The sequence below is a fragment of the Paenibacillus sp. FSL R7-0297 genome (genome assembly GCF_038009025.1).
GTDB lineage: Bacteria > Bacillota > Bacilli > Paenibacillales > Paenibacillaceae > Paenibacillus_AQ.
The window spans coordinates 5,011,832-5,127,174 of record NZ_JBBPAQ010000001.1 but is presented as its reverse complement, the minus strand read 5'-3'; the positions used below and the strand labels follow the sequence as shown (position 1 = coordinate 5,127,174).

The window sequence follows — 115,343 nt, the reverse complement described above, 5'->3', positions numbered from 1 at the left end:
ATTAAGGATTATGAGCGGTTCTATGCTACCATTGCCGATCTGATGGACAAGTGGCAGGAGCAGCAGATTGAAATGAAGGAGTTGAAGGCCGAGACCAAGGCAGCAACAGCGCCTGCTCCGGTTATCAAAGGGATCGACCCGCTGGATTTGGAAGAAATTATTATTAAGCTTGAAGCTAATGTACGGCAGCTCAAGGACAGATTACCGCGTACAGAAGGATATTTGTAGGACTTTACACCTGGAAACCGGTCTACCTGTTACCCCTTGCACCAGACTTTACAATTATAGGGAATAAAGTATATTATAACGCAAAATGGGGGTTGGACCATTGCCGGAGAAGCATGCGTGGAGCTTGAAGATCCGTGGCAAAATCGCACTTGGATATGTCATCATTTTATTAATGCTGGGGCTGTTTCTGGTTATCGTCTCCAACAGGATTACCAGCCTGGAGAAAGAAACCGTGTTCCTGAGTGACCATGATATCGAGGTTCATGAACTTACATATCAAATTGAAAAAAATGTACTGGATATGGAGACCGGGCAAAGGGGGTACGCCCTTACCGGGGACGAGTCTTACCTGGAGCCATATAGTAACGGACTTGTAGAATGGCGGATTAATTTCGCGAAGCTACACGGTCTGATTACAGATAACCCGGAGCAAGTCGGGAACCTGAATAACATTTCAGAGAATATTGAGAAATGGATCGATGAGGCCGGTCAATATGTAGTTGATCTGAAGCGGAATGGCCAGAATGAGACTGTAAGTGCTTTTTTTCGCAATGACGCAGGTAAAATAGTGATCGATGCGATTCGTACGCAATCCGATTACTTTCGCGATATTGAACGCACGCTTACCAAAGAGCGCATTAACAATCTCAAAGACAGTAACCATAAGCTGCTCATTACGATGTACATTCTTTGGGGTCTCGTAGCCGTATTAGCCTCACTCATTACCTATCTGCTCTCAGCCAGCATTGTGAATCCTTTGCACAGTGTAATCGGGGCCATTAACGAAATAGCCAGCGGAGGGAATAGGTCAGAGCGAATCAAAGTGAAGACGTTTGATGAGATCTATGAATTGGGAGAAGCGACCAATGGCCTGCTGGACACTGTGCAGCGGGATCAGTGGAACAGCGAACAGCTTACTTCGATGTCCATTGCACTGCAGGAAACGACGGATATGGCTGTTTTGTGCCGGATCTTTATCAATCGACTGTCGCTGATGCTGGAAATGCAGTACGCCACTATCTTTGTGCTTAACCGGGATGAGCTCTTTGAGCGGAGGTACTCCTATGCGGGAGCCGAGAACAAGGAAGCCCGTCTAAGTGCAGATGTGATTCAGCCTGGAGCGGGCCTGATCGGCCAGTGCGCATTGGATCAGCGGGTTAACATTATTGAGCATCTACCGGAGGATTATATTTATATCTCCTCTGGTTTGGGCAGGACTGCTCCGCGGTTTGCGGTCATCGCTCCGATTGTTTTTGAGAACAAGACGGTAGCAGTGCTGGAGGTTGCTGCGCTTACGCGGTGGGCGCCATATCATTTCGAGCTGCTGGATGAATTGCTGCAAATGATGGGCGTGACCGTCAATTCCGTAATGACCCGAATGGAGATTCAGAAGCTCCTGCATGAATCACAGGTTATGAATGAAGAGCTGCAGGTGCAATCCGAAGAGCTGCAGGTGCAGTCGGAGGAGCTTCAGGTACAGACTGAGGAGCTGCAGGACCAGACCAGTGAATTGCTGACCGTGAACAAGGAGCTTGAGGATCAGAAGTCTGTGGCAGAGAACGCAGCAATAGAGCTGGAGCGGTACAATGAACAGCTTGAGCTAAGCTCCCGCTATAAATCGGAATTTCTGGCCAATATGTCACATGAACTGCGCACTCCGCTCAATAGCATGCTGATTCTCTCACAGCTGCTTACGGAGAACCGTAATCACACATTGACAGAAGAAGAACAGGGGTATGCCTCTGTAATTTACAATTCCGGCAGTGATTTGCTGAGTATGATTAATGATATTCTTGATCTCTCCAAGGTAGAGGCCGGCAAAATGCTGGTGGAAATGGATGCCGTTAATCTTACAGAGCTGCCGTCCCTGCTGCAAGGTTATTTCGGTAAGCTCGCTGAGGGAAGGCATTTAGAATTTGAGGTGACCATTGGCGCAGAGGTTCCCGATCTGTTCTTCACCGATGAAATGAGGATGCACCAGATCCTGCGTAATCTGTTATCCAATGCGTTTAAATTCACACAGCATGGTTCAGTTTCTGTGGATGTCCATAAGCTGGATTCCTACTCGAATATGAATTACGCCATGAATGATTCCTTACTGTCCTTTGCGGTAAAAGATACGGGTATCGGCATTTCGGCGGAGAACCGCGAACTGATCTTTGAGGCCTTCCGTCAAGCTGATGGGACGACTGCCCGCCGATTCGGAGGAACCGGATTGGGGCTGTCCATTTCGCTTCAGTTAGCCAAGCTGCTGGGCGGACATATCAGCCTGGAGAGTGAAGAGGGTGCAGGCAGCACGTTCACGCTCTATCTTCCATGCCGTGAGCTGGACAGCGGGGAAGAGCCAGATAGCCTTCCGGGGCAGACTCAGGCTGCAGCAGCTTCTGAACAGGCAGAGGCTGCCCTGCGCGGGACGGTGGCCAACAGCAGAGATTTACTGTTTGATAAGGAGTTCCAGAAGCTTCAAGGCAGAACTGTTCTGATTGTAGATGATGATACGCGTAATATTTTTGCACTGCAGAAGGGCCTGGAGCCTTATGAAATGAATATCCTCACTGCCCAGACAGGTTACGAGTGTCTGCAGATTGTCAGAGAACAGCCTGATGTGGATATTGTATTGCTCGACATCATGATGCCGAATCTCGATGGCTACGATACCTTGTCTATTATCCGGGAAGAACTATTACTCACAGAGCTTCCGATCATTGCGATTTCAGCCAAGACTATGAAGGAAGACCGTGAACGGTGTCTGACCGCAGGAGCATCAGATTTCATAAGCAAACCTGTAGTAATGATAGATGTAGTCAGCCGGATGTGCCGGTGGATACAGGAACGGGCTTAATAAGTCTACAACTGAAGAGTCAGGCAAGAACTCCTCTAGAGAGTTTTGTCTGACTCTTTTTTCATGCGGAATTAAGGGATTATTATGCATAAATACTGAATAATGGTGCAGACTACAACGATACAGGCAGACTGGCAGGGGCAAAACTTGACTTTTCGAAAAACCCATTGACGGAATACAAGGTATGATTTATTATGAGATCATAAATGATCATTTATATGCAAGTGGCGTGTTACCTTTATAGGGCATGAGCCAAGATCTGATCTCATTCATTTGAGTCAGTCTTGGCTCTTTTTTGTGCGAAAAATCAGGCAATGGACGGAAAGGAGGGAGAACTTGGCGAGGGAAAATGAACAATTTCAGGTTTTGCGGGTGATCGGAAATAATGTCGTGATGGTTCAAGGAGGTAAGAAAAGCAAGGAATACGTGATTATCGGCAAGGGCATCGGTTTTGCGCTTAAAGACGCAGGTGTGATTGATGCGGATGATCCCCGGATTGAGAAGCTGTTTCGGCTGGAGGACCGTGAGGAATGGAGCCAGTATCAGATTCTGCTGGAAGATATAGATCCTAAGGTCATGAGGATTACGGATGAGATTATTTCGGATATCGCCCGTGAGTTTCCCGGCAAGTTAAACGACAAGATCTACTTGGCGCTCCCCAGCCATATCCAGTTCACCATTTTCCGCTTGCGGAGCGGGATGGACATTGTCAATCCGTTCCTTGAGGAAACCCGGATGACCTTTCCCAGGGAATTTGAGATCGCTTACAAGGCAGCGGAGAAGATCAGCACAGAATTCGAGGTGCGGATCCCTGAAGATGAAGTCGGATTCCTCACCTATCACGTATATTCTGCGGTCAGCAATGTGCCGGTTGGTCAGCTAGTCAAGGCCTCTAACATCGTCAGTGATCTGATGGATATGATCCGCAACGAACGCAATATTATTTTTGAACAGGGTAGTATGAATCATGTCCGGCTGATGGTTCATTTGAGATTCTCTATTGAACGGATTCTGCAGGGTTCGCTCATAGATAATCCATTCGTGAAGCACATCAAGAAAGAATACAAGGATGAATATAAGCTCGCTCATAAAATGGGAAAGATCATGCAAGGCAAGCTTGGTGTAGACGTACCGGAAGAAGAGATATGCTTTCTCGCCATGCATCTGCACCGCTTATTCCAGACCTTAGAGAAAAACAAATAGCAGAGGCAGGGAGTGGAATTTATGTTTTCCAGATGGAAATCTAAAAAAGAAGAGAAACATGCTGAGACCAGCATTGAGATATCTGCGCCGGTCAGCGGGCAAGCCGTGCCGTTATCCGAAGTGCCGGATGAGACCTTTGCTGGCGGACATATGGGCAAGGGGATTGCTATAGAACCTTCCGAAGGGAAATTAATCGCCCCCTTTGACGGCAAAATCGCTCATGTGGTCAAAACCAATCACGCACTTATCCTGGAGCATTCCTCCGGTCTGCAACTGCTGATGCATATAGGAATTGACACCGTCAGCTTAAAAGGAAGCGGATTCACTAGCCATATTGTAAATGGTGATGAAGTAAAAGCAGGCCAGACGCTGATTGAGTTCGATCTCGAGGCGATACGGACAGCGGGGTACCGAACCATTACACCGGTCATTGTGACCAGCAGCGAGGAGTATACCCCGGAAGTCAAATGCCATTACGGCGCAATATCTGCGGGACAGAGCAGTATTCTTACAGTGGCTTCAAAGCTATAAAAACATATACGTACTAATATGAAACCGGGAGATGATTTCATTATGTTAGCTTTTTTACAGAAGTTAGGGAAGTCTCTGATGCTTCCAGTCGCAACATTGCCGGCAGCAGCGATTCTGCAAGGGCTTGGACTTCTCGATTATGAAAAGGATTTGCATCTGGGTAGCACAATAGGTGGATTCTTGAACCAATACGTTGCTCCATTCTTAAACGCAGGTGCTGGTGCGGTATTCGGCAACCTGGCCTTAATTTTTGCAATTGGTGTCGCCATTGGATTCGCCGGGGATGCCGTAGCTGCTTTATCCGCACTAATTGCTTATATGGTTCTTACCAAAGTATTGTTAATCGTACCGGCAACCTTTGGTTTCATTGGTGATGATGTAGTGCTGGATATGGGTGTGCTTGGTGGTATATTCGCCGGAGCCTGGGCAGCGTTCCTGTATAAGAAATATCATAATATCAAAATGCCGGATTGGCTGGGCTTCTTCGCCGGTAAACGTTTTGTTCCAATTGTTACAGCTGCTTCGACTATGGTACTGGCGGTCTTCATCGGTATGATCTGGAGCCCGGTACAGGATGTCATCAGTGATTTCGGGAACTGGGTAGTAGGCCTTGGCGCAATTGGCGCATTTGTATTCGGAACCGCAAACCGTCTGCTTGTTCCGATTGGCCTTCATCATGTCATTAACACTATTGCTTGGTTCCAGCTTGGTGATTATACGAACGCAGCCGGTGAGGTAATCCATGGTGATGTTTGGCGCTTCCTGGCCGGAGATAAAAGTGCAGGGATGTTCACCACAGGGTTCTTCCCGATTATGATGTTTGCTTTGCCTGGTGCGGCGCTTGCCTTCATCCATACCGCAAAACCGGAAAAGAAAAAGATGGTAGCATCAATATTCATTGGTTCTGCTATTGCCTCTATACTTACAGGTATTACCGAACCACTGGAATTCTCATTTATGTTTGTGGCACCGCTTCTGTATCTAGTTCATGCGATTCTGACAGGTGTGTCCATGGCAGTGATGTACATTCTAGATGTACGGCTAGGTTTCAGTTTCTCCGCAGGTCTCATTGACTACCTGACCAACTTGAAGCTCTCAACCAATGCATGGGTTCTAATTCCTGTAGGGCTGGCTTTCTTCGTACTCTATTATGTATTGTTCCGCTTTGTTATCGCGAAGTTCAATCTCAAAACACCTGGCCGTGAAGATGATACAGATGATGAGATGATTGACTTGGGCAAAGGCACAACAACCGTGTCGGCTTCTTCCCGTGCTGCTAAGATTCTGGAGAACATCGGTGGCCCTGCGAACATCCGCAGCATCGATGCCTGCATCACCCGTCTGCGTCTTAACGTTAACGATGAAAAGGCGGTTAAGGATTCCGCCCTTAAGCAGCTTGGCGCTTCCGGTGTAATGAGACTGGGGCAAGGGGCCGTACAGATTGTATTCGGACCGCAGTCCGAGCAGATTAAGGATGATATTAAAAAGCTGATGTAACTCTGCAGCACAATAGTTTAATCCGAAGCGGACATCTTGGATGTCTGCTTTTTTTTTACACAAACTGATTGTGGATAGCTGAGAAATAAGATCCGTATACCCCAATTTGTGGGTTATTTTGCGTACCGTCAGCTCTTATGGTAAGAATTAGATGGACCATTTGGAATGGGAATGATACAAATCTGCCTCAGCCTTCGTCTTACTTATAGCTGCAGCGGATAAGGAGGATTACCTGATGGACATTCCGGAATCAGACAACTTTAAATCGATTTTTTATACACATTATCCAATCGTGCGCCGAAAGCTGGCTGCGCTTGTAAGGGATGAGAGTGCAGCCGATGATTTGGCGCAGGAGGTCTTTCTGAGACTGTACAGAAATCCGCCGGATGATCCCGAAGCTCTGGGAGCCTGGCTGCATAGAGTGCTTACACGGATCGGTTACGATTACCTGAACAAGCAAGTACGGGAGCGCAGACTGATTAATAAGCAGGAGTTAATGTACGACACAGATGCCTCAGCCCCTACGGGGGAAGAAATAGTGCTGGGCAAGCTGGACCAGGAAGATGTGAGGAACTGGCTGGACGGGCTACCTGAGCGGGACCGGCAGGCTCTGCTGCTTAAGTACTCGGGTTACAGCTATGCGGAGATCGCCGGAGAGCTCGGTGTGAACCCGCCGGTGGTAGGCACGCTGTTAAGCCGGGCTACCGCCAAATTGAAACAGCATGCGGTGAAGTCGCTTCCGCAAGAATAAGATCATCCGGGAGGAATGAAGCAATGAATAATAGAGCACATGGGAATTCCCAGCCTGCGGGAACAGACGAGGCTTGGGCTAAACTGCAGGAGAAGCTCGGGCAAGAACCGGTGAATCCGGTATGGGCAGATTGGGGCAAGCGGGAGGCAGTCCTAGCGGCTACAACAGAGGAAACCGTTAAAACGGATTCTGCGGCAAGCGGAATCCATTCTATATCTTCAATAAGAGCAAGGGAGAATACAGATTCAGGGCTTTCGCAGAATTCCGTCCGTAAATCACGCAGACCGGGACTAAGCCGCAGCCGTAAATGGGCTGCTGCAGCTGCAGGGGTTGCCATCTTCGCCGCTATCCTGGCTACTCCAGTAGGCAATACCGCCATGGCGGCTATCCTGAACCAATTCCGGATGCAGGATGTAGCCGTAGTCGAAGAGAGCGATCTTCGGGATATGTTCTATCAGGTGAGCGGGGAAGGCAATTTCAACCAAACTATGAATTCCTTCGGCACCTTCACATTCGCTAACGGATCTGTCGAGGGCAAGCTCCCGGTTGGGGAAATACAAGGGGTGCTGGGATATGAACACCTGAAGGGCCAAGATATTACTAATATGAAGACTGTAGAGGTAAGCGCGTCCCGTGATATTACCCTTACGCTGAACGTGGATGAAGTGAATCAGGCATTGAAGCGTGTAGGCTCGAACGATCTGCTGCCGGAGTCTGTGGACGGAAAACCGATTACACTGCATTTGCCCGAAATTGTGAATTATGACCTGTCTACAGATCAGGAGCATTGGGCTACTCTGTCACAGATGAATACACCTGTAATTACCGTTGATCCTTCTATAGATATGGATGAAGCGTTGGATGCCGTAGTTAACTTTCCGCTAATTCCCGATTATCTGAGAAGCGACCTGCAGAAGAGCCGGATTCTGTCTGGTGATATTCCGATGCCGCTGATAAAGGGCAGCAATGATGAACAGATTACAGTGGCTGACACCCCTGTTATTCTTACCGAAATGAAGTTCAGCGAAGGCTATAGCTATTCCGCAGTCTGGGTCCAGGATGGTCAGATGCTCCAGCTTACAGGCGGAGATGTCTATCCGGATAGGGATAAGTTCATTCAGAAGGTACAGGAGTTGATTACACAATGAGTAGCGCACCTGCAATTGATGCTAACGCCCTGACCAAAGAGTATCCTAATGGACGCGGTTGCCGGGATGTTACCATCACTGTGGGGAAAGGGGAAGCCTTCGGCTTCCTCGGCCCCAACGGTGCCGGCAAGAGCACCTTCGTCAAAATGCTGGTGGGACTCATCTCGCCAACGGGCGGGAAAGCTTCCATCCTGGGTCATCCGCTCGGTTCTCTTGAAGCCAAAGCCAAGATTGGGTACTTGCCTGAGCTATACCGCTATCAGGAGTGGCTGACCGGAGAAGAGGTAGTCAGACTGCATGCTAAGCTAAGCCGGACCCGGAAAAGTGTGGCGGACATAAGGATCCCACAGCTTCTGCAGGAAGTAGGCATTGGTCAGCGGGGGAAGGACCGGGTCAAGCATTATTCCAAGGGAATGCAGCAGCGGCTGGGACTGGCTTGTGCGCTGGTCAACGAGCCGGAAATTATTTTTCTCGATGAGCCCTCCTCTGCGCTTGATCCAATCGGGAGAATGGAAGTACGGATGATTCTGGAGCGGCTCAAGGAGAGAGGGATCACGATATTTCTCAACTCCCATTTGCTTGAGGATGTTGAAGTGCTGTGCGACCGGATGGCCATGCTTAATAACGGGACGGTCCTGCGGCACGGCAAAGTATCAGAGATCCTGAGCCAGCGGACCAGCTGGCATTTCAAAGTGGGCGGGTATACGCCTTTTTTGCTGTCCTGGCTGAAGGAACATACAGGGCTTACCATCCGGCAGACGACCGCTGGATCCGGAAAAACCAGGCAGGGAATCGGACAAGAGCCGGAATTAGGCAGCAGTGTCGTATGGCTGGAAGCAGAGCTGGACAACGAGGAGCAGGCGGGCTGGCTGAACGGGCTGATTGTGGAGCAGGGGATGACTCTATATGAAGTAACCCGCAAACAAGAACGGCTGGAAGAGTGGTTCATGGATGCTGTATCCGGACTTAGCCATAGGGGAGAGAGCGAATGAATACCATACTTGAAATGACATGGAAGGAAATGCTGCGTAAAAAGGTGATGCTGCTAACTCTGCTGCTCACGTTTGTCTTTCTGATCGCCTTCTGGTTTGTGGCCGATACGGTTGGAAAGAATGAGCCTGGGGCAGGGTCTATACATAACGGGAGTGAGTTGTTCACACGATTTACGAACGGCGCCTTTATTCTTAGTCTGGGATACTTCTTCGGCGCCTTTGTAATCGCCTTTCTGGCGATCTTCAGCTCGTTCTCGGTAATTGCCGGGGAAGCGGAACAGGGAGTCATGCAGGCATTGCTGCCCCGGCCGCTGCCGCGCTGGAAATGGTATGCCGGACGCTGGCTCGGTTTCGTAACACTGGGTGTAGTTTATGCCTTCATTCTATTTCTGGCTATCCTGCTGATCACAAATGTCCATGCGAGCGTTCCCAGAGATCCGGCAGCACTAGTGAAGTCATTTTTGCTGTTTGCTTCTGTGGTTCCATTGTTAATCTCCGTATCCATGCTGGGCTCAGGGATTTTCTCGGCGCTGGGTAACGGTGTGTTCATGACGATGCTCTATGGGGCAGGGTTTCTGGGAGGAATGCTTGATAAGCTAAGCGGTTCGCTGCGGCTGGAGAACGACGCGCTGAATGTGCTGCATAATCTGACCGGGATCATGTCGATGCTGATGCCGGCAGATGCCTTGCAGCGCAGAATGACCGCCGAGCTGTTCAGTCTGAAGGATATCAGCGGTCTGGTTTCCCTAAGTAATGGCGGACTTAGCATCATTAATATCAGCGCGTACCCGTCAGTGTCATTCATCGTATATGCTGTGTGTTATACCGTAATTGTATTTGTAATAGGAATTCTGCATTTTCAGCGCAAGGATTTATAAGACAAATAAACAGCGCCCTCAAAGTTTCCTGGTTAAGGAACTTCAGGGGCGCTGCTTCGCATGCAGGCCGGCAATCATTTGGTCACGCCAATCTCAATCCAATCCGTAGACCAGTTACCGATTTCACCAAGAATGGGAGCCAGTGCCGTGCCTTTGTCGGTCAACGAATACTCAATACGCACAGGCATTTCAGGATACACCGTGCGCTGAATGATGCCTTCGTTCTCCATTTCCTTCAGCCGGTCGGATAATACTTTGCCGCTTAGATTGGATAAGCAATGCTCGATTTCCCCGAATCGCCGCGGACCATCCATCAGGACGAATACGATCAGTGCAACCCACCGTTTACTAAGCACATCGACCGCTTTTTCGAAGCGTGGACACATCTCGAAATTGTTCATTAGCATCACCTCGACATTCATTATATCATAAACTTACAATAAGTAATCATTAATATTTAAATATATTTTATAACTTGACGAACTTATATTACAATGATAAACTAACTTACAAATAGTTACTAGAGCAAATAATGAATATTAAAATTTTACGAACCCGGCATAGGCTATTACGCATTTTTGGGAGAAAAGTTGCTTAGGCTATGCTATCAAAACTAAGTGTATGCTTCCGAAGCAAGTTTTGCGAAACGGAATCGAAGAAGTCTATGCTATAAAACTTTTAGGACGGTGTACTCATGATCAAACCCGATATCCTTTCCATATTACAGAACAAAATCAAACGGATCTCCATGGATGATTCCACGAATATACTGGTTGGTCCCATTACCTTGCCGGTGAACCTGGACGGAGAGACCGTTACCTTCAAATGGTACAGCTGGCTGAAAGTGACGGATGAAGAGCTTCAGCAAGCGGAAGGTAAAGAGGCTACTGAACTGCTTATTAGCCGGTTATCTTCGATGAACCTTGCGGATGGACAACAGTCGAGCGTTCTTGTCTATGGGGATTTCGAGAACTCTGACGAAGCGCTGATCCGGATGCACAGCATTTGCCACACCGGTGATATTTTTGGCAGTAAGCGCTGCGATTGCGGCTTCCAGCTGCACACATCGATGAAGATGATTGCCCAGCATGGTTCCGGAGCACTCTTTTACCTGGCTAATCATGAGGGACGAGGCATCGGCCTGTTCAGCAAAGCCATGGCTTATATTCTGCAGGAAGAAGGATATGATACTGTAGAAGCTAATCTGGAGCTGGGCTTTGCCGATGATTCCAGAGATTACACAGACGCGATCAGTGTGCTTCAGCACCTGCGCAGCAAACCGGTGACCCTGATCACCAATAATCCGAAGAAGATGGAAGCTCTGAGAGCTGCCGGAATGAACACGGTCAAAAGAGTGCCGCTATGGGGCGATGTCTCGGTCTTCAACGAAAAGTATCTGCGGACCAAAGTAACCCGTTCCGGACATCTGGAGGCTGTGCAGAGCGCGGATTTTTTTGAGGGCAGAGTAGCTAAATAAGCCGGCCGTACTCTGGCAGAGCAGAATGGTAAGGGAAATAGGTAGTACTTTTGGATTCATTCTATTATAATGGGGTACTGAACCCAATACTTAGCTTAGTGAGGTAACCTATGAATGCTATTCAAGTGCAGGACTTGCGCAAGACATTTAAAGTCCAAAAAAACCGCGAGGGCCTCAAAGGAGCCTTCGCTGATTTGTTTAAACGGCAATATTCCGAAGTGACCGCAGTGAAGGACATTTCGTTCAGTATTCCGGAAGGCGAAATATGCGGATACATCGGGGAGAACGGGGCCGGCAAATCGACCACGATTAAGATGCTCACTGGTATTCTCGTACCTACCGCCGGCAGTCTTTCTGTAGGCGGCTTCGTGCCGTATGCGGAACGTGAGAAGTTCGTACAGAATATCGGAGTTGTATTCGGACAGCGCAGCCAGCTCTGGTGGGATATCGGTGTCATCGAATCCTTCCAACTGCTGCGTAAGGTGTACCGGGTCTCCGAGCAGGATTTCAAAAAACGGCTGGATGAGCTCGTTGAGCGGCTGGAGCTGCAGGAGCTGCTGAACCGTCCGGTACGTAAGCTCAGTCTCGGACAGCGGATGCGCTGTGAGCTGGTCGCTGCGCTGCTGCACAATCCGTCGATTCTGTTTCTGGATGAGCCGACGATTGGCCTTGATATTGTCGTGAAGTCAGAGATTCGAGAGTTCCTCAAGGATATGAACCGTGAGCATGGCACGACCATCCTGCTGACGACGCATGATCTGCAGGATATTGAAGCTCTCTGCTCGCGGGTAATCATGCTGGATGACGGTCGGATTATCTATGACGGGGGTCTTGAGGATCTCAAGCAGCGGTGGGGAACGGGACGTGAAGTGCAGTTCCAGTTCGGTACCGCTACGAAGCTGCAGCAGCTGGTGCAGTGGACAGAGGGGATGCCGGTTACCTGGACAGCCGAGAATGAGCTGGGTGCCAAGGTATGGATTCCGCTCGAGCTGAATGTATCGGATGTGCTGGGCCGGGTGGTCGGACAGGCAGATATTACAGATATCAAAATCATCGAAACCAATACGGATGACATCGTCCGCAGTATTTATCAGTCAGGCTCGGCAGAGAAGCCGGAAGAGCGGATCGCGGCACTGAGTGATGAGAAAGAGGCACTCCATGTCTAAGCAGCTGGCAACGGCAGCTTCCTCCTCCGGCAGCAGAACACCGGGCGGCTCCCGGGAGAACGGACGAAGGCTGCTGCTCGGCGCTTATTTCGATTTCATCCGCATCCGCTTCCTGACGATGCTGGCTTACCGGATCAATTACTATTCAGGAATTCTGATCTACACGCTGAATATCGGGGTCAACTATTTCACCTGGAAAGCTATTTATGGAGGCGGAGAATCACTAGGCGGCTTTACCGGGGCACAGATGACTACGTATGTGGCCGTCTCGTGGATGGCTCGGGCGTTCTATTTCAATAACCTGGACAGGGAGATTTCTACGGATATCCGTGACGGCAGCATCGCGATTCAGTTCATCCGACCTTATAACTATGTGCTGGTCAAAATGATGCAGGGACTTGGCGAAGGCCTGTTCCGCTTCATGATGCTGATGATTCCGGGCATGGTGATTGCCATTCTGCTGTTTCCGGTGCAACTGCCGACAGAACCATCCGCCTGGATCGGTTTCCTGGTAATGCTCTTCTTCAGTTTCCTGATCAGCTCACAGATTAATATCATAACGGGGCTCTCTGCATTCTTCGTCGAGAATAACGAGGGGATGATGCGCATGAAGCGTGTTATCGTTGACCTCTTCTCTGGCCTGATCGTCCCGATTACGCTTTTTCCGGGCTGGTTATCGTCCATTCTCAAGATTCTGCCCTTTCAGGCCATCACGTACCTGCCGGGTTCCGTATTCACGGGCCGGGTGCAGGGAGTGGGCATTTGGAATGTGCTGGGCATCCAGGTCATCTGGTTCCTGGTCCTGCTGATTCCGATTGTCTGGCTATATCACGCAGCGCGCCAGCGGCTGTTCGTGCAGGGAGGTTGAGCCGGAATGTACTATTTAGGTTTGTTAATTGAATATCTGAAAAATTATATGAAGACAAGGTTAACCTATCGTGCTGATTTCTGGGTGGAGGTTGTTTCCGATCTTCTCTTCCAGGCAACGAACTTTATCTTCATTATGGTCATTTTCATGCATACCGACAGCCTGGGCGGCTGGAATCAGAACGAAGTGGTGTTCGTCTACGGGTTCTTTATGGTGCCGTTCGGCGTGTTCAGCTGTTTCGTGAATATGTGGGGCTTCAGTGAGCGATATATCGTCAAAGGTGAGATGGACCGCATTCTGACCCGACCGGCGCATAATCTGTTCCAGATTTTCCTGGAGAATGTGGACCCGCCATCACTTATGGGCTCCTTCATCGGACTGATTATTATGGCAATCAGCGGCAGCAATCTGGGCTTGCCGTTCGAATGGTGGACGCTTCCGATGCTGATTATCCTGACACTCAGTGCGGTAGCAATCTATACCGGCATCTATACGACATTGACTTCACTGTCTTTCTATTCAGATGCGCCGACGGGTATTCTGCCGCTGATGTATAATATCCAGACCTACGGCCGTTATCCGGTTACGATCTACAACCGGGCGATTCAGGTGCTGCTCACCTGGATTATTCCGTTTGCATTTGTCGGGATCTATCCGGCAGCTCTGTTCCTCCACCGTGATGAGATGAAGGGGATGGCGCTGTTGACCCCCCTAGTGGGTGCTGTGTTCCTCGGCATTGGGCTGATGGCCTGGAGCTATGGCGTTAAGCGGTATAAAGGTGCGGGTTCTTAAGGGATTCCGCTAAGAAAATCATACAGGGTCGTCCGAGCAGCTATCTATAGGATGGCACGGACGGCCCTTTTCGTGTAGAAAATACTATAATGATGCTCAAAAAATCCTACCTGCCCAATAAATGAAAGCCATAATAAGGAGGGAGAGTGAAGCCAGGACAAATAATGTAAAGGAGCAGAAGCGATGGAAAAATATACGATAGGTATCGATTTGGGCGGAACGAATATCAAAGCTGGATTGTTCGATGGGGATTACAGAGCAGTCGGTGAGCTGTCTCTGCCAACGGAAGCGGCGGCAGGGCCGGCGCATGTGCTCGCCAGGATCAGGCTGGCCGTTACACAGCTGACAGAGGGCAAAGGGATAGATCAGCAGCAGATCACCTGTATGGGGATGGGAATTCCCGGTCTGCTGGACCCGGAGGAAGGCCTGTCCATCTTTTCGCCTAACTTTCCCGGATGGGAACAAATACATATAGTGAATGCAATGAAGCCCTTTTATAATTTTCCGGTCTACATCGATAATGATGTACGGGTTAACTTATATGGGGAATGGCAGCAGGGAGCCGGACAAGGATGCCGTAACCTGGTGCTGCTCACACTTGGAACCGGACTGGGCTCAGGCATTGTCCATGACGGCAAGGTGTTGTACGGAACAACTTTCAGCGCTGGTGAAATCGGACACATGAATATGTACAGGCAGGGCAGGCCCTGCCGCTGCGGGAGCTCCGGCTGCCTCGGGAGGTATGTATCTGCTGTAGGCATGGTCCATACATTCAAGGAGAAGCTCCGGGAAGGAAGGAGCAGTCAGATCCTGGCCTGGACGAATCAGGATGACGGCCAAATTACCGCAAAGATGATCTCGGAGGCTTATGATCTCGGGGACCCGCTGGCGGTCGAAGTCATGCATGAAACCGGAGAGCTGCTGGGGTACGGTCTGGCAAATGTAATTAATCTGCTGAACCCGGAGCTGATCATTGTTGGAGGCGGCATGGCTGCCGCAGGAGAACGGCTGCTTGGCAGCGTCCGCGGCACTGTAAATGCTCATGCGCTGAAGCTCTCAGGAAGCAAATGCAGGATCGTTCAAGCCGAATTGGGCGCCAGAGCGGGCACACTTGGCGCGGCGGTATATGCGGACCAGAGACTGAATGCTCTAAAATGATGATTGACCGGGACAATGATCTCCTGAAATTGATCGGCGAAGACTAACTATGAGTGATGCAAAACTATTGAATTACAATAATTCACCATATCTACATATTAAGGACCTCAACCGACAATAATCGTCAAATTATCCCAATGATGACAGCATATTCTTGGCTGTATACTAATAACAGGTTAAGAATTCGGCAGCAGTTCTTTATCCGCAGTTTCTGTGGAAGCGGCATGTAACGGTTCTTCATAACTGCTAAACATCATCCCGGGCAGACTGAATAAACCGTGAAGCTGGTGGCTGAAGGTATTCATCCGCTCGATAAGGAGCGAGGTAATGTTATGAATCTCGTAATCGGAGGCAATGGCGGTTTGGGCCATTCCATCACCCAAGAATTACTGTGGCGAGGTAAGCTGGTAACAGCGACCTATCATCGTTCTAATGAGGCACTAAGCAGATTGAGAGGACCGCTGCTGACTATGGTTTCACTGGATATACAAGATGAGAGGGCACTTGCTTCTCTGCTGACAGGAGTGAGAACGGTCTACTTCTGTCTTAATGTGCCTTACCAGGACTGGTACACGATCATGCCCAAAGCGTTGGAACGGGTAACCGCGAAGCTGCATTCCGGGCAGACGCTGGTATTTCCCGGGAATGTCTACGGATACGGCAGATTCCAATACCTTCCCGCTGATGAAAGCCATCCCAAGGCGGCTCTTACCCGTAAAGGGAAGCTTCGTAACCAAATGGAAGAGCTGCTGAAGAAGCAGGCAGCGGAGAACGGCTTCCGCAATGTCATTCCGCGTTATCCCGACTACTATGGCCCCAACGTTACGAACAGGGTATTCGGACCCATATTTAACGGAGCGCTGCAGGCCAAAACCATCGCCTGGCCGGTCAGGCTGGATGTTCCCCATGATCTGATCTATATCCGCGATGCGGCTAAGGCAGCAGTGCTACTGGCGGAAAGCGGGGAAGGAGGGGAGTGGCATGTGTCGGGCTCCGGGGCGATTGAGGGCCGTCAGTTCCTGAATATCATCCAGGATGAAGCAGACAGTCCAAGGAAATGCCGGACACTCCCGGGCTGGGCCGTTGGTTTGGCAGGTATATTCGATAAAGAAGCTAAAGAATTCCATGAGCTGCTATACGAATTCCAGTATCCGCTGGTGCTGAGCGAGAACAAATTCATGAAGCGGTTCCCGGAATATTCTCCAACCGCCTACAAGGATGCAGTCAAAGAAACCTTGGGCTGGTTCCGGGAGCAGCAGGAATAGACAGGAGAACCAATAGGAGGCTTAGCCGTTCATGCATATCATTGCCGTATCACTCGGGACCGCTTTTTCGGTTCCTGAGTTGCTGCCCTATGTGTCACCAGAACGCCGGATGAGCAGCAGCCGGCTGAAACGTGAAGACGATGTTCGCAGGTCTCTTATCGGAGACATCCTTGCCCGGATGTTCGCTATGGATATGGAGGGGATGCGGAATGATGAGATCTGTTTTGACCAAGGGGTGTTTGGCAAACCCCGGCTGTCTGCTATGCGCGTACCGTGGGACTTTAACCTCTCACATTCGGGGAAGTGGGTGGCAGGTATCGTCAGCCGCAAGGGACAGCGGGTAGGAATCGACATTCAGAAGATGGCAGCCATAAATCCGGTACTAGCCCGGTACAGCCTGTCCCCTGAAGAAATGGAGCGATACCAGAGCTTGAAATCAGAGGCTCAAATACGCTATTTCTATGACTTGTGGACGCGGAAGGAGAGTTATCTGAAGATGGAGGGCATTGGCCTGACGATTCCAATCCGTTCTGTATTGTCCGAGCAGTACGCTTTGAAGTATGAGCAGTCTGTGCTTAGCGACCGGCTGCCCGATCATGCGTTCAGGCAATATCCGGTAGATCCGGGCTACGTGCTGACCGCTTGTTCAACAGATTTCCGCTTTCCTGATCAGTATTTGGTGGTCCGGGCTAAGGATCTCGTCGAAGTGTTTCTGCGGCGCTGCCGGCTGCAGGCGGAGCAATCTGCTCCAGAACCTGACGGACTCACCGTCTTGTAGGGAAGAGGGTACCCGACAGCCGGCATAAGTTTTACTGGACGCAGTATATCCTTGCACGGCGCTACACTTACATACAGCAGCGATTGCCAGCATGGCACCGCTGCTTTTTTGGCTAGTATTTCCATTCAGTGCATAAGTTCTAAGTCTCAGAATTGTACGCGATCCGGAGTAGCATGATATGCTGTAGATATTGAAGCTCACAGGAGGGTAATGATGAAACGAGACATTCAACATGTGCCTTATGGTTATGAACCGCCAGCCGGTGAACGCAAAGGAACCTTGATCTTCTATGATTCATTCGAGCATATCTCGGATATGGATTTGCTGAAGGCGGCTGAGACAGCGATAGAGCGAAAATTCACCAAGCTGGTGCTGTATCCGCTGCATGAAGAAACCGTTAGACGGATGACGAAGGAGCCGGTGCAGGCTTTTCATAAACGGGAGGACCGGCTGCATGAGTGGAAAAGAGATCAGGGCCGGTCTTTCATTACGGTGGAAAGTCTGGAGGGGAAACGCAAGAAATACACCCCGCTCGATTCTGCGCTGCGCCATATCAGTGAGGTCTATTCCGCTCCTTACTTTCTCTATCTGACTCCGGAGATGGCAAATCTGTTCGCGTCTTATTCCTCCTTCGAGGAATGGATCGTCAAGCTGCGTTTGCTGGTATCAGAAGCGCCGGCACAACTACATCCGCGGCTGGAGAAATTCCGTCATCGCTGGGATGTGGCTGGCGAAGGCAATTAGGTAAATAGTTGTATACCCTATACCCGTGGGAGGGCGATGAGCATGAATGAGGCCTATCAACTCAATGTTAAATTGCAGCCCAATGAGACGCTTGCGCTGATCAAAGAGGGAATGCCGCAGGAGTCGGAGCTGCTGTACGAGGAGCTGAATGATCTCGGTGAAGGCAAGATGATCGGGACGCTGGTCTATGAGCGGTATTATTTTCGGTCCGGTAATCAGGCTGCGCTGGTGATCCTAGTCGATAATCTGAAGGGCAGAAGTAATGTCCGGCTTATTCCGGCGGGAGGCTCCAACGGGTTGATCCTTAAGCTCGATTGGGGCGCCGGCAAAAGCTTCGCTTCTTCGGTGGAGCGAATTCTGGCGGATTATATTGTGGAATAAGCGGGGAGGTTAAGGAGGGGAGCTTGGAGGGCCAGTGTAGGTCCGGCAGCATACTGCTGCTGCGGCTTACTGGCCCTTTAAGATTCACCGCACGGGCAGCACGGACTCCTGCTTATTTGTGGAGGGCTGCCTGTTTGCGTCTATAGGTATACATTCTCCACTGGTAGTGGATGAAGCACCCGATGCAGAAGCCGAGGATAGCTACTGTGGCTGCTACCGCAACCATGATCGAGAAGATATAAGCGGCTACGGTCCAGCCGGCAAGGAAGCTGACCAGCCCTGCAGTCAGGCAGAAGACGGCAATGCTCTGGTTGAACTGCTGCTGTTCCCAGTCTTCCAGTACATAGGCGGAGCGCTCCTTAGTCAGGAATTTCGCCGCAACCTTGATCACCGGATTATATCCGAAGATTAGGCCAGACAGTCCTGCGGCAAGCGGCAGGGCAAGAATCCAGTAAGCTCCCGTAAATAGTGACAATAATACAGAAATTACGATAAAAGCCTGATTAGTTCTGACTAACGGCCGGGGAATTCCCTTAATGATTGAAGGCTCACTCATTAAAACCACACCTTTCGCATTGGAATAATTAAATTATAACCAATGATCTGCAATGTGGCAATCGGTAAGCGTAAACATTAAAATTTGAAATTATTATCCATTGACAGCCGGAGCCCACTCGTGGTTTTATTATGTAGACCAATTGTTATAAAAGTGCAGAAACATCTATAAAGGAAGTGTCCGGCTTGTCAAACAAGCATAATGCACGTGAAGCTATTCTGGATACGGCTTCAAGATTGTTTTTCACACAGGGCTATCATGCAACCGGGCTAAATCAGATCATCAAGGACAGCGATTCGCCCAAGGGATCATTGTATTATTATTTTCCTCACGGCAAAGAAGAGCTGGTGTTGACCTGCATTAACCGGACAAGTGAAATGGTCTCCCAAAATTTGCGGCATTATGTAGAGAGTGAAGCCTCACCTGCCCAGGCGGTGCAGAATTTCATTCTGTCTATAGCCAGGGAAGCGGAGGAATCTTCTTTCGAAGGCTTGGTGCCGTTCAGCTTCTGGGTAGCCGTTGAGACTTCCTGTGTCAGCAATGAGCTGAGGACTGCTTGTCAATGTGTGTTCAAGGATTGGCAGGATGTGATCGCCCAGCGTCTGATGAAGGAAGGCATGCAGGAGGAAGCTGCTGTGCGCAAGGCGACTGTTGTGGTCTCCTTGTTTGAAGGTGCGCTGCTGCTGGCGTTGACCTGCCGAAATGTCCAGCCGCTGGTTGCAGCAGCAGAGAGTATTCCGGCAATACTGGCTTAAGGTTTCAGAGAACCATCGTACCAACGCAATACTGCAATACAGCAATAAATAGAGAGAGAACAAACAGATTATCAGGAGGATATGAGAGTGAACGCAACTATGACTGGTAAGGGGCACACAGAGCCCCGCAAATTTAAGACCCTTCCAATTCTCGTCTCCTTATTGCTTGCCGGATTTATCGGCATGTTCAGTGAGACCGCATTAAATGTAGCCTTAAGTGATCTTATGAATGTATTACAAATTACTCCGACCACAGCGCAATGGCTGACTACTGCTTACCTGCTGACGCTGGGTATTCTGGTTCCGATCTCCGGGCTGCTGCTGCAGTGGTTCACGACCAGACAGCTGTTCATTGCTGCACTCTGCTTCTCGATTGCGGGAACATTCCTGGCTGCAATGGCGCCGAGTTTCGAATTCCTGCTTACAGCGCGTGTGGTTCAGGCGATGGGAACTGCACTCCTTTTGCCGCTGATGTTCAATACGATCCTGATTATTATCCCTGCGGAGAAAAGAGGCGCAGCGATGGGTCTCATCGGACTCGTCATCATGGTAGCTCCAGCGATCGGCCCAACCATTGCGGGTCTGCTGATTGAGAGTCTCAGCTGGCACTGGATCTTCTGGCTGTCCCTGCCGTTCCTTGTGATCGCGCTGTTCAGCGGAATTTTCTTCATGCAGAACGTCACAGAAGTGACCAAGCCGAAGATTGATATCCTCTCGATCGTATTATCGTCACTCGGTTTCGGCGGCGTTGTGTATGGATTCAGCAGCGCCGGTGAAGCGGAAGGCTGGGGAAGTCCGAAGGTGATTATCGCCATTGCTATTGGTGTAATTGCGCTCGTTCTATTCTGCATCCGGCAGTTGACGATGAAGCAGCCGATGATTAATCTGCGTGCCTTCAAATTCCCGATGTTCGTGGTCGGTGTTCTGATGGTCTTCATCTGTATGATGGTGATTCTGTCCTCGATGCTGATTCTTCCGATGTACCTGCAGCAGGGACAAGGCTATACTGCGTTCAAAGCAGGCTTACTGCTGCTGCCAGGCGGAATTATCAACGGACTGATGTCGCCGGTGATGGGACGCCTGTTCGATAAATACGGTCCGAAATGGCTGGTTATTCCAGGACTCGTGCTCGTAGCTGTCTCGCTGTGGTTCTTCTCCAGTATTACAGCAACTTCTACCGTTATCTTCGTAATTGTACTTCACAGCGTGCTCATGATCGGAATCTCGATGATTATGATGCCTGCCCAGACTAACGGGATCAATCAGCTTCCGCTGGAATACTATCCTGACGGTACAGCGATCATGAATACTCTGCAGCAGGTTGCAGGGGCGATTGGTACGGCTCTGGCAGTAAGCATTATGACCTCCGGTACCAAGAGCTACATGAAGACTGTAACTGACCCTGGTGATCCGCTGAATATTGGCGCTGCATTTACCCATGGGGTACAGAATGCGTTCATCTTCGGCATGGTGATGGCCATTGTCGGTCTGGTTGTTGCTTTCTTCCTCAAACGTGTTATTGTCTCGCACAAGACACAGGCTTCCATGCACTAAACTAATCTTCTTATACAGCAAACAGCACATCCGGATTACGGGTGTGCTGTTTTTGTTATGTGCAATATGGAGCTCACAGAGCATTGATTGTAAAAAATCCTGCCCTAAATATAACATTTCTCTCATGATAACGCTCCTAATTCATAATTGTTGTAAAAAAGGATTCATGGGTTTAAGACGATGATTGGACATCAACTGGGAATTAAAGTATATTAAGCATAGATTAACGATGTATTAGTGAATTGCCATACGAACGGGAGGGGACGTCAATGAAAGTCAGCAAAGAAATGCTGAAGGGCAGCACGGGGACCTTAATTCTCACGCTGCTACTCGATAAGCCGTTATATGGCTACGAACTGATTAAAGAGCTGGAGCAGCGCTCGCAGGGGGTATTTTCCCTGAAGGAGGGCACGCTCTACCCGATACTTCATGCGATGGAGAGCGAACGCTGGGTGGAGGCGTATTGGCTTGAGGTAGAAGGGCGCAAACGCAAATATTACCGGCTGCTGGATGAAGGCAAGGCGAAGCTGCAGGAGAAGAGAGCGGAATGGAATCTTTTCAAAGGCGCGGTGGATTCTGTGTTGGGGGAGGGCGGAGCATGATGGAGCAGCGGAAGAAGCTGGACAACTATCTGGACAGGGTGTGTGCAGAGGTTAGAGCCAAAGGGATGCACAGGGAGATAAGGGAGGAACTCAGCGGGCACTTCCAGGACTTGATGCTGGAGCGGCAGCAGCTTGGTGCAACTGAAGAAGAAGCACAGCAATATGCTATCGCGCAAATGGGTGATCCGCAGGGGGTCGGCCGGGATCTGCACAAAATCCATAAACCGCGGATTCCGTGGGGACTGCTCACAGCAGTAATGATGTTGTCAGCTGTAAGTCTGCTGGGGATGGGGGCGATAGAAGCCGGAACCTCCTTCAACCCGGCCTTATCTGATCTGACGATGCGCCAGACGGTGTATATCAGCCTTGGGATCGCCGTTATGACAGGAATGTACTTCGTCAATTTCAAGCTGCTTCAGAGAGCATCAGGATTCATCTATGCTGCAGCATTAATGGCTATAGTTGCCAGCCTATGGCTGGGACCTGAATTAATCAATGGGAACAGACGCTATGTTGGTTTTTTGGGCTTATATTTTGATCTGGTTGGATACAGTCCTTATCTATTTGTTATCGCTCTGGCAGGGATATGGACCAGCCGCAGCTTTATGCTGAAATGGAGCAGACGGACCAGGGAATTAGCGGAGTTAGCCTTACTGCTGCTGCCTGCGGCGATCTATGCGGCGCTCCGGTCTTTACCGGAGCTGGTGGTTTATTTGGCAGTATCGCTGACGCTATATGTATGGATAACACGGCGCTGGATTACAGCCGGATTAATGGTTATAACATTTGTGTCGGGCGGAGCCATCTATGTTTGGAATAATTTGAACTTGCGTGACAGGGTCATCGGAGCGATAAATCATAATTATATGCTTAATGGCCCGGGTTACCTCAACCGCAGAATTCACGAGACCATTACATCCGCAGGCTGGAGAGGGTATGGCTTCGGAGGTGGGGAAGAAGGACTGCCGTATGCGTATTCGGATCTTTTTCCGGTATTTCTGGTTCAATGCTTCGGCAGGGCCGGGGGCTTGCTCTTCATTGCGGCAGTGGGCTGGTTCGTTCTCAAAATGATCTCCTATACCCGCGCTGTACGCGATACCTACGGGCGGATGCTTATCCTTGCTCTGGCTCTCATGTTAGCCATCCGCTTAGTTTATGGTCTATCGATCCTCAGCGGAAGAATGCCAATCACAGCTATACCGTTCCCATTCCTCAGCTACGGACAGCATGTCTTCATTGAATTCGCCGCTGTCGGGCTGCTGATGGGTGTCTACCGGCGGAAGGATATGCTTCCTGCGGATACAAGTCTGGACTTAACTATGGACGCCTAGTGCTGCTGCACGTATACTGGTAGGGTGAAAAATACGGACGAGGCAGGAGAGGGGTTAGCATTGTGATGAAGCTGCGAATTACAGGCAGAAGGTTGGGGCTGATCTCATGTGCGATTATCCTAGGCGGAGCTGCCCTTCTAACGGCAACAGCAGCCACAGCTGCTGCTCCTAAGATACAGAATACAGCCGCAGCCCCGGCGCAAAGTAGGGTGGAGAAGAAACACAACCTGCCCGGCGGTTTTGTGTATCTGGATGAAGTGATTCCTAAGGCGCAATATGAGATACGCTACTACAGTGAGAATAATTTCACCGGAACAAGGGTGGACGGGTATAAGGCTCCGCTGGCGATTTTCTCGCGGACTGCAGCCAATGCGCTGAAGAAAGTCAGCGATGATCTGGACGGCAAAGGTTATATCCTGAGAATCTATGATGCCTACCGTCCGCAAAAAGCCGTTAATCACTTCGTACGCTGGTCACAGGATGCCGCGGATATTAAGATGAAGCAGCAGTATTATCCCAAGCTGGACAAGCGTAATCTGTTCAAGCTGGGCTTCATCTCCAAGAAATCAGGGCACTCGCGGGGCAGCACCATCGATCTGACACTGGCTGATAAAAAAACGGGGGCGCTGGTTGACATGGGCAGCCCGTATGATTTCTTCGGTGAGATTTCTTACTATAATACTACTCTGGTCAACAGTACCCAGCATGCCAACCGTAAAGTTCTTAAGGATGCCATGTCGAAGCAGGGCTTCAAGCCCTATACCAAGGAATGGTGGCATTTCACACTGATCAAGGAGCCGTATCCGCGGCAGTATTTTAACTTTAATGTGGAGTGAGGCTGTTCCAAAGCTGCGCAGAACGGTTAATGATTAATGTAAGTTTAGTGCCTGAAGTTTGCGTGCATAATAATTATATTACAGGAGAGGTGGGATCGATTTGAAGAACAGAATCGTAGCCGTTTTCCTAAGTGTACTGTTATTGGCAGCAGGATCGGGAGTATTAACCGGTAATAGTGTCCACGCAGCCCCGGGTGTAAATATTATAGTGAACGGACAAGCCTTGCAGCTGGATGGACCGCAAACCTATACTAGTGGAACAACCCCAATGCTCCCGCTCCGGGAGACTTCGGAAATCCTTAAGTACAAGACTACCTTTATAGGAGCTACAGGGCAGTTTAAGCTGAACCGGTTCCAGGAAACGATTGAATTCAGGCTGGGCGGGAAAGAGATCCTTCTGAACGGCAAGGATCGGGTGGCTTTTACAGATAGCATTGAACTGAAGCAGCAGCGGGCCTATGCACCATTGTCTTTTTTTAGAGCGATAGGGCTGGTTACATCCTATGATCCGGCAAAAGCTCAAGTTGAGATCTACTCACCGGAGGTAGCTGCCGGAGCGGTAGCCGGATTGCTGGCCGCAGGCAACTATACGGGACTCCGCGAGCGTTACTTCGCTGTGGAAGCAGAGCAGCCCTCGCTGCCCGTCATTCAGCAGAGCTGGGAGGGTGTAAGTGCTCCGGCAGGCCAGTACTTCGGAGTGAAATCTACGGAGAGCCGGCAGCATGAAGGGAATATGACAATAACAAGCGTGCTCTCCTTCTCCAAATCCGAGGCGCTACTGACACTGGAGCTGAATACATCGGGCAAAATCGTGAAGCTGGGTCTGGCGGCGCTGCAGGCAGCGGAAGTGCTGGCCAACCCGTCGAAATAACAAATAACGGATCATTCATAGCAGGAGCATCTCACAGCTGTAAACCGCTGCCGGAGATGCTTCTTTTTTATTAATGACCAACACTTTTGAAAATTTCTGAAAACTTCTATTGACAGATCACTCCAAAGAGAGTAACTTTAGATTCTGATTAAACGCTGTTTAAATCATTGATTAGAAATTGTGGTGAAGGAGGGCGACAACCTGCATTATGGTTAAATCCGACAACAAGGCTGATCCTTCAGATAAAGATACGAAGCAGATTATACTCGATGCTACCGTGGATTTGATCCGCGAGGAGGGGTTCAGTTGTATCACCCTTCGGAGTATCGCAGCAAGGGCAGAGACGAATCTTGCACTGGTGAATTATTATTACGGCTCCAAGGAAAAGCTATTTGGCGACGCAGTGAAGAAGCTAGTGTCTACATTTGATGATGCCTTCAAAACACTGGAAGATGACAGCCTGCCGCCGAAGGAGCGGATGAAGCTATTTTTCATGCGATATATTATGAATCTCAGCCGTTACCCGGGAATGGCCCGGCAGATGCTTGATCAAAGACATCATATTATGGGCTCACAGGATGAATATGCGAAGTACTCCAAATTGATGAGGCTTGAACGCATTAAGGAAGTGCTCAGTGAGATCACAGGGGAGCAGGACCGCGACAAGCTCATGATGATGATGATGCAAGTCTATGGGGCCATTGTTTTTCCGGTAATTATGGTCTCCAGCCTGCCGAAGGACCGGGAGGATCTCAAGGAGTTCTTCAGGCTTTCGCCGCTTGAGGAGCAGATTGATGGGTTATTTGAACTTTATTTTCATAAGTATAACTAATTATAAACAGAGAAAAGAGTGGAGAAGAGAATGACAAACGCCTCAAATAAAGGAAACAGTGCAGCAGTGGAAGTACCGTTCTCGCTGAAAGCCATTATTCCGCCGTTAATGGCTATTATCGTCGGCATGATTATGGTTATCTTGGACAGCACTGCTGTAAACGTTGCGGTACCGAATCTGGTGCAGTATTTCGCAACAGATCTTAAGACCGTTCAGTGGGCCATTACGGGGTATACACTGGCGCTGGCTGCTGTAATTCCGCTGGCTGGCTACATGACTGACCGCTTCGGGTCCAAGCAAGTCTTTCTAACGACTATTGTTATGTTTGTATTGGGGTCCGTTCTTTGTTCGGTTGCCCAGACCTCGACGCAGCTGGTCATCTTCCGTGTCATACAAGGTCTTGGCGGCGGGATGGTAGCTCCAATCGGTATGGCAATGGTCTTCAGACTGGCTCCGGCAGAGCGCAGAGGTTCTATTATGGGGATGCTCGGTGTTCCCATGCTGCTGGCTCCGGCACTTGGTCCGATCCTCTCCGGCTGGCTGGTAGAATACGTGAGCTGGCACTGGATCTTCCTGATCAACCTGCCTATCGGTATCGTTGGTATCATTCTGGGAGTTAAATATCTGCCTGTTACCGAGAAGAAGGGCAAAGCGCATCTGGATATCTTCGGTATCATTCTGGCTCCGCTTGCGTTCTCCATGCTTGCTTATGGCGTGAATCAAGGCGGAGGTGAAAGCTGGACCTCGACGGGGGCTCTTGTAGGTTTGTCTGTCGGTGGTGTGGCGCTGGTGCTGTTCGTCATCGCTGAGCTGCTGCAGAAGCATCCGTTGCTGGAGCTGCGTGTCTTCCGTTCATCGGACTTCACACGCGGCATTATCCTATCCTGGGTGACCCAGGCTGCCTTATTCGGTTCCATGCTGTTCGTTCCGCTGTATCTGCAGCAGATCCGGAACTACACACCGCTTGAGACAGGTCTCATTCTACTTCCGCAGGCGCTGGCATCCGGTATCGGTATGCCGGTGGGGGGCCGCTTATTCGATAAGATTGGTGCACGCCCATTGCTCTTTGTCGGACTCAGTATCATTTCCACTGCACTGTTCCTGTTGTCCGGTGTTACAGTAGACACCAGTCTTCCCGTTATCATGGGCTGTCTTGCTATGATGGGTCTGGGAATGGGCTTGTCGATGATGCCGGTCAACACCCATGTTCTGAACTCCGCGCCGCGTGAATGGGTTGGCCGGGTGACTCCGCTTACCGCCGCAGCCCAGCAGGTTGTTGTATCCTTCGCGGTTGCCGGTATGACCGGATACTTAACCAGCCAGATTACCGTTCATATGGGTGAGATGGCTGCCGGAAGCAACCCGCTTGTCGCCGCTGTTCAGGGTTTCAATGATGTATTCTTCCTCTCCGCCTGCATCGCGCTGGCCGGAGTGGTCATCAGTCTGATTCTGCGCAAACCGAAGACAGCCGGTTCCGCCGGAACTCCGGAAGGCCAGCAAGCGGACGCTGCTGTAATGATGGGACATTAATTCATATCTTGGGTTTACGACCGTCGCAGCATATCGCTGCGGCGGTTTTTTCTGATTTCACCCCCGTTGTTGCGATTACGATTCGAAATCCTGAACAAAATACAACATTTCTCCCAACCCTACGGGTATCTCGGTATCAGAGTTGTACTACGTACAACATTTATGTCCTTACAGCAAGAACTTAAGTAATTCAATTGCTGTCATCTTATAGTACGGCTATACAGAAGGGCGAAAGGAGGAATTAGAGGTATGCTGTTCTTCTTCCTGGAATCGAAGACAGAGAGAGCAGATCAGAGCCATCATCGGGAGGCTATAGATTAGCCCGCCGTTTCTTAAGCGTTCTTGCCGGGAAAGGGGCAAAGTGCAATCTGCCGAGCAGCTCGGAAGCTATAATGCCCAGCAGGACAAGGGCAGCGCCGGTGTAACCTTGCAGCGAAAGCTGCTCATGTGCGAACCAGTAGCCGAAGAAAGCGGCAAAGACCGGTTCCAGGGCGAAGATTAATCCGGTGCGGGTCGGCGTTGTGTATTTCTGGGCAACGGGCTGCAGGATGAAGCCGCAGGCGCTGCAGAAAATTCCGAGTGCGAGGATGGCGATCCAGCCGGGAAGAGTCGAAGGCAGTGCGGGAGTCTCGAAGACAGCTGACAGAATCAGGGCATATCCCCCGGCGAAGCCCAACTGGAGAATGCCGATATTCAGCGAATCGCTGGATTGTACAGCCCTGCTGGTGACTAGGATCTGTACGGCGTAGAATACAGCAGCCAGAATACAGAGCAGATCACCGGGCCGGATATGCAGCGAGCCGTTCAGGGTGAGCAGCCCGATACCGGCGATGGCCAGAATGGCTCCGAAGATCTGAGGAGGTGCGACTTTCTTTTTGAAGATTAGCACATCCAGCAGCGGTACAAACACAACGGTCAAGGCGACGAGGAAGCCGGCGTTTGAGGTCGTAGTGGTCTTCAGTCCGAAGGTGATACAGGTGAACACGCCGAGTAGAAGGAAGCCAAGCAGAGCTCCATATTTCAATGTTCTGGCGTCCACACCGCGCAGCCGTTTGTGGAACAGCAGAGCCGCCAGAATGAAGGCCAGCCCGAAACGCAGTGCAATCAGATTGAATTCTCCCAGTGTGCCGAGTCCCATTTTCATGAACAGGTAGGAGGAACCCCAGAACATCGTTACTACTATGAGCATCAGCTCGGCCTTTAGCGGCTTCATTCCATCATCATCCTTCTTTATTCCAAGTGATTATAGTATAATACGCTCAAATACATAAGGTAACTGAATGTTTATCATATGAAACATGAGGAAATCTCATGCAAACTTGGAGGACAGCGATGAGCATAGTCAAATACGAAGTGTTCCTCAAAGTCGTTGAACTGGGCAGTCTGACCAAAGCCGCCGAGGTGCTGGGCTTCACCCAATCCGGTATAAGCCATACCATCAGCAGTCTGGAGAGCGAATTCGGATTCCCGCTGCTTGTGAGGAGCCGTTCCGGTGTCAAGCTGACAGTCAATGGGGAGCAGGTTATTCCGCCTATCCGCGAAATCCTCAAATGGAATGAGCAGCTGAAGCAGCAGGTGGCCGATATTCATGGTCTGGAGACAGGGACCATAACAATAGGCACCTTCACAAGTGTATCCGTTCATTGGCTGCCGGACATGATCAAACAATTCCGGAGAGAGTACCCTTACATTGAATTCAAGCTGATGGAGGGCGGGTATCTGGAGATTGAGCAGTGGATTGAGGCCGGGGTGGTCGATTGTGGCTTCCTTTCACTGCCTACCAGGGAGAAATTCGAGGTGTTTCCGCTCAAGCAGGACCGGATGCTGGCCATTCTTCCGTTAGACCACCCTCTGAGCAAAGCCCCGTATATGCCGCTGGCCCAGATCGCCTACGAGGATTTCATCATTCCGAGGCCCGGCTCGGACTATGATGTGCAGCGGGTGCTGGAGAAAGCGGGGATTAAGCCGAACATCAAATTCTCGGCCGGAGATGATTATGCGATTATAGCTATGGTGGAAAAAGGCCTGGGTATCAGCATCCTCCCGGAGCTGGTTACCCGCTTCCAGCAAGAGCATGTGGCGATGCTGGAGCTGGAGGAGTGCAGCTTCCGTTCTCTGGGCATTGCGGTCAGCTCAATGAAATATGCTTCTCCTGCAACGAAGCGGTTCCTGCAGCATGTGCAGAATTGGTCGCCTGGCCAAGAAGGGATTTGACGGGGAAGTAAAAGCAGCGATTCTCCAATAACGGGAATCGCTGCTTTTTTAACGTTCGAAGCTTTTGAGAAATTTGAGAACCTAACTTGTCAGTAGAATATCTACTATTGGGACAGCCTCTACTTGGTTTTGCTTAATTGGCGCCCTTCTTTGTCGAGAAACAACAGCTCGTAGTATTTTTTCGGCCGGCCTTTACTGTTGTCACGTTTCTCAAATACCGTTTGGACGTATTTTTTTTCTTCAATTTTGTTAAGGATACGGTTTGCACCTTTGACGGTCATGGACAGGCACCCAGCAACATCCTCAGAGGATAATTTATTGGTTCTCATAATTTCTGCGTAGGACATGATTTTCTGCAAATTGATGTTGTTTATTCCAATATTTTTGGCCAATGCGATGATTTCCGGGTCCCCCTGTTCAGAGAACTGAATGACATTCATGCTCCGCATTGGGCCGATAACCTGCTGATCCTCGTTAATAAAAAAGCTGCAACTGCCCGTAAAGGCTTTGGCCTGTCTGTAAGCTTTGGTGGCGTTCTCGTTAGCTTGAAAATACTCATGTCCTGAGCCCCACCCGATCTTCACCTTGTAGCTTACGTACTCTTCCAGATACTCCAGCAGGGAGCAGTTCTGCGCGCCAGAGGTAATTTTCATGAAATTTCCGTAGGTGGTGTATAGTCTGACAAAGCCTTCCGAAATTTGGGCTGTGTCGGCAAGATTCACGCTGCGCAGAAACCTGCCGACAAGAATTTTCAGCTCATGAAGCTGCTCTTCGGATGGCGGCTGTGCCGTTTTGGTCGATACACATGCTACAACTGCCCTCTGGCTCTTAAGTTTGAGGATGGTAATTTCGTTGATGATCTCTCTTAGGGTTTCTTTAACATCTTCCAAAGTGGGCCGGATCAAGATATATCTGACTCCGTGCTTTTGGAGCTCTGGAACGAAGTGGCCGAACGCCGTAATGGACAGGTCAATCTTCTTGTCTTCCCACAGCGTGATATGGTTCTCCAGCATGGTCTCCACCCGTTCGAGCAGATCTTCGCCGTCAATGGGCTTTCCATCATGAGTCAGGTATTGTTGGAATTCACTGAAAGAATCAATGATATACGCATAATCCACATAGATCCTCGATATATCAAGCCCTGGTTCTGTGACCAGCAGCCGGAAAAGTTCTCTATACAGAAGATTCTCATTATCCTGCAAAATGTGAATAGGGACCTTCTCATCCAGGCAATCCTTATCTATTGACTCATAAAGCATCCTGCCGCTGACCACAAATCCATCCACTGAACCTAAGTTCTGCAGATATAGGTCTGTTGTTTCCCTGAAGTTGCTGACAGTAAGGAACCGGAACTGGCATAAGGGCCGCATTTCTTCTTCAATAGCGCGGAAATAATCCATATGGGTCTCTGGCGTGATAATACCCAGCTTGATTTTCATAGTAGATTCCTTTCATAAACAGTTCAATCAAAAGAGTTATATCACAATAAATGTGATATTACAATGTTCCGGCAGCCTTTAAAATAATGTTCTTAAAATGTCTATAAATATCTTGACAGCGAAGGAATTTAAAAGTACGATGATTATGTTCTTAAAAAGTCTTAAAATGTGAAGGAGGACATTTAAACTCTGTACTTACATTCATTCAATTTATGTTGCGGGAGATGTTCATTGTGATTGAAGAAGCTGGAGACTATTTGAGTATGGCTCATCAGCTGCAGGACAAATTGGTCATGTTCAGGCATCATCTTCATGCGATTCCGGAGCTTGATTTAAGTTTGCCCAGGACAACTGCTTATGTAAAAGAGGTGTTGGAGTCGATGGGTCTTAAGCCCGCTCCAGTAGGGGAATCAGGTCTAACGGTTACGATTGGCGGGCAGCATGACGGGAAGGTGGTTCTTATCCGTGCAGATATGGACGCTTTGCCTATTGCAGAGGAAACGGAGCTTTCTTACGCGTCGTTGAACGGGAACATGCATGCTTGTGGTCATGACATGCATACTTCCATGCTGCTGGGAGCGGCGGAGATCCTGAAGGCTAACGAAGAGCAGCTTCGCGGGACGGTCAAGCTTATGTTTCAGCCGGGTGAAGAGACGCTGCATGGGGCAAAAATGATGCTTGAGAGCGGGATTCTCGACACTCCTAAAGTGGATGCAGCTATGATGCTTCACGTGTTGACCGGAATGCCACTTCCTATCGGACAATTTGTAGTGCCTGAGGAAGGTGGAGCGATTTCTGCTTCTTCGGATTGGTTCGAAATCATCATCCGCGGAAGGGGTTCACATGGCGCAATGCCCGAGGCCGCAGTGGACCCCTTAAATGTGGCTGCTCATCTTCATCTGGCGCTGCAGGGTATACTTAGCCGTGAAATTTCGCCAATTGAACATGCAGTCCTTACCATCGGCGTGATGGAAGGCGGAAGTACAAACAATGTGATTCCCGATACGGCCAGATTGAAAGGCAGTGTACGCACATTTAACGCCGCACTGCGGGATAAAATGGAGATCCGTATCCGCGAAATTACAGCAGGTATCGGAGAAACTTTTCAGGCAAAGCTGGATGTGATCTATTCGAGGGGTTGTCCTGAAGTGAAAACGGATGGCGGGCTTAATGAGCAAATGAGGATTTCGATTGAAAATACCTTTGGTGACGGTTCCTACATTGGTATAACTGAGCTGGTACCCGGCGGTAAATTAATGGGATCAGAAGACTTCGCCTTTGTCTCACAGGCGGTGCCAAGTACCACAGTGTTTCTTAACGCAGGCAATATCGAAGATGGTTATAGTTACCCTGTACACCATCCGAAGACGATGTTCTCGGATGAGGTGCTTCATAGAGGGGCTGCGGCTTATGCAGCATTTGCCAGAGACTGGCTTGAAAATAACGGTTAAGCTCTAAACCAAACTTAGGAGGAATTACAATGACAGAGAGACGTATGATTGGACCCACCAAATTCGAAGAGTACTCGGAGAAATACAAGGAATTCCTGTTAATGACCCGCCGTGACGGAATCATTGAAGTGCGTCTTCACACGGGCGGAGGTTCGTACACGCACAATTGGGAAGCTCATACCGCCTGGTCTCATGCCTGGTCAGATATCGGCCGTGACCCTGAGAACGAAGTCATGATTATTACGGGAACTGGGGATAAATGGTTGATTGGCGACCCAGAGGTCTGGAATACTAAATTTATGGATTGGCCGAAGCAAAAGAAGCTCGAACAGTATCATGAATCGCTGAGACTGCTTGAGAACCTGATCTTCTGCATTGACATCCCGACCATCGGGGCAATCAATGGTCCGGGAACGCACTGTGAACTCGCGACTCTCTGTGACATTACCATTTGTACCGAAGACGCCGACTTCTTTGATCCGCATTATCTGGGAGGCACACCTCCCGGAGATGGAATGCTGCTCACACTGCAGAACATGATCGGTTTCAAAAAAGCAGCCTACTACGCATACACCGGCAAGAATATCAATGGTCAAACCGCATTGGACCTGGGCATTGTTAGTGAAGTTCTGCCCCGGGAACAGCTTCTGCCCCGCGCATGGGAGCTTGCCGAGATGATTATGCAGGCACCGCGTTCAACGAGACATCTGTCGCACTCTATCATCTCCCGTCCATGGAAGCAGGCTATGGTCGCCGATCAGGGATTCCAGCTTGCCCATCAAATGTACGACATGGCCATTGATGAAGAAGGTGCTCTGGAGCGCCTGAAGAAAATGCAAGGGCGCCTTATGGGCAAAGATGTTCAATAGAGAGATGACGGGACCTACACGATTCGAAGAATATTCGAAGAAGTACAAGGACTTGTTCATCATGACCCGCCGCGGCGGCATACTCGAAGTGCGTATGCACACCGGCGGGGAACCGCTTCAATTTGACTGGTCGGTACAGACTGCCTACGGTAATGTATGGTCAGATGTGGGCCGCGATCCTGAGAATGAGGTGATGATCCTTACAGGCACAGGAGAGCTGTGGCAGACAGGCAATCCTGAAGTCTGGAACACCAAATTCATGGATTGGCCGAATCGCCGGAAGCTGGAGATGTACCATGAATCGCTCAGAATGATTGAGAATATGGTTCATTGCCTTGATATCCCCACCATTGGGGTGATCAATGGCACAGGCTCACACTGGCAGCTGGGGACGCTGTGTGATATTACCATTTGTGCAGAAGACACTGTGTTCTTCGATGCCCATTACCTGGGAGGAGTACCGCCCGGGGATGGAATCGTCTTGGCACTTCAACAACTGCTGGGAACCAAGAAAGCGGCAATTCACGCATACACGGGGATGAACATTGATGCTCAAGAGGCACTAGACCTCGGTCTGGTCAATGAGGTGCTGCCTCGTGAACAGCTTCTTCCACGCGCGTGGCAGCTGGCAGAAAGAATCATGCAGGCACCCCGCTCTGTCAGACATCTTACTCATTCGATTGTGTCGCACCCGTGGAAAAAAGCTCTTGCAAATGATCAGGGTCTACAGATTACTCACCAATTGGTTGACATGGCCATTGATGAAGAGGGGATTCATGAGCGCCTGATGAAGCTCAAGGAACGTTTTCAGGGGAAGGGTCAATGAGCCTCAAGCCGCAGGATGAAGAGCTTAAGCCAAAGACAACTGAGAAGGGATAAGGGTGCTATGAGATCGTTGACTGAGCTATTTAAGATTGGCAGTGGACCGTCCAGCTCCCATACTATGGGGCCGGAGAAGGCGGCCAGGATCTTCAAATCAGAGAATGAAGACGCAGACCAATTCAAGGCGTTAATTTATGGTTCCCTTGCCAAAACAGGCAAAGGCAATTTGACGGACAAGGCTATTCTTAGAGCACTTTCACCCGTTCCGGCGGAGGTTGAATTTGTTCCACAGGCAGATTTTGTTCTGCCACATCCCAATACCATGGACTTGTTCGCTTACAAAGACGGGCGGCAAACCTCATCTATGCGTGTTGTCAGTATTGGCGGCGGGGACATCGTTATTGAGGGGCGGGAGGAGATGCAAACGCCCGATGTCTACCCGGAGAACTCCTTTGCAGCAATCAGTACCTTGTGTAAAGCGAATCATATCTCCCTAAGCGATTACGTTGAGCAGCGTGAAGGCGAACAGATCTGGGATTTCCTCCAAGGAATCTGGGAAGCGATGAAGCGTTCGATCGACGAAGGGCTGTCTGTCACAGGTATTCTGGAGGGCGGTCTTGAAGTCGAACGCAAGGCGAAATATCTGTATCATCAGCGGGATATGGATGAGAGCCCGGAGACGAGGGAGAACAGGATCGTCAGCGCATACGCTTTCGCCGTCAACGAACAGAATGCCGCCGCCGGCACTGTCGTAACGGCCCCGACCTGCGGGGCCAGCGGTGTCGTGCCCGCCTCGCTACGTTATATGCAGGAGAAGATGCAGGTTCCGGATGAACAGATCCTCCGGGCTCTAGCGGTCGGCGGGCTCATTGGCAATCTGGTCAAGCAGAACGCGTCCATCAGCGGCGCTCAGTGCGGCTGCCAGGCGGAGGTCGGCACGGCTTGCTCTATGGCAGCGGCTGCACTGGCTGAATTGTCTGGTATGGAGATCGACCAGATTGAGTATGCGGCGGAGGTTGCTATGGAACACCACTTGGGGTTAACCTGTGATCCGATTAACGGACTGGTTCAAATCCCTTGCATTGAGCGGAACGCTGTCGGTGCGATGCGGGCGATCAATGCGCTGAGCCTGGCCAAATTCTTGTCTGGTACCCGTAAGATATCCTTTGATCTGGTTGTACAGACCATGTATGAGACAGGCCTGGATATGAACAGCAGGTACCGTGAAACTTCAGAGGGCGGGCTTGCTAAGCTCTACAAAGCATAATTTCATACTTGTGAAAAATGACGAAGAACGTCCCATGCTGCAGGTTGGCAGAAGGGACGTTCTTTTTGATATATTAGGATTCACTGTCCATTCGATGAAATACGTTTCGAGGCAACGGAAGCGATTCATCCAATCTGTGCAGAGCTGGTCATCTGCGCAAGAAGCAATTTGACGGAGCGCCGCTTGGATGAGAAAATGTATGCGTGTACATGGAGTAGTGAATTTAGTAGAGGAGGCTTCAAATGAAACAGCTACGGATCGGAATGATAGGTTATAAGTTCATGGGCAAAGCCCACAGTAATGCCTACCGCAGTCTGCCCATGTTCTTCCCCCAGGCACTCAAACCGCAAATGTCTGTCATTTGCGGACGGAATGAAGAAGCGCTGCAGGAGGCCGCCGGCCAGCTGGGCTGGTCGGAAGGTGTGACGGACTGGAAGGAGCTGGTCTCCCGCAGCGATATTGATCTAATCGACATCAATGCGCCGAGCAATGCCCATAAGGAGATTGCGCTGGCGGCGGCTGCTGCTGGCAAGCATATTTTCTGCGAGAAGCCGCTGGCGCTGAATCTGGCAGATTCGCGAGAAATGCTCCAGGCTGCAGAGGCGGCCGGCATTGTTCATATGGTTGGCTTCAATTACCGTTTCTCCCCGGCGGTCAGGCTGGCGAAACGGCTGATTGAGAGCGGGCGGCTCGGAAAGGTCTATCATTTCCGTGCCTGGTTCCTGCAGGACTGGATTCTCGATCCTGAATTCCCGCTGGTCTGGCGTCTGCAGAAGGAGATTGCCGGCTCAGGATCGCATGGGGATCTGGGGGCGCATCTGATTGATCTGGCCCATTTCCTGGTAGGCGATGTGCAGGAGGTCATTGGCATGAGTGAGACATTCGTCAAGGAACGGCCGCTGGCAACGGAGATGACAGGTCTTAGCGCCCGGGCCAGCAAAGATGCACCGCGCGGCGCAGTAACGGTGGATGATGCTACTTTGTTCCTGGCCCGTTTTGCAAACGGCGCATTGGGCAGCTTTGAGGCGACACGGTTCGCTGCCGGGCATCGTTCGACCAATTCTTTTGAGATCAATGGCAGTCTGGGCAGTGTGAAATTCGACTTCGAGCGGATGAACGAACTGGAGGTCTATCTGACCTCGGATGACGAAGATGTGCAGGGCTTCCGGAGAGTGCTCGCCACCGATCCTGCACATGACTATGCTGAAGCCTGGTGGCCGCCGGGCCATACCATTGGATTTGAGCACACATTCATTCACGAGATGCTGGAGCTGTCGAATGCGATTGCCGAAGGCCGTCAGCCTGAGCCGAATTTCCGTGACGGTGTGAAATGCCAGGCTGTACTGGAAGCTGTGGAACGTTCGATTGAAGAGCGGCGCTGGGTTCCGATATCTGAAATGTAGATACTACAATGTATAAGGGGCTATCCCAAAAGTAGACATTCTACTGACAAGTCAGATTCTCATATTTCTCAAAAGCTTCAAACGTCAAAAAGCAGTGATTCTCCCGTTACTGGAGAATCGCTGTTTTCTGTTATGGGCGTATTGCTGCTTGCTTCAATTTTAAAAACAGAGGGCTATTTACGTACCATAGAGGGTGTCAGGCCTTTGTACTGCTTATAGAGCTTCGTGAAATAATTGGGATTGTCACAGCCGACTCTGCCGGAAATCTCTGTAATGCTGAAGCCGGTCTCCTTAAGCAGCCGCTCGGCTTCATCCATCCGGCACAGGTTCACATAGTCGATGAAGGTGCGTCCTGTCAGCTTCTTGAAGGTTTTGCAGAAATGGAAAGCGTTCAGATTGACAAAGCGGGCAGCACGCTCGACCGACATTTTCTGATCGACATGTGTTTCCAGATATTCCAGCAGCGGCTTGAAGCGTTCGCGGTTGATAGAATGGCGTTCGCTCTGCTGCGCGGGAAATGTACGGGACAGGTGTGTGAAGAATAAGTGGAGCTGGTTCTTCACCACAAGCTGAAAAGCCGGTTGTTTAGCCTGCACTTCCTCAATAATCCGCTCAAGCAAGGGATAATACGAGGCGCATTCCGGGTTGTGGACCACTGGCATGACAGGAAACTGATACCGGTTGCTAAGATAAGGGGCCACATATTGCTCATGCTGGGAATCCTGATTGCGGTCCTTGAACAATGAGGCATGAAAAACAATTGAGACATAGGAAACATCCCCGCTATCCAGGCTATAGCCGACATGCAGCCCGCCGGAAGGTACCATGATCACGTCTCCGGGGCCGGCCTCATAAGGTTTGCTGTCCACATGAAAGATCGCCCGGCCTTCACGCATGACGATAATCTCGAAATGCTCATGCCAGTGCAGGAACAGGATATTCTGTTCGGGCTTGGCATCCCTGCAATGGTTGAAGAATAAGCGGAATGGATAGGTCTTCTCCTCGAGCGCAGGATATTCTTTCAGTTCTTTCGGATATGTCATAATGGCTTCAACTCCCACAAGATTCAGCTAGTTTAACGCAAGATAAGAAGAGATTTTGCCCGAAATGAGGGATATACTTGGGTTATTGAACTAACTATAAACCAATATTGGAGTGGTATACAAGATGCAGGATACAATGAGAATCGGGACACTGGTGGGAGGCGGAGATGCACTAAGAGTGATTCCGCAAATTATAGGACACGGATTCGAATCATTCAGCCTGACCTTCTGGCAGACGACGGGAAATACGGATCTGACAGAAACTGCTGCACGGGTGCGTGAATTGGCCGCGGAGCATGATTTCGTGATCTCTTCTGTAGGGATATTCGGGAATCCGCTTACAGGTACTGGGGATAACTCCGATGCTCTGGCTAGCTGGGAACGGCTGATCGATCATGCCCATTTGTTTGGAAGCGATATGGTCTCCGGCTTTACCGGACGTCTGCCTGGGGTTTCAATCGACGAATCCATTCCGAAATTCGCAGAGGTGTTCGGTGAGCTCTCCAAAAGAGCTGCGGACCGCGGTGTCAGAATCGCCTTTGAGAACTGTTCCATGGATGGAAACTGGCAATCCGGGGACTGGAATATTGCCCATAACCCTACAGCTTGGGAGAAAATGTTCAATGCGGTGGATGCCGATAACCTGGGTCTGGAATGGGAGCCCTGCCACCAGATGGTGCAGCTAATTGATCCGATTCCGCAGCTGCGCAAATGGACGGACAAAATTTTTCACGTGCACGGCAAGGACGCTACGATTGCCTGGGATATTATCAAGGAATACGGAATTCACGGACCTAAGCCGTATGTGTGGCACCGGACACCGGGCTTTGGAGATACGAACTGGACTGATGTAATCTCAATACTGCGGCAGGCCGGGTACACAGGAACGATTGATATCGAAGGCTGGCATGATCCCGTTTATCGTGATGACCTGGAAATGACAGGCCAGGTTCATGCGCTCCATTATTTGAAAAAATGCCGGGGCGGAAGCTTCGTGCCGAATCCGGTCTAATCCAGAAAGCGGGGAACACCTATGACAGCAGAGTATCGTGTAGTTGTAGCGGGCTGTGGAGCCATGGCTAATGAATGGATCAGTTATGCGGTGAAGCATACTGAAATTGAAATCGTCGGACTCGTAGACATCCGGGTGGAATCCGCGCAGACCATGGGTGAGAAGCATGGACTGACCTGCCCGGTATTTACAGATATATCACAGGCAATTGAAGCTACAGCGGCTAATCTGGTGTTCGATATCACCGTGCCTTCGAGCCATTTCAGTATTGCCAGTAAGGCACTGGAAGCCGGATGTCATGTCTTCACCGAGAAGCCGCTGGCAGAAACGATGGAGCAATGTAATGAAATCGTTAACATGGCCGGACGTACCGGGCTGAGCCATGCCGTAATGCAGAACCGCAGGTATGATCCGCATATCCGCTCTTTGCGCGGGTTAATCACCTCGGGAGCAATAGGGAGAACGGGTTCCATAAGCGCAAGCTTCTTTCTGGCCCCGCATTTCGGCGGATTCCGGGAAGCGATGGACAGCCCGCTGCTCCTGGACATGGCCATCCATACCTTCGATCAGGCCCGCTTTATCAGCGGCGCCGATCCTGTAAGTGTGTACTGCCAGGAATTTAACCCTCCCGGATCATGGTATGAAGGGAATGCGGCAGCCATCTGTATCTTCGAAATGTCAGACGGCTCCGTATTCTGTTATCAGGGCTCGTGGTGTGCGGAAGGCGCGCCTACGTCCTGGGAAGCGTCATGGCGGGTCCAGGGGGAACGGGGGGCAGCGATCTGGGATGGCCGGGATATGCCGTATGCCGAGATTATCGGTGGCGGTGAAGCTTCCGGACAGTTCCTCAATGAATATGAGCGGGTAGAAGGGCCGGCTGTGCAGATGAAGGAGACCTTCCATCAGGGCTGTCTTGAAGAGATGTTCCGCTCACTAGCGGAGCAGCGTCCCGCCGAGACTGACTGTCGCGACAACCGCTACAGTATGGCGATGGTGCTTGGCGCTTTGGAGAGTACGCGGACAGGCAGCAAGCTGAACATTGCGGAATTTATCCGGAATGCCGAGCGGAATGTGCCTGATAAATAAATTGAGTGGAAGAGGGGGCAGCCGATTGGCTGCCCCCTCTTCATTCAGTCAGACAGGAACGGAATCTGAGTCCGCTTGCGCAGTAAATTCGCCCAATCTGAGCAAATAGAGGAATGTCAGTCCGCTTCACCAGAGGTTGCAAAACAAGTCACATAAATCCATGGAAAGCTGACAAAGCTGTATTCCTGATCTCTACAAATGAGATTACAATGGATACCAGGGTAGTGAATGCTAACCAAGGAGTGGTCCGGTTGAATGAACCGTTAAAAGTAGTGATTGGAAGCGGAGGTGGCTCTTGGCGGATATATCCGCTGTGCTGTTCCGGACGGGTTCTTCCCTGATGAAGCTTATCAGAACATTGTGCAGATCGGCGGGCCGGGACCGCTGGACCATCCTGCTGCCTCCCACCGGATCGTACATACTTATATTACTCTGCAGAAGATGTTCACTGCCGCAGGGTATCAGGTTAAACTGCTGGAATACTGTGATGAATCCGGCCAATTTCATGAATTTCCCTGGGATGAGCGCGGCGGTTTCATCTACCGGTCGAAGCGTTTTTGATCACCGTAATGCGGAGGGGAAGTTAGGTTTTATTTCATTAATTGCCGATGCAGTTAAACTGTGAGACTTGTATTCAAAAGTAACAAATAGGCTGATCCGGTTGCAGGGAAATCTGCGTATGGATCAGCCTATTTACCGTTCTTGATAACTAATGCAAGTTAGAACCCTTTATACTGCGGCTCTTCTTTCTCGATTTCGGTTACGCGGCCTTCCACTTGCTGGACAATTTGCAGCGTCTGCTCTGCAGCACTGGTGAACAGGGTCTTGGCTTCCTCGTTCTGGGTTTCCATGGCAAACTGCTCAAGACTGGCTTGGGCGCTCTTCAGCGAAGCTACGCAGGTTTTGACCTGTGATGCAACAGTCATTGGATCATTACCTCCTCGGGTCTGGGTTGGAACAAAATCTCACAGCGTAGTATCCGCATCCGGCAGTATGAAATACAGGTAATAAATCCCATTGAGCAGAAGGCCAGTGCGCCGTTTGGCAGCAGGAATTTATTCTCTTGGTTATTTTCCGCCTGTTGTGACAAATAATGAAGATACATATGCGGAACATGAATAACTTCACAGGAGGTTTTACGAATGCCGGAAGCACTGGAGGTCATTCTTCGGACAATTTTTGCTGTAGTAGTGCTTTTCTTCCTTACCAAAATGCTGGGGAAGCGACAGGTATCACAGCTGTCTTTTTTCGAATACATTACGGGAATTACTATAGGCAGTATTGCAGCATATATCTCGCTGGATACAGACAAAACCTGGCATCTAGGCATGATCGCCCTACTTGTCTGGGTTGCTTTCTCATTCGGGATTGAGTTCCTGCAGATCAAGAGCAAGAAAGCACGGGATTTCATTGATTTCAAATCGACCGTACTGATCAAAGACGGTAAGATCCTGGAAGACAATATGAAGAAGGAGCGTCTGTCGACGGACGAGCTGCTGGAGGAGCTGCGCAAGAAGGATGTCTTCAAAGTGGCCGATGTTGAATTTGCCATTATGGAGTCGGACGGTGCAATCAATGTGCTGCTCACCCGTGAGAATCAGCCGCTTACACCTAAGCATCTTGGAATTAAGGTTGCTCCAGAGAGAGAGACTCAGGCGGTGATAATGGACGGCGAAATTATGGATGAACCACTCGATGCCCTGAATCTGTCGCGCGGCTGGCTGCAGGGAGAACTGGAGAAGCTGAATCTGAGCGCGGAAAATGTATTCCTGGGCCAGGTAGACTCTTACGGTGAGCTTACCGTAGATTTGTACACGGATAGTGTGGAGGTTCAGCAGCCGCAGGACAAGCCCCAGCTGTATGCGCTGCTGAAGAAATGCGAAGCCGATCTGGAGCTGTTCAGCTTGTCTACGAAGCATAAAGAAGCCAAGCAGATGTACGAAAATTGCTCAGAACAGCTGCAGACCTTGCTGAAGAGACTGAAGCCTTTTATCCAAAATTGACACAAAATATTGGTTGAAGCTAACCGGCAGCGGTATACTATAATCGATTTCATAAGATCTATTTAGCTAGAAGGAGGATCTGCCGATTATGGAATATGTGAAGCTGGGAACAACGGGACTGGATGTATCACGGATTTGCTTGGGGTGTATGAGCTACGGGGTGCCGGAGCGCGGGACCCATCCCTGGTCACTGAATGAGCAAGAGAGCCGGCCGTTTATCCGCAAAGCGCTGGAGTTGGGCATCAACTTCTTCGATACGGCCAACATTTATTCTGACGGTACCAGCGAAGAGATTGTCGGACGTGCGCTCAAGGATTTCACCTCCCGGGATGAAGTGGTCATTGCTACGAAGGTGCATGGTAAAATGCGTCCCGGTCCCAATGGCGGAGGTTTGTCGCGCAAGGCTATTATGAGCGAGATCGACCATAGCCTGAAGCGGCTGGGGACGGATTATGTGGACTTGTACCAGATTCACCGCTGGGACCCGTCGACCCCGGTTGAAGAGACGATGGAAGCGCTGCATGATGTGGTGAAGGCGGGCAAAGCTCGCTACATCGGAGCATCCTCGATGTCTGCCTGGCAGTTTCTGAAGGCGCTGCATGTGGCGGAGCGGCACGGCTGGACCCGGTTCGTATCGATGCAGAATTATGTGAATCTGCTGTATCGTGAGGAAGAACGGGAAATGCTGCCGCTGTGCGAAGCGGAAGGGATCGGAGTGATTCCCTGGAGTCCGCTGGCCCGCGGGAGGCTGACCCGGGACTGGCAGGAGACGAGTACCCGGTCGGAAAGTGACCAATTTGCTAAGCTGCTGTACTCCCGGACGGAGGAAGCCGACCGCCTTGTGGCGCTGAGCGTGAAGGAGATTGCTGAAGAACGGGGTCTTCCGCGTGCCCAGGTTGCACTAGCCTGGGTCCTGCAGAAGAAGCCGGTCACAGCACCAATTGTCGGAGCGACCAGCATGAGCCATCTGGAGGATGCCGCTGCAGCGGTGTCGGTCACGCTCAGTCCGGAAGATGTACTCCGTTTGGAGGAGCCTTATATTCCTCATCCTGTGATGGGCTTCTAAGGACAGATACAGCAACGATAATGCACCGTTTAATGGAGGAGCCGGGATGATCCGGCTCCTTTTTTAATAGAATTTATAGGTTTCGGGCCCCCGCATAGTGGGGCTATTTGCGCTTAGAGGCATAAATTGAGGGTGTTCTGGCACACTAAGGAAGATTCTCTATAGCCGGAAGGAGGCAGGCAGGGTGCCGGACAAGAATATACTTGAGCTCATCCAAGAACAGCTCACAGATTGCAGTGATGCTGTATACCAGTCGATACATGTGTACGGACACGCCTGCATGCTGATCTATATACCTGCCATCGTGGACATGCTCAGCTTGCAGGAATTTGTTGCCAGTCCGCTGAAATCAGAGGCTAACAGTGAACCGGACTGGCCGCAATTCATGGAGCGTCTGGACCGCGGCTCAGCCTTTGTGATTCCATATATGAAGGCTTTTCATCCGGACAGGGCCGTGGAGCTGATTGTCAGCGGGAATCCGGTTCTATGTATTGAAGGGCTGCCTTATGTCTATTATTTCGAAATTACCCAATATCAGAAGAGGGCAGTGTCCGAATCACAGAACGAGCTGGTGGTCATTGGACCCCAGGAGGCTTTTATCGAGGATGTTCAGACGAATCTGTCCTTGCTGCGGCACAAAATCAAACATGCTGATCTGAAGACCAAACATTTCTCGATTGGCAGATACACCAAAACCGATGTATATCTGGTTTATATCGAAGGGCTCTGTAAGCCGGAAATCCTGGATGAAATGGAAGAGAAACTAAATAATCTTTCAGTCGACGGAATTCTGGGCATCAGCTATTTGGCTGAGCATATGCGCCAGGGGAATTTTTCACCTTTTCCAATCTATCAATATACAGAACGTCCCGACTCTGTAGCGGCATCATTGATGGAGGGCAGAATCAGCATATTGCAGGACGGTACCCCGTCGGCATTACTGGCACCTGTAACTTTCTTTGCGCTCCTGCAATCCTCTGAGGATTATTACCAGAACTTCTATGCCGGCAGCTGGATCCGGCTGGTCCGCTTCTTTTTCTCGCTGATATCGATGATTCTGCCTTCTTTATATGTGGCGATCACAACCTTCCACGCACAGATTATTCCGTCCAACCTGCTGATTACCATTGCTGCCGCCCGTGAGAATATCCCTTTCTCCGCACTGACGGAAGCTTTGATCATGGAACTTACTTTCGAAGCACTGAGAGAAGCAGGGACCCGCATTCCGAAGCCGGTTGGCCAGACTGTCTCTATTATCGGCGGTATTGTCATAGGGCAGGCAGCGGTACAGGCGGGAATTGTCTCAGCACCCATGGTCATTGTAGTTTCTATTACGGGTATCGCCTCCTACATCATCCCCCATCTTGAGCTTGGATTGACCTTCAGGCTGCTGCGTTTCGTGCTCCTGATTCTGGGGGGGACGATGGGACTGATTGGTGTCTTCATCGCCGTTTTTATCATATATGGCCATCTGGCTAATCTAAAATCGTTCGGCACTCCCTTTCTCCAGCCGGTGGCTCCGCTGGTTCTTGAAGACTGGAAGGATACCGTGGTCCGTGTTCCGTCCCAGTATATGACGGAGCGCAGCTCTTCTTATACCGACAGGAAGAATAAAAGGAGACAGAAGCAATGAAACCACTCAAGCTGATCCTTGTGTTAGTGCTGCTTATGAATCTGACCGGCTGCTGGTCCAAGCTGGAACTGGACGAATTGACCTTTGTCTATGGCTTGTTTATTGACGTTGGTGAGGAACCCGGAACGGTTGAGGTGACGATCAGTTCACCGCTTCCGAACCGTCTGGGTTCAGGCGCACAAGAGGGCGGTTCCGGAGACGGAAAGAGCTATTCTATGGTATCCAAGACTGCACCGACCATTCCGGAAGCTATCCTGCTGATTCAGAAGGATTTGTCACGCAAAATGGAGGCTTCACATCTCAAGATAATTGTACTGGGCAAACAATATGCCAAGCAGGGGATAGGAGATATGCTGGAATGGTTCCAGCGGCAGCCTGAGAATTCTCTCGGAACCTATATTATGGCTGCTCCGGGCAAGGCTAAGGAGATCCCGTTGCTGACACCGGTCTTCGAGCAATTGCCCGATCAGGTACTCAATAATATGGCCCGGCAAAAGGTTCTGTTCAGCACTACAATCAGAGACTGCATACTGTCGGAATCCTACCATATGGGCTATGCCATGAATTATTTGTCTTTCGGCAAAAAAAGTGAAACTTCTGAGCAGGGGAAGAAAGAATATTGGTGCGGGGTAGACGGTGTGATGCTGTTTCAGGATAAGAAGATGAAGGCCATACTGAAGGTGAAAGAGGGTAGAGCCTTGGCTTGGGCGGCAGATCATTACGTTCAATCTGTAAATTCGTTTGCTTGGGAGGATGACGGAAAGGGGACTGCCACTGCGTATTTTCTGAATGACAAGGCCTCCTCCTCTGTCAAGATGACTCCTGGAGGGCCAGAATTCCATGTGAAGCTAAAAGGCAGGGCGAGTATAACCTCCTTCAAGGACTCCAATCAACGTAAAGCGGACCAGCTCAGCCATCTGCTTAAGACCAAACTTCAGGAGAAAGTGGTAAAGGAAGTTTCGGAGACGCTGGAAAATGTGCAGAAGGCGGGAGTAGATGTACTTCAGCTCGGTATGCTGCTGGAATGGAATTATCCGGAAGAATGGAAACGTCTGCGTGATCACTGGGAGGATTATTACAGCAGGGAGGCCCGGATCAAGGTGACAGCTGATTTTAAAATTGCAGATTTTGGTTCGGAGAAATAAGGGGGCGAAGGAGAAAATATGCGGACATCGAAATGGCAAATGACTCGGTTCTCGATTGTATACCTGGGCTCTCAAAGCACGATGTTTCTGATTCCCGGTCTCATTGAAACCTCATCCTACCAAGGCTGGATAAGCCTGATTCTAGGCGGTTTCCTCGGCCTGATTCTGTTATATTTCACGATCCTGGTGGGAAAGCTCAAGCCGGAAATAGGCTGGGTAGAGTTCGGGGCAGAGATCATGGGGAAGTGGCTGCATGGAATCATAGTGATTCTGCTCTTGTGCTGGTGTATTTATTACGTATCATATGATATACAAAATTTCGCACTGTTCTTCGGAGGCAATTATTTGCGCGGAACTCCCCCGCTTTTTATTATACTTGTTGTGGGTCTGGTCATTATGTACACCGCTCATCTGGGTTTGGCCTCTATGGTGTATATGTCGGAAGGCATTGCTCTGATCTGCATTGTCTTCGCTATTCTAAGTACGTATTTATTCATCCAGCATGCAGAATATGCTATGCTTCCGGCATTTCTCCATTATCATGACCCGCGTATCGTCATTAAGGATTCGATTACGGTGATGTCCTGGTTTGGCGAATGGGTTGTGTTTCTTTTTGTTGCCCCGGAGCTTAAGATCAGCAATAAGATCATGAAGCCACTGAGTCTTGGGGGGATCACTGTGATACTGATTGTTCTGATCGTATGGCTTATGACTATGCTGAATTTCGGCCCGTATCTCGGGAAGGAACTGCAGTTTCCCTTCCTGCAGATGATCCGCAGTTCCTCGAATGATGATCTCCTGGGAAACTCTGATCCGATTCTGATTGGCATATGGTCGTCCTCAATGTTTATTCACAGCTCTTTTATGATCTATGTTGCTTATAAATGCGCCTTGTATCTTACCAGACAAAAAGCAAAAAAAGTTATGATTCCGCTCCTGACGGTCTGTTCCATTACCATTGCATTTGTATACTCGATGAATGTGGCCGTATATTACCACAATTATTATTCTTTCAATACGACTATTTTTTGGCTGATTGTGGAGTTTATACCGGTGTACTATTTTATCGTGGCATGGGTACGCTCGAAGTCCGGCAAGCAGCTGAAATGACTGTTGATTCTCCCAATTATATAATGTAGACGCTTTCTGGTATGATGAAGCTATAGTACATACCTTTTTTTGGAATAGGATGGTGTCATTATACATGAATCTTCAAGAAGCATCTGCTCGAATTGAATCGATCCGGGGAAATTTGGCTAAGGTTATTGTCGGAAAAGAAGATGGTGTAAACCTGCTGCTGACCGCTTTGCTCGCAAATGGTCATGTCCTCCTGGAGGATGTGCCCGGAACAGGCAAAACGCTGCTTGCCAAAACACTCGCCCGCTCGCTGGACTGCACATTCAAGCGGATTCAATTCACGCCCGACCTGCTGCCTTCTGACTTAAGCGGCATCAACTACTACAACCAGAAAAGCGGGGAATTTCAATTCCGTCCAGGTCCGGTATTCGCCAGTATTCTGCTCGCTGATGAGATTAACCGGGCCACTCCGCGTACCCAGTCAAGCCTGCTGGAATGTATGGAGGAGCGGCAGATTACCATCGACGGTGTGACTCATGAGCTGCAGCGGCCGTTTCTGGTCATCGCCACGCAGAATCCGATTGACAGCCAGGGGACGTTCCCGTTGCCGGAGGCACAGCTCGACCGGTTCTTAATGCGGATTACAACAGGGTACCCTACATTCGATGAAGGGGTTCATATTCTGCAGCGGTTCCGCCAGAACAACCCGCTGGAGGATACCGGTGCGGTTGCAGGTGCAGAGGAAATTCAAGAGATGCAGCGGCTTACCGCCGGTATTAATGTAAGTGATGAACTGCTGGCGTATATGATCAGTGTGGTCGAAGCTACACGTAAATCTCCTGCTGTCCGGCTGGGTGCGAGCCCCCGGGCAAGCTTCGCCCTCCTGCGTGCTTCGCAGGGGTATGCTCTGATTCAAGGGCGGAATTATGTACTTCCGGATGATATTAAGTCCGTGGCCGTTCCGGTGCTTGCACACCGGCTCATCCTTCAGCGCGGACCCGGAGTCCGCGAGGGGCAATCGGCAGAGGTCGTGCTACAGGTGCTGCGCGAGGTGGAGGTTCCGGCGGAGGCTGCTGTCCTGTCCAGAGGCGGAAGGGTGGAATGAGCCATGTCGCTGCCGTGGTTCATTGCAAGCACGCTGTTCCTGTTGTTGTTCGTCTCTGCTGTATACGACCGTAACGCACTTAAGAAGGTTACATATACCCGCTATTTCTCTTCCAAGGCCGTATATGCAGGAGAGCAGGTGGAGATGGTCGAGGAGATCATGAATAAGAAGCTGCTTCCGCTGCCTTGGCTGCGTCTGGAATCCAGTATCGCCCGGGGGCTTGAGTTCGGTTCCCAGGAGAATCTGGGCATCAGCAGCGGCGAGATCTCACAGAATCACGTCAGCCTGTTCTTTCTAAGGTCTTACCGCCACATCAAACGCCGGCATAATGTGATTTGCCGGGAGCGCGGATTGTTTCTTCTGGAGACCGCAACCATGACCACGGGGGATCTCTTCGGCATGAGCCGCAGATCGAAGACCTTCCCGCTGCAGCTGGAGCTCCTTGTCTACCCGGGGCTGCTTCAATTTCATGAGCTTCCGCTGCCGGTGCACAGCTGGCTTGGCGAGCTGCCCGTCAAGCGCTGGATTGTAGAAGATCCGTTCCTGACCGCAGGTACCCGTGAGTACAGTGCAGGGGATTCCCTGGCTTCGATTAACTGGAAAGCGACAGCCCGGACAGGAAGCATGCAGGTGCATCAGAAGGATTACACGGCCGATTCAAGGCTTGTAATCTGCCTGAACGTGGAGATTAGCGATTCCATGTGGCGGACCGTAACCGATGTGGAGCGGATTGAGCTAGGCATCCGGTATGCGGCGACCGTGGCTGAATATGCCATCAGCCATGGCATTGAGACCCGGCTGCTCAGCAACGGAAGGCTGGACGGCGGCGGGGCAAGAGAGCCGGTGGATACCTGGCCAATATCACATGCTGAAGAATTCCTGGGCATGCTGGCCAGACTGAATCTGGACAGAACATTGCCAATGAGCAGGCTGATGGAGATTGAAGCAGAGAAGGGGGAGGGTGATGCAGATTATCTGATCATTACCTGTCACCGGGGGGCGGAGCTGCAGGCTGCTGCTGCTGCATTAAGTTTCATGGGGAATGGCGTAGAATGGCTGGATATTCCGGAAGAAGGCGGTGCAGCGCGATGAAGCTCCGTTTCTCGTCTTCCTTCCAGGCTAACCTTGCGCTATGGATTACTGCATTCATAGACTGGCTGCTGCTTCTGCCTGTCTGGCTGGTTCTTCAGGCTTATCTGCAATCCGGTGAAGCAGTGGTCCGGTGGATTTACCTATTACCGCTGCTGGTTGCAGGAGGTGTACTGCTGCGCTATAAGTGCAGCCGGTTATGGCAGCAGCTGCTGGCAGCGCTGCTGATGGGTCTCTTAGCCGGACTGATAAGCAGCATACTGACACTTCCGGGCATCCCGCTGGTAGCGGGTGCCGCAGTCTGTGCCTATCTTGGCATGACTACTGCTTCACGGATGAACCGGTTCAGAATCTATCTGGCCGGAATCACAATCTATTTCATTGCTTCAATAGCCTTCTCCCGGATTCCGGAGCTGCAGGATAATGTGACTATTCTAACCTGGAGCGGAAGCTTATGTCTGGTGCTGGCACTGATTGACTCGAGCAGCAGCCATCTGCGCTACAGCTCCTTAAACAGTGATTCAGCACGTCTGCCCGAAGGCCTGCGGCGGCATAACCACCTGTATCTGGCGGGCTTCATTGTCCTGGCGGCAATCCTGGCGGCGGGCGGAGGCAAAGCGGTGGGTATGCTGCTGTGGAATGCGGCGAGGCTCTTCTTCACCTGGCTCAGCCGGCTGTCTTCCGGTGCAGAAGAACCTCCGCCTGAGGAGGCTCCTCCACAAGCCATTCAGGAATTCCCGGCAGCGGAAGCCGGCGAACCTGGCATTCTGGCCGCAATTCTTAACATTGGCTTCTATATTATAGGGGCGGCTGCAATAGTTGTGGTGCTGTATTACGGTGTACGCTGGCTATACAGAAATACCGGTGGACTACTCCGCAGAGCAATGGACTGGCTGTTGACACTACTGCGTAGAGAATCGCCTGCAGCTGCTGCCGGTTATCAGGATGAAGAGACCAGCCTATTCACTTGGGAGCAGACCGTTCAGGGTTTCAGAGATTACTTGCGTACCAAGCTTACACCATCCAGCCGCCGGGACCGGTGGGAGACGATGGACGGAAGCCGGGCACGCATCCGCTGGCTCTATCGGCATTGGCTTCGCGCCAAGCATATCGACGGATATGAGGTGAAGGCATATCTGACCCCTCAGGAGACGGGTGCCGATGTGGCAGCGTGGTCGGAAGGACAGAAGCGGCAGCGCAAAAATCCGGGCAGCGAAGGGCAAGCCTATAGCCGTCTGCTTGCCCTTTATAATAAAGCCAGATATGCAGATGAACACTCAGACCTCACTGAGCTCTCTGCTGAAGAGATTACCGCACTTAAAGAACAGTTGAAGCTCTAGCTAATCCTGCAGGAAGGAGAAATAGGGATGACCCCATATTTACGAGGCGAGCTGGCCAAAGAGGCCGGAGTAAACATAGAAACGCTAAGATTTTATGAGAAATACGGGTTGATTCCGCAGCCGCAGCGCACGTCCAGCGGATACCGGATGTATCCGGAGGAAGCACTGGGACGGATCGCTTTCATTCAGAATGCGAAAGCTTGCGGCTTCACTCTGCGTGAGATCAAGAAAGCTTTGGTCAAATCTGCAGACGGCAGTATCGGAATACCGGACTTTATTACAGTCATTGAAAGTAAAATGGCCGCTGTAGATCTGGAGATTGCCAAACGGCACAAGACCCGCACAAAGCTGGAAGAATTGAAGAGCAGCCTCCTTACACAGGACATACATCCAGGTATTCAGGAGACTCTTGATATCTTGAACATGAAAGGCTGAATCGGCGGGAATTTAATCTGAGATAGCCACTTGACCCTGTACTCCGGTACAGGGTTTATATTGTGTCTATGAACGATTAAGAGGAGGAATGAATCGTTATGATATGCCCTAGTGTAACTCCGGCCGGACTGCTGCAGGCCATTTCCAACCAGTTGAAGTACAATAAACCGTATCCGGGACAACCTGCCCAAGAGATCCGCGCCGCCCTTGCGGAATCCACCGGACAACTGCCTGCGTTAAACGGTGTGCAGGTTGAGCAGGTAAGGACAGAGAGGTTCAGTGGGGAGTGGGTCAGGGCTGATGAAAAAACGGATGCAAATAGGGAGACTAAGGTAATTCTGTATTTCCACGGCGGAGGGTTTGTGGCCGGCAGCTGTGCAGTTTACCGGGATCTGGCCGCTAGGCTCTCGGCCGCCAGCGGAATTGCTGTGCTTACTGTGGAATACCGGCTGGCTCCGGAATTTCGTTATCCGGCTGCAGGTGAAGATTGCCTGTCTGCGTACCAGTGGCTGCTGGACCAGGGCTTCAAGCCCGGGCACATCATATTTGGCGGAGATTCTGTAGGTGCCACGCTGGCCCTTATGACGCTGATCTCTCTGCGGGATGAAGAGAAGGCGCTTCCTGGCGGCGCATTCCTGCTCTCGCCTCATGGAGATCTTGTTCATTTGGACGGAGAGTCTTATACGAGCCGGGCAGATAGAGATCCCACAGGAAGCAGGGAGACTAATCAGCGTATTCTGGAAGATTATCTTGGAGAGTATGCCGGGGAAGCTCCTGCACTATTATCACCGCTGAGACAAGACCTCACTGGATTGCCGCCTCTGTTCATTCAAGTAGGTGATCACGAGGTTCTGCTGAGCGATGCCGAGCGGCTGGCCGGTAAGGCACTGATGGATGGGACACCCGCCACGCTGGAAGTGTGGGAGAACATGTGGAGTGTGTTTCAGATGCTGGCTGCGCTGCTGCCTGAAGCGCAGCAGGCGATTCATCATATTGGCAATTATGTAAAAGAGACGCTGAAGCTGGAAGCTGAAGTATAAGAGCTTAAAACAGCAGACGCAGCAGCATCAGCGCCAGGATACCGGTAACTACGGTCCCGAGCAGGCTGCGGGTTTTGACGGCTATCCAGAAGGAGGGGAATGCCGCGATCAGCTCCATATTCGTGGAAAGCCCCGCGAACTTGCCGTCTGTTACGAATAGTTCCTGGGCGACCAATGCAGCCATTACCGCAATCGGCACAAAGCTTAACCAGCGCATCCCCCAGTCCGGAATGGAGATCCGGCTAAGCAGCATAAGCGGAAGAACGCGGGGAAGGAAGGTAACAAGTGCAGCACCCAGGATAATGAAGAAGATGTCCAGTCTTATTTCCATTGTTCAATCACCATTCCAATCGTAGAGGCTACAAGAGCTGCCGCAATCACGCCCATGCTGGGCGACCACAGAATAGAGACCAGAACGGCAACAATGACAGCTATGAAGCCGACGGTAATGTCCAGCAGATATTTGCGCCGTGCCATGACCGTCAGCACCAGCAGTCCGATGAACATGGCGGGCAGAGCGAAATCCAGCCCCCACTTCTCCGGACTGGATATCCACTGTCCGAGGAAGGCGCCGGCGATATTGGCCAGGAACCAGTTCAAATAGGCTGTAATATTAAGCCCGTGCATCCATTTCTCGCTGATCCGCTTCCTGGAGGCGCTCTTCTGGATGGCTACCCCGAAGGTCTCATCGGTAAGCAGTGATCCAATCAGCAGATTGCGCAGCGGATTCAAATGGCGGAAGTACGGCGATATCGCCGCGCTCAGCAGCAGATGACGCAGATTGACCAGCAGAATTGTGATAATGATGCTGGAGGCGCTGCTTCCGGCCGCAATCATTCCTGCGGCGATAAACTGTGCTGATCCGGCATAAAGAATAATGGAGATCATGGCGATTTCGGCAATGGAGAGGCCGGCCGTTTTCTCCACAACACCTGCTGCAAAGCCAATGCTTAGATAGCCGAGCAGAGTAGGGAGGCAGTCTTTTACCCCTTGCAGGAAGGTGTCATTCCCCTCCGGTACCTCAAGGGCATCCTGCTGCAGGCGGCCATTCGCCGGAGACTCCTGTTGTATGAATTCTGGCTTCACGGATTCACTCGCTCCTCTATAGTCCAAACTATTCATCTCCAAGCTATGTATAGCATCACATATAAACTTGTAATACCTACTTTGGTAAACCGCTTGCTGAAGGTTTGACAGTGACTGGCTACGGTATATCAGGTAAGCTTAATTGTACTTTGTACAACTAAACCATCTGTTTTACTAGTGTTTAAGCGTTTAGTTGTATATCGTGCAATTAAACTGCCCTATGTAGAGGGGGGCTCGCCCATTCGGGCAAATTTAGTTGTACAGACTACAGTTATAAGAGGCAAACATGCTTTTTCTCTGTTTATAATTGCACATAATACAACTATAACTAACTTCCACGTTGAAACTGAATATGAATTTCAGTTTTTAATATCTAATAATTCACAGCGTATTGCAAGGAAATTCTATATTTTATATGCTGCAATGCCTTCGCCAGTTTCGGTGCCGGGCAGCTTGCAGCAGCAAAAGGGTTCCGCTATCCGCAGAGCAATCTGCGGCGGCGGAACCCTATTATTTTGATATAGTCATGCCCTAGACTTCATAGCAATTGTTATTCCAGCACCAGAACGCCATATCCATCCAGCGTATAATTTCCTCTGAGGGTTTGTCCGCTCAGCAGATCCGTTCTGGATTTCTTAAGCACGATCTCTGCCGGTTCTTCACTATAGTTAAGCAGGAAGGTGAGTCCTGCAGTGGTATTCTCCTCAGAAGCGCGGATCTGCAGCTCAATCTCCGGCGGCAATTCCAGCCATTCAGCAGCTGGTGAATTCAGTCCCAAACTTCCGATCAATTGCAGCACGGCCTGCTCATTAAATACAGTCCCGTAGTACCAGACTTCCCCCTTGCCGCGCTTGTTGCGGGTTACCGCCGGTTTGCCGGCATAATAATCGGTAGCGTAGGTTCCCATAACCTCGACACTGTTCTCTTCCACATGAAGAATATCGTTGAAAGCATCCGCACCCGTGAGCGTCTCTGGATTATTCGTCCAACGGATCGAGGTAGGCTGACGTGTTCCTTTGACCATAGTGAACTCTTCCACGGTTACACCGCACATCTCCTGGGCTGCTCCGGGAAAAGGCCGCATATAACATTGTCCGGTGGTATCCTTGTATCCGGTGCGGCAGCCGAAGATCAGCTTCCCGCCTTGCTGTACATATTGATCCAGCAGGGCCGCTGTGTCGTCGCTCAGAATGGCCGGATGCGGGTAGACCAGCACCTCGTAACGCACAAGCTCTGCAAGCGTTGTATTGCTGCGCATATACAGAACATCATTGGGGATATGCATCCGCTGCAGTGCCTTGAACCATTCCTTGTTGCTCTGCCACATGAATGGCCCGTGCCAGACGTCATATTCCCCGTCCCACTCATTATCATAATCCCGCACGATGGCGATATTAGCCTGAGTCCGGCTGCCGATGAAGGCTTTGCCGATCTTTGCCAGCTCCTTGCCGATCTGCTCGGCTTCCTTCACGCGCCGGTTCGGCTGGTTATGATAGTCGTTCAAGCCGTGCCAATAGATTTCGTTCCCCATAGTAGCTGTCCGCCAGCGGAAGTAGAGCAGCATATCCGCACCATGGGCGATAGACTGGTAAGTCCACAGCCGCATCTGCCCGGGCTTCGGAGAAGGCATATCCATCCGGTTTACCCAACCGCCGGGTCCCGACTGCTGTTCCATCACACAGAAGTTGCTGCTTACCGAGCGGACCGCAGAGAGTGACAGCCCCCAGCCGCGGTCACGCAGCGGGTTCACCTCTGCCGGATCAAAGTAAATGGTGGAGAACTGCGGATATGAATCATAGCTGAAGAAGTCCAGCAGCTCGTCATTCAGTTCATGGCTGTCCAGATGTCCGAATAAGCCATTCGTAGTCACCCACTGGTCAGGAGCCAGTTCACGGAGGATATCCGCCTGGATCTTGGCAAAATAAATCGTGTTATAAGAGATGAAGCGCTTCTCATCCAGTGCCTGATGCGGATTGGGCTGGTTCGGCGAGGGGGTTGGCCGGGTCAGATAGACCTGTGACCAGCGTGTATAGGTCTGATTCCAGAACACAGTGCCCCAGGCTTCGTTCAGCTTATCCAGTGTTACATATTTGTCCTGAAGCCATGCCCGAAAGGCAAGATGGTCACTCTCCGAGTAGAATACATTGACTTCACAGTTCAATTCGTTGTCAATCTGCCATCCGGACACACCAGGGTGGCTTCCGTAATGCGCGGCAAGCTTAGTCACAATTCTGGCGCAGAGCTCGCGGTATTTGGGACTGCTGTAATTATAATGACGGCGCATGCCGTGCTGCATCGTCACACCTTCATAAGTCACATTTAATACCTCAGGATATTGTTCGGTAAGCCAGGCAGGCGGAGTGGCAGTAGGTGTTCCCATAATGACCTTCAGCCCGTAGCTGTGCGCCAAATCAATAGCACGGTCAAACAGGCCGAATTGAAATTGACCTTCTTCCGGCTCAAAGACCGACCAGGCGAACTCGCCCAGACGAACAATAGTGAATCCGGTTTCAACCATACGGCGGTAATCATCCGCCCACATGGATTCAGGCCAGTGTTCGGGATAATAACAGACGCCAAGCTCGAATCGTTCTGCAGCAACAGGTTTCTTCATAGTAACCTCCAAGTGTAAATATATGCTTTATAGTTGATACCAATCTATTGTATTATCAGCAGTGTATACACTTATATAACATAATATTGCTATTGTATTACTATATTGCGTGCTTGATATACGGCAGGTGGAGGTGAGAGTTAATATGAAAAAACATTGGGTTCTGCCGCAGCCTGCATATACGAACTATGTGTGCTATCCGGAGATGCTGGGCCATTACAGCGACTTCCCCCAGCATGCAGAGCGTAGAAGCGAAGGGCTCCTGAACAGCTATAATCTACATATGGTCTTTGGCGGAGAAGGGTATGTGTTCCAGGAAGGGGAACGGATATCCATGAAGCGGGGGAGCGGGTTTCTGTTTCCGCGGGGGGCTTACCAGCAATACGGTTCTGAGCCGGGCCAGGCCTGGAATGTGCGCTGGGTCCATTTCGCCACAGCTTTATCTCTGCCGATGCTGGAGGAGGCGGATCACTCCCGCGGTTATTTTTTCACCTTCGATCCCGGAACGGGCTATGAACCGGTCTTCGAGGAGATGTACAGGCTAAGTGCGGCTTATGAGACCCGGAGTGAACCGCGTCTGTCTACTCTGCTCTATGAGATTCTTGTGACCCTGATGCAGAATTCTGAGCCGCTGCACGGGTCGGTGCCGCTGGAGATCAGACATTCCATCCGGCTCACGGCCGACAGGATACACAGCGAATGCGAGCGGCCCTGGACACTGGAAGCGATGGCTAGGCTTGCCGGTTACAGCAGCTATCATTTTCTGCGGCTGTTCCGGAGCATAATGGGCAAGACGCCGAACCGTTATTTAAGTGACTGCCGGATGGCCCGTGCCAAGCTGCTGCTGGTCTCGACTGAGCTGTCTGTCGCGCAAATTGCACTGCAGAGCGGTTTTCACCAGTCCAGTTACTTCATTAAGGTCTTCAGACAGCTGGAAGGCATGCCGCCCAACCAGTACAGACGGTTGTTCAGCTCATAGAATCATTGTGTAGCCGAAACAATATTAACAAACTTTGTTACATTATCAGCGCTTTTTGTGCTGTACTTGACATGTTTTTGATTGAGAAGGTTACAAACGGAAGCGAAGGGTTACAAAGTGGATACAATTTCCACGCGATCTGCAACTATAATATTGCTAGTAAATACATCTGGAGGGAAATAAATGAGAAAGTATAGAGTTACATATGCTGCTCTGCTCGTGAGTACGCTTGTAGCCGGTCAGCTGGCCGGCAGCATCGCTGCCCCCGTTGCCGCCGCAGCCGCAACAACTAAGAATGCGGCGGCATCTGCCGCTGCACCAGCATTCAAATTCAATCCCGTTACGCTGGGAGCCGGGGTGACAGCAGTCCTTGAGAACGTGAACATCTGGAGTCAGACCGGCGGAAATATCGTATCTTATACGCTGAAATATACCAATTCCGGTAATTCAAGCGCGAGTCTGCTGAAATATTTCTCACGGGTTGTAACACCTGGAGGTTCAGTGCTTCCGGGAAATCCGGTAGGTACGGATGCACTGAAGAAAAAGGTCGGAGCGAAAGAAAGTCTGAGCGTTACCTACTATGTAAATGTGGGACAAACTTCATCCTTGCAGGGCCTTAAGATCTCTATGCTGGTCTGGGACGCCAAGGCGAAGGGGTACTTGAAGCAGACGGGTTCTTACGCAGTTCCGGCGAATTACTCCACAGCTGCTGCAGCCGGTACAAGCCTGAATATCACCATGAACGACATTCCTGTTACAGTCAGTGCGGATTCACTGCAGCTCTACAAATACGGCGGCAAAGTCTATGCCAAGGTAGGGCTCAATCTGACCAATAAAGGAAACAAGGTGCTGGGTGATCCGGGGTATTCCGCGTACCTGGTATCCGCCAGCGGGACTTCCTTTGAGCTTGCATTAAGCAGCACGCAGGCGGATTACAAGATTCAGCCGCAAGAGAAGCGGAGCATCTATTATCTGGCCGAAATACCAGCTTACCTCAAGACGGATAATATGAAGCTTCAATTTACGCAAAAGGATGAAACTACGAAGCTGGAGCTGCCGAAATCGGCCTATAAGCTTCCAGCGGCCACATCGCCTAATCTGGTCGTCGGCAGCGGCGTAGTCAAAAAAATCATCGTGAACAGCAATACCATAGAAACGCTGATACGCAATGCCAATGTATATTCACAGGATGCTGATGCGGTATGGACTTTTCAGATGCAGATCAAGAATACCGGCAACAAAGCAGTCACGCTGCCAAGCTATGAGCTGGCGGTCAAATCCCAGAAAGGCACAACCTTCCCGGTGAGTGCGAAGGGGTTAAGCGGAGTTACGCTCAAGCCGCTAGAGACCAAAATCATTCCGCTGACGGTCCGCGTACCGCTTGAAGTGGAGCAATCCGGGCTGCAGCTCATGATGATCGAAGCGGTTGGCGCGGATACAGCAATTGGATCTGGTACGGCAGGTACAGAAGGTACAGAAGGAACGCCTGGTGCAGGGAATGCCGGCAGTGGAGCAACGACATCCAAAATGATTTTCCCGGTTGCCTATTTCGTCATTCCTTACGCGCTTCGTGCGGATGTGCAGACGGGGCAGGAGTACATGACGACGAATTCATACGGCTCCTTCTCTTACAGTATTCAATCTGTGCAGCGTTACCCTTGGAGAGATGATGATATTGTAGCCGCCAGACTGAAAATTACCAATACACAATCCGTGTCGCTGACCCTGCCGGAACTTAAAGGTTCCATCAAGCTCGATAATGACAGTCTGCTTGTGACTACGGATCTGTTCATGGAGAATAAAGAATCTTCGGTTCTGGCCCCCGGCATGTCAGTGGTACTGTATGTACTCGGCAAAATTGCCTATACGGCTGAGTTCCGGGATATCCGAATCGCCTTATACGGCACAGAGAATACAGAAACCGTTCCATTCCTGGATCTGAGCATTAACAACTCGATTAACAGTATCGCCATCATTCCGCAGGGCAAGAACTACACCGTCAATGGAAAAGGCAAAACAGCCACTGTGCAGGAAAACAGAACGACCGTCTATGAAGGGGAAAATTACAATCTGGTCTATACCGAGCTGCTCATGAGCAGTGAAGAAAAGCGACAGAGCAAGATGGCCCGGCTGCAGGCGTATTACAGAACCAAAGATGGACAATATTTTGAGGCAACGCCTAGCCAATCAGATAACAGCGCTGCTCCCGGTGCGAAACAGCTCGTGGTCTTCTGGACCAAGCTGCCCAAAACCACGGACATCAGTGACATCTCCCTCTATCTGGGTGCCGGTATCAACGGAGGCAAGCTGATTGAGAGTAAGGAGGAAGCGACCGGATTTGTAGATGTGGCTGCGCTCCAGCTGAATCCGCAGGCCAATGTACCGGCAACCACACTACTGAATACGGTTCTATATCCTTATACCATTTCCTTCCTGAGCTCAGAAGGCAGACATATGATATCCACGGATACTATCAATATTTCAATTAACTACAATTTGAAGCGAGATTATCAATACGATGCAGGAGCCTTGGAGCATAAGCTTATTTTACAAATTACCGATCCTTTCGGAATCTCGCAGGAAAAGACGCTCATCATAGGTACCGACCTGATTGAGGGAACGAACAACGTCTATTCGCTCGCCATCAACAGAAGCCTGTACAAAACTCTCGGCGGTGGTACTTATAAATTAACCTTGTATGATGAATTCCAGGGCGAACGGCTGATGCTCGGCGGCCAGGTCTATATCGTCAAAGAAGAGCTTCCGCCTAAATCATAGTAATTGAAATTCACATCAGCCTAAAAAGGAGCAGCTTCCATGTTGCGTGTTGAAGATATTACGCATTCGTACAAAAGCGGTAATGAATGGACATCCGTTCTTCATAAAATCAATTTTTCGATCAATCAGGGGGAGATGGTTGCACTACTGGGCAGCTCGGGGTCCGGCAAGTCGACGCTCCTTAATCTGATGGCCGGCTTGATGAAGCCTACGGAAGGTCATATCTACATTGCCGACCAGGACATTGTGAAGATGGGCGAGAATAAGCTTGCCGAGTTCCGGCGCAAGAATATCGGCTTTATCTTTCAGGCATATGAGCTGATTTCAAGCCTCACGGTCCGTGAGAATGTGGAGCTGCCGCTGGTCTTCCAGTCGGTCTCTCCCAAGGCCCGCAAGGCAAAGGCGCTTGCGCTGCTGGAGCAGGTGGGGATTCCCGACAAGGCGGATTTATTTCCTTCCCAGCTCTCCGGTGGACAGCAGCAGCGGGTCAGTATTGCCCGGTCGCTGATCACAGAGCCGTCGGTCATCTTCGCCGATGAGCCGACGGGGAACCTGGATTCCAAGACCGAAGAGGAGATTATCAGCATTCTGCTGAATCTGAACCGTACGATGAAGACCACGTTTATTGTGGTTACCCATGAATACAAGGTGGCTGAACAAATGCAGCGGATTTTTACGCTCAGGGATGGCTTCCTGATTACAGAATCGCAGAGAGAAGTACAGGTTGAAGAGCAAATAGCCGAGGAAGCTGAACAGGAAGCAGTGGTAGTGGTTGAGGTTGAAGAGCAATTAGCTGCAGAAGCTGAGCAGGAAGCTGTAGAGACAGAACACCTGACAGCAGCAGCGGATGAACTTCAGACCGCTGAAGAACCTGAACACCAGACCGCTGTGGAAGCTAAGCCTGCAGAGGGAGGGAAGCCGTGAAGATCAGAGATATTTCACGGATGGCCTGGGAACAGGTCAAACGGCGCAAGGTGGTCACAGGTCTATGTATGACCGGGATTTCCATCGGCTGCGCAGCTATTATCGTGGCCTTGAGTGTGGGCCAATCTGCTCAGGTCTATGTGACTGAACAGGTGAATCAGAATTTCAAAATGGATGAAATCATGGTCTCTCCGGGCGGTGGGATTCCATCAACCGGCAAGGGCGGCAGCGGAGGCGGCGGTTCTGGAGAGGTGAATGAGAACCTCGACCCGGGTAAGCTGACCGATCAGAAGCTGAAGATCATCCAGGGGCTGAATCATGTAAAGGCCGCTTCCCCGTTCCAGGAAGCCGGATACTTGCAGATGGTGACCGTAGATAACAAAATCGCCGATATCCGTATCATCATTGCCGATTTGCATATGCTGACGGCCTATGATCACAAGTTCAAGCAAGGGGGGGCCGGTGGTCAGGTTGGGTCAATTGTGCTGAATTACGGGGCCACTCTTGGCTTGATTGATCTGGAGACCCGTCAGAAGCTGTTTGACCAGATGAATGCGGAACCGTTCAATCAGGACCTGTACCAGCAATATGACAAATTAGCCACAGTGCCCACCGAAATGTATCGGAAGCAGATCCAGATTCAGGCTCAGGATTACAGCTCTACAACACCGGTTATCAAGCTTAGCTCGCCGCTTCAGGTAGACGGAATTCTGGCAACTCCCAAGGGAATGGATGACCTGCGGGCATCGTATGAGAAGATTATGTACATGTCGCCCGAAACGGCCTTGCAGCTCTCCAAGGAGCTGACCTTCGATAATTCCACCACCAGTGTGCTCACGCTTCCGCCGGAGGGGACGTATAACTCGCTTACGGTCAAAGTGGACGATGTGGCGAACATCAAGTCGGTGGAGCAGATGATTCAGAAGCTGACACTGAACGCTCAAGACAATCTATTCCAGCAGGAGATGCTGAAAGAACAATTCGACATGATTAAGATGGCTGCACTCGGAATCGGGGTATTCATCCTGGTGATCGCTTCGATCTCCATCATTGTGGCTATGACCATGTCGACTCATCAGCGGCGCCGGCAGATTGGAATTATGAAGGTGCTGGGAGCGAACATGGGGCAGATCCGCAATATGTTCATTACAGAAGCTGCGCTTCTGGGACTGCTGGGCGGAATGCTTGGTGTCTTGTTCTCTTACTTGATTGTCATGGGGCTGAATAAGCTAGTCGGTTCGGCAGGCGATGGAATGAATTTCTTCATCCCGCCGATGAATTTGCCGATCGGGATGTCCTTTGCCATTATGACCGGCGTATTGTCGGGGATTTATCCGGCGATCAGCGCCTCCAGAACCGATGCATTAACTGCCATTAAACGAGACTAACCCTAAGCTAGAAAGGAAGCCGAAATGATGAAGAGGACTCTAAAGAAGAGCCTGAAGTGGATCATAATCTTAGGTATCATCAGTACCGCAGGTTATCTGGGGTATACCAAATTCTTCAAGGGCAAGGAGGTTGCAGAGCTTCCACCGGAAACGATGCAGGTGATCAGCTTCCCGGTAACAGAGGAAACGCTAACCACCTCGATACAGATCAAGGGCAGATCGCAATACCAGCAGGAGACGCTGGTATACGCACCTTTCGCCTCCAAGGTTACGGCTTGGAAGGTCGAGAATGGGGCGCAGGTGAAGAAGGGCGATGTGCTCTTCACTCTGGATCAGACTACGCTCCGCAATGAGATTGCGACAGCAGAGGCTGCCAACCGCAAGGCGAAGCTGGAGGGAGAGCTGAACGCTTTTGTCAGCCAGCAGGAGGACGATACTGCGGCTCCGGCCGGTACGGAAGCGGAACGGCTGAAAGCATTGGCCGCCCAGGAAACGGCGCGACTGAACGACGAGCTGAATCAGGTGACTGCCGAGATTCAAGCCAAGGAGCTTTCGGAGAAGAAGGCGAAGCTGGGCACTGCCGTGTATCATGCACCGGAGAACGGCATCTTCCTGTTTGACAGCAGCACTGAACGGCCGCAGACGGTAACCGACAATCAATACATCGGCAAGATTGTGGACATGAAGAAGGTGGAGTTCATTGCCCAGGTCGGAGAGCAGGATATCTTCCGCATCAAAAAAGGCATGAAGGTTAAGGTGAAGATGACCGCGATGAAGGACCTGATCCTGAACGGTGAGGTAACAGAAGTAGCTAAATTTGCCACCACCACCACAGGCCAGAACACAGCCGGACAAATTCCGCAATTTGAAGTCGTCATCTCCCTCCAGCCGGACGAGCATTTGATCGGCGGACTCAGCCTGAGCGGAGACATCGAAACCTCGCGCAAAGAGAAAGCAGTGGTTGTATCCAATATCGCTGTTATCCGTGAAGGTGAATTGGCCTTTGTGATGCTGGACAAAGGGAACGGGCAGTATGAACGGAAAGAGATTAAGGTCGGAATGGAAACAACAGACAAAACGGAAGTGCTGTCAGGACTGAAGGCAGGAGACACCGTGGTTCTGCAGTAGTATAGCAACAATGAATAGCCCCAACCGGGTTGATTGCCGGGTTTGGGGCTATTTTTAAATACAAATCACAGGCGGAGCGCGGCGGATGATCTAAGTGGAATTAGTACATCTAATTTGATGTCACGGGCACAATTCCTGGAAACAGTTGGATAAACAACACTTAATCAGACCGAATTCTGCTAAAATCCTTGGGGCTCAGTGGATTAATTGTACTTTTTCCAACTGCTTCCCTGAAGCGCATGGTTTCGGCAGAATTAAGTGCCTTTTTTCCAACTCTGCTGGTTCACACCTCTCGCTACTGTATAAGGAGTAAGCTTCACTTCCCCAGAGCGTATAAATTGTTGAGAGTGGTACCGATTCCGCTTGTTAACTACTTGTTCTGATGAAATGGCTTACGCCAAGCTTTGATCCCGTTGTTCAGCCCGGTAAGATCCGGGACGGGGACCGCCTGATCGGTCAGCTCATATTTGGCTTTCAGTGCAAGAATGCGGTAGACACTTTCATCAATCCGTGATTCTGTGATCGTACCGTCCTTCACGCTGCTAAGCAGAGCGGCACGCACCGCCTGCTCATTCTTGTACTCGTGGGCGACCAGCAGAATATCGCTGCCGGCCCGTACAGTATCGACTGCAGCCGCAGCGAGGCTGTAGTTCTTGACGATAGCGCCCATCGTAAGATCATCGGTAATGACGACTCCCTTGAAGCCCATCTCTCCGCGCAGCTGCTCGCCGATGATTACTTTGGACAGGGAAGCGGGTTTCTCAGGGTCCAGCTTCGGATACAGGATATGGGCTACCATAACTGCATCTGCCTTCTCCTTAATAGCCGCCTGGAAAGGTAGCCATTCCAGCTTGGCGAGCTGCGCCTCGGTTTTGTTAATTACCGGCAGCTCCAGATGGGAATCCACGGAAGTATCCCCATGGCCGGGATAATGCTTCACTACAGGCACAATCCCTTCAGACTCCAAGCCCTTCATTTCGGCGATGCCGAGTCGGACTACCAGATCTGCAGTGCTGCCGAAGGACCGGTCACCAATAACCGGGTTATCCGGATTGCTGTTAATATCAAGGACAGGTGCGAAATCCATGTTGAAGCCGGAGGACTTCACGGCCCGGGCGATAAGTTCGCCCATTGTTCCGGCATCGGTGGCAGTATTCCCTTTTCCTACCGCTGCATTTGAAGGGAACACTGCGTATTCAGCAGGAAGCCTGCTCACCTTGCCGCCTTCCTGGTCCACACTCATGAACAGCGGGGCAGGGTTGCCGTTATTGCTTTTCTTCAAGGCATTGGTCAGACTGACCAATTGCTTCAGGCTGCTGATATTATCGGAATAGAGGATGATTCCGCCAACCTTGTCTTCGGCAATCATCTTCTGTGCCGCTGACTCTGCCGTAGTTCCATCGATTCCGACCAGCAGCATCTGCCCGATCTTGTCCTCCAGAGTCATTCCGGCTAGCTTCCGGGAGATAACGTCACTAGTGTCTGTACTGTTTGCTGCCGAAGCAGGAGTAGCGGAGGGCTGGACACTGGCTGCAGGTGTTTCTGCTGCTGCTGCCGGTGTAGTTACCGGAGCAGAGGGAGAAGCTGACGCCGGTGCCCGGGAAGGACCCGTTCCTGCCTGTGCAGAGCTTCCGTTTCCTCCACAACCACTTGCCAGCAGAAGACAAACAACGGTTGTCACTAGGAAGAGAGGGCGCTGATGCAGGGACGATTTATATTGCCGTGGGCTGAACCATTTCATTGTTGGAATTCGTCCTTTCGGTTGCTGATTGGCGGGTAGGAATGTTAAGATGAAGTAGATTTTACATAAGAACTGCTTACTGTGTACACAAATGAGAAGGATGAGGTGACCTGTCAATGAAAGAACAATTAATGAACACGCTAAATGAACAGATGAATTTCGAGTTCTACTCCGCTCATGTATACCTGGCGATGGCCGCGTATTGTTCCGGTGAAAGTCTGGATGGATTTGCCAACTTTTTCCTGGTGCAGGCTGAAGAAGAGCGGTTCCATGCGATGAAAATCTACAAATTCCTCAACGACCGTGACTATCGTGCCACCCTTGCCGCCCTGCCGGAGCCGAACAATGAATATTCATCTATGCTGGATGCGTTCGAGCATGCCTTCGCCCATGAGCAGCAGAATACGAAGAAATTCTATCATCTGGCTGATTTGGCCCTGGATGAACGCGAGCATGCTACAATCTATTTCCTCAAATGGTTCATTGACGAGCAGGTGGAAGAAGAAGCGCTCTTCAACAATATTATCGCCAAGCTCAAACGGATTGAAACGGACAGTAATGCTTTCTATATGCTGGATGCCGAGTTCGCCGCCCGTTCCTTTACACCTCCGGCGGAATAAAATAATTCCGGACTTGTCCCTTTCGTTTGCTTTTACAGCGGATACCTCCTATATAAGGAGGTATCCGCTTTTTATGCGGCTGCCGTGACGGCTTCTTATTAGTTAGACGATGTTTGCAATGAAAAGTTACAGGGTTCTGCGACAGGGATTCGTGCTCCATGTTGAACCGGGGCAAACAATGTTGCGCAAGGCAACATACTTCCGGCTCCGCAACTCTATTTGGCGGGGTTAACTCTTGCGCCGTCCGGCAACACTGTTTCTCTAGACCCACCCGCCAGTCAGCGTGTAGTATGGAACAATACTAATATTTGGAGGTCCTTTTTCTTGGATAATTACAGCGATATTAAACAAAGTGAAAAAGGGGCTTGGCTCAGTCTACTAGCCTACATCTTGCTATCTGCCGTCAAATTGTTTATCGGCTCCGTTTCAGGCTCGCAGGCACTACTTGCCGACGGACTGAATAACAGCACCGATATTATTGCTTCCATAGCCATTTTGACAGGCCTGAAGATTTCCCGCAGACCCCCGGATTCCAATCACAGCTATGGTCATTTCAGAGCAGAGACAGTTGCTGCACTGATCGCCTCCTTCATTATGATTGCTGTAGGCTTTCAAGTGCTGTATCAGGGTGTCAACAAGTTCATTCAGCCTTCGCTGGAAACCCCTGATCTAATTGCCGCGTGGACGGCAGCTGCTTGTGCTGTGATTATGATCGCTGTGTTTAGGTATAACATCAAGCTTGCCCGTAAATTGAACAGCAATGCGATGCATGCCGTTGCCCAGGATAACCGTTCGGATGCGCTCGTAAGCGTGGGTGCCTTCATTGGTATTATCGGCTCACAGTTCGGCATTCCCTGGCTTGATCCGCTTACTGCTACCATTGTCGGTCTGCTGATCTGCAAAACCGCTTGGGATATCTTCCGCAAAGCCACTCATGACCTGACAGACGGATTCGATGCAAGTGAGCTGGAGTTAATGAAGCAGACGGTATCGGAGATTGAAGGCGTAGAGTTAATTAAGGATATCAAAGCCCGCATTCACGGAAACAATGTACTAGTGGATACTACGGTACTTGTGGATTCCAGACTGAATGTGGTGCAGAGCCATGATATTACGGAAGAGATTGAGGACCAGTTGAAAGACCGCCATCAAGTAGCTACGGTGCTTGTCCATATTGAACCCTTGTGATTCATATATAGTTGCTTCGAACCATTGGCAGACAAACGGATAGCATATATGCTATCCTTATTTTTTTCTGGAAAACGAATGATGCAAAACGCTCAGTTAAAAGATAAAAGAAATAAATGTTTTTGTTTTTTTACGGTAATGTTCGAAATCATTGTCATACTTCTCGGCAAGGTACTTATCGAGCATCGGGATGTTGTAGAATGCGAAGAAACAGACCAACCATAGTGGTACGAGCAGCGCCCATGCGTTCCATGCGGTGAGCGCCATCGCAAGCACCCACAATACATCTCCGAAATAGTTAATATGGACGGAATAGCGGAAGTAGCCGCCTGTATACAGTTTTCCTTTATGCTCTGGTTTTTGTTTCCATAAATGACGGAAAATACAATGTCCCATCCATTCAAAGGAAGTATCTCAAGTATCCATCTACAATTTATTCGGGAGCAAGGACGATCTGTTATTTGAAGCTATCAGTGAAATGATGGAGGAACAATTGAAGAGATATGAGCAGTTAATAGAAGGCCATATGTCTTATCCAAAGCTCATGTATACGGTAATGACGGAGGAAATGAAATACGTCAAGGTCATTCATGACTGCATGAATCAATCTGCTGATAGTCTTGCGATGCAAGGGAGAGTGGACCGGTTTCTGGCGATGAGGTTCGTTCCATTTCTGCTGAAGCTCGTTCAGCGCGGGAAGGAGGAGCAGTATGTGGCAGAGGATTTGAAGGAAGACGAACTGTTCTTTTATTTCAATATGTACCAGAAAGCGATGATTCAGTTCCAAGAGACTGGACCTTCCGATCATCCTGTTATTTCCGAAGAACGCTTTATTCAATTTTTCTTCAAAGGTCTTATGGGCGATATGCGGGATGCCAAATCAGAATAGAGGTATTACCATTTTTTGAAGTAATAAAAGGATACTATAACGGAATTTTGTCATTTTTCCAGCTATACTTGTGCTTGGCATGCATTCCAGGAAGCGATATATAATAACACTATGTTATTAACAAGAGGTATAATTATGAGAAAAAGGAGTGCACCCATGCCTAACCAACCCGTCACTGATCACAACGGTCTAACCGAAGAGCAGTTCCTGAAGACTTATGACGCCGGGAACTATGAACGTCCGTCTGTTGCTGTGGATATGCTGATCTTCACTGTAATGGAGGAGCAGCAGGATAATTACCGCAAGCTGGCCGAGAAATCACTGCAGCTTCTGCTGATACAGCGCGGTGAACATCCTTTTCTGGGACAATGGGCGTTGCCTGGAGGATTCGTGGGGATCCACGAAAGCGTAGAGGAGGCAGCCCGCCGGGAGCTGTACAGTGAGACTAATATTGATAATATTTATATGGAACAGTTATATACCTGGGGCGATGTTCAGCGTGATCCGCGTATGCGGGTGATCAGTTGTTCTTACATGGCACTCGTGGACCGCAAAGCGTTGACTGTACAGGCAGGGGATGATGCGGCCGCAGCAGCCTGGTTTGAGGTTTCTTATAATATCCTGGAGACACGCCGCGAGGAGCTGGAGCAGGGCATCCGGCTGGAGACATTTGTGGAGATTATTCTGCAGAATGAACAGGCGAAGCTCAGTGGTGTGGTCAGGCTTACCGAAACCATCCGGGGGCATGTCCGCCATATGGACCGTGAGATTGTCCGGAGCTCGGGGTTTTCTTTTGACCATCTAATGATGGTGCAGGCTGCAATCGAACGCTTGCGCGGCAAAGCTGAGTATACCGATATTGTATTCAATCTGATGCCGCCGCTGTTCACCTTGTCCGAGCTTCAGCGTGTGTATGAAATCATCCTTGGCAAAGAGCTGCTCGCCGCCGCATTCCGCCGCAAGATTGCTGAGCGGGTGATTGAGACGGATGAGAGTACCCGCGATGCCGGACACCGCCCATCGAAGCTGTACAGATACAATCTAGAGTGGAATCTAACTTGAGGATGCGAAATATAGGTTAACAGCCTGCTAGAAGACCAGTACAACCTATGTTACAGACTCAGCGGAATTAACATCCAGCCGACTCCAGAGACCTTACGGATTATCGTGGCTCAGTCCACCTTATTCGACAATTAGCATGACGTGTGATGTTGTTTATAGAGGTTTTATGCGGAAAAGTGGACAATAAATTATGCTTTTCATTATGTAATTTATTGTAAAGGGTAGGTGAGTCATTGATTACCTGGAAGGATTCATATGACATCGGAGTAGAGAAGATTGACTGCCAGCACAGACAGCTGCTTGTGAAGCTGAATGACTTTTTTGAAGCATGTACCAATCAGCAGGGCAAAGAGAAGATCGAAGAAACACTGAAATTCCTCAAGGACTACACCGTGGAGCATTTCGGCAGTGAAGAGCAATTGATGAAGGACATCGACTTCCCTGAACTGACAGAACACCAGAAGACGCATGCTGAATTCGTACAGACCGTTCTGGATCTGGAAGAGAGCATTAAGACCAAAGGGGTATCCGTATTGTCAACAATCAAGCTTAACCGAACTTTGACTGACTGGCTGATTAATCATATTCACAAATGTGACAAGCTGATCGGGGACTGTATCGCTGCAAAAGGTAAAAAAGCCGTTTAACTACATAATCCGGAACACGAAGATGCCGCAGGGCATTTTCTTTTTTTAGAGGGGAGAGAGGCGCAATATGGATTGCCTGGGATGCAGAATCGCTAAGGGTATTGAACCAGACCTGAATATTATACTGGAAAATGAACTTATCACTTGTGTCCTTGATATCGCTCCGTTCAATGAAGGGCATACCCTGATTCTTCCTAAAAAGCATTACCTGGATACTGACGAGCTGGACCCGGAAACCGCGCATGCGGTTATGGATGCTTCGCAGAAGGTTACTGCGCTGCTCAAAAGCTTGTACAAACCGGATGGGATTAGAATTTGTGCTGACGGCGGTAAATTTAACAGTTAGCTGTCAGAATTCCCCCACTTCTCTAAGTGGCGGGATGAATGTCAGCGGTCTTTCTCATAGACAAATACAACCTAAAATATTACAATAAAAGTATTCAGTAGTATTATGAAATAGGTTGTGATATCCGTGGAATTGGACACAAATAATCATTCAGTATTCTCTCTTCATTATCATCTTGTGCTAGTCGTGAAGTACCGCAGAAAAGTAATAGACGATGACATTTCGAATCGGTTACAAGAGATATTTGAGTCTATTCAGCCTAATTACAATATCACCCTGCAGGAATGGAAGCATGACAAGGATCATGTTCACATTCTAATGAAAGCTCACCCCAATAGCGATATTTCTAAATTTCTGAACGCTTATAAGAGTGCATCCTCCCGTCTAATTAAGAAAGAATTTCCTGTAATTCGTCAACAGCTGTGGAAGGAATATTTCTGGTCCAGAAGTTATTGTCTACTGACGACTGGCGGTGCGCCGATTGAAGTCATCCGGAAGTACATCGAATCTCAAGGTCAGAAATGAGGTGGACAGGTGTTAAAGGCTTATAAGTATCGAATCCATCCCACCTATAAGCAAGAGCAGTACTTCACTAAAGTATTCGGCGCAGTTCGCTTCATCTACAATCGAATGCTTGCAGATAAGATTGAACATTACAAGCAAACGGAAACGATGCTCAAAACGACACCTGCGCCCTACAAAAAGGATTTTGCCTGGCTGAAAGAAGTGGATAGTCTAGCCTTAGCCAATGCCCAGCTTCACTTGGACAAGGCATATCAGAATTTCTTCCGTGAACCGAACGTGGGATTTCCAAAATTCAAGAGCAAGAAGAGGAATAGCCATAGCTTCACAACCAATAACCAGAAGGGAACCATTTCCATTACAGATGGAAGGATCAAAATTCCTAAACTAAAAACGAAAATCAAAATCAAGCTGCACCGTCCATTCGAGGGACGTATTAAATCATGCACCATTTCCAAAACACCCACGGGAAAATATTACGCTTCCGTATTGGTGGAAACGGATATCATCCCATTGCCCCCACTCGAGACGAAGATCGGTGTGGATCTGGGGTTGAAAGACTTTGCGATTCCTTCACATGGCGAAATCATACCGAATCCGAAGTACTTGCGGAAGTCTGAACAACGATTAGCCAAGCTGCAAAAGGACTTGTCACGAAAGAAGAAAGGGAGCCGTAACCGGTATAAAGCAAGGCTGAAGGTCGCCAGACTGCATGAAAAAATAGCGAATCAACGGAAAGACTTTTTGCACAAAACGTCCACCCAAATGATAAACGAAAACCAAGTGATCGTGATGGAGGACTTGCGTGTAAAGAACATGATGCAGAATCATAAGTTAGCCAAAGCCATATCCGAAGTGTCTTGGAGCCTGTTCAGAGACATGCTGACCTACAAAGCGAAATGGTACGGCAGAGAATTAATCATTGCCCCCAAACACTTTGCAAGCAGTCAATTGTGTTCCTGCTGTGGCTACAAAAATGCAGAAGTCAAGAACCTAGCCGTACGGGAGTGGTCCTGTCCTGCCTGTCATACAGAGCATGACAGAGACCGGAATGCGGCACTGAATCTTCTACAACTAGCCATGTAAATGGCCATTAGCGGGTTAGGAACTAGCCTATAAGCTTGGGTAAACTTGGAGCAGTAGCTCTATTGACCAAGAAGCACCCACCTCTTAGGTGGTGTGTAGTTCACCGATCTGACCCATTACCATATGCATGTTGTTCCAAGGTACGAGGGTGATGGGATGGCCTGGAGTGAGCCCTTGCACCCGGATGGTGCAGAGACACGGTTAAACGAGACTAAAGGGAAAATTCTGAAAGCATTAAGTGAAGTATAAATGGAGCCTGCTGGGCTCTTTTTTACTGTGCATACACAGCTTAATAATCTTCCAGCAGTAATTTTTTATCTTCAGGCAGAAGTTTGCAGCAAATGCTGATGGATCTTGTTTGGTATGCTCGATTGAATCAATCAACAATCCAAGTCCATCATCGTCTAGCTTATGTTCACTAGTTGCCACCTTTTGTGTATCAGAGTAATCAAACCTCATGAAGTAAGGATCAATGTTTTTCATAAAAGTATGATCCAAGGAAATCCTCACCTTTCTCCCGCTTAACGTAAATAGTTACTCAACTGTTACATAGAACGGATTCGTTTTTATTCTGCAAAGTTCCTGATGTGTCTAAGATTTTTCATAGTGGCAGAGCACAATTTATACCTCTCGAATACTTTGTGATATGATCTGAAGTAGATATTATAGAAACTTACCTTAAGGGAGTGGATAGGGTGAAAAACATGCGCATGCTGGCTTCGGGAATTATCATGCTTCTTGTGCTTGGACTTGTTAATTTCTACATTGGATGGCATCTGTGGGTTCTGCTCCAGGAATGGCTGCCGGGTATTCATGCTGCTGCGTACTGGCCTGTCTTTCTTGTGATTGCCTTCTCTTATATTATTGGCAGAGTTCCGTTGCCGAAGGCGCTTAAGCCGGTTGGCCGGTTGTTCAAGGTGGTCGGCTCCTATTATTTGGCCTGTATGGAGTTTGCCGTGCTTCTGCTGCCGTTGACCGATCTGGTATATGGAGTGCTGGCGCTCACTGGTGTGGGCCTCTCGGCGTTTGTGACCGAAGCTGGAGCTACCGTGCTGGCACTGCTTGCCGTATTCCTGCTATGGGGTTCACGTAATGCCTGGAGTACAGTGGTGCGGAGCCACAGACTGAAAGTCGATAAGTCTATCGGAACCAGCGTTCCGCTGACGGTAGCTGTAGCCTCTGACCTGCATTTGGGCAACATTGTCGGGAACCGGCATTTACGCCGGATGGTCTCGGAGATTAATGCGATGAATCCCGATATCGTGCTTCTGGCCGGAGATGTGCTGGATGACAGCATCGAACCTTTTATCCGCAATGGAATGGACCAGCAGTTGAAGCAGCTTAAGGCACGTTACGGGGTCTATGCTGTGCTGGGGAATCATGAGTATTATGGCGGTTCGATTGCGCAGTACACCGAAGTGATGAAGAACATAGGCATTAAAGTTCTGCAGGATGAGGTTGTGGAAACCTCGGGAGTATACGTTGTGGGCCGCAAAGACAAGACGGCGGAGGCGATGGAAGCGGGTGGACGGCTCAGTGTAGACGCTCTGCTGGACGGACTTGACCGCACGAAGCCGATTATTATGATGGATCATCAGCCGACCGGCTTCGAGCTTGCTGCGCGGGCTGGCGTGGATGTACTGCTGTCGGGACATACCCACCGCGGGCAGATTGCTCCGAATCACTGGATTACGAGACGCCTGTTCGAGCTGGACTGGGGTTATCTGCTCAAAGACAAGCTGCATGTCATTGTCTCCTCCGGTTACGGAACCTGGGGACCGCCGATCCGTCTGGCCAGCCGCTCTGAGCTGATCAAGCTGGAGGTTGTTCTGGAGGGTAGTATGAGCTACAACGATGAACCAGTAACTTCAACGGCTAAGGCGGTATTGATCTAAAAGATCCTCTAGTGGAGGCGACATAATTGTACGTGAGCCAGCTACTGTGTTCTGTACCATCCACCGTGACTGTACCATCTACTGGAACTGACCCATCTGTCGGATTTGAACCATCTACTGGAACTGACCCATCTACGGTAACTGTACCATCTATCGGAAGTGTACCATCTACCGTAACTTGTACCTTTTGACGTCCTTCGTGTGCCTTCCGCCTTGCCCCCTACCTTCGACTGAAGGATAGGGGGTTTTATTTATGCGAAAAGTGGAACATAGCAGGCCTGATCCGATCAAACGAGGGAGAAATCATGCAGAAAGTACAACAATTCGAATTCGATCTCGCTAATTTACCGGGAATCTTGCACAAACTACAACAATTCAGTCCGATAACCGGCTGAATCGTAAGAATCGTTGTGAAAAGTACAAGAATAACCATTTTTACTCTTAAGCCCCCTAATCGAATTGGAGTCCTAAAGATGCATAAGGTACACTAATAGAGAAGGGGATGAGGACATGAAAAGTAACAAGTTGTACGATGAACAACGGATTAAAGTTGCCCAGGAAGCGATTAATGGGACGAAGCTCTCTTTCCTCGCCCGTAAATATTCAGTTTCTCCCAGCACGATTACGAACTGGGTGAAGTTCTACAAAGAACGATTTGGTGAGCAAGCGACACCTTCAGTTAACGAACGTATTGAAGATGCCAAACGTGTCCAAGAGTTAGAGACCAAAATGGACACTGCGATTAAACTGCTGGGCGAAAAGGATTTGGAGATCGAACTCCTGCGTGAACTGCTAAAAAAGACCAACCCCGCTTACAAGACAGACTTGAAATAGCCGATGAAAGCATTAAGCGGGGCTATGCGGTATCGGTGGTACTTCGGCTGGTGGGTGTGCTGGAATCGACCTACTATGCCCGCAAACAGCGTCAAAAGGAGAACACCAAATCTACGGTAAGCTTAGGGACAGCCGGAAGACCGATCCCAGCGTATTCGTTGACGAAAGACGGCCAGAAGGTCAGCGACGAGCAGATCGAAGAATGGCTTAGCGAACTCGTTGCAGGCGAGGAACACGGCTACGGTTACCGTAACTTAGCGCATGCCCTCTACATCCAGCATGACTTAATTCTGAACCACAAGAAGGCCTACCGGCTTTGTAAAAAGCTAGGGCTGCTCCAAAAGAAACCTGACAAGAAAGTGAGATATCCAAGACGGCTTGCCCAAAACCGCGTGGTTACCGGAGCCAACCAACTTTGGCAAATAGATATTAAGTACGGATACATTCATGGCTACGACCGCTTCTTTTTTATCTTTGACATGATTGATGTGTTTGACCGCTGTATTGTCGGCTACCACTTGGGTGCAAGTTGCAGTGCAAAGGAGATCTGCACGACCATTAAGCAGGCGTTGAAGGCCCGTATACAGCCTGGAGGGGCTAGGCCTATTCTTCGCTCAGACAATGGTCCTCAATTTCTCAGTCATGCTTTTGCAGAGATGTGTATGGACCCGGATGAACCTTTGATTCATGAACGGATTCCGCCTAAAACGCCGAATATGAATGCATATATTGAGTCCTTCCACAGCATTTTAGAACGAGATCTCTACAGCAAAATGTACTTTGAAACCTTTGAAGAAGCCTACGAGACTGTCACGGAGTACATTGAATTTTACAACGAACGCCGCTTTCACGGCAGTTTAAACCGATTGAGTCCTAACCAATACCATGCGGCATGGAGAGCAGGCCAAGTGGCAGAGGTAAACATCTCACTTTAAGAAACTGCAAGAACCAGAGATTTCAAGAGAATGACTCCATAATTAAGGGGCCGAACCGTTTACAAGTGAATTAAGAAAAAATCTTGCATTTAATACAACAATCCGGGCTTAGTCCGGTTAAATCGGTGCGACCCCCTTATCCCGGAGTCCTCCGTATAAAATCGGTACTTGTCGTAGCCTTGCTCTTTATTTCGCTTTTTCTCTCGGCCAGAAGAAGCAGGACTGGTCTTCTAGGGTCAGCACCCACTCCGCAAAGGTAGCTGGCGGCATGTTGCGAAGACTCGTATGCATTCTGCGGTTATTGTAAAAGTCCATGTACCGGTCCACGGCTTCATAGGCCTCTTCGAACGTGTCGAAGGCCTCTTTGCGGAACAAATCCCGATCGATATTGCTGTGGAACGATTCAATAAAAGCATTTAAATCCGGCGTTCGAGGCGGAATGCGTTCATGGGTCATCTCCCAGCTTTCACACATGTCGCCAAACAGATGGCTGATGAACTGGGGGCCGTTGTCGGTGCGGATCACCGGGCGCGCGCTGCCAGGGGCGCAGTGTTGCTCCATGGCGCGTCCCAGCGTCTGGCAGGCGTGCTTGGCCTCACACGACGATCCTCGGTGATACCCGACGATAACCCGGGTAAACACATCGATAATGCTCAGGACGAAGAAATGCCGGTCCCGGCCCGCCACATACCCGTATTTAATGTCCATCTGCCAGAGCTGGCCCGCTCCGGTAATGACTCGGTTCTCCGGCAGCTTCCGGGGATGCTTAAAGCGCTTCTGACGCTGGGGCTGCAGGATCTCCAGCGCCTGACACAGCCGGTAGCTTTTCTTGTGGTTGAGCCTCAGCCCGTGCTGGTTCCACAAGCACTTGGCCAGCAGTTTGTACCCGTACACGTGCTCTTCTCCAGCGACCAGTTCCAGGAGCATTTCCTGGATCTGCTCGTCGCTAATCTTCTCTCCCGACTCGGTCAGGGAGTAGCCGGGTAGGGGTCTTCCACGCCCCTGGGGGACGGCCTGCGCCTCCTGCTTCTTGCGTTTCTTACGGTCGTAGTACGTAGACTCTGCTAGCCCCACGAGACGGAGCACCAAGGCTGCGGTATTCCCCTGCTTAATGAACATATCGGCTACCTCGATTTTTTCGGATAAGCAGGGGTTGGCTTTTTTAGCAGTTCACGCAGAATCTCAATCTCTAACTCCTTTTCACCGAGCATCTTGACGGCCTTCTCATATTTCTGCTCGACGTCCAGCAGGCGCTTCCGTTCCTCCACCTGGTCCTGGGGATACGGATGATCTTGCTCCCCATGGGCTTCCCGGTAATCCCTCACCCACTGATTCACCGTTGATGGAGTCACCCCATACTTTCGAGCAACCACCGCCGCCTTAATGCCAGACAACACCTCTTGCGCTGCCTTCTCTCTTGTTCCTGTTAAGTGTCCCATTCCGTTCATCCTCCTCCTGTATCTAGTCTACATTTTTGTGGGGGAGGACTCCAACTTCTTTAGGGGGCTGTGGAGAAATCACCAGTAATCCTGCGCAAGATCCGAATGAATACCCAACCGAATGCCTAAACCAGCCGAGTACTGAAATCGTATGATCAAAACCCAAACTATGTGTCATTAAAATGGCTTTTAGTTTAAACCCACATCTACCGGGGGGCACTGATGCAACATTTTGACAATAAGAGCTGGTTGAGTTATTCTCTATTTAAATATAGTTAAGCTATTAACTATAATTAGTTTGCATCGTTAAGGGACCTTAAGAAGCGTTAAGAGGCGTTATGTCTCGTTAAGAGGCGTTATGTCTCAATAAAGGGCGATATGGACAAAACTTTGAATGATAGAATGGGTGATCAAATGGGTGAGCGGATGAATAAACCAGCCGACGAACAATTGAACGGACTGATGGATGATTCTATGAATGGACTTATGAGTGAAAGAATGAATGATCGGCTGGATGCACGGATGGATGCACTGCAAAAGTATGTGCTGGAGCTGCCGCTCCACAATGAGGTTTTCTTCGCTATGGTGGGAGCGACAGCCCATGCAGTAGCCGTATCCGAGAAATACTGGCAGGCTCAAGGGCTGAACGGGGCAAGAATTCGCGTACTGGTAGAGATTGCGAAGCAAGGGGGAGCGATACTGCCTTCACTGCTCGCTGAGAGAATCGGTGTAACCAAAGCCAATATCAGCCTCCTGCTCACTCCGCTGGAGAAAGACGGTTATATCTCCCGTGCGGATCATGCGAAGGATGGACGCAAGACGGTGATTTCGATTACCGAAGCTGGCCGCGTCCTGCTGTCTGAACAGTTGCCTGGAAACCGGGAAGCTGTTGCCAGCGTGATGAAGCGTCTGGATGAAACGGAGCTGCACCAGCTGCTGGGTCTGCTGAACAAATTGAGCGAACATACAAGGGAGAGATAAGAATGAAGATAATGATTACTGGCGCTACCGGACAATTGGGAAGTCTGATCATAGAAAATTTGCGCAGCCGTATCCCCGCAGAACAGATTGTAGCCGGAGTGCGGAAGCTGGAGCAGGCGGCGTATCTACGGGAGCAAGGCGTAGAAGTCCGTTATGCCGATTACGATGTGACGGAATCGCTGGACGAAGCTTTTCGCGGGATATCCCGGCTGCTGCTAATCTCCAGCTCGAATACGGATGACGGCATACGTCTGATCCAGCACAAGCGGGTCATTGATGCTGCTAAGCGAAGCGGTGTCGGGCATATTCTCTATACGGGTTTTGCTTTTCCCCGGCAGAGATCTGAGCAGAGCAAGCCGGACAATGTGCACACGCTAACCGAGCAGGCGATTATAGACTCCGGACTGGAATATACCTTTTTGCGCAATGCCTTATACATTGATTTCGTAGGAGTGCTGGGGCTGAAGGAAGCTCTGTCCAGCGGGGAATTGATTACCGCTCCGGGTGAATGGAAGTTCAATTCGGTAACCCGTGGAGATCTTGCGCTGGCAGCTGCGGCTGTGCTTCTTGAAGGAGAACCAGGCAATCCTATTTATGAGCTGGCCGCTGCACATACCTGGGATTTTGTTGATCTGACTGAAGTATTAACCGGGGTTGCCGGGAAGCCCGTGGTACACCGTCAGGATGCCGCAGCTCAGCACTGGATCTATGCTTTTATGAGCAAGCTGGATACCTCATCCACTTCAGGAGACTTGGAACGGCTAATGGGGCGTCCTGTCACACCGCTGAAGGAGAGCATTATGCCTTTTCTCACAAGAACGGCTGAAGGCTCATAGGCTTGTCTTAAGAATGGTTTGTTGCTAGTATGATGTCATTGAATTCGGCAAGCCCGGAGGGAGAGCTTACAGTTGAAAAAAATTATAGTAGCCGACGATGATGTCCATATCCGCACGCTGCTGCGGCATGTCTTGACGAGAGAGGGGTATCATGTCCTGGAGGCCGGCGACGGCCGGGAAGCGGTAACCCTGATGCAGGAGCAGACAGTGGATCTTGCGGTGGTTGATGTGATGATGCCGCACATGGATGGTCTGGAGCTATGCTCGTACATAAGGGAAACTTACGATATTCCGGTGATCCTCCTGACGGCCCGCCAGCAGCTCAGCGACAAGGAGCAGGGGTATCTGCGCGGGACGGATGATTATGTGACCAAGCCTTTTGAACCGGAGGAGCTGCTGTTCCGCATTAAGGCACTGTTCCGCCGCTATTCGATTGCCTCTGACGATAAAATCCGCCTGAACTCACTGGTGATTGACCGAAAGAATTATGAGATCAGTGACGGGAATGAGGTGCTTTTGCTGCCGGTGAAGGAATTCGAGCTGCTGGCCCAGCTGGCGCAATATCCCGGACGGCTATTCTCGCGCAGTGAGCTGATCGAACGGGTCTGGGGAGCGGATTATGAAGGGGATGAGCGGACGGTGGATGTGCATATCAAACGGCTGCGCCAGCGGTTCAGTGACTACCAGAATGATTTCACGATCCGCACCGTACGCGGGATTGGCTACAAAGTTGACATGGTGAACACATGAGGTCGCTGTATGTAAGAATGAGTATTGTGTTCTGCTCGGTTATAGTGATCAGCAGTGTATTGGGGTTCCTCGTTTCCAATCTCTATTATCAGGCCAAAATCAAACCGCAGAACGATGCCAAGCTGACCAAAATGGCCATCGGCTTGCAGCAGTTCATTCAGGACCACCCGGATGCGGCGGAAGAGTATCTGCTGAGTACCGCCTCGTTAGGCTACAAGATGTATCTGTCCAATGACAACGGCAATGAACAATTCTACGGCCTGCCTTTCCGCAAAAATGACCTGCAGGAGGGAGCGCTGCAAAAGGTACTGGCTGGGGACATTTACCACGGAGTCGGTAATTTCCCCAGCTCAGCATTTATCACCGGCTTCTTCGATAATCAGCTCAGTAATTCGATTGGTGTACCTGTTCAGATCGCCGGACAGACCTATGCATTGTTCATGCGTCCGGATGCTGAGGTGCAGTTTGGCGAGCTGCGGATCTTTTTTGCCGTGCTGATTGGTGTCATTATCTTATTCAGCCTGTGGTTCATGCTCATTACAGTATTTCATGTGGTGAAGCCCATAACGCGGCTAACCGAGGCTACGCTCAAAATATCCAAAGGCAGGTACGACATCAAGTTATATACCGCCCGGCGCGATGAAATCGGCCAGCTGGCTTCCCATTTCATGACGATGAGCCGGGAGCTGGAACGGACAAACCGGGCGCGTCAGGAATTTGTCGCCAATGTCTCACATGAAATTGAATCTCCGCTGACTTCCATCCAGGGTTTTGCCCATGCGCTCAAAGACGGTGCGCTGCCCGAACCCCAGAGGCTGGAGTACCTGTCGATCATTGATGAAGAGAGCCGCCGGCTATCCGTGCTCAGCAAGCAGCTGCTCACGTTATCTTCACTTGACTATGAAGAACATGCGCTGCAGAAGCGAAGCTTCGACCTCCGTGCCCAGCTCCGCCAGGTCATGCAGATTATGGAATGGCATCTTACTGAGAAGGAGCTTGCGGTCCGGCTGCACGTAGCTGAAATCACACTGGAAGGCGACCCTAACCTGCTCTATCAGGTATGGATGAACCTGGTCTCGAATGCCGTGAAGTACACTCCGGCGGGCGGCACAATCAGCATTGCAGCACGTGCAGACGATCATACGTGTACTGTAACGGTGACGGATAACGGTGAAGGGATTCCTGCGGAGCAGCTGCCGATGATCTTCGACCGGTTCTACAAAGTGGATCAGGCGCGCACCCGTGACAGCAACAGCAGCGGGCTGGGGCTGGCCATTGCACAGAAGATTATCCAGGCGCATAACGGTACAATCGAGGTGGCAAGTACAGTTGGAGAGGGCACCACTTTTACTGTCACTTTGCCCAGCCACTATTCAGAGTGAGCAGACGTATAGTAACAGATGAACTATTGTTCAATCTGTATAATGTAATTCTTTATTCATACTCCGTTCATTTTCATCCTCTAAACTGTGGATATACAGATTAGAAGGAGTGGTTATATGTTTTTGGCTTTACGGGAGATGAGGCATTCCAAAGCACGCTACAGCCTCATAATGGTGATTATGCTGCTGGTTTCGTTTCTGGTCCTGTTCGTAACGGGCCTGGCCAGAGGACTTGCCTATGCAAATATCTCGGCACTGGAGAATATGCCTGCGAATTATTTTGTCGTGCAGAGCGACGCTGACCATACGTTTAGACGTTCACAATTAGGCGATTCGGAGCTTGCAGCAGCCCGTGCGGTAGCCGGGGAGGCGAAGGCAACTCCGCTTGGCGTGCAGACCAGTACTATTACTGCTGCCGATGCGGATGTGAAGGCGGACATTACTTTTTTTGCCGTAGATATGGCGGGGATGCTGGCTCCTGAAGTGAAGGATGGTGCTGGAATCACCAATGAAGTTCAAGGGAGTGCCGTGGTAGATTCGAAGCTGGAAGAGTCCGGTGTCACGATCGGCAGTACAATCAGTGATCAGGCAACGGGCATGAGCTGGACGGTTAGCGGTTTTGTGAAAGACAGCTCTTACAGCCATACGCCGGTGGTATATATTAACCAGCTGGATTGGCAGGCCATGAAGCAAGGGGCGGTCCAGAGCGGCAGCAGTTCAAGTAATTCAAGTGATGCTCCTTACAACGTTATTGCGCTAAAAGTATCTTCTGCACAGGCATCTGAAATTGCCGGACAGCAGCAGGCGGTAGAGGTGATTACCCAGAAACAGGCGATTTCCAGTGTCCCCGGATATGCGGCTGAACAGAATTCTCTGCTTATGATGATAGCCTTCCTGTTCATTATTGCTGCAGTTGTACTTGCCGTATTCTTCTACGTCATCACAATCCAGAAGACCAGCCAGTTCGGTATTCTTAAGGCAATGGGTACCAAAATGTCCTATTTAGCCTGGAGCGTGGTCGGCCAAGTCCTGATTCTGTCTGTAGCCAGTCTGGCACTGAGCCTGCTGCTTACGTTCGGAATGAATATGGGGCTGCCGGATGCGATGCCGTTCCAGCTGGACGGGCAGACGATGATTCTGACCAGCCTGCTGTTCATCGGAATGTCACTGCTGGGTTCACTGATATCTGTAGCAAGAGTAGCCAAGGTGGATGCCTTGGAAGCGATAGGGAGGACTGGAGCATGAGCGCCAAATTAATCATGAAGCAAGTGACCAAAACCTACGGGGACGGAGACGGGGCAATGACTGTTCTGAATAACCTGGATTTTACGGTAAACGAAGGTGAATTCGTAGCGGTACTGGGTCCTTCAGGGTCCGGCAAAAGCACTTTTCTCTCTGCCGCCGGTGCTCTGCTCACCCCAACAAGCGGGGAAATCTTCATCGATGGTGAATCACTGCGTGACAAAGACAAAGGGGCTTTGACGGAGCTGAGGCTGCAAAAGATCGGGTTCATGTTCCAGAGCGCACAGCTGCTGCCTTTCCTGAAGGTGGAGGAACAGCTGCTCTATGTTGCCAAGCTGGCCAAGCTCACCACGAAGGAAGCCAAGGTTCGGGCAACCTATCTGCTGAAGCGTCTGGAAATCTGGGAGCGGCGCAATCAGTATCCCGAGCAGTTGTCCGGCGGTGAGAAGCAGCGTGTGGCCATTGCCCGGGCGTGGATGAACAAACCGGCTATCCTGTTCGCAGATGAGCCGACAGCGAGTCTGGATTACAGCCGCGGCAGAGAAGTAGTGCGGATGATCGCCGATGAGGTGCGGAGCGAAGGCAAGGCAGCTGTCATGGTAACCCACGATGACCGCATGCTGGAGTGGTGCGACCGTGTGCTTCATCTGGAGGATGGCGTGCTGGTTCAAGCCTAGGTTATGATTTGAGTGGATAGTGAGACTGAATCCCGGGGACGGGGTTCAGTTTTTTTGTTAGTTAGGAAGATGATGTACATCAGTTGTGGACAAATAAGTTTTAGACGATCCATAAAATGAAGCAGCGGTAGAAGAAGACTGCATAGATAAAGTCTTCTTCTGCCGCTGTTGTTGTTTAACTAACCTCCACTATGGGTCCAACCTGCCCTAAGTTCGCAGCTATGCCTTGAAATCGCTGCTCGCTCCATTCGTTAGAATTGCGCTCACAATAATACTAAAAACATGCTCAGCTCGTGGCACTGACGAGGGCTGGTCGCCGAGCCACGCAAGTGCAGCAGCTAGCGCGAACAGGTCATCACCGTTCATGTCGGTACGCGCAAGTCCCCTGGACTGAGCGCGAACGAGAAGCCGTGCACCTGCCTCTCGTAACGTGACGCACGAAGCGTGGAGTGCGGACTCCGTGTCCTCCATAGCCTCAACCATAACTGTCACAACACCCTGATAGATCCCAGTGAATGTAACGACCTCACGTAGCCAAGACACAAGTGCATCACCGGGTGAATCCGCAGTCTCGAGCTCACATGCCTTTACGGTCAACTCGTCGAAACCTGCACGGAGCAATGTATCAAGTAGCGCCTCTCTGGTCGGAAAATGACGATATAGTGTGCCGAGCCCGACACCAGCTCTGCGTGCGATATCGCGCAGCGAGGCATCGGCGCCGTGCTCAGTTACAACGACGTTCGCGATTGTCAGTATGTGCTCATAGTTTTTCTTTGCATCGGATCGCATAGTTATCCCCCTTGACAATAGGAGCAGTGCTCCGTATAATCATAAGCGGAACGGTGATCCGTTTAAACGGAGCGCTGCTCTGGTAAGTATAACTCATTTGCATGAAGGGAGAAAGCCAGATGTCTAAAGATACAATGAAAGCAATTCGTCAGTATGAATTCGGCGGCCCAGAGGTACTGCGTTACGAGGAGGCGCCTTTTCCCGAGCTGAAACCAGGTGAGGTGCTGGTCCGCGTTCACGCGGTTGGCATCAATCCGCCTGACTGGTATTTGCGCGAAGGGTATAAGGATCTTCCTCCTGAGTGGCAGCCAGCGGTGTCCTTTCCCTTGATTCTGGGGTCGGACGTGTCGGGCGTCGTCGAGGCGGTAGCTACGGATGTGCATGGCTTCTCCGTCGGCGATGAAGTTTTCGGTATGGTTCGTTTTCCTAGTATGGGGGAGAGCACTGCTTATGCCGAGTACGTCACCGCACCAGCATCAGATCTTGCGCTGAAACCGGCTGGCATCGATCACGTGCTTGCTGCAGGAGCGCCAATGGCAGGTCTCACCGGATGGCAGTTCCTGATTGAGCTGGGGCATAGTGAAGTTAATCCGTTTCAACCGGAGCCGCATCGTCCGGTGCCGCTTAAGGGCAAGACGGTACTCATCAATGGCGCTGCGGGCGGCGTGGGGCATATAGCGGTACAACTGGCTAAATGGCAGGGCGCGCATGTCATCGCGGTCGCATCGGGTAAACATGAGTCATTCCTGCGCGGGCTTGGTGCTGACGAATTCATTGATTATACCAAAAACTCTCCTGAGGATATCGCCAAAGACGTTGATCTCGTCCTCGATACCCTTGGTGGTCCAACAACCGGTCGATTCTTGCGCACGCTCAAGCGAGGCGGAGCTTTGTTCCCGGTATTCATAGGCTTCTCTGACGCTGAGGAAGCCGCGAAACTGGGCATCACGGTATCAATGACCCAGGTGCGCTCCAATGGTCCGCAACTGGCGGAATTAGGACGCTTACTCGACGCGGGGACGGTTCGCGTCGCCATTGATAGTACATTCCCACTCTCCGATGCTCGCAAGGCGCATGAGCGGGTATCCGGTGGACACATTCAAGGCAAAATCGTGCTCACGATCGTGTAAGGACGGCAGCTCGAACGATTATCACTCTCCTAGCAGAATTAGAATTAGTTCTGAAGCAATTTACTCACTTAAGAAAAGGATGAACAGCAATGATGATACTCATGGGTTACGCTCACCTAGATCCATCTGATGTGAATGAGTTCACTGCAGAAGTTCAGGCCGTTGTTTCCAGCACGAGAGCTGAAAAGGGATGCCTGTTTTATGCCTTTACTTTGGAAGATGCACGCACCGGACGTATGCTGACTGTCCAGCGGTGGCAAGATCAAGAATCGCTGACGGCCCATGTTGAAAGACATGAGTCAGCGCCGTTTTTGAAAAAGTGGGGGAACAAGATGACAATGGACATTCTAAAATACGACGTCTCGAACGAGCGCTCATTTATGGAGTGAAAAAGTTGTTTAGACCGGGGGACTCCCCCAATCTCTAACAGAAAAGATCAGAACGTGAAGTTTCCCACTCATTCGGCTTTTGTTATCCAATTGCGGGCACTAGTTTCATTTTCCACTACTAAAAGAGATTTGAGCTGTTCTTGGCAACAGAAGTAAGAAGGATCCGCTGCGGCGGATCCTTCTGCTTTGTATTAATAATGTATCGGCTCCTTAAACGAAACTGCCCGTTAGCTTAATAGGCATCTAATGATTTCGCCTGCCTATTGTCATAGCGCTATCGTTCCCGTCAGCGGAATTACATAAGATCAATGTACGTGTGCATATAATACAATGTTAAATCAATTTCTAATTTTATAAATATAACAACAAATCGGAAAACTTCTTAATGTTTAGATGTTTTGTAGTTTCATCAGAGTTTGGTCTTGAAAGGATTAAAATTGATTGAATACCCAAGGTTGATGCACTATCTAAGTTCTTTTCATAATCATCGATAAATACTGTTTCTATTGCTGGCAAATTCATAGCCTCAAGTGCGTGTCTAAACATGCCAAGACTTGGCTTAGTTTCTCCAAGTTCAAAACTAAGTGTCATAGTATCAAAATAATCATATATACCTGCATTTTTTAAGACCCTTTTAATTGATGGGTCAGTATCTGAAATAACTCCAATCTTATACTTTTCTTTCAGACCTCGAATTGTCTTCTTTGTATTATCAAAAAAAACGTAATTAGAATCGTTATACACTCTATCATATGCAATAATTTCAGCTTGTTCGTATGTAATATCGATTTCTGGTAACATTTCTGCAATCGTTTTATAGTAATTAATATACCTTTCAAGCTCCTCATTTTCAGTTTTGTAAATTTCATTTTTAACGTATTCATTTGCTTTTGAAATTACAGTATTAAGTTTATCTTGTGGTATTGACCATAGAATTTGTGGATTTATATATTCCAAAGCTTTTACTGTTATTCTCCAATCACCTGTTGCTGGACGGAAAATTGTCCAACCAAGGTCAAAAAATATACCGCGAACAGGTTTTATTATAGTCATTTCAAATCCCCCTACTTTATCTTTTTATGAAATGATAATGGTAAAAAACCTTTTGTAAAAGAGAATTTAATCTGTGCTTATTTCCTATTTTAGATTCTCATTGAGGCATATAGCCTGCCTGCTTACGAAAGTATACTGCCCGTTAGCTTGATGAAACCCGGTCAGACGAATACTTTATTCTTGAATACAGTACGGCCACTTTGTCCTGATTTAGGCAATTATGAATTTAGAAAAGAAGCCGCAGCTTTGTACTGCCATTCACATTCTTTGTTCAGCGGTAGATTTCGTTGCTGCCGGGGATGCCGCTCTGGTCAGCTCCAAGTTATGCTTAAAGGAACTGAAGCGAGGGGGAAGAAGCTGACATGGGAAATTCATTGAATCTGCCGGGTGTCTTGCTGCCGGCAGCGCTGGGTGGAGGCGGATATATTACCGGCTTGCTGCAGCATCCGGCGGACAACCGTGTATTATATGCCCGCTGTGATGTGGCCGGCGTCTTCCGCAGCAGTGATGGCGGGGAGAGCTGGGAGACCTTGAACAGGGGGCTGACCCAGGCTTACCATCACCAGGTGCAGAGCTTTGCCATTAGCTGTCATCATCCGGAGGTGATGTTCCGCTGCTGCGGCGAAGTGAGGAGCCGGACCTTCTACGGCGCGGTGCATAAATCAGCAGATGGAGGGAACAACTGGTATGAGGTCTGCGGCGGGATGGGCTTCTACGGCAACGGGCCGACCCGGATGTACGGGGAGGTCATTGCCGTAGATCCCTTTCATCCCAGTATTGTAGCGGCCGGCGGGTATACCGGCGGACTCTGGATCAGCAGGGATGAAGGAGAGAGCTGGGAGCAGAGCAGCCTCCCGGGGGAGCGTTTCGGGTGTGTCGCTTTTCACCCGGATCAGCCGGGCATGTTATATGCCGGAACGATCAGCGATGAGGAGCTGAATATGGATTATGCCGATCCGGGGGAGTACGGCATATTAGGGCTGCTGCAGGACCGCCCGCGGGGGAAGGCGGGCAGGCTGTATCTCAGCCGTGACTCGGGACAATCGTGGGAGCTGCTGGTTGAAGGTCCCAGCTTTGCCGGGCTGTCATTCGACAGCCGGGACCCGCAGCGGCTGCTGGCCGCCTGCATCTGGGGCGGCATCAAGAGCAGTGCAGACGGAGGGCAGACCTGGCAGTCTGCCGGAGTAGGTCTGCTGAAGGGAGCGCAGCGGTACGGGACCCTTGTCCAGGATTGGCACATCCCGGAGCGCTGGTATACTGCACCTGATCTGCGCCCGCAGATGCAGGACATCCCGCCGATACCGCTATATGTTTCAGACGATGGCGCGGAGCGGTGGAAGCTGCTGCATCATCACAACGATAATGATTTAAGCGGCTTTCCGGCATACATGGACAGCTTTAACGGAGGTTCACGGGCTTCAGCTGCCGGCTGGGCGATCTCCAAGATTATCGTAGACCGCTTCACACCAGGCCGCCTCTATCTCTGCAACTGGTATGGGGTAGCCTACAGCGGGGATGGCGGAATGACCTGGCGGGCCGGGCAGTTCCAGGGGCTTGAGACCACCTGCATGGAAGCGGTTGTGGCAGATAAGCTGCAGCCCGGCAAGTTCTGTGTCACCATGGCGGATCATTCCCCGAAGGTGACTGAGGATGGCGGTCTCTCGTTCCGCAATCTGCCCGGACTGTCCGGCTATTCTGGAAGCTCTGCGGCTGTTATTTCTGCAGCAGATCCGGGATTGTATCTGTACGGCCTCATCGGCCACGGCCGTACAGCCTGTATCGCTGTATACCGCGATGGTGATGACCGTGCCCGAGCAGCTCTAACACTGGGTCCCGGGTTATTCGTGCAGGCTTTGCGTGAGGACGGCAATCAGCCGGGAAGCTATTATGCCTATGTGGACGGGGAGATAAGCGCAGGGGCAGGAATCTACCGCTCACGGGACGGCGGCACTTCATGGGACCGCACAGCTTATCGGCCTCCGGCTTATGTGGAGACACTTCCGCATCAGAAGCGCTGGATTGAAGCCGAGCTGCTGTCCGTTGTAGTCTATCAGGTCAAGAATGCCTGCGGGTCCAACCAGCTCATGGATACGAATCCGCATCAGGCAGGACAGCTAATTGCCGGAGAAGCCACAGAGGGGATTTGGCAATCCTCAGACCATGGTGACACCTGGGATTTCATAGGAGAGGGGCTTCCTTTTCAGCTTGGCGGACCCGCTTCAATACTGAGCGCAGTGGCGTACTCTCCCTCCAATCCGGGGACAATCTATGCGGGGTTTATTTCGGAAGGGCTATGGCGCAGCAGTGACGGCGGACAGAGCTGGCACAAGCTGTTTCCGGTTATGGCAGGCAAGCTCTTCAATGTATCAGCACTCTGTGTTGGGCGGGGTGAACACGGAGAGGATGTGCTGATTTCGGCCAGCGAACCGATGGTCCGGACCTCCACAGAATCTGAAATGTCCTGGAGCCGGGACGGGGGAGACACCTGGGAGGAGTGGGAGCATGCCCGGCTTGGAGCTGTCCGCTGGAAGGGGATTGCGCTTGATTGTGAGGTCAGACAAGTGCTTGCCGTCACTTGCGGCAATGGTGCTTTCCGCGGGACAATCAGCCAGTAGCGGGAATAGCTGCTTTTAACTGCGTTGTCATTGCTGAAACACAGTTTTCGTTGCTGCGGGTTCTTGTTGAGTCTTAAGGAAAACGCTTACATTTGATGAGCCGGACGATGTAATCATCGAATATAATCCGGCTCTATTCAAATGGAGGACTGAATAAAGTGGCTGCACGAACGAGCAAAAAATGGTTGCATGGTTGCCTGGCCCTCGCTCTGTTTGTTGCATCAATTCTCCTGCCGCCAACGGTATCATATTCGGCAGGGGAGAATCTTCTTGGAAATCCCGGCTTCGAAGCGGGAGATGTGTCGTGGGAGAAATGGGGGAGTCCGGTGGTGACAACCGCCGAGAAGCATGGTGGCGCGAAGAGTCTTCAGGTGAAGCGGAATACAGGCGGGGCATCTGCATCCGTAGCAGTGCAGGAAGGTAAAACCTACAGGGTGGGCTTGTGGGTCAAATTCGCAGGAACGGGAGTGACGAGTGCGGCGATCGATCTGGATGCCTTCGGCAATCAGCAGACGAAGCAATATCTCTATTTCTCCGGTTCGACCCAGTGGGAGTACAAGCAGCTGCTGTACACACCGGCTCCCGGGGTGCAGTATATCCGCTTCTCGTTCTGGAACAGCACCAGCAAAGATTATTACATTGACGACGCGGTGATCCGGGAGAATGTAGATATTGAACGGCCGTCAACGCCAGGAACCTGGCTAGCCGAGCATGAGCCGGATTCACTTAAGCTGACCTGGGCGGGCTCTACAGATGATATGGCGGTCGAATCTTACCAGCTGTCTTACAAAAAAACAGAAGACTCCGGCTGGAATACCTTATCGGTTCCGCATCAGGAGACCGTTACCTCGTACACCTATACTTTGCAGAACCTTGATCCGTTCTCTGTATACGCTATCATGCTGCGTTCCAGAGATACGGCCGGCAATACATCCGGTGCTGTGATGGGCATGGAGGCAACGCCGGGCGTGAATCTGCTAACTAATGGCGGTTTCGAAACGGCTTCGATCAGCCCGTGGACCGAAACGGGAACAGTGCAGACAACAACCTACGGAACATACGCTGGACAATATGCGGCGCGGTTGACGGACAATTCGGCAATCAGAAGCGAGGAGATTCCTGTATACGGGGAAGACTCTTATCTGGTTTCCTACTGGACCAGGTCAGCAGCTGTACCCCCGCTAGCATCTACCGTAAGCCTTAGTGTCTATCAGGAATCCTCTGAATCTGAGCATCCGCTGATCACAAATACTGCTATGGTATGGGCACGCTCGGAGAATCAGCTGCGGACAACAGGTTCCACCGAATATATGCAGCTGACAGCAAAGAATCAGACGGGGACGGATCAGTTCCTGGATCAGGTATATATCGGCAAGCTGCCGGAGCTTCCAGAGGACCTTACACCTGGGGCGCCCGCAGGGTTTACCGTGAACCGTACAGATGGTGTATCCGCTGATCTGGAGTGGCTGGCAGCTACGGGTCCTTTTGGTGTGAAGAATTATAGCATTACCTTCAAAAAGGCGGCGGATACTGAATGGAGCAATATAACGGTGCCTTATGTTCCTGGCCAATCCTTGTATGCCTATAAGCTGGAAGGTCTGTCACCTGAGAGTCTTTATGAGGTGAAGGTGACAGCAGTCAGCGAAGGGACGGCAGTGTCAGCGGCGAGTTCACTTGAGCTCACTACCGGCAAGATGTTCCCGGTGAATCCGGGAGCATCGGAGGAAGCGGTGGCCCTTCTGGACCGGCTCTATGCCACGGTCGGCAATGCTGTGTACACGGGGCAGCATAACTATTACGAAGCGCCATCCCTTTGGTATGATACGGCAGCAGAATTGACCGGATATTATCCGGCAATCTGGGGTTCGGATTTCGCCTATTATACCAGCGGGGATTTCAGCGCCCTGCGCCAGGCCATGATTGACGAGGCTATCAACAAAGGTCATACGGGCAGCATTATTACCCTGACGTATCATGAGCCCCGTCCTATGGATTCTGCCACCGCCGGATGGGAAAGTGTCACAGGAGATGTAACAGCAGCTCAGATGGCGGAGATTGTTACTCCGGGGACTGCACTCTACAATCAGTGGGCTGCTCAAGTGGATGAAGTTGCAGGATATCTTGCCCAGCTGAGAGACGAAGGCATTCCGGTGCTGTGGCGGCCGTATCATGAGATGAATGCCGAATTCTTCTGGTGGGGCGCGCGGCCGGAGCTGTTCAGGCAGCTGTGGGACAATTTGTACGACCGTTACACCCATCTGCATGGTCTGGATAATCTGATCTGGGTATGGAGCCCGAATGCTGAGAGCTCATGGGCCTATGATTCTGCTCCTTATTATCCCGGTCATGATGCCGTTGATGTGCTGGCGATGGATATCTATAACAACGATTACCGGGATACGTATTACAACAAGCTTGTGCAGCTTAGCGGCGGCAGACCGATTGCTATCGGGGAGAACGGGGAGCTCCCGGACATGGATATGCTGATGGAGAAGCAGCCCCGGTATGCGTATTTCATGACCTGGTCGCAATATTTGACCGACAAAAATTCACTCAGTGCCATTCAAGCACTCTATAGCAATCCGCGTGCGCTCCATAACGGCGAAACAGGCAATGGCCCGTATGTTCCGCCGCCTGCGGACAGTTATCTCATTGATGATTTCGAGCAGTACGGCAGCTCGAACAGCAGCCTGCGTGCCAAATGGCAGCGGAATGTCTCCGGCAACCTGGCGACGGTGACGCTGGACACTTACCATCTGAACAGCGGCATCTACGGGCTTAAGCTGGACTATACGGTTGGCAATCCCGGCTATGCGGGAGTCTACCGCAGCATGGGCAAGGAATGGCCGGGGATGGAAGCCATTTCCTTCTGGCTGCAGCCGGATGGCTCGAACCGGCAGCTTGCAGTTCAGTTTCATGAGACGAACGGTGAGGTATGGGAAGCGAGTATTCCGGTCCAAGGCACATCGCCAGTGCTTGTAAGTATTCCCTTTACCGAATTCCTGCGGCCCGGCTGGTCTACCGGCGGCAACGGCGTCATTGATCTGGGTTCCATTAAAGAGTTCGCCTTCTATATTGCCCAAGGCAGCGGGACACAGGGAAGCGGAACACTGTATATAGACGATGTAAAAGCTATCAAACTGCCCGTGGAGGAAGAATAAGCCCACTGTAACTAACTCAACCAGCCGGAGTGATCCGGAAAAAATCTCCGTTGCTGGACCACAGTTTTCGTTGGCTGCGCTACTGGTAGCTCCTTCCTGGAGATCATAGAATGAAGGTGTAAAGCAAAGAAACAGGAAGGATGACCAATGTGGAAATCGAGCGGAGATTGCCTGTCCGGAAGAAAGGAAAATCAGTATATTGGTGCAATAACTGGATCAGACAATGGGATCTTCAGCTGATGGTAGTGCCTGCTTTGATCTTCATTTTTATTTTCAGTTACCTGCCTATGTACGGAGTTCTAATGGCTTTCAAGGATTATCAGCTGTTCGGCGGATTTTTACACAGCCCATGGGTGGGACTGAAGCATTTCGAGGCTTTCTTCAATTCCCCGGACTTCTGGAGAGTCATGCGCAACACGATGGTGATCAGTCTGCTGAAGCTCTGCTTCGGCTTCCCGGCACCGATACTGCTGGCGCTGATGCTGAATGAAGTCCGGAGTATGATGTTCAAGCGGGTCGTGCAGACCGTAAGCTATCTGCCGCATTTTCTCTCGTGGGTGATCGTCGGCGGTTTCGTAGGCTCGATGCTGTCGACTGATAATGGAAGCGTTAACATGCTGCTGATGAGCCTGAATCTAACCTCTGAGCCGATCAGCTTTCTGTCTGTGCCGGAGTATTTCTGGAGTATTCTCGTTGGGACGGGGATGTGGAAAGAGATGGGGTTTGCCGCCATTGTCTATCTGGCTGCCATTGCCGGAATTGATCCGCATCTGTATGAAGCCGCTTCCATCGACGGGGCAGGGAGATTCAAGCAGATCCAGCTGATCACACTGCCATGTATCCGGCCCGTCATTATCATCTTCATGATTCTGGCGGTGGGTAATATTCTTAACGCCGGGTTTGAAGATATTCTCATTCTGGCCACGAATCCGATTCTCCGTGATGTGTCGGATGTAATCGATACCTATGTGTACCGGATGGGGATTCTGAATAACCGCTTCTCATACGCGGCAGCAGCAGGGTTGTTCAAGGCAGTTGTCAGTGTAACACTGCTGGCGCTGGCCAATAAGGCAGCCAGAAAAATGGGCTCCAGCCTATGGTGAGCGAAGCAGCATCAAAGCGGTATAGATGCAGAAATGTTCATGAAATCAGACGCTGCGGGGAAAGGGGTTACAGGTTATGATGAAGCTGTCAACGGGGGATAAAGTGCTGCAGCTGTTCATTTATATCATTCTGATCCTGCTGGGCTTCGTCACCCTGTATCCCTTCTGGAATTCCCTGGTTATCTCTTTCAATATGGGCTCGGATACATCGCTGGGCGGCATCACGTTCTGGCCCCGGGTCCCAACGTTTGATAACTATGAGGTCGTCTTCCAGGACAGCCGGATCGGGCAGGCGTTCATGATATCCATTCTGAGAACGCTAACCGGAACGATCCTGTCCGTGCTGTTCACGGCTATCCTGGCTTACGGGCTATCACGTCATGAGCTGATCGGGCGCAGGTTCTATATGGTCTTCTGCATCATTACAATGTATTTCAGCGGCGGCTTAATTCCTACCTTTCTGCTGCTGCGGGAGTTTGGCATGATGGACACCTTTTGGGTTCTCGTTATTCCCGGCTTAATCAGTGTATATAATATGATTATTTTCCGGACCTTCTTTCTTGGCCTGCCGGCGGGACTGGCGGAATCGGCACGGATTGACGGCTGCAACCATATCGGTGTGCTGATCCGCATCGTCCTTCCCATATCGGGTCCCGTCGTGGCAACCCTGTCCCTTTTTACCGCCGTCTATCACTGGAATGACTGGTTCTCAGCCAGCATTTATATTAACGATCCCAGCCTGATTCCGATCCAGACGCTGCTGAAGCAGATCCTGAGCTCCAATATTGTGACCGATCAGCTTCAGTCCGTCGGCAATGCGGCAGCCCAGGACCGTCTGGCTCTGGTGCAGTCTGTCACCACCAAGTCGCTGATTATGGCTACCACTATGGTGGCAACGCTGCCGATCATTATGGTGTATCCGTTTCTGCAAAAATATTTTGTCAAAGGGGTACTCATCGGTTCCTTGAAAGAGTAGCGCAGATTTCTTGAACTCACATGTAGAGAGGGGTTACTTAATTTGAAACGGACGACCAAACGATGGACACAAATGACGGTTGCATTATGCACGGTGCTGCTGATGGCCGGGTGTGGCGGAGGGAATAACGCGGCAGTTCAGGGTACGGCAGAACCCGTTAAAGAACCGGCGGCAGCCACTGCTGCAGCGGAAACGGCGGTACCCGCAACTACGGAGCCTTCCACAGACGCAGTAAGCACAGTGAAGCCGGTAACCTTCAGCTATTACAGCAATTATGACTGGGATACTACGGAGCAGTGGGGCGCCGACTCAACCACGCGCTGGATTGCCGATACCCTTAAGGTCAATATGACTCCCGTTCAGTCAAGCGGCGCTGCCGAGACGAAGTTCAGCACCATGATTGCTTCAGGCAGTCTGCCGGATGTCATTATGACGGACCGCGGTGCGAGTGTCGAGCGTCTGCGGCAAGGCGGAATGCTGGTGGCACTGGATGATTATCTCGACAAATATCCGAATCTTAAGAATAACGCCGGGGAAGCCACACTCGGTATGCTCCGCTCAGACGACGGCAAGCTGTACCAGTTCCCGAACTGGTATACCTCAAGCCCCAACGGCAACGGCGGTTGGATCATCAACAAGAAAATTTATAAAGAGCTGGGCTCGCCGAAGCTGGAAACCTTCGATGATCTGTATGCCTATCTGAAGCTGGTGAAGGAGAAATACAGTGATGTTGTTCCGCTGGAGGTTGGAGCCAAAGGCCGGGGCATTGATACCATGTATGGCGGATGGGCGGAGAACAAACCTTATCTGACGAGAGCTAATCCTGTGGGCAATGAACTGAAGTCGATCTTTGAAGACCCGATTTTCATTGAGAACATGCAGTATGCCAGCAAGCTGTTCCGCGACAAGCTGATTTCACAGGATGTATTCACGCAGACCGGCGACCAGATTAACGAAAAGCTGAAAACAGGCCGCGTCGCAGTATACGTGGATGGCGATGTGGTCAATCCGGGCCGGGGAGCGGACGGTGCCCTGAAGGCTACCGATCCGGAAGCGGGCTATGAGATCATCTGGCCGATCCATAAAGCTGGCCTGGATGCCACCAAAATCACTCCGAATAATTACAATTCCCTCGGCTGGAATGTGCTTGTTATTACGAAGAATGCCAAGGACCCTGAAGCGATCTTCTCCTATCTGGACTGGTTAACCGGAGAGGAGGGCCAGCGTATTATCAACTTCGGACGTAAGGGGCTCTACTGGGATGAGACTGACGCAGATGGAGTACCGATTCTGAATGCCGGGGGTCTTAGCACAGAGCAGGCAGGAAAAGACAAGGAAAGAATCGGCCGCTTCAACTGGGTAGGCAATACGACATTCATCGATCAGACCAAAGCCAAGATGGATGCGCAGCTGCCGGCTGACAAGCAGAATTGGACGACGCTGGCCCAGCAGAAAGTGACCTGGAAGACTTCCCGAAACTTTACGGAATTCGTGAACCTTGATCCGCTTCCGGATTCGGAAGAAGGAACCATTGCCACTGCCGTTAACGATATCTATCAGGAGGCTTTTGCCAAGACGCTGTATGCCAAGAGTGATGAAGAGGTGCTGAACCTGATTAACCAAGCGAATGAAGACGCCTCAAAAGCGGGTTACGGTAAGCTGCTGGCGTACCAGACGGAAAGATGGCAGAACAACCTCAGCAGGATGAAATAACAATAGAGTCTGCCTGGGGCGTGGGGTATACTGAAGCCAAGTATACCCCATTATTTGGGAAGGGGCTGCCTTCCGCCTTAAGGGGATAACCTCCGCTCTTGCGCCTTGGCAGCAAGCGGTCTGAAGGAGGGGATGGAATGTATAAGGTGCTGCTGGTTGACGATGAGCTGCTGGATCTGAAGGGTCTGCAATACTTCATGAACTGGGAAGATATGGACATGGAAGTGTGTGCAGCCGCAAGCAGCGGCTTCGAGGCGCTTGAAGTGCTGGAAGCGCAGCAGGTGGATATTGTCGTTACGGATATCAAGATGCCGATTATGACCGGGATGGAGCTTGCCCGCAGAGCACTTGAGCTGAATCCGATGCTGAAGATTGTTTTTGTCAGCGGTTATGAGGATTTCCAGTATGCCAAGCAGGCCATTTCCATGAGTGCCTGCGGTTATATTCTGAAGCCTGTGGACGATGAGGATATGCGGCGGACGTTGATTGATGTGAAGGAGGCCCTGAACAAGGAACGGGCGCATAGCCATCTGGAGCATTATTTCTCGGAGTCGGAACCACTGCTGAAGCGTGAGCTGTTCATGCAGCTTCTCGATGGAACACCGGATGAGGACCGGGTATTGCCGCTGCTTCAACGCATGGGGATTGCATGGCAAAGATCCCGCCTGTACACCGCTCTGCTGGAACCAGATGACCTGGCCTGGAAGCTGAACGGATATAGTGAGGAGGCCCAAGCGGCAATAGAGCAGCAGCTGAGCCTGTCGGTTGAACAGTTCTGTGCGATGGAACGGATTCAGGTCTGCAGACTGGATCAGTTCCATTTTGCTCTAATCCTTGAAGAACGTGTAGAGCATGGACGGCTAAGGGAATTCATTCATCATGCGGTCAGCGGAACTCCGCTGACAGTGACCATAGGAGCCGGACCGCTGGTGAACAGTCTGAAGGAGCTGCATTTCTCCTTCCAGCGGGCCAAGGAAGCCCTAGGATTGAAGCTGTTCATGGGCAAAGGCAAGCTGATACTGCACACGGATGCCAGAGGGCCGGTTACGGCTGAAGCTAAGGATCTTGATGATATTCTCCAGGCCTTGTTTCAGGCCATGTCCTCTTACCGGCTGGTTGCCATCGACGATTGTAATGAGGAGCTGTTCGTGTGGGTAGGGCATATGGAGACCAAGCTGGAGATCTATCAGCTGTTTCTGCATGTGGTGTCGAAGCTCGATGCTTATTTGCATACGATTAATGAGGACTTCTACGGGGTGCTCGGACTGGACCGGAAGCATCTGAGCATTCTCTACCATTTCGAGACTACCCAGGATATGAAATCCTGGCTGCGCCGCCGTATGTTCGAGCTGTCGGAGCATTTGCAGCGTAAACGGCAGGGCAAGAAACGCAAGCTCGTACAGGAGATTGAAGCTTATATAGAGGAACGTCTGGAGCACAACGTGATGCTGCGGGATGCTGCCAATCATTTCTCCTTCTCGCCCAATCATCTGGGACAGATTTTCTTTGAAGAGAAGGGAGTCTATTTCTCCGACTATGTCTCCTTAAGACGGCTGGAACGGGTGAAGCTGCTGCTTGGTGACCCGAAGCTTAAGGTTTATGAAGCTGCCCAGCGGGTCGGCTATAAGAATCTGTCCCATTTCAGCAAGCAATTCAAGGATTATTACGGAGTCAGCCCGGGCGACTACAGGAGACATCTGTAAGATGTGGCGCAGGCTAAGCATGCCCTACGGATACAAGCTGATTCTGCCTTATGTGTTCTGCCTGCTGGTAGCTGTGGGTACGGTAGGCATGTTCGCCTACAGTCATTCCGTGAACTCGCTCAAACAGAAGACGAGGGAGAACATACAAGGCACACTGCAGCAAATGCGGGATAACATCACCTACCGTACGGATAATATTGAACGTATATCCAGCACTTTATACTATAATTTCAATCTGCAAAGTGCCCTGCGGCACTATGATCAAGGCTGGTACAGCTATGAGACCATGACGAAGACCCTGATGCCTACGCTTGAGAATCTGCTCAATTACACGGCAGGTAATGTCGGACTGTCGCTATATCTGGAGAATGACTCCATTCCTGAACTATACTACAGCGAGATTGGACCCAATCCGCTGCTTTCGACCAAACGTTACGAAATTTTTCATGTACAAAGAATACGGAAAGAGAAATGGTACCAGGCTCTTGTGATGCCGGAAGCTAAGGCCGGTACCGGACAATGGCGGCAGGTTCTGCGCGATGAGGCGAATGGCAATATCTCGCTGATCCAGCGGCTGGATGATATTCAGAAGCAGCGGAGCATGGGTCTAATCCGGGTGACCGTTCAGATGCAGGATCTGCTGGATTCGGTGGATTACCGCAAGATCGGCGAATATGCCACTCTTGTGGTGACCGACCGCAGCGGCAGAATGGTGCTGGAATCTTCGCCGGAGACTGCTGATTCCGGCACCTTATATTCCAGCGGTAACCGGCTACAGCTGAGTGAACCGCTGAACGGTGTGGGATGGGTGCTGCAGGCCTATATTCCGAACAGCCAGTTCGATGAGAGTGCAAACGAAGTGCGGAGAATGACTCTGCTGGTCTGTCTGGCCAGCGCGCTGGTCCTGGCCTGTCTCGGCATCGGAGTATCCAGCTATTTCACCCGGCGGATTCAGAAGATCGTCGGATCGCTGAACGCTTTTCACGATGGAGACTTTCACAAGAGAATTAAGTATAAGGGCAATGACGAACTGGCACAGATTGCGGTAGCCTTCAACCGGATGGGCAGCAATATCGAAGAGCTGATTCATAAGAATTATGTTGCCAATCTTCAGAAAAAAGAAGCGGAGCTGGAATCACTGCAGGCGCAGATCAATCCGCATTTCCTCTACAATACACTCTCCTCGATCAATCGTCTGGCCCAGTTCGGAGATATTCAGAAGCTGCACACCCTCGTTCAGGAGCTGGCCAAGTTCTACCGGCTGTCTTTGAACCGGGGCGGAATTATCACAACCGTGGGCAATGAAATTGAGCATGCCAAGGCTTATATTGCCATTCAGGGCATCAAATACGGGGAGCGGATGTCGGTATATTACGATATTGACCCCGGGGTGCTGGAGTATGCGACGGTGAAGCTGATTCTGCAGCCGATGATTGAGAATGTGCTGGAGCATGCCTGGTTCGGCAGCACCATCGGAATCCGGCTGGTAGCGGAGAAGAGGGAGGACAGCATCATCTTCAAGATTATAGACAATGGGGTAGGCATGAATGCGGATACCATCCGGCAGATTCTGGCCCCAGAGGGGACCCGGATCGGCTACGGCATCCGTAATGTAGATTCCCGGATTAAGCTGCATGGCGGCAGCGAATACGGAGTGCTAATCGCCAGCCGTTCCGGAATTGGCACCTGTGTGCAGATTTCGATTCCCTGCCGGTTATAACCGTATAAGCGGATAATTGGCTATGAAGGAGCTTGGACCGTAATGAAGACCATTCGCACGGGAGATTACGAGATTCTTCTTGAAGGAAGCAGTCCGGACTTTCAATCTCAGCTTCATGTGGAGCACGGAGTAGATGGCGTTACCTATACTGTCCTGACACTCAGTGCTCCTGTTCCGGCAGCTCCCCCCAAGCTAACCCTTCGCTGGTGCTGCCAGGCCATTGATATTCAAGGAATGTGGCATCCGGCAGCGGAACGAAACAGGGGACTGGTTCCCGATTGGCGGGAGGGATTCCTGTCCAGATCCACTTTCTCTGCACCGGTTGTCAGCCTATATGGCCTCAGGGGGAACAATGCTCTGACCTTTGCCTGCTCCGATGTCTTGAATCCGCTGGAGCTGCGTGCGGGACTGAATGAAGAAACGTCCAGCTTTCAATGTGCTGTAACGTTGTTCGCAGGCGATGTCTCTCCCTTAACTCATTATGAGCTCATCCTGCGGCTGGATTCCCGCAGCGTTCCTTACTATGAAGCACTGGGCGCAGCGGGGAAATGGTGGGCAGGCTTGAAAGGGATTGAGCCGTCCCCGGTTCCTGATACTGCAAGGGAGCCGGTGTATTCCACCTGGTACAGCTTCCATCAGCAGCTGAAGCCGGAGACCGTAGAGCTGGAGTGCAGACTCGCAGCTGAACTGGGCTGCGGCGCGGTAATTGTGGATGACGGCTGGCAGACGTCAGATGAAGCCCGGGGGTATGCGTATTGCGGAGACTGGAAGGCCAGCCCGGACAAAATCGCGGATATGCAGGCTCATGTAGCCCGTGTCCATGACCTTGGCATGAAATACCTGCTGTGGTATGCCGTGCCGTTCATCGGCAAGCATAGTGAAGCCTGGCATCGCTTCAAGGATAAGTTACTATACTATAGTGAGAGCTTCGGAGCAGGCGTGGCCGATCCCCGTTATCCGGAAGTCCGGGAATATATAATTTCCTTATATGAGCAGGCATTACTGGATTGGGATCTGGACGGCTTCAAGCTCGACTTCGTGGATAGCTTCTACACGGCCCGGGAGGCGGCGGACCAGAAGGATGACGACGGGGGCAGCCGGGATACAGGCTCGGTTCCGGAAGGCGTCGATCTGTTGTTAAGCGGAATCCTCTCCCGCTTGCGGCAGCTGAAGCCAGATATTCTGATCGAATTCCGCCAGAATTATACCGGACCGCTGATGCGCAAATACGGCAATATGTTCCGGGCAGCAGATTGTCCGAACGATGCCCTGCAGAACCGGATGCATACAATCGATATCCGGCTGATCTGCGGGGATACCGCGGCACATGCCGATATGCTGATGTGGAATCCGGAGGAACCGGTCGAGGCAGCGGCATTGCAGTTCATTAACATTCTGTTCGCTGTGCCGCAGATATCTGTACGGCTGGATACTCTGCCTGAGCCGCATAAGGCTATGCTGGGCTTCTGGCTAAGCTTCTGGCGCGAGCACCGGGATGTATTGCTGGACGGCAGATTGGAGCCGGTGAGTCCCGAGCTGCTGTATCCGCTTGTCATCGCCCGCACCGCGCAGAAGTGGGTGTTTGCCGCTTATCATGATACAGTGATCCCTTTAGCAGGGGATTTGCCCGGGCTGGTTCTGGTAATCAACGGGACGCTGAACCCGCGCCTGGTACTGGAGCTGGACCGCGATCCGGGTCTGCTGCTCGTGAATATCCGCGACTGCCGCGGAACTGTTATTGCGGACCACAGGCTGGTGTGGAAGAAAGGTGTGCATGCACTGGAGGTTCCGCCGGCAGGGATAATCATGATTCGGCCTGCCCCGAATAGCTGAATAATTGTTCTTACAATACGGCCGGTCCCCCACATGTATTCCAGTGGAGGACCGGCCGTCTGTAAGCAGTCATAGTATATCAATCCAGCAGCTTCCCGATAAAGACCCGCATAGCCAGTGTATCTGGAGCATTCTTCTGCCGGATGATCCGGAAATCCCGTTCAGTCAGTGTATGCCTGATTCTTAGTTCACTTAATTCGCCGCTGGCCAGCTCTTTGCGTACTATCCATCTGGACAGCAGGGACAATCCAAGTCCGGCACTGACGGCTTCCTTGACACCCTGGCTGCTGTTGAATACATAGGAGCGTTTTACCGGAATACCAGACTCCTGCAAGAAGCGGTCGCTGAAGGCCCGGGTACCGGAACCCGGTTCCCGCAGCACCCAGACTTCATTATGCAGCATCTGGTCTTCTACAGCGATTTCTCCGCTCAGCGGATGACCGGAAGGGGCAACCAGAATCATCTCGTCCTTCATATACGGGATGATGATCAGATCGGAGCCCGACGTTTCACCTTCGATGAAGCCGATATCCAGCCGGTTAGACCGGACCGCCGCAATAATCTCTTCCGTATTGCCTATAGTGACCTGGAGAATGACGAGCGGGTATTGCCGGGCGAAATCGGCCAGGCGGGCCGGGAGCACATATTCTCCAATCGTGAAGCTGGCTCCGATCTGCAAGGTGCCGGTCACTTCGTCCTGCAGCAGCCGGATCTCCCGGCCTGCCTCTTCATAATGCATGAGCATCTGTTTCGCATGCTTATAGAGAATGGCTCCGGCTTCCGTAAGACGTACTTGCTTGGGGGAACGGTGCAGCAGCTTCACTGCGAATTCGTTCTCCAGATTGCGGATATGCAGGCTGACTCCGGGCTGGGAGAGGTTGAGCAGCTCACCCGCCTTAGAGAAATGCTGCTGCTCTACTACGGTAACGAAAACGCGGAGCGCATCAGTAATCATAATAATCCCTCATTTATTGATGATGGATGTAACGGTAATTGCGATTTTTTACTATTTTAACATAGTGAATTCGCCTAAGCATAAGTATTTGTAATGATTGAAATAGCAAACCTGTATTTCACATTCCGTAAGCATGCTTATATAGTAAAGCTATAAAAGCGGCGTTATAACGAAGTAGTGAATGGGGCGCGGGTACGGATGAATGGAAGCGGAAGTTACAGATTGCAGCGGAGTAATCACAAATATGTCTACTTTGCCGGCGGGATTGTTGTTACACTCACACTGGCGGTTGCGGCGAAATATTTAGCCTTGCTGCCGGTCCTTGGCATTATGGGCCAGCTGGTGCTGGCCATTCTGCTGGGGATTGGCCTCAGAGCAGTAGCCGGTGTTCCGGAGCAGGCTATGGCAGGCGTACGGTTCTCGGGCAAAAGACTGCTCAGAGCAGGAATCATTCTGCTGGGGATGAGATTAAATCTGGGGGATATCGTACAGGCGGGTCCAAAGGTGGCCGGGATTGCAGCTATTAACCTGGTGTTCACGCTGTTCACTGTGTATGGTTTGGCGCGTTGGCTGAAAATTGACAGAAGACTGGGGCTGCTGACTGCGTGCGGAACAGCCATCTGCGGCGCAGCAGCAGTAGCTGCCATTGCCCCGCAGATCAAAGCGACCGACAACGAGACGGCAGTAGGAGCGGCAACAGTGGCGATTCTGGGAACTGTTTTTACACTAGTATATACGATTCTATATCCATATATGGGCTTAAGTGCTTCGGGGTACGGAATCTTCGCAGGAGCAACCCTGCATGAGGTGGCACATGTCATCGCTGCAGCCGTACCTGCCGGGCAGCAAGGCTCCGATCTGGCAGTACTGGTGAAGCTGACGCGGGTAGCGATGCTGGTTCCGGTCGCTCTGATTCTGGGCCTGATAGAAGGCCGCAGGGAGCGGAAACTAGACCGCCGTATGAAACTGTCCAATGGAGCAGAAGAAGGGTATACCGCTGAAACGGAAGGAAACCGGGAGCGCAAGAAGCTCCCGGTCCCCTGGTTTATTGCAGGCTTCCTGATGATGAGCGGAATTAATACACTTGAAGTCATCCCTCAGCAGCTTGCGTCAGACATGATCACACTTGCCTATCTGCTGCTGGCCATGGCGATGGCGGGACTTGGACTCGGCATAGACCTCAAGACCTTTAGCAGCATGGGGCGTAAGCCGGTGATCGCCGGCTTCATAGGTTCGGTATTCATGTCGCTGCTTGGATTTGGACTTGTACATGGGTTGGGATTATCTTGATCCGATGGAACCGCTGTATAGATCACGCTCAAACCCCGGAGTAAGCCATGAATCCGCCGTCCACAGGCACGGTGATTCCGGTGACGAACCCCGACATTTGCTCATCTGCCAGCCAGAGCAGGGTGCCGAGCAGATCCTTGGGCGTACCGAAACGGCGCATCGGGGTTTGGGAGATGATTTTGCGGGAACGTTCTGTCAGCTCTCCATTAGTGTCCACAAGCAGCTGTTCATTCTGAGCGGTTACGAAGAAGCCCGGGGCTATAGCGTTAACCCGTATTCCCGCTTCTGCCAGATGGACGGCCAGCCATTGCGTGAAGTTGTTAATCCCCGCCTTGGCAGCACTGTATGCCGGAACTTTGGTCATCGGCGAAGCGGCACTCATTGAGGAAATGTTGATGACGGATGTTCCGGTGCGCCCGAGCATCTGCTTGGCGAAGATCTGGGTCGGAATTAACGTTCCGGTCATATTTAAGTCAAGGACATTGCGGAACCCGCTCACAGACAGATCGAAGAAGGAGACGATATCCGGATTCTCCAGGTCTCCGTCTGTGAAGGTCTCATGGGTCGTAATTGCCGAAGGCTGATTACCGCCGGCTCCGTTAATTAATAAATCACAAGGCCCCCAGTGCTTCAGAAGTTCATCGGCTGCCTGCTGCACATTGCTGGAATCCATAACATCACAGGCCAGGGAAAGTGCTTGGCCTCCGGCTGCAGTTATCTGCGCGGCCAGAGTCGCCCCTTTGTCCGCAGTGCGGTTCAGAATGGCGACCTTGGCGCCTTGACGGGCTAATTCAAGGGCCATCACGCTGCATAGTGCGCCGGCTCCTCCGGTAATCACGGTGATTTTGCCTGCCAGTTGAGGCTGAAATGCCAACTCAGACATAGGTATCCAACCCTTCTCTAATGTAAGTATGATCCTAAATAGGACGAAGTCTGTTTACTATCGGGCATCATTACCCGCCGGGCGGGGCTTCTATTCAGTTCCTCGGATTCCTTTTTAAATGGACGGCAGAGCCGTTTCTACTTGTAGTACTGCGGGTATTTCTCCATCAGCATCTCCTGATCGGCAATGGTTAAGGCCATATGCTCCTGCATCATATGATCACCCTGCGAAACATCATGTGTCTGAATCGCTTCATAGAGGCAATAATGCTGCTGATACAGATGCTCCCAATTATGATCTGCCGTAAGCTTAAGCATCCGGCTGCGGTTCAGATGGACCTTGATCTGCTGGACGACTTCCCAGGTGTTCTTCTTGCTGCAGCCTGTAAAGATCAGATGATGGAATTCTTCATCCAGCATGAACATTTCTTTATAGTCCTGATCTTCAATGCAGAGTCTCTGTTTATCCAGATTCGCCTTTATATCTATAAGATGTTTGGCCTGAAAAGAGCTGCAGGCCTCGCGCATAACCGCCCGCTCCAGATGCTCGCGCATGAAGCGGGCTTCTTCGACGAGTCCGGAATCAATAAGAGAGACAACCGTTCCGCGCTGGGGATAGACATCGAGCAGGCCCTCTTGGGCCAGCCGGACGAAGCTCTCTCTGACGGGAGTGCGGCTAACATTGAATTTAAGTGAAATTTCTTTCTCCGAGATGCTGGTGCCGGGAGGCAGCTCCAACAGCAAAATCTGATTCTTCAAAGAACGATACACGATGTCCCGTGTGGAAACCGCTTGTGTACCGATAATGTATTCCATCGCGTAGCCCTCCTGTTAAGTTGTTCAGAAGCACTACCATACTACCATACAAGTATGGTAGTATGGTAGTGCAAACAGGCAGAAACGGCTAATACCGTCCTCACCAGGACAGGAATCCTCTTCTGCGGGAAAGATAAGAACGTTATATTGCGTGTAGCTTATACATTCTTATCTTCTAAAATACGGTATGACGAAAGGCTGGAGAACACATTGAGTACCTCACCTTTTATTCATGAAGATTGGCTGCTCCTCAACAAAAGTGCGCAAACCCTGTACCATGACTATGCCCAAAAAATGCCGATCTACGATTTCCACAGTCATCTGAATCCTCAGGAGATCAGCAGCAACCGCAAGTTCCGCAATATTGCCGATTTGGCGTTATCGGGGGACCATTACAAGTGGCGTGCGCTGCGCTGGCTCGGTATTGATGAACAGCTGATTACTGGGAACGCTCCGGACAAAGACAAATTTATGGTCTGGGCACGTTCCGTACCCGAGATGCTGGGCAATCCGCTGTACCATTGGACACATCTGGAGCTGAAGCGCTACTTCGGCATCGATGAGCTGCTCTCGGCCGATAACGCGGAGAGTGTCTGGCACCGCTGTAATGAACAGCTGCAAGGAGACGGCATGACTACACAGGGCATCCTTAAGAAGCAGAATGTTGACGTCGTCTGCACAACGGATGATCCGGCCGATTCACTGGAGCATCACATTCTTATTAAGAATGACAGTGCACTGGAGACCGTGGTTGCTCCAACCTTCAGACCGGACCGGGTGCTGAATATCCGCGATGAAGGGTTTGCCGGCTATGTTGCCACGTTAAGTGAAGCCAGCGGACTGGAAATTCACTGTTATTCCGAATTCATGAAGGCTGTGACTTCGCGGATCGATTATTTCCACAAGCATGGCTGCCGTCTGTCGGATCAGGCCTTCGGTGAGCTTCCGCACGCCCATTCAACCGAACATGAAGCAGCTTACATATTTGCCCGTGCCTTCAAAGGCGAGGAGATCAGCGCCCAGGAGGAACAGAAGTTCCAGAGCTACACACTGCTCAAATTAGGCCGGCTCTACCACGAGCGGGGCTGGAGCATGCAGCTGCATATCGGGGCGCTCCGCAATAACAACTCACGGATGTTCGATGCACTTGGCAAGGACAGCGGCTTCGATTCGATTCTGGACTTCAATATGGCACGCAGCTTGAACGCCTTGCTGAATGATCTGGATGCCAGCGGACAGCTTCCGAAGACCATTGTGTATACGCTGAATCCGTCACAATACGAGATGATTGCCACATCGATCGGTAATTTCCAGGGCTCTGGGATCAAAGGCAAAGTGCAGATGGGCTCAGGCTGGTGGTTCCATGATCAGAAGGAAGGCATGCTGCAGCAATTGAAGGCGCTCTCCAGCATCGGGCTGATCAGTCCATTCGTCGGCATGCTGACCGACTCCAGAAGCTTCCTCTCCTTCACGCGACATGAATATTTCCGCCGGATTCTCTGCAACCTGTTCGGCACATGGATTGAAGAGGGCGATCTGCCGCGTGATTATGCTTTTGTGGGCCGGACGATCGAGAACATCTGTTACAACAATGCCGAGGCATATTTCGGGATTAAATAGTATGTAGCTACAAAAAGGAACAGTCCTATCAGCCATCATATGGCTTGGGATTGTTCCTTTTTTTCATTTGGAATAACCTTTGGAGTCTTGCTGTTTTTTGTGCTTATATATGGACCCCTCCAGGTAGCCTATTAAGTTGTGTTCAGAGACTCTGCCGGAAGCAGTTGGATAAATGACATCTAATTCTGCAGGAATAACTAATTCGGCTAATCTAGTTGGAAAAACAACACTTACTTCTACTGAAAATAGGAAAAGTTAGAATATTCGCAGAATTAAATGCTGAAAATCCACTTACTCGCCTTTGAATGGGGAAACGGGATAATTAAGTGCCGAAAATCCAACTAGCATTCCTCGGAAGCGGTTTTTTGCCTAAAAGTCGGGTCCAGCGAAGTAACGCCGCACGTTCTGAACTGCTGGATCTTATATCAGCTATCGCAGTCTTAGCTGGAATGGAGCAGAGCATTCACCCAAGGCGCATATGATTATCGTACCCCAAGCCCCCCTACTTCGTACTGCTCCGGTAAGCAGAAGGAGAAACGCCAGTAGTCTTCTTGAATACCTTGGAGAAATGGGCAAGCTCCATGCCGACCTGCTCAGCGATATTGGAGATGCTGAAATCGGTGTAGGAGAGCTGTCTTTTAGCGAGCTCCATCCGTTTCAGCTGAACGTACTGCATCGGGGGAACGCCGATGAATTTCTTGAAATAGGGAATGAAATAGTTCGGATGCAGATGAACGAGCTCCGCCAGCTCTTCCACATCAAGCGGACGCATCAGGCGCTGGTCAATGTAAGTCAGCACATTCGCCAGCTTCCCCTGATCGCTGGTATGTGTCAGGTCATCCAGGAAATTGCTGTAGCCTCCCGATTCCAGACACAGCGCCAATAGCGTGAGCAGCGAAGCCTGAGTCCGCAGAGTCGCCAGAAAACCGGTATCCTGAAACAAATCAATCATTTCCGTGAAAATCGCCCTTACCGCATCCGGATCCGGCACATCGCTGATGTAGAGCTTATTCGCAGAATGAAACAGCGGCCATTCCCCGATCTGCGCATCGAAATGGCAATAGTAGCGCGTATAAGGATCATTCGGCGAGGTGTCCGTGGTCTGGGTAGAGCCGGCCGGCATGATCATTAATTGTCCGGGCTTGGGATAATACGCCACGCCGTTGATGATCACTTTGCCTTCGCCGGAATCAATATAGTACAGCCGGTTGAAGGAAGGGGTCTCGTTTGTCCTATTCCATCCGGGGTATCTGCTGGTTAACTGGGCATGCGTAACGGTAACGGTCAGATTCTGCAGCAGGCGTCCGGTCAGGTTTCCGTTGGCATTCATATTCATAGGTTTAGCTCCTTTACAACGCTCATACATTCATTATACCGCTTTCATTTATCTAATACATCTTATTATTATACAAAAACACCTTAATTACAGTCATGTTCAGCGGGGGCGATTAAGGTTATCCTCATATCATAAACTGTAATAGGAAGTGATTGGGAGATGGAAAAGGTACGATTTGGCATTATCGGAGTGGGCAATATGGGGCGAGCGCATGCGCAAAGCCTGCTGAGTGATATTAAGGGGGCCGAGCTGGCAGCCGTTTGTGACAGCAACCCGGAAAGGCTGGACTGGGCGGAAGAGCATTTGCCGGATAGCGTGCAGCGGTTCCTGTCGCCGGAAGAATTGTTCAAGTCGGGGACCATCGATGCCGTGCTGATTGCTACACCGCATTATGATCATCCGCCGCTGGCGATTGAGGCACTGGGATACGGGCTGCATGTTCTGATAGAGAAGCCCGCAGGTGTGTATACCAAAGCTGTTCAGGAGATGAACGACGCTGCTGCGAAGTCTGACCGCAAGTTCGGCATTATGTACAACCAGCGGACGAACCCGCTCTACCAGAAGCTGAGAGAGCTGATCAAGTCAGGAGAGCTTGGAGAGATCCGGCGGACGAACTGGATTATCACCAATTGGTACCGCTCTCAGAGTTACTATGACTCCGGCGGCTGGCGGGCGACCTGGGGCGGAGAAGGGGGCGGCGTACTGCTTAACCAGGACCCGCATCAGCTGGATCTCTGGCAGTGGACGACCGGAATGATGCCGAAGCGGGTACGGGCTTTTTGCCACTTCGGGAAGTACCGCAATATTGAAGTGGAGGATGATGTGACTGCCTATGTGGAATATGAGAACGGCGCAACGGGGCTGTTCATCACCACCACAGGGGAAGCGCCGGGCACTAACCGGTTCGAGATCACAGGCGACAACGGTAAAATCATAATCGAAGACGGGAAGCTTACGTTCTTCCGCCTGCGCACACCGGAGCCGCAGTTCAATGCTGAATTTACAGGAGGATTCGGAGCACCCGAGTGCTGGAAATGCGAGATTCCGGTTGCCCCTGGTGAAGGAGATCAGCATAAAGGCATTCTGCGTAATTTCACCAATGCCATTCTTCATGACGAGCCTCTCCTGGCGCCTGGAGAAGAGGGGATTCACGGACTGACACTGTCCAATGCGATGTACCTGTCAGCATGGACCGATAACTGGGTAGACCTGCCGCTCGACAGCGACTTGTTCCACGAGAAGCTGATGGTGCAGGTGCAGAACTCTACTTTTCAAAAGGCGCCTGTCAGCCAGAAAGCCCTGGATGTATCGGGAACCCACTAGCATCACTCTTTAATCTGCAGGTATAGCATCATCTAACCAATTCAAACTAATCTAGGAGTGGATGAATGAAATGGAGCGTTCAACGATTGCCGCACAAATGTATACCTTACGTGAATTTAACCAGAGCCCGGATGGGTTAAGAGAAAGTCTGCGGAAGGTGAGTGAAATTGGCTACCAGGCCGTGCAGATCTCGGGGATTGGACCCATTGACTCCCAGCTGGTGAAGGAGTATGCGGATGAATACGGCTTGAAAATATGTGCAACGCATGTCCCCTGGAACCGGCTGGTGAATGATCTGGATGCGCTCGCGGCTGAACATAAGCTGTGGAACTGCAAGTACATCGGCCTTGGCGCACTGCCGGCAGAGTATCAGACCAGCCAGGAAGGATACCGCACCTTTGCCAAGCTGGCATCCGGTATTGCGCGTACCCTGAAGGAGCAGTATGGCCTGCAATTTGTCTATCATAATCATGATTTTGAATTTGAACGTTTCGAAGGTATGACTGGTATGGAAATTCTGCTGCAGGAAAGTGATCCGGAGGTGTTCGGCTTTGAGCTGGATCTGTACTGGGTTCAGGCAGGCGGCGGCGATCCTGTAGAGTGGATTCATAAAGTGGAAGGCAGAATGCAGGCCGTGCATTTCAAAGATATGACGGTTCTGTCGCGTAAACCGATTTTTGCCGAAATCGGCCAGGGGAACATGAATTACGGAGCGATTATTGAAGCCTGCCGCAAGACAGGTGTGGAATGGCATATCGTGGAGCAGGATGTGTGCCAGCGTGATCCGTTTGAGAGCCTGGAGATTAGTCTGAACTATCTGCACGCCAAGCTGGAGGTTGAGGCATGAGCCGCAAGGATGGGATGATGTATGCCCCTGTGCATGAGGCCAAGCCTGTGGTGGGGCCGGGTGAATTCGTAATTGCCGCACTGGCGCTGGATCATGGGCATATTTACGGGATGTGCAACGGGCTTGTGGAAGCAGGAGCACAGCTGAAATGGGTATACGATCCTGACCCGGAGAAGGTAAAAGTGTTCCAGAACACCTATCCCGGCGTCCGGGCCGCACGCTCGGCTGAAGAGATTCTCGAAGATCCTGAAGTCCGGCTCGTAGCGGCGGCGGCTATTCCGTCAGAGCGTGGTCCGCTGGGTCTGCGCGTCATGGCACACGGCAAGGATTATTTCACGGACAAAACACCGTTCACCTCACTCGATCAGCTGGCGGCAGCACGGACTCAGGCGGAACAGACGAAGCAGAAATACATGACTTATTTCAGTGAGAGACTGCATGTGGAGAGTGCTGTGTATGCAGGTCAGCTTGTGCAACAGGGTGCGATCGGGCGTGTACTTCAGGTAATTGGAATGGGGCCTCACCGGTTAAATGCGCCGAGCCGTCCGGACTGGTTCTTCCAGCGCGATAAATACGGCGGCATTCTCTGTGATATTGGCAGCCACCAGATTGAACAGTTCCTGTTCTACGCCGGCTGCCGCGATGCCAAGATATTGCACAGTAAGGTAGCCAATTATAACAATCCGGCTTACCCGGAGCTGGAGGATTTCGGTGATGCCACGCTGGTGGGCGATAACGGGGCAACCCAATATTTCCGCGTGGACTGGTTCACTCCGGAAGGATTAGGGACCTGGGGCGATGGCCGGACGATTATTATGGGCACCGAAGGGTATATCGAGCTGCGCAAATACAGCGATATTGGCCGCTCCAGCACGCCTGACCATGTCTACTATGTGGACCGTGGGGGGGAACATTATGAGCATGTGGCCGGCAAAATCGGCTTCCCGTTCTTCGGTGAGCTGATCATGGACTGCCTGCAGCGTACAGAAAATGCCATGACCCAGGAGCATGCCTTCAAAGCGGCCGAACTATGCCTGGAGGCGCAGCGGCAAGCGCTCAATCTGACCCCGGATACTCTCAAATAGTTGCATCACAGCTATCAGAAGAACGGAAGGTGTATAAGATGAATCCAATTGGAGCAGCGATTATCGGCTGTGGTGCGATTGCTCCGCTGCATGCCAGGGCCATTGCTTCTATAGATTATGCGCGGCTGCTGGCCGTGGTGGACAGTGATCCCGTTCAGGCAGCGCAATCCGCCCAGGATTACGGATGTGAGGGCTTGACGGATTACAAGCAGCTTCTGGAGCGGGCAGATATCGGAATTGTCCATTTGTGCACGCCCCATCATCTGCATGCCGGGATGGCGGTGGAACTGCTGAAGGCCGGCAAACATGTATTAACCGAGAAGCCGATGGCGCTGGATGTACCTTCAGCCCGGTTAATGCAGGCAGCAGCGGATCAAGCGGAGGGGCAACTCGGTGTAGTCTTCCAGAACCGTTACAATGACCCTTCGGTCCGGATCAAGACGATGATAGATTCCGGCGAACTGGGAGCCCTCATTTGTATGAAAGGGGTGGTTACCTGGACCCGGAGTGAAGATTATTACAAGAATAGCAGCTGGAGAGGCCGCTGGGCTACTGAAGGCGGAGGTGTGCTCATCAACCAGACTATTCATACTCTGGATCTGCTGCAATGGTTCGGCGGTGAAATCTCTTCCGTGAAGGGAAGTGTTACCACTGATGTGCTGAATGATGTTATTGAGGTGGAAGATAGTGCACATGCCTGCATCAGCTTCAAGAATAAGGTGCGCGGACTCTTTTACGGAACCAATGCTTATGGGGTGAATTCTCCCGTTGAACTGGAGCTGGTCTTCGAGCAGGGAACGCTGCTGCAGCGTAGGGATTGCCTGTATCTGTTGAAGGACGGGCAAGAGACGCTGCTCAGCGAACCGGCAACTGGCAGCACCGGAGGTAAATCGTATTGGGGGACCGGACATTCACGGTTAATTCATGATTTCTATGCCCACATCCGTGATAGCCGAAAGTTCTGGATTGACGCAGCAGAGGGCATTAAGGCGCTGGAGCTGATCGATGGAATCTACAAGTCCTCGGCGGGCAGAACGGGTCTGACGGCAGGACAGTATGTGTAGTACTGGACATGTGTGAGATCATACATTCTTGATAGCCAGGGAGAAAGGATCACGTGCTGTGATCCTTTTTTTTGCGTGCTGTAACGGGAATACAAGGCAGGTAACCACCCAATTGACAAATTATAATCTGCATGTGATAATTACCTGACGATCGTCAGGGGGGCTTGAGAGATGACTGCTAACGCGATTCTGCAGGCTGCATGTGCACAATTTGCCGAGAAGGGCTTTGAAGGAGCATCATTGGCCGGCATAGCCCAGGCGGTAGGGATTAAGAAGCAATCCATTGCCACCTATTTTCCGAAAAAAGAAGATTTGTTCATGGCCGCCTTCGGCGAAATGGCCCGGCATTACTATGAATTTCTTGAACAGCTGTATAAGGGCCTCAGGGATACACCTATAGAGATGAAGCTGCGTGAGATTATGTATAAGAACTATTATTACAAAGTGGAGCACCCGGTATTGACCGCATTCTATAAAATGGCCGTGCAATTTCCGCCTCCTTTCTTCCAGGACTTGCTGGAGGCGCAGATTGCGGGGATGGAGCAGCGTTCCGCTGTATTGTACCGGGCGATTTTTGAGGAAGGCATGAACACGGGGATCATACGGCAGCAGCGGGCAGATAGTCTGCTCTCGGCTTATTACTGTTTGCTTGACGGGATCGCCATGCAGATGTTTTTTTACAAGCAAGAGGAATTTGAACAGCGCCTGGAGGATATCTGGGGGATTTTCTGGGCGGGCATTAAGCAATCTTAACCGGAAAGGGAGGCAGGATGATATGCGTGTAGACAAGGTTACGAATGAAGCAGGATTACAAGAGGCATTCCGGATCAGACGTGAAGTGTTTGTGGAGGAGCAGGGCGTACCGCTGGCTGATGAATTTGATCATTATGAGAGCCAGGCAGAGCATATATTGGTGTTTCATGAGGCGGAGGAGGCTCCAGTAGGGACAGCCAGATTGCGGGTTGTGGACGGATGGGCCAAGCTGGAGCGGATTTGTCTGCTGGCCCCGTACCGCCGAAGCGGGCTAGGGTCCGTAATTATCGGCACACTGGAGGCAATGGCTGTAGAGCAAGGACTCCGGCAAGCCAAGCTGCATGGCCAGAAGCAGGCCGAAGGCTTTTATCATAAGCTGGGCTATGAGACTTCCTCGGCTGTCTTTATGGAAGATGGAATCCCCCACGTCATTATGGTTAAAAGCTTGCAGGTCTAATCTCTCAAATTGACTTTATGACCAGCAGGCCTTATCTTCAGTACATGTGTTAATATATGAATTGCAGATGAGAGACAGGGAGAGGGATTAAGCTTATGGAACAGGCAATGTTTGCCGGAGGCTGCTTCTGGTGCATGGTTACACCGTTTGAAGAGCTTCCCGGAATTCACGGAATTGTATCGGGGTACGCCGGAGGCACGGTAGAGAATCCTACATACGAACAGGTCAAGACAGGGACAACCGGTCACTATGAGGTGGTTCAGATTACGTTTGATCCGGCACTTTTCCCCTACGAGAGACTGCTGGAGCTGTTCTGGCCGCAGATTGATCCGACGGATGACGGCGGACAGTTTCAGGATCGCGGAACACAGTACCGGACAGCGGTATTCTACTATAATGAAGAGCAGCGGCTGGCGGCTTTGGCCTCCCGGGAGCAAGTGGCGGTCAGCGGCAGATTTGAGCTTCCTGTGGTGACGGAGATTCTGCCTGCACCCCATTTCTATCCGGCTGAGGACTATCATCAGGACTATCACAAGAAGAATCCGAAGCATTATAAAGAGGACCGTGAGCAATCCGGACGGGATACCTTTATTTCGCAGCACTGGTAAAAGCGGAAAATGAAATAAGGTTAGAAAAGCCTTTAATCACCTGGCATCTGGGGATTGAGGGCTTTTTGCTATTTTTGCAGCGCTCTAGAGGTGAAACGGAAGAAATTAAGTCATAAAACCAAAAAATGGGAACCTAAATCCGAAATTTTGAGCCTACTAAATGAAGATTTGCCCTACTATAATCATATTTGTAAACGCATACAATTATACATGATTCTGGCTTTGATCCGGGGAATGGAGGAGGGTGGAGGCTTTCTGAAATGCTGAATGATCTGTCTGTAGCTTCCGGTTGCCAAAGGTAATGATTATAGCAATGCCAATATAATTAAGGAGGAATATTACGATGCCTAAAAAATGGCTAATGTCCATGCTTGCGTTCGTGCTTCTGCTCTCTTGCCTGCCTTTCTTTGGTTCCAAAGCTGCCGCCGCTGATTATACACAGGGAGTAGATTTGTCGGGAACTACAGCGACAATCTGGTTCAAATCTACAGTAAGCACCAGTTGGGTGGATGTACATTACAAGGTCAATTCCGGAACGCAGCTGAATTACCGTACAACCTACAACAGCAGCAAAGCCCGATATGAGCAGGTGGTCACAGGCGTTGCCAGCGGAACCGTTCTATCCTATTTCTTCACGTACAACAATGGAACACCGGCATATGATACCGGCTGGTTTACGTATACCGCCGGAACGGCGCCGACCACCCCGCCTGGGGGTTCCTCTGCTTCGATCTATTCCATAGCCGCCTCTTCCATTCCCACCCCGCCGGGAGGTTCCGTGTCGGTGAAGGTCATGAACGGCACGGGCGGGGCCTATCCTGACAACCAGATATATTGGGGTGTGATCGGCATCAATCCGGCCAACGGCAAATGGAGTTATCTGGATCTGAGCGGCAATCTGCTGCCAATCTCTAATGCGCTGAATGATGCCTCCGGCCATCTGACCAAAAACGGCGTGAATTACGCGAATATCTACCATACCGTAAGTCAGGCTTCCTGGGTAACGATGCCCAAAATCACCTCCGGCCGCATGTTCCTCAGCGTAGGCACGCCGCTGTACATCAAGACTTATGATGACGGCTTTGCCGGACCGGATATTGATAATCCAACCGACCCTAACCGTAATCTCTATTTCGACTTCGTTGAATTCACGGTGGATGCTACAGGCTATCACGGCAACACGACGCGCGTAGATGCCTTCGGTTTCCCGATCCAGCACCGGCTGGTTGGCCTGTCTGGAGGCTATGATAAAACCGTAGGCGAGCTGGAATCGGAGACACGTGCCGGAATCTTCAGCAAATACCAGAATGAAGTGCCATCCGCCTTTAAATCACTTGCTACGGATCAGGCACCTTACCGTATTATCGCTCCTGTCCATGGATCGTTTAAAGCCGGCGGGGCCAACAGCAATTATTTCGCAGGTTATTCCAGCTACAGCACCCAGGATATTCTCCGCAACGATGGCTCGCTCATTGATGCTGCCACCAGCGCTGCCATTAACCGCCATGTCTACACCTCCGGCAACTGGAACAATGTCGCGGACTATTACAAAGCGGCTCCAGCCAATTACTATGCGAAGTTCTGGCATGATCACAGCATTAGCGGGCTGGCTTACGGCTTCCCTTATGATGATGTCAACGGCCAGGCGGCCTATCTCGAAGTCGGCGATCCCAAAGGCCTGATTATCCGCGTGGCCTGGTAAGCAGCTTCATTCTTTCTACACATTTGTCCTCTACACTTCTAGGTATTCGCTAGAGCAACTTGAATGGAGGGACAATGATGAAGAAAAGACTACTGACGGCTACCTTTATCCTGCTGCTTGGAGCTATACTGGCGGGTTGCAGCCCGGGCGCGGATAACAAGGAAGAATCAAGCGCTATCCCTGCACAAACAGCGGTAACCACGCCATGGATCGCTACCAAGAATACAACACGGATTAACTCCTCTGACCCTGTTCAGGCGGCTGTACTGGTCTCCCGGACCTTATGGACGGCTGAAACGAAGGGCAACCGGCCATCGTCTGTAGTCCTGACAAGTGTGGATAACTG

107 protein-coding genes and 2 pseudogenes (2 of these 109 running past the window's edge) are annotated in these 115,343 nt (G+C 50.7%); 89 read left to right on the top strand and 20 right to left on the bottom strand.

Annotation, left to right across the window (positions count from 1 at the left end; all coding sequences use genetic code 11):
• From MKZ24_RS22400 to MKZ24_RS22360, 9 genes are all read left to right on the top strand, one after another.
• Positions 1-228: the 3' portion of a DivIVA domain-containing protein gene (locus tag MKZ24_RS22400; protein WP_042136936.1), read on the top strand. Its footprint begins 156 nt before the window's first position; only the last 228 of its 384 coding nucleotides appear in the window; its start codon lies off the left edge, out of view; its stop codon occupies positions 226-228.
• Positions 229-328: 100 nt separating this feature from the next.
• Complete coding sequence (locus MKZ24_RS22395) at positions 329-3,070, top strand: CHASE3 domain-containing protein (protein ID WP_340786590.1); 2,742 nt, start codon at positions 329-331, stop codon at positions 3,068-3,070.
• Positions 3,071-3,406: 336 nt separating this feature from the next.
• A complete protein-coding gene (locus MKZ24_RS22390) occupies positions 3,407-4,273 on the top strand; it encodes a PRD domain-containing protein (protein ID WP_340786587.1) in 867 nt (288 codons plus the stop codon).
• 21 nt (positions 4,274-4,294) lie between these two features.
• The gene (locus tag MKZ24_RS22385) at positions 4,295-4,804 is read left to right on the top strand and encodes a PTS sugar transporter subunit IIA (protein ID WP_042236141.1); all 510 of its coding nucleotides are present in this window, start codon (positions 4,295-4,297) and stop codon (positions 4,802-4,804) included.
• Positions 4,805-4,846: 42 nt separating this feature from the next.
• A complete protein-coding gene (locus MKZ24_RS22380) occupies positions 4,847-6,301 on the top strand; it encodes a PTS transporter subunit EIIC (protein WP_042236143.1) in 1,455 nt (484 codons plus the stop codon).
• A gap of 235 nt (positions 6,302-6,536) precedes the next feature.
• On the top strand, positions 6,537-7,052 hold the full coding sequence (locus MKZ24_RS22375) for a sigma-70 family RNA polymerase sigma factor (RefSeq protein WP_042236145.1): 516 nt from the start codon (positions 6,537-6,539) through the stop codon (positions 7,050-7,052).
• Between the two features lie 23 nt (positions 7,053-7,075).
• Complete coding sequence (locus MKZ24_RS22370; protein ID WP_042236147.1) at positions 7,076-8,200, top strand: hypothetical protein; 1,125 nt, start codon at positions 7,076-7,078, stop codon at positions 8,198-8,200.
• Entirely contained in the window at positions 8,197-9,192 is a 996-nt protein-coding gene (locus tag MKZ24_RS22365; RefSeq protein ID WP_340786578.1) for an ABC transporter ATP-binding protein, read from the top strand. Before MKZ24_RS22370 ends, MKZ24_RS22365 begins: the two co-directional genes overlap by 4 nt.
• Positions 9,189-10,070, top strand: coding sequence for an ABC transporter permease (locus tag MKZ24_RS22360; RefSeq protein ID WP_042236151.1), 882 nt, complete (start codon positions 9,189-9,191; stop codon positions 10,068-10,070). The genes MKZ24_RS22365 and MKZ24_RS22360 overlap by 4 nt, the downstream gene beginning before the upstream one ends.
• A gap of 74 nt (positions 10,071-10,144) precedes the next feature.
• Here MKZ24_RS22360 and MKZ24_RS22355 read toward each other — a convergent pair whose 3' ends face one another.
• Positions 10,145-10,471, bottom strand: a complete 327-nt coding sequence (locus MKZ24_RS22355) for a winged helix-turn-helix transcriptional regulator (protein WP_039292833.1) — start codon at positions 10,469-10,471, stop codon at positions 10,145-10,147.
• A 293-nt stretch (positions 10,472-10,764) separates the two neighbouring features.
• Between MKZ24_RS22355 and MKZ24_RS22350 the strand changes: the two genes are divergently transcribed.
• From MKZ24_RS22350 to MKZ24_RS22310, 9 genes are all read left to right on the top strand, one after another.
• On the top strand, positions 10,765-11,547 hold the full coding sequence (locus MKZ24_RS22350; protein WP_042213396.1) for a GTP cyclohydrolase II: 783 nt from the start codon (positions 10,765-10,767) through the stop codon (positions 11,545-11,547).
• A 110-nt stretch (positions 11,548-11,657) separates the two neighbouring features.
• The gene (locus MKZ24_RS22345) at positions 11,658-12,713 is read left to right on the top strand and encodes an ABC transporter ATP-binding protein (protein WP_042236154.1); all 1,056 of its coding nucleotides are present in this window, start codon (positions 11,658-11,660) and stop codon (positions 12,711-12,713) included.
• 73 nt (positions 12,714-12,786) lie between these two features.
• Complete coding sequence (locus tag MKZ24_RS22340; RefSeq protein WP_042242455.1) at positions 12,787-13,581, top strand: ABC transporter permease; 795 nt, start codon at positions 12,787-12,789, stop codon at positions 13,579-13,581.
• Between the two features lie 6 nt (positions 13,582-13,587).
• On the top strand, positions 13,588-14,373 hold the full coding sequence (locus MKZ24_RS22335) for an ABC transporter permease (protein ID WP_042236156.1): 786 nt from the start codon (positions 13,588-13,590) through the stop codon (positions 14,371-14,373).
• 183 nt (positions 14,374-14,556) lie between these two features.
• On the top strand, positions 14,557-15,531 hold the full coding sequence (locus MKZ24_RS22330; RefSeq protein WP_042236158.1) for an ROK family protein: 975 nt from the start codon (positions 14,557-14,559) through the stop codon (positions 15,529-15,531).
• 332 nt (positions 15,532-15,863) lie between these two features.
• Entirely contained in the window at positions 15,864-16,796 is a 933-nt protein-coding gene (locus MKZ24_RS22325) for an NAD-dependent epimerase/dehydratase family protein (RefSeq protein WP_340786560.1), read from the top strand.
• A 31-nt stretch (positions 16,797-16,827) separates the two neighbouring features.
• Positions 16,828-17,574 (top strand): 4'-phosphopantetheinyl transferase family protein, encoded by a 747-nt coding sequence (locus MKZ24_RS22320; RefSeq protein WP_340786557.1) that lies wholly within the window; start codon positions 16,828-16,830, stop codon positions 17,572-17,574.
• A 213-nt stretch (positions 17,575-17,787) separates the two neighbouring features.
• Entirely contained in the window at positions 17,788-18,318 is a 531-nt protein-coding gene (locus tag MKZ24_RS22315) for a hypothetical protein (RefSeq protein WP_042236165.1), read from the top strand.
• A 42-nt stretch (positions 18,319-18,360) separates the two neighbouring features.
• Entirely contained in the window at positions 18,361-18,699 is a 339-nt protein-coding gene (locus MKZ24_RS22310; protein ID WP_042236168.1) for a DUF6054 family protein, read from the top strand.
• Between the two features lie 112 nt (positions 18,700-18,811).
• On the opposite strand, the gene MKZ24_RS22305 is transcribed toward MKZ24_RS22310, so the two are convergent.
• The gene (locus MKZ24_RS22305; RefSeq protein ID WP_042236170.1) at positions 18,812-19,255 is read right to left on the bottom strand and encodes a DUF4395 domain-containing protein; all 444 of its coding nucleotides are present in this window, start codon (positions 19,253-19,255) and stop codon (positions 18,812-18,814) included.
• 185 nt (positions 19,256-19,440) lie between these two features.
• Between MKZ24_RS22305 and MKZ24_RS22300 the strand changes: the two genes are divergently transcribed.
• The 8 genes from MKZ24_RS22300 (at position 19,441) to MKZ24_RS22265 (ending at position 27,566) form a co-directional block, all read left to right on the top strand.
• Positions 19,441-20,010 carry a TetR/AcrR family transcriptional regulator gene (locus MKZ24_RS22300; protein WP_340786551.1) on the top strand — a complete coding sequence of 190 codons (570 nt, stop codon included), beginning with the start codon at positions 19,441-19,443 and terminating at the stop codon, positions 20,008-20,010.
• 99 nt (positions 20,011-20,109) lie between these two features.
• The gene (locus MKZ24_RS22295; protein WP_042242458.1) at positions 20,110-21,564 is read left to right on the top strand and encodes a DHA2 family efflux MFS transporter permease subunit; all 1,455 of its coding nucleotides are present in this window, start codon (positions 20,110-20,112) and stop codon (positions 21,562-21,564) included.
• A 269-nt stretch (positions 21,565-21,833) separates the two neighbouring features.
• Complete coding sequence (locus tag MKZ24_RS22290) at positions 21,834-22,166, top strand: PadR family transcriptional regulator (protein ID WP_039292805.1); 333 nt, start codon at positions 21,834-21,836, stop codon at positions 22,164-22,166.
• Positions 22,163-23,497: an FtsW/RodA/SpoVE family cell cycle protein gene (locus MKZ24_RS22285; protein WP_042236174.1), complete on the top strand. Its 1,335-nt coding sequence runs from the start codon at positions 22,163-22,165 to the stop codon at positions 23,495-23,497. The genes MKZ24_RS22290 and MKZ24_RS22285 overlap by 4 nt, the downstream gene beginning before the upstream one ends.
• 65 nt (positions 23,498-23,562) lie before the next feature.
• A complete protein-coding gene (locus MKZ24_RS22280; RefSeq protein WP_081956517.1) occupies positions 23,563-24,333 on the top strand; it encodes a M15 family metallopeptidase in 771 nt (256 codons plus the stop codon).
• Between the two features lie 100 nt (positions 24,334-24,433).
• Positions 24,434-25,204: a stalk domain-containing protein gene (locus MKZ24_RS22275; protein WP_340786544.1), complete on the top strand. Its 771-nt coding sequence runs from the start codon at positions 24,434-24,436 to the stop codon at positions 25,202-25,204.
• A 208-nt stretch (positions 25,205-25,412) separates the two neighbouring features.
• Positions 25,413-26,036 carry a TetR/AcrR family transcriptional regulator gene (locus MKZ24_RS22270; protein WP_042236179.1) on the top strand — a complete coding sequence of 208 codons (624 nt, stop codon included), beginning with the start codon at positions 25,413-25,415 and terminating at the stop codon, positions 26,034-26,036.
• Positions 26,037-26,066: 30 nt separating this feature from the next.
• On the top strand, positions 26,067-27,566 hold the full coding sequence (locus MKZ24_RS22265; RefSeq protein WP_042236181.1) for a DHA2 family efflux MFS transporter permease subunit: 1,500 nt from the start codon (positions 26,067-26,069) through the stop codon (positions 27,564-27,566).
• A 310-nt stretch (positions 27,567-27,876) separates the two neighbouring features.
• On the opposite strand, the gene MKZ24_RS22260 is transcribed toward MKZ24_RS22265, so the two are convergent.
• On the bottom strand, positions 27,877-28,779 hold the full coding sequence (locus tag MKZ24_RS22260; protein ID WP_042236184.1) for a DMT family transporter: 903 nt from the start codon (positions 28,777-28,779) through the stop codon (positions 27,877-27,879).
• A gap of 119 nt (positions 28,780-28,898) precedes the next feature.
• Between MKZ24_RS22260 and MKZ24_RS22255 the strand changes: the two genes are divergently transcribed.
• Positions 28,899-29,780, top strand: coding sequence for a LysR family transcriptional regulator (locus MKZ24_RS22255; protein ID WP_042236186.1), 882 nt, complete (start codon positions 28,899-28,901; stop codon positions 29,778-29,780).
• A 119-nt stretch (positions 29,781-29,899) separates the two neighbouring features.
• Here the strand turns inward: MKZ24_RS22255 and MKZ24_RS22250 are convergent, their stop codons facing one another.
• A complete protein-coding gene (locus tag MKZ24_RS22250; protein ID WP_042236188.1) occupies positions 29,900-31,219 on the bottom strand; it encodes a hypothetical protein in 1,320 nt (439 codons plus the stop codon).
• A 224-nt stretch (positions 31,220-31,443) separates the two neighbouring features.
• On the opposite strand from MKZ24_RS22250, the gene MKZ24_RS22245 reads away from it, so the two are divergent.
• The 5 genes from MKZ24_RS22245 (at position 31,444) to MKZ24_RS22225 (ending at position 37,031) form a co-directional block, all read left to right on the top strand.
• Positions 31,444-32,670: a M20 metallopeptidase family protein gene (locus MKZ24_RS22245; protein WP_042242464.1), complete on the top strand. Its 1,227-nt coding sequence runs from the start codon at positions 31,444-31,446 to the stop codon at positions 32,668-32,670.
• A 29-nt stretch (positions 32,671-32,699) separates the two neighbouring features.
• Entirely contained in the window at positions 32,700-33,539 is an 840-nt protein-coding gene (locus tag MKZ24_RS22240; RefSeq protein ID WP_042236190.1) for an enoyl-CoA hydratase/isomerase family protein, read from the top strand.
• The gene (locus MKZ24_RS22235; protein ID WP_042236192.1) at positions 33,529-34,365 is read left to right on the top strand and encodes an enoyl-CoA hydratase/isomerase family protein; all 837 of its coding nucleotides are present in this window, start codon (positions 33,529-33,531) and stop codon (positions 34,363-34,365) included. Before MKZ24_RS22240 ends, MKZ24_RS22235 begins: the two co-directional genes overlap by 11 nt.
• A 60-nt stretch (positions 34,366-34,425) precedes the next feature.
• The gene (locus tag MKZ24_RS22230) at positions 34,426-35,628 is read left to right on the top strand and encodes an L-serine ammonia-lyase, iron-sulfur-dependent, subunit alpha (protein WP_340786527.1); all 1,203 of its coding nucleotides are present in this window, start codon (positions 34,426-34,428) and stop codon (positions 35,626-35,628) included.
• Between the two features lie 242 nt (positions 35,629-35,870).
• The gene (locus tag MKZ24_RS22225; RefSeq protein ID WP_042236195.1) at positions 35,871-37,031 is read left to right on the top strand and encodes a Gfo/Idh/MocA family protein; all 1,161 of its coding nucleotides are present in this window, start codon (positions 35,871-35,873) and stop codon (positions 37,029-37,031) included.
• Positions 37,032-37,204: 173 nt separating this feature from the next.
• On the opposite strand, the gene MKZ24_RS22220 is transcribed toward MKZ24_RS22225, so the two are convergent.
• On the bottom strand, positions 37,205-38,074 hold the full coding sequence (locus MKZ24_RS22220) for a helix-turn-helix domain-containing protein (protein WP_340786524.1): 870 nt from the start codon (positions 38,072-38,074) through the stop codon (positions 37,205-37,207).
• A gap of 124 nt (positions 38,075-38,198) precedes the next feature.
• On the opposite strand from MKZ24_RS22220, the gene MKZ24_RS22215 reads away from it, so the two are divergent.
• The 3 genes and pseudogenes from MKZ24_RS22215 to MKZ24_RS22205 form a co-directional block, all read left to right on the top strand.
• A complete protein-coding gene (locus MKZ24_RS22215) occupies positions 38,199-39,086 on the top strand; it encodes a sugar phosphate isomerase/epimerase family protein (RefSeq protein WP_042236199.1) in 888 nt (295 codons plus the stop codon).
• Positions 39,087-39,107: 21 nt separating this feature from the next.
• Positions 39,108-40,172, top strand: coding sequence for a Gfo/Idh/MocA family protein (locus tag MKZ24_RS22210; protein WP_042236201.1), 1,065 nt, complete (start codon positions 39,108-39,110; stop codon positions 40,170-40,172).
• 300 nt (positions 40,173-40,472) lie between these two features.
• Positions 40,473-40,797: pseudogene (locus MKZ24_RS22205) on the top strand (class I SAM-dependent methyltransferase); the annotation flags it as partial.
• Between the two features lie 94 nt (positions 40,798-40,891).
• Here MKZ24_RS22205 and MKZ24_RS22200 read toward each other — a convergent pair.
• A complete protein-coding gene (locus MKZ24_RS22200) occupies positions 40,892-41,098 on the bottom strand; it encodes a DUF1657 domain-containing protein (RefSeq protein WP_042236203.1) in 207 nt (68 codons plus the stop codon).
• 216 nt (positions 41,099-41,314) lie between these two features.
• Here MKZ24_RS22200 and MKZ24_RS22195 point away from each other — a divergent pair, with 216 nt between their 5' ends.
• The 10 genes from MKZ24_RS22195 to MKZ24_RS22150 all read left to right on the top strand — a co-directional run bounded on the left by MKZ24_RS22195 (position 41,315) and on the right by MKZ24_RS22150 (position 52,105).
• The gene (locus MKZ24_RS22195; protein WP_042236206.1) at positions 41,315-42,175 is read left to right on the top strand and encodes a DUF421 domain-containing protein; all 861 of its coding nucleotides are present in this window, start codon (positions 41,315-41,317) and stop codon (positions 42,173-42,175) included.
• Positions 42,176-42,263: 88 nt separating this feature from the next.
• The gene (locus tag MKZ24_RS22190) at positions 42,264-43,241 is read left to right on the top strand and encodes an aldo/keto reductase (RefSeq protein WP_340786517.1); all 978 of its coding nucleotides are present in this window, start codon (positions 42,264-42,266) and stop codon (positions 43,239-43,241) included.
• 184 nt (positions 43,242-43,425) lie between these two features.
• Entirely contained in the window at positions 43,426-44,874 is a 1,449-nt protein-coding gene (locus tag MKZ24_RS22185) for a spore germination protein (protein ID WP_042236210.1), read from the top strand.
• On the top strand, positions 44,871-46,019 hold the full coding sequence (locus MKZ24_RS22180) for a Ger(x)C family spore germination protein (RefSeq protein ID WP_042236212.1): 1,149 nt from the start codon (positions 44,871-44,873) through the stop codon (positions 46,017-46,019). The genes MKZ24_RS22185 and MKZ24_RS22180 overlap by 4 nt, the downstream gene beginning before the upstream one ends.
• A gap of 18 nt (positions 46,020-46,037) precedes the next feature.
• Positions 46,038-47,129, top strand: coding sequence for a GerAB/ArcD/ProY family transporter (locus MKZ24_RS22175; protein WP_042236215.1), 1,092 nt, complete (start codon positions 46,038-46,040; stop codon positions 47,127-47,129).
• A 94-nt stretch (positions 47,130-47,223) separates the two neighbouring features.
• On the top strand, positions 47,224-48,201 hold the full coding sequence (locus MKZ24_RS22170; protein ID WP_042236218.1) for an AAA family ATPase: 978 nt from the start codon (positions 47,224-47,226) through the stop codon (positions 48,199-48,201).
• Positions 48,202-48,204: 3 nt separating this feature from the next.
• Entirely contained in the window at positions 48,205-49,293 is a 1,089-nt protein-coding gene (locus MKZ24_RS22165; RefSeq protein WP_042236220.1) for a DUF58 domain-containing protein, read from the top strand.
• A complete protein-coding gene (locus tag MKZ24_RS22160) occupies positions 49,290-50,630 on the top strand; it encodes a hypothetical protein (RefSeq protein ID WP_042236222.1) in 1,341 nt (446 codons plus the stop codon). The genes MKZ24_RS22165 and MKZ24_RS22160 overlap by 4 nt, the downstream gene beginning before the upstream one ends.
• A gap of 27 nt (positions 50,631-50,657) precedes the next feature.
• Complete coding sequence (locus tag MKZ24_RS22155) at positions 50,658-51,065, top strand: MerR family transcriptional regulator (protein WP_042236223.1); 408 nt, start codon at positions 50,658-50,660, stop codon at positions 51,063-51,065.
• Positions 51,066-51,163: 98 nt separating this feature from the next.
• A complete protein-coding gene (locus MKZ24_RS22150) occupies positions 51,164-52,105 on the top strand; it encodes an alpha/beta hydrolase (RefSeq protein WP_340786507.1) in 942 nt (313 codons plus the stop codon).
• A gap of 4 nt (positions 52,106-52,109) precedes the next feature.
• On the opposite strand, the gene MKZ24_RS22145 is transcribed toward MKZ24_RS22150, so the two are convergent.
• The 3 genes from MKZ24_RS22145 to MKZ24_RS22135 form a co-directional block, all read right to left on the bottom strand.
• Entirely contained in the window at positions 52,110-52,436 is a 327-nt protein-coding gene (locus MKZ24_RS22145; protein WP_340786505.1) for an AzlD domain-containing protein, read from the bottom strand.
• The gene (locus tag MKZ24_RS22140; RefSeq protein WP_042242471.1) at positions 52,427-53,146 is read right to left on the bottom strand and encodes an AzlC family ABC transporter permease; all 720 of its coding nucleotides are present in this window, start codon (positions 53,144-53,146) and stop codon (positions 52,427-52,429) included. Before MKZ24_RS22140 ends, MKZ24_RS22145 begins: the two co-directional genes overlap by 10 nt.
• Positions 53,147-53,741: 595 nt before the next feature.
• Positions 53,742-55,805, bottom strand: a complete 2,064-nt coding sequence (locus tag MKZ24_RS22135; RefSeq protein WP_340786502.1) for a beta-galactosidase — start codon at positions 55,803-55,805, stop codon at positions 53,742-53,744.
• A gap of 145 nt (positions 55,806-55,950) precedes the next feature.
• On the opposite strand from MKZ24_RS22135, the gene MKZ24_RS22130 reads away from it, so the two are divergent.
• The 5 genes and pseudogenes from MKZ24_RS22130 (at position 55,951) to MKZ24_RS22110 (ending at position 63,002) form a co-directional block, all read left to right on the top strand.
• On the top strand, positions 55,951-56,784 hold the full coding sequence (locus tag MKZ24_RS22130; RefSeq protein WP_340786500.1) for a helix-turn-helix transcriptional regulator: 834 nt from the start codon (positions 55,951-55,953) through the stop codon (positions 56,782-56,784).
• 183 nt (positions 56,785-56,967) lie between these two features.
• Entirely contained in the window at positions 56,968-59,562 is a 2,595-nt protein-coding gene (locus MKZ24_RS22125) for a hypothetical protein (RefSeq protein WP_340786497.1), read from the top strand.
• A gap of 39 nt (positions 59,563-59,601) precedes the next feature.
• A pseudogene (locus tag MKZ24_RS22120) lies at positions 59,602-60,267 on the top strand (ABC transporter ATP-binding protein); the annotation flags it as partial.
• A gap of 215 nt (positions 60,268-60,482) precedes the next feature.
• A complete protein-coding gene (locus tag MKZ24_RS22115; RefSeq protein WP_340786494.1) occupies positions 60,483-61,874 on the top strand; it encodes an ABC transporter permease in 1,392 nt (463 codons plus the stop codon).
• Positions 61,875-61,898: 24 nt separating this feature from the next.
• Complete coding sequence (locus MKZ24_RS22110; RefSeq protein WP_331281917.1) at positions 61,899-63,002, top strand: efflux RND transporter periplasmic adaptor subunit; 1,104 nt, start codon at positions 61,899-61,901, stop codon at positions 63,000-63,002.
• Positions 63,003-63,372: 370 nt separating this feature from the next.
• Here MKZ24_RS22110 and nagZ read toward each other — a convergent pair whose 3' ends face one another.
• Positions 63,373-64,449, bottom strand: coding sequence for a beta-N-acetylhexosaminidase (nagZ, locus tag MKZ24_RS22105; RefSeq protein ID WP_340786491.1), 1,077 nt, complete (start codon positions 64,447-64,449; stop codon positions 63,373-63,375).
• Positions 64,450-64,480: 31 nt separating this feature from the next.
• Here nagZ and MKZ24_RS22100 point away from each other — a divergent pair, with 31 nt between their 5' ends.
• The 3 genes from MKZ24_RS22100 (at position 64,481) to MKZ24_RS22090 (ending at position 66,551) form a co-directional block, all read left to right on the top strand.
• The gene (locus MKZ24_RS22100) at positions 64,481-64,702 is read left to right on the top strand and encodes a hypothetical protein (protein ID WP_231637864.1); all 222 of its coding nucleotides are present in this window, start codon (positions 64,481-64,483) and stop codon (positions 64,700-64,702) included.
• Positions 64,703-64,859: 157 nt separating this feature from the next.
• The gene (locus tag MKZ24_RS22095) at positions 64,860-65,363 is read left to right on the top strand and encodes a ferritin (protein WP_340786486.1); all 504 of its coding nucleotides are present in this window, start codon (positions 64,860-64,862) and stop codon (positions 65,361-65,363) included.
• Between the two features lie 324 nt (positions 65,364-65,687).
• Positions 65,688-66,551 carry a cation diffusion facilitator family transporter gene (locus tag MKZ24_RS22090; RefSeq protein WP_039292727.1) on the top strand — a complete coding sequence of 288 codons (864 nt, stop codon included), beginning with the start codon at positions 65,688-65,690 and terminating at the stop codon, positions 66,549-66,551.
• 96 nt (positions 66,552-66,647) lie between these two features.
• Here the strand turns inward: MKZ24_RS22090 and MKZ24_RS22085 are convergent, their stop codons facing one another.
• Positions 66,648-66,947 carry a DUF1295 domain-containing protein gene (locus MKZ24_RS22085; protein ID WP_340786483.1) on the bottom strand — a complete coding sequence of 100 codons (300 nt, stop codon included), beginning with the start codon at positions 66,945-66,947 and terminating at the stop codon, positions 66,648-66,650.
• Between the two features lie 97 nt (positions 66,948-67,044).
• Between MKZ24_RS22085 and MKZ24_RS22080 the strand changes: the two genes are divergently transcribed.
• From MKZ24_RS22080 to tnpB, 6 genes are all read left to right on the top strand, one after another.
• Positions 67,045-67,440, top strand: coding sequence for a hypothetical protein (locus tag MKZ24_RS22080; protein ID WP_340786480.1), 396 nt, complete (start codon positions 67,045-67,047; stop codon positions 67,438-67,440).
• A gap of 156 nt (positions 67,441-67,596) precedes the next feature.
• Positions 67,597-68,502: an NUDIX hydrolase gene (locus tag MKZ24_RS22075; RefSeq protein WP_340786477.1), complete on the top strand. Its 906-nt coding sequence runs from the start codon at positions 67,597-67,599 to the stop codon at positions 68,500-68,502.
• 233 nt (positions 68,503-68,735) lie between these two features.
• Complete coding sequence (locus MKZ24_RS22070; protein WP_340786474.1) at positions 68,736-69,149, top strand: bacteriohemerythrin; 414 nt, start codon at positions 68,736-68,738, stop codon at positions 69,147-69,149.
• A 67-nt stretch (positions 69,150-69,216) separates the two neighbouring features.
• Positions 69,217-69,495, top strand: coding sequence for an HIT family protein (locus tag MKZ24_RS22065; RefSeq protein ID WP_081956522.1), 279 nt, complete (start codon positions 69,217-69,219; stop codon positions 69,493-69,495).
• A 126-nt stretch (positions 69,496-69,621) separates the two neighbouring features.
• The gene (gene tnpA, locus MKZ24_RS22060; protein WP_156123092.1) at positions 69,622-70,020 is read left to right on the top strand and encodes an IS200/IS605 family transposase; all 399 of its coding nucleotides are present in this window, start codon (positions 69,622-69,624) and stop codon (positions 70,018-70,020) included.
• Positions 70,021-70,029: 9 nt separating this feature from the next.
• Positions 70,030-71,103 carry an IS200/IS605 family element RNA-guided endonuclease TnpB gene (gene tnpB / locus MKZ24_RS22055; protein WP_340786466.1) on the top strand — a complete coding sequence of 358 codons (1,074 nt, stop codon included), beginning with the start codon at positions 70,030-70,032 and terminating at the stop codon, positions 71,101-71,103.
• 234 nt (positions 71,104-71,337) lie between these two features.
• Here tnpB and MKZ24_RS22050 read toward each other — a convergent pair whose 3' ends face one another.
• A complete protein-coding gene (locus MKZ24_RS22050; protein WP_340786465.1) occupies positions 71,338-71,601 on the bottom strand; it encodes a hypothetical protein in 264 nt (87 codons plus the stop codon).
• 206 nt (positions 71,602-71,807) lie between these two features.
• Here MKZ24_RS22050 and MKZ24_RS22045 point away from each other — a divergent pair, with 206 nt between their 5' ends.
• From MKZ24_RS22045 to MKZ24_RS22035, 3 genes are all read left to right on the top strand, one after another.
• Positions 71,808-72,998 carry a metallophosphoesterase gene (locus MKZ24_RS22045; RefSeq protein WP_340790204.1) on the top strand — a complete coding sequence of 397 codons (1,191 nt, stop codon included), beginning with the start codon at positions 71,808-71,810 and terminating at the stop codon, positions 72,996-72,998.
• Between the two features lie 510 nt (positions 72,999-73,508).
• Positions 73,509-73,832: a transposase gene (locus MKZ24_RS22040; protein ID WP_042236251.1), complete on the top strand. Its 324-nt coding sequence runs from the start codon at positions 73,509-73,511 to the stop codon at positions 73,830-73,832.
• Between the two features lie 35 nt (positions 73,833-73,867).
• A complete protein-coding gene (locus MKZ24_RS22035) occupies positions 73,868-74,767 on the top strand; it encodes an IS3 family transposase (protein ID WP_052416376.1) in 900 nt (299 codons plus the stop codon).
• Between the two features lie 186 nt (positions 74,768-74,953).
• Here MKZ24_RS22035 and MKZ24_RS22030 read toward each other — a convergent pair whose 3' ends face one another.
• Entirely contained in the window at positions 74,954-75,886 is a 933-nt protein-coding gene (locus MKZ24_RS22030; protein ID WP_081956614.1) for an IS3 family transposase, read from the bottom strand.
• 5 nt (positions 75,887-75,891) lie between these two features.
• Positions 75,892-76,206, bottom strand: coding sequence for a helix-turn-helix domain-containing protein (locus tag MKZ24_RS22025; RefSeq protein WP_052415919.1), 315 nt, complete (start codon positions 76,204-76,206; stop codon positions 75,892-75,894).
• 426 nt (positions 76,207-76,632) lie between these two features.
• Between MKZ24_RS22025 and MKZ24_RS22020 the strand changes: the two genes are divergently transcribed.
• The 6 genes from MKZ24_RS22020 to MKZ24_RS21995 all read left to right on the top strand — a co-directional run bounded on the left by MKZ24_RS22020 (position 76,633) and on the right by MKZ24_RS21995 (position 82,074).
• Positions 76,633-77,187: a MarR family winged helix-turn-helix transcriptional regulator gene (locus MKZ24_RS22020; RefSeq protein ID WP_331281918.1), complete on the top strand. Its 555-nt coding sequence runs from the start codon at positions 76,633-76,635 to the stop codon at positions 77,185-77,187.
• 2 nt (positions 77,188-77,189) lie between these two features.
• Positions 77,190-78,023: an NAD(P)H-binding protein gene (locus tag MKZ24_RS22015; protein WP_340786463.1), complete on the top strand. Its 834-nt coding sequence runs from the start codon at positions 77,190-77,192 to the stop codon at positions 78,021-78,023.
• 72 nt (positions 78,024-78,095) lie between these two features.
• Positions 78,096-78,773 carry a response regulator transcription factor gene (locus tag MKZ24_RS22010; RefSeq protein ID WP_039292716.1) on the top strand — a complete coding sequence of 226 codons (678 nt, stop codon included), beginning with the start codon at positions 78,096-78,098 and terminating at the stop codon, positions 78,771-78,773.
• Complete coding sequence (locus MKZ24_RS22005; RefSeq protein WP_340786458.1) at positions 78,770-80,155, top strand: sensor histidine kinase; 1,386 nt, start codon at positions 78,770-78,772, stop codon at positions 80,153-80,155. Before MKZ24_RS22010 ends, MKZ24_RS22005 begins: the two co-directional genes overlap by 4 nt.
• 117 nt (positions 80,156-80,272) lie before the next feature.
• Positions 80,273-81,400, top strand: coding sequence for an ABC transporter permease (locus MKZ24_RS22000; RefSeq protein WP_042236240.1), 1,128 nt, complete (start codon positions 80,273-80,275; stop codon positions 81,398-81,400).
• On the top strand, positions 81,397-82,074 hold the full coding sequence (locus MKZ24_RS21995; RefSeq protein WP_042236243.1) for an ABC transporter ATP-binding protein: 678 nt from the start codon (positions 81,397-81,399) through the stop codon (positions 82,072-82,074). The genes MKZ24_RS22000 and MKZ24_RS21995 overlap by 4 nt, the downstream gene beginning before the upstream one ends.
• A 219-nt stretch (positions 82,075-82,293) precedes the next feature.
• On the opposite strand, the gene MKZ24_RS21990 is transcribed toward MKZ24_RS21995, so the two are convergent.
• A complete protein-coding gene (locus tag MKZ24_RS21990) occupies positions 82,294-82,863 on the bottom strand; it encodes a TetR/AcrR family transcriptional regulator (RefSeq protein WP_039292705.1) in 570 nt (189 codons plus the stop codon).
• A gap of 119 nt (positions 82,864-82,982) precedes the next feature.
• Between MKZ24_RS21990 and MKZ24_RS21985 the strand changes: the two genes are divergently transcribed.
• Together MKZ24_RS21985 and MKZ24_RS21980 are read left to right on the top strand one after the other, a co-directional pair.
• Positions 82,983-83,993 (top strand): NADP-dependent oxidoreductase, encoded by a 1,011-nt coding sequence (locus tag MKZ24_RS21985; RefSeq protein ID WP_042236245.1) that lies wholly within the window; start codon positions 82,983-82,985, stop codon positions 83,991-83,993.
• An 89-nt stretch (positions 83,994-84,082) separates the two neighbouring features.
• On the top strand, positions 84,083-84,382 hold the full coding sequence (locus tag MKZ24_RS21980) for a putative quinol monooxygenase (protein ID WP_340786450.1): 300 nt from the start codon (positions 84,083-84,085) through the stop codon (positions 84,380-84,382).
• Between the two features lie 351 nt (positions 84,383-84,733).
• On the opposite strand, the gene MKZ24_RS21975 is transcribed toward MKZ24_RS21980, so the two are convergent.
• Entirely contained in the window at positions 84,734-85,435 is a 702-nt protein-coding gene (locus MKZ24_RS21975) for an HAD family hydrolase (protein ID WP_340786447.1), read from the bottom strand.
• A gap of 362 nt (positions 85,436-85,797) precedes the next feature.
• Between MKZ24_RS21975 and MKZ24_RS21970 the strand changes: the two genes are divergently transcribed.
• The 8 genes from MKZ24_RS21970 to MKZ24_RS21935 all read left to right on the top strand — a co-directional run bounded on the left by MKZ24_RS21970 (position 85,798) and on the right by MKZ24_RS21935 (position 100,259).
• Positions 85,798-88,050: a hypothetical protein gene (locus MKZ24_RS21970; protein ID WP_340786445.1), complete on the top strand. Its 2,253-nt coding sequence runs from the start codon at positions 85,798-85,800 to the stop codon at positions 88,048-88,050.
• A 158-nt stretch (positions 88,051-88,208) separates the two neighbouring features.
• A complete protein-coding gene (locus tag MKZ24_RS21965; protein ID WP_340786442.1) occupies positions 88,209-91,211 on the top strand; it encodes a glycosyl hydrolase in 3,003 nt (1,000 codons plus the stop codon).
• A 140-nt stretch (positions 91,212-91,351) separates the two neighbouring features.
• On the top strand, positions 91,352-92,314 hold the full coding sequence (locus tag MKZ24_RS21960; protein WP_340786438.1) for an ABC transporter permease: 963 nt from the start codon (positions 91,352-91,354) through the stop codon (positions 92,312-92,314).
• A gap of 76 nt (positions 92,315-92,390) precedes the next feature.
• Positions 92,391-93,290, top strand: a complete 900-nt coding sequence (locus MKZ24_RS21955; RefSeq protein ID WP_042137056.1) for a carbohydrate ABC transporter permease — start codon at positions 92,391-92,393, stop codon at positions 93,288-93,290.
• A 72-nt stretch (positions 93,291-93,362) separates the two neighbouring features.
• Positions 93,363-95,003 (top strand): extracellular solute-binding protein, encoded by a 1,641-nt coding sequence (locus tag MKZ24_RS21950; protein ID WP_042236260.1) that lies wholly within the window; start codon positions 93,363-93,365, stop codon positions 95,001-95,003.
• Between the two features lie 137 nt (positions 95,004-95,140).
• Complete coding sequence (locus tag MKZ24_RS21945) at positions 95,141-96,706, top strand: response regulator (protein ID WP_042236262.1); 1,566 nt, start codon at positions 95,141-95,143, stop codon at positions 96,704-96,706.
• A 1-nt stretch (position 96,707) separates the two neighbouring features.
• Complete coding sequence (locus tag MKZ24_RS21940) at positions 96,708-98,426, top strand: cache domain-containing sensor histidine kinase (protein ID WP_042236263.1); 1,719 nt, start codon at positions 96,708-96,710, stop codon at positions 98,424-98,426.
• 42 nt (positions 98,427-98,468) lie between these two features.
• On the top strand, positions 98,469-100,259 hold the full coding sequence (locus MKZ24_RS21935) for a glycoside hydrolase family 36 protein (protein ID WP_340786424.1): 1,791 nt from the start codon (positions 98,469-98,471) through the stop codon (positions 100,257-100,259).
• 79 nt (positions 100,260-100,338) lie between these two features.
• Here MKZ24_RS21935 and MKZ24_RS21930 read toward each other — a convergent pair whose 3' ends face one another.
• A complete protein-coding gene (locus MKZ24_RS21930) occupies positions 100,339-101,214 on the bottom strand; it encodes a LysR family transcriptional regulator (protein WP_340786421.1) in 876 nt (291 codons plus the stop codon).
• Positions 101,215-101,412: 198 nt separating this feature from the next.
• Between MKZ24_RS21930 and MKZ24_RS21925 the strand changes: the two genes are divergently transcribed.
• Complete coding sequence (locus MKZ24_RS21925; RefSeq protein WP_042236266.1) at positions 101,413-102,504, top strand: YeiH family protein; 1,092 nt, start codon at positions 101,413-101,415, stop codon at positions 102,502-102,504.
• Positions 102,505-102,532: 28 nt separating this feature from the next.
• On the opposite strand, the gene MKZ24_RS21920 is transcribed toward MKZ24_RS21925, so the two are convergent.
• Together MKZ24_RS21920 and MKZ24_RS21915 are read right to left on the bottom strand one after the other, a co-directional pair.
• Positions 102,533-103,387 carry an SDR family oxidoreductase gene (locus MKZ24_RS21920; protein ID WP_042236268.1) on the bottom strand — a complete coding sequence of 285 codons (855 nt, stop codon included), beginning with the start codon at positions 103,385-103,387 and terminating at the stop codon, positions 102,533-102,535.
• Between the two features lie 137 nt (positions 103,388-103,524).
• A complete protein-coding gene (locus MKZ24_RS21915) occupies positions 103,525-104,202 on the bottom strand; it encodes a GntR family transcriptional regulator (RefSeq protein ID WP_340786415.1) in 678 nt (225 codons plus the stop codon).
• 210 nt (positions 104,203-104,412) lie between these two features.
• Here MKZ24_RS21915 and uxaC point away from each other — a divergent pair, with 210 nt between their 5' ends.
• The gene (uxaC, locus tag MKZ24_RS21910) at positions 104,413-105,822 is read left to right on the top strand and encodes a glucuronate isomerase (protein WP_042236270.1); all 1,410 of its coding nucleotides are present in this window, start codon (positions 104,413-104,415) and stop codon (positions 105,820-105,822) included.
• 502 nt (positions 105,823-106,324) lie between these two features.
• Here uxaC and MKZ24_RS21905 read toward each other — a convergent pair.
• Positions 106,325-107,158, bottom strand: coding sequence for a helix-turn-helix domain-containing protein (locus tag MKZ24_RS21905; RefSeq protein WP_331281919.1), 834 nt, complete (start codon positions 107,156-107,158; stop codon positions 106,325-106,327).
• 159 nt (positions 107,159-107,317) lie between these two features.
• Here MKZ24_RS21905 and MKZ24_RS21900 point away from each other — a divergent pair, with 159 nt between their 5' ends.
• The 9 genes from MKZ24_RS21900 to MKZ24_RS21860 form a co-directional block, all read left to right on the top strand.
• Entirely contained in the window at positions 107,318-108,481 is a 1,164-nt protein-coding gene (locus MKZ24_RS21900; RefSeq protein ID WP_340786408.1) for a Gfo/Idh/MocA family protein, read from the top strand.
• 70 nt (positions 108,482-108,551) lie between these two features.
• Positions 108,552-109,328 (top strand): sugar phosphate isomerase/epimerase family protein, encoded by a 777-nt coding sequence (locus tag MKZ24_RS21895; protein WP_340786405.1) that lies wholly within the window; start codon positions 108,552-108,554, stop codon positions 109,326-109,328.
• On the top strand, positions 109,325-110,413 hold the full coding sequence (locus tag MKZ24_RS21890; protein WP_340786402.1) for a Gfo/Idh/MocA family protein: 1,089 nt from the start codon (positions 109,325-109,327) through the stop codon (positions 110,411-110,413). Before MKZ24_RS21895 ends, MKZ24_RS21890 begins: the two co-directional genes overlap by 4 nt.
• 38 nt (positions 110,414-110,451) lie before the next feature.
• Positions 110,452-111,477, top strand: coding sequence for a Gfo/Idh/MocA family protein (locus MKZ24_RS21885; RefSeq protein WP_340786399.1), 1,026 nt, complete (start codon positions 110,452-110,454; stop codon positions 111,475-111,477).
• 171 nt (positions 111,478-111,648) lie between these two features.
• Complete coding sequence (locus tag MKZ24_RS21880) at positions 111,649-112,230, top strand: TetR/AcrR family transcriptional regulator (protein ID WP_340786396.1); 582 nt, start codon at positions 111,649-111,651, stop codon at positions 112,228-112,230.
• Between the two features lie 22 nt (positions 112,231-112,252).
• A complete protein-coding gene (locus MKZ24_RS21875; protein WP_340786394.1) occupies positions 112,253-112,687 on the top strand; it encodes a GNAT family N-acetyltransferase in 435 nt (144 codons plus the stop codon).
• Between the two features lie 95 nt (positions 112,688-112,782).
• Entirely contained in the window at positions 112,783-113,295 is a 513-nt protein-coding gene (gene msrA, locus MKZ24_RS21870; protein WP_039292646.1) for a peptide-methionine (S)-S-oxide reductase MsrA, read from the top strand.
• 343 nt (positions 113,296-113,638) lie between these two features.
• Positions 113,639-114,997 (top strand): glycoside hydrolase family 64 protein, encoded by a 1,359-nt coding sequence (locus MKZ24_RS21865; protein WP_340786390.1) that lies wholly within the window; start codon positions 113,639-113,641, stop codon positions 114,995-114,997.
• Positions 114,998-115,071: 74 nt separating this feature from the next.
• Positions 115,072-115,343: the 5' end (the start) of a cell wall-binding repeat-containing protein gene (locus MKZ24_RS21860; protein WP_340786388.1), read on the top strand. The gene runs 922 nt beyond the window's last position; 272 of the gene's 1,194 nt are visible here — the first part of the coding sequence; its start codon is at positions 115,072-115,074; its stop codon lies beyond the right edge, outside the window.

Excerpts from the sequence above, each read along its gene's own strand:
- MKZ24_RS21880 (WP_340786396.1), top strand. The coding sequence starts at position 111,649 with ATGACTGCTAACGCGATTCTGCAGGCTGCATGTGCACAATTTGCCGAG.
- MKZ24_RS22230 (WP_340786527.1), top strand. The coding sequence starts at position 34,426 with ATGAGATCGTTGACTGAGCTATTTAAGATTGGCAGTGGACCGTCCAGC.
- MKZ24_RS21990 (WP_039292705.1), bottom strand. The coding sequence starts at position 82,863 with ATGCGATCCGATGCAAAGAAAAACTATGAGCACATACTGACAATCGCG.
- MKZ24_RS22145 (WP_340786505.1), bottom strand. The coding sequence starts at position 52,436 with ATGGAAATAAGACTGGACATCTTCTTCATTATCCTGGGTGCTGCACTT.
- MKZ24_RS22265 (WP_042236181.1), top strand. The coding sequence starts at position 26,067 with ATGACAAACGCCTCAAATAAAGGAAACAGTGCAGCAGTGGAAGTACCG.
- MKZ24_RS22235 (WP_042236192.1), top strand. The coding sequence starts at position 33,529 with ATGTTCAATAGAGAGATGACGGGACCTACACGATTCGAAGAATATTCG.
- MKZ24_RS21995 (WP_042236243.1), top strand. The coding sequence starts at position 81,397 with ATGAGCGCCAAATTAATCATGAAGCAAGTGACCAAAACCTACGGGGAC.
- MKZ24_RS22375 (WP_042236145.1), top strand. The coding sequence starts at position 6,537 with ATGGACATTCCGGAATCAGACAACTTTAAATCGATTTTTTATACACAT.
- MKZ24_RS22065 (WP_081956522.1), top strand. The coding sequence starts at position 69,217 with ATGGATTGCCTGGGATGCAGAATCGCTAAGGGTATTGAACCAGACCTG.
- MKZ24_RS22110 (WP_331281917.1), top strand. The coding sequence starts at position 61,899 with ATGATGAAGAGGACTCTAAAGAAGAGCCTGAAGTGGATCATAATCTTA.
- MKZ24_RS22365 (WP_340786578.1), top strand. The coding sequence starts at position 8,197 with ATGAGTAGCGCACCTGCAATTGATGCTAACGCCCTGACCAAAGAGTAT.
- MKZ24_RS22370 (WP_042236147.1), top strand. The coding sequence starts at position 7,076 with ATGAATAATAGAGCACATGGGAATTCCCAGCCTGCGGGAACAGACGAG.
- MKZ24_RS22245 (WP_042242464.1), top strand. The coding sequence starts at position 31,444 with ATGTTCATTGTGATTGAAGAAGCTGGAGACTATTTGAGTATGGCTCAT.
- MKZ24_RS22305 (WP_042236170.1), bottom strand. The coding sequence starts at position 19,255 with ATGAGTGAGCCTTCAATCATTAAGGGAATTCCCCGGCCGTTAGTCAGA.
- MKZ24_RS22020 (WP_331281918.1), top strand. The coding sequence starts at position 76,633 with ATGAATAAACCAGCCGACGAACAATTGAACGGACTGATGGATGATTCT.
- MKZ24_RS22210 (WP_042236201.1), top strand. The coding sequence starts at position 39,108 with ATGACAGCAGAGTATCGTGTAGTTGTAGCGGGCTGTGGAGCCATGGCT.
- MKZ24_RS21980 (WP_340786450.1), top strand. The coding sequence starts at position 84,083 with ATGATGATACTCATGGGTTACGCTCACCTAGATCCATCTGATGTGAAT.
- MKZ24_RS21955 (WP_042137056.1), top strand. The coding sequence starts at position 92,391 with ATGATGAAGCTGTCAACGGGGGATAAAGTGCTGCAGCTGTTCATTTAT.
- MKZ24_RS22320 (WP_340786557.1), top strand. The coding sequence starts at position 16,828 with ATGCATATCATTGCCGTATCACTCGGGACCGCTTTTTCGGTTCCTGAG.
- MKZ24_RS22155 (WP_042236223.1), top strand. The coding sequence starts at position 50,658 with ATGACCCCATATTTACGAGGCGAGCTGGCCAAAGAGGCCGGAGTAAAC.
- MKZ24_RS21875 (WP_340786394.1), top strand. The coding sequence starts at position 112,253 with ATGCGTGTAGACAAGGTTACGAATGAAGCAGGATTACAAGAGGCATTC.
- MKZ24_RS22295 (WP_042242458.1), top strand. The coding sequence starts at position 20,110 with ATGACTGGTAAGGGGCACACAGAGCCCCGCAAATTTAAGACCCTTCCA.
- MKZ24_RS22355 (WP_039292833.1), bottom strand. The coding sequence starts at position 10,471 with ATGAACAATTTCGAGATGTGTCCACGCTTCGAAAAAGCGGTCGATGTG.
- MKZ24_RS21960 (WP_340786438.1), top strand. The coding sequence starts at position 91,352 with ATGACCAATGTGGAAATCGAGCGGAGATTGCCTGTCCGGAAGAAAGGA.
- MKZ24_RS22045 (WP_340790204.1), top strand. The coding sequence starts at position 71,808 with ATGCGCATGCTGGCTTCGGGAATTATCATGCTTCTTGTGCTTGGACTT.
- MKZ24_RS21985 (WP_042236245.1), top strand. The coding sequence starts at position 82,983 with ATGTCTAAAGATACAATGAAAGCAATTCGTCAGTATGAATTCGGCGGC.
- MKZ24_RS22330 (WP_042236158.1), top strand. The coding sequence starts at position 14,557 with ATGGAAAAATATACGATAGGTATCGATTTGGGCGGAACGAATATCAAA.
- MKZ24_RS22025 (WP_052415919.1), bottom strand. The coding sequence starts at position 76,206 with ATGGGACACTTAACAGGAACAAGAGAGAAGGCAGCGCAAGAGGTGTTG.
- MKZ24_RS21900 (WP_340786408.1), top strand. The coding sequence starts at position 107,318 with ATGGAAAAGGTACGATTTGGCATTATCGGAGTGGGCAATATGGGGCGA.
- MKZ24_RS21885 (WP_340786399.1), top strand. The coding sequence starts at position 110,452 with ATGAATCCAATTGGAGCAGCGATTATCGGCTGTGGTGCGATTGCTCCG.
- nagZ (WP_340786491.1), bottom strand. The coding sequence starts at position 64,449 with ATGACTCTGGAGGACAAGATCGGGCAGATGCTGCTGGTCGGAATCGAT.
- MKZ24_RS22280 (WP_081956517.1), top strand. The coding sequence starts at position 23,563 with ATGAAGCTGCGAATTACAGGCAGAAGGTTGGGGCTGATCTCATGTGCG.
- MKZ24_RS22095 (WP_340786486.1), top strand. The coding sequence starts at position 64,860 with ATGAAAGAACAATTAATGAACACGCTAAATGAACAGATGAATTTCGAG.
- MKZ24_RS22290 (WP_039292805.1), top strand. The coding sequence starts at position 21,834 with ATGAAAGTCAGCAAAGAAATGCTGAAGGGCAGCACGGGGACCTTAATT.
- MKZ24_RS22215 (WP_042236199.1), top strand. The coding sequence starts at position 38,199 with ATGCAGGATACAATGAGAATCGGGACACTGGTGGGAGGCGGAGATGCA.
- MKZ24_RS22015 (WP_340786463.1), top strand. The coding sequence starts at position 77,190 with ATGAAGATAATGATTACTGGCGCTACCGGACAATTGGGAAGTCTGATC.
- MKZ24_RS22335 (WP_042236156.1), top strand. The coding sequence starts at position 13,588 with ATGTACTATTTAGGTTTGTTAATTGAATATCTGAAAAATTATATGAAG.
- MKZ24_RS22000 (WP_042236240.1), top strand. The coding sequence starts at position 80,273 with ATGTTTTTGGCTTTACGGGAGATGAGGCATTCCAAAGCACGCTACAGC.
- MKZ24_RS22310 (WP_042236168.1), top strand. The coding sequence starts at position 18,361 with ATGAATGAGGCCTATCAACTCAATGTTAAATTGCAGCCCAATGAGACG.
- MKZ24_RS22220 (WP_340786524.1), bottom strand. The coding sequence starts at position 38,074 with ATGACATATCCGAAAGAACTGAAAGAATATCCTGCGCTCGAGGAGAAG.
- MKZ24_RS21935 (WP_340786424.1), top strand. The coding sequence starts at position 98,469 with ATGAAGACCATTCGCACGGGAGATTACGAGATTCTTCTTGAAGGAAGC.
- msrA (WP_039292646.1), top strand. The coding sequence starts at position 112,783 with ATGGAACAGGCAATGTTTGCCGGAGGCTGCTTCTGGTGCATGGTTACA.
- MKZ24_RS22040 (WP_042236251.1), top strand. The coding sequence starts at position 73,509 with ATGAAAAGTAACAAGTTGTACGATGAACAACGGATTAAAGTTGCCCAG.
- MKZ24_RS22175 (WP_042236215.1), top strand. The coding sequence starts at position 46,038 with ATGCGGACATCGAAATGGCAAATGACTCGGTTCTCGATTGTATACCTG.
- MKZ24_RS22190 (WP_340786517.1), top strand. The coding sequence starts at position 42,264 with ATGGAATATGTGAAGCTGGGAACAACGGGACTGGATGTATCACGGATT.
- MKZ24_RS21890 (WP_340786402.1), top strand. The coding sequence starts at position 109,325 with ATGAGCCGCAAGGATGGGATGATGTATGCCCCTGTGCATGAGGCCAAG.
- MKZ24_RS22160 (WP_042236222.1), top strand. The coding sequence starts at position 49,290 with ATGAAGCTCCGTTTCTCGTCTTCCTTCCAGGCTAACCTTGCGCTATGG.
- MKZ24_RS21925 (WP_042236266.1), top strand. The coding sequence starts at position 101,413 with ATGAATGGAAGCGGAAGTTACAGATTGCAGCGGAGTAATCACAAATAT.
- MKZ24_RS21915 (WP_340786415.1), bottom strand. The coding sequence starts at position 104,202 with ATGGAATACATTATCGGTACACAAGCGGTTTCCACACGGGACATCGTG.
- MKZ24_RS22270 (WP_042236179.1), top strand. The coding sequence starts at position 25,413 with ATGGTTAAATCCGACAACAAGGCTGATCCTTCAGATAAAGATACGAAG.
- MKZ24_RS22360 (WP_042236151.1), top strand. The coding sequence starts at position 9,189 with ATGAATACCATACTTGAAATGACATGGAAGGAAATGCTGCGTAAAAAG.
- MKZ24_RS22150 (WP_340786507.1), top strand. The coding sequence starts at position 51,164 with ATGATATGCCCTAGTGTAACTCCGGCCGGACTGCTGCAGGCCATTTCC.
- MKZ24_RS22135 (WP_340786502.1), bottom strand. The coding sequence starts at position 55,805 with ATGAAGAAACCTGTTGCTGCAGAACGATTCGAGCTTGGCGTCTGTTAT.
- MKZ24_RS22250 (WP_042236188.1), bottom strand. The coding sequence starts at position 31,219 with ATGAAAATCAAGCTGGGTATTATCACGCCAGAGACCCATATGGATTAT.
- MKZ24_RS22285 (WP_042236174.1), top strand. The coding sequence starts at position 22,163 with ATGATGGAGCAGCGGAAGAAGCTGGACAACTATCTGGACAGGGTGTGT.
- MKZ24_RS22315 (WP_042236165.1), top strand. The coding sequence starts at position 17,788 with ATGAAACGAGACATTCAACATGTGCCTTATGGTTATGAACCGCCAGCC.
- MKZ24_RS22180 (WP_042236212.1), top strand. The coding sequence starts at position 44,871 with ATGAAACCACTCAAGCTGATCCTTGTGTTAGTGCTGCTTATGAATCTG.
- MKZ24_RS22085 (WP_340786483.1), bottom strand. The coding sequence starts at position 66,947 with ATGGGACATTGTATTTTCCGTCATTTATGGAAACAAAAACCAGAGCAT.
- MKZ24_RS22380 (WP_042236143.1), top strand. The coding sequence starts at position 4,847 with ATGTTAGCTTTTTTACAGAAGTTAGGGAAGTCTCTGATGCTTCCAGTC.
- MKZ24_RS22005 (WP_340786458.1), top strand. The coding sequence starts at position 78,770 with ATGAGGTCGCTGTATGTAAGAATGAGTATTGTGTTCTGCTCGGTTATA.
- MKZ24_RS22350 (WP_042213396.1), top strand. The coding sequence starts at position 10,765 with ATGATCAAACCCGATATCCTTTCCATATTACAGAACAAAATCAAACGG.
- MKZ24_RS22225 (WP_042236195.1), top strand. The coding sequence starts at position 35,871 with ATGAAACAGCTACGGATCGGAATGATAGGTTATAAGTTCATGGGCAAA.
- MKZ24_RS21865 (WP_340786390.1), top strand. The coding sequence starts at position 113,639 with ATGCCTAAAAAATGGCTAATGTCCATGCTTGCGTTCGTGCTTCTGCTC.
- MKZ24_RS21895 (WP_340786405.1), top strand. The coding sequence starts at position 108,552 with ATGGAGCGTTCAACGATTGCCGCACAAATGTATACCTTACGTGAATTT.
- MKZ24_RS22195 (WP_042236206.1), top strand. The coding sequence starts at position 41,315 with ATGCCGGAAGCACTGGAGGTCATTCTTCGGACAATTTTTGCTGTAGTA.
- MKZ24_RS22240 (WP_042236190.1), top strand. The coding sequence starts at position 32,700 with ATGACAGAGAGACGTATGATTGGACCCACCAAATTCGAAGAGTACTCG.
- MKZ24_RS21970 (WP_340786445.1), top strand. The coding sequence starts at position 85,798 with ATGGGAAATTCATTGAATCTGCCGGGTGTCTTGCTGCCGGCAGCGCTG.
- MKZ24_RS21950 (WP_042236260.1), top strand. The coding sequence starts at position 93,363 with ATGACGGTTGCATTATGCACGGTGCTGCTGATGGCCGGGTGTGGCGGA.
- MKZ24_RS22130 (WP_340786500.1), top strand. The coding sequence starts at position 55,951 with ATGAAAAAACATTGGGTTCTGCCGCAGCCTGCATATACGAACTATGTG.
- MKZ24_RS22200 (WP_042236203.1), bottom strand. The coding sequence starts at position 41,098 with ATGACTGTTGCATCACAGGTCAAAACCTGCGTAGCTTCGCTGAAGAGC.
- MKZ24_RS21975 (WP_340786447.1), bottom strand. The coding sequence starts at position 85,435 with ATGACTATAATAAAACCTGTTCGCGGTATATTTTTTGACCTTGGTTGG.
- MKZ24_RS21945 (WP_042236262.1), top strand. The coding sequence starts at position 95,141 with ATGTATAAGGTGCTGCTGGTTGACGATGAGCTGCTGGATCTGAAGGGT.
- MKZ24_RS22170 (WP_042236218.1), top strand. The coding sequence starts at position 47,224 with ATGAATCTTCAAGAAGCATCTGCTCGAATTGAATCGATCCGGGGAAAT.
- MKZ24_RS22030 (WP_081956614.1), bottom strand. The coding sequence starts at position 75,886 with ATGTTCATTAAGCAGGGGAATACCGCAGCCTTGGTGCTCCGTCTCGTG.
- MKZ24_RS21930 (WP_340786421.1), bottom strand. The coding sequence starts at position 101,214 with ATGATTACTGATGCGCTCCGCGTTTTCGTTACCGTAGTAGAGCAGCAG.
- MKZ24_RS21905 (WP_331281919.1), bottom strand. The coding sequence starts at position 107,158 with ATGAATATGAATGCCAACGGAAACCTGACCGGACGCCTGCTGCAGAAT.
- MKZ24_RS22255 (WP_042236186.1), top strand. The coding sequence starts at position 28,899 with ATGAGCATAGTCAAATACGAAGTGTTCCTCAAAGTCGTTGAACTGGGC.
- MKZ24_RS22125 (WP_340786497.1), top strand. The coding sequence starts at position 56,968 with ATGAGAAAGTATAGAGTTACATATGCTGCTCTGCTCGTGAGTACGCTT.
- MKZ24_RS21920 (WP_042236268.1), bottom strand. The coding sequence starts at position 103,387 with ATGTCTGAGTTGGCATTTCAGCCTCAACTGGCAGGCAAAATCACCGTG.
- MKZ24_RS22345 (WP_042236154.1), top strand. The coding sequence starts at position 11,658 with ATGAATGCTATTCAAGTGCAGGACTTGCGCAAGACATTTAAAGTCCAA.
- MKZ24_RS22385 (WP_042236141.1), top strand. The coding sequence starts at position 4,295 with ATGTTTTCCAGATGGAAATCTAAAAAAGAAGAGAAACATGCTGAGACC.
- MKZ24_RS22325 (WP_340786560.1), top strand. The coding sequence starts at position 15,864 with ATGAATCTCGTAATCGGAGGCAATGGCGGTTTGGGCCATTCCATCACC.
- MKZ24_RS22165 (WP_042236220.1), top strand. The coding sequence starts at position 48,205 with ATGTCGCTGCCGTGGTTCATTGCAAGCACGCTGTTCCTGTTGTTGTTC.
- MKZ24_RS22075 (WP_340786477.1), top strand. The coding sequence starts at position 67,597 with ATGCCTAACCAACCCGTCACTGATCACAACGGTCTAACCGAAGAGCAG.
- MKZ24_RS21940 (WP_042236263.1), top strand. The coding sequence starts at position 96,708 with ATGTGGCGCAGGCTAAGCATGCCCTACGGATACAAGCTGATTCTGCCT.
- MKZ24_RS22260 (WP_042236184.1), bottom strand. The coding sequence starts at position 28,779 with ATGAAGCCGCTAAAGGCCGAGCTGATGCTCATAGTAGTAACGATGTTC.